The organism is Streptomyces sp. NPDC104831 (assembly GCF_055583025.1).
This window is the reverse complement of sequence record NZ_JBVJOT010000012.1, coordinates 56,022-156,117: the sequence shown is the minus strand read 5'-3', so window position 1 is coordinate 156,117 and position 100,096 is coordinate 56,022. Positions and strand designations below refer to the sequence as shown.

At 74.9% G+C, this 100,096-nt stretch carries 83 protein-coding genes, 1 pseudogene and 1 riboswitch (1 of these 85 running past the window's edge); of the genes and pseudogenes, 34 read left to right on the top strand and 50 right to left on the bottom strand.

The features are described 5' to 3' along the window. Nucleotides 1-188 precede the first annotated feature (188 nt). Nucleotides 189-563 carry a hypothetical protein gene (locus ACZ63H_RS11690; RefSeq protein ID WP_358690842.1) on the bottom strand — a complete coding sequence of 125 codons (375 nt, stop codon included), beginning with the start codon at nucleotides 561-563 and terminating at the stop codon, nucleotides 189-191. A 561-nt stretch (nucleotides 564-1,124) separates the two neighbouring features. Here ACZ63H_RS11690 and ACZ63H_RS11685 point away from each other — a divergent pair. Further along, complete coding sequence (locus tag ACZ63H_RS11685; RefSeq protein WP_469863840.1) at nucleotides 1,125-1,469, top strand: MerR family transcriptional regulator; 345 nt, start codon at nucleotides 1,125-1,127, stop codon at nucleotides 1,467-1,469. Between the two features lie 3 nt (nucleotides 1,470-1,472). Here ACZ63H_RS11685 and ACZ63H_RS11680 read toward each other — a convergent pair whose 3' ends face one another. From ACZ63H_RS11680 to ACZ63H_RS11660, 5 genes are all read right to left on the bottom strand, one after another. Continuing rightward, nucleotides 1,473-2,414 (bottom strand): carbohydrate kinase family protein, encoded by a 942-nt coding sequence (locus ACZ63H_RS11680; RefSeq protein ID WP_469863838.1) that lies wholly within the window; start codon nucleotides 2,412-2,414, stop codon nucleotides 1,473-1,475. A 212-nt stretch (nucleotides 2,415-2,626) separates the two neighbouring features. Further along, nucleotides 2,627-2,959, bottom strand: a complete 333-nt coding sequence (locus ACZ63H_RS11675) for a putative quinol monooxygenase (protein WP_469863836.1) — start codon at nucleotides 2,957-2,959, stop codon at nucleotides 2,627-2,629. A gap of 43 nt (nucleotides 2,960-3,002) precedes the next feature. Beyond that, nucleotides 3,003-4,205: a 3-deoxy-7-phosphoheptulonate synthase gene (locus ACZ63H_RS11670; protein WP_469863858.1), complete on the bottom strand. Its 1,203-nt coding sequence runs from the start codon at nucleotides 4,203-4,205 to the stop codon at nucleotides 3,003-3,005. Nucleotides 4,206-4,308: 103 nt separating this feature from the next. After that, nucleotides 4,309-5,001 (bottom strand): O-methyltransferase, encoded by a 693-nt coding sequence (locus ACZ63H_RS11665; protein WP_469863834.1) that lies wholly within the window; start codon nucleotides 4,999-5,001, stop codon nucleotides 4,309-4,311. Between the two features lie 85 nt (nucleotides 5,002-5,086). Beyond that, entirely contained in the window at nucleotides 5,087-5,896 is an 810-nt protein-coding gene (locus ACZ63H_RS11660; protein WP_469863832.1) for a hypothetical protein, read from the bottom strand. Between the two features lie 511 nt (nucleotides 5,897-6,407). Between ACZ63H_RS11660 and ACZ63H_RS11655 the strand changes: the two genes are divergently transcribed. Continuing rightward, nucleotides 6,408-8,108: a class I adenylate-forming enzyme family protein gene (locus ACZ63H_RS11655; RefSeq protein ID WP_469863830.1), complete on the top strand. Its 1,701-nt coding sequence runs from the start codon at nucleotides 6,408-6,410 to the stop codon at nucleotides 8,106-8,108. A 20-nt stretch (nucleotides 8,109-8,128) separates the two neighbouring features. Here ACZ63H_RS11655 and ACZ63H_RS11650 read toward each other — a convergent pair whose 3' ends face one another. Beyond that, on the bottom strand, nucleotides 8,129-9,004 hold the full coding sequence (locus tag ACZ63H_RS11650) for a LysR family transcriptional regulator (RefSeq protein WP_469863828.1): 876 nt from the start codon (nucleotides 9,002-9,004) through the stop codon (nucleotides 8,129-8,131). Between the two features lie 171 nt (nucleotides 9,005-9,175). Here ACZ63H_RS11650 and ACZ63H_RS11645 point away from each other — a divergent pair, with 171 nt between their 5' ends. Genes ACZ63H_RS11645 through ACZ63H_RS11630 form a run of 4 tightly spaced genes read left to right on the top strand, consistent with a single transcriptional unit; the run spans nucleotide 9,176 to nucleotide 12,733 of the window. Then, the gene (locus tag ACZ63H_RS11645; RefSeq protein ID WP_469863826.1) at nucleotides 9,176-10,585 is read left to right on the top strand and encodes an MFS transporter; all 1,410 of its coding nucleotides are present in this window, start codon (nucleotides 9,176-9,178) and stop codon (nucleotides 10,583-10,585) included. A gap of 50 nt (nucleotides 10,586-10,635) precedes the next feature. Then, nucleotides 10,636-11,244 carry a VOC family protein gene (locus tag ACZ63H_RS11640; RefSeq protein WP_469863824.1) on the top strand — a complete coding sequence of 203 codons (609 nt, stop codon included), beginning with the start codon at nucleotides 10,636-10,638 and terminating at the stop codon, nucleotides 11,242-11,244. After that, entirely contained in the window at nucleotides 11,241-11,495 is a 255-nt protein-coding gene (locus ACZ63H_RS11635) for a hypothetical protein (RefSeq protein ID WP_469863822.1), read from the top strand. The genes ACZ63H_RS11640 and ACZ63H_RS11635 overlap by 4 nt, the downstream gene beginning before the upstream one ends. Then, nucleotides 11,492-12,733 carry an FAD-dependent monooxygenase gene (locus ACZ63H_RS11630; protein WP_469863820.1) on the top strand — a complete coding sequence of 414 codons (1,242 nt, stop codon included), beginning with the start codon at nucleotides 11,492-11,494 and terminating at the stop codon, nucleotides 12,731-12,733. Before ACZ63H_RS11635 ends, ACZ63H_RS11630 begins: the two co-directional genes overlap by 4 nt. A 125-nt stretch (nucleotides 12,734-12,858) precedes the next feature. On the opposite strand, the gene ACZ63H_RS11625 is transcribed toward ACZ63H_RS11630, so the two are convergent. Continuing rightward, complete coding sequence (locus ACZ63H_RS11625; RefSeq protein ID WP_469863818.1) at nucleotides 12,859-13,725, bottom strand: LysR family transcriptional regulator; 867 nt, start codon at nucleotides 13,723-13,725, stop codon at nucleotides 12,859-12,861. Between the two features lie 386 nt (nucleotides 13,726-14,111). Between ACZ63H_RS11625 and ACZ63H_RS11620 the strand changes: the two genes are divergently transcribed. Next, complete coding sequence (locus ACZ63H_RS11620) at nucleotides 14,112-14,957, top strand: RNA polymerase sigma factor SigF (RefSeq protein ID WP_469863817.1); 846 nt, start codon at nucleotides 14,112-14,114, stop codon at nucleotides 14,955-14,957. Nucleotides 14,958-14,986: 29 nt separating this feature from the next. On the opposite strand, the gene ACZ63H_RS11615 is transcribed toward ACZ63H_RS11620, so the two are convergent. From ACZ63H_RS11615 to ACZ63H_RS11605, 3 genes are all read right to left on the bottom strand, one after another. Then, complete coding sequence (locus ACZ63H_RS11615; protein WP_469863815.1) at nucleotides 14,987-15,439, bottom strand: response regulator; 453 nt, start codon at nucleotides 15,437-15,439, stop codon at nucleotides 14,987-14,989. Continuing rightward, on the bottom strand, nucleotides 15,436-17,004 hold the full coding sequence (locus tag ACZ63H_RS11610) for a sensor histidine kinase (RefSeq protein WP_469863856.1): 1,569 nt from the start codon (nucleotides 17,002-17,004) through the stop codon (nucleotides 15,436-15,438). Before ACZ63H_RS11610 ends, ACZ63H_RS11615 begins: the two co-directional genes overlap by 4 nt. Before the next feature lie 100 nt (nucleotides 17,005-17,104). Then, nucleotides 17,105-18,349 (bottom strand): PP2C family protein-serine/threonine phosphatase, encoded by a 1,245-nt coding sequence (locus ACZ63H_RS11605; RefSeq protein WP_469863813.1) that lies wholly within the window; start codon nucleotides 18,347-18,349, stop codon nucleotides 17,105-17,107. Nucleotides 18,350-18,661: 312 nt separating this feature from the next. Here ACZ63H_RS11605 and ACZ63H_RS11600 point away from each other — a divergent pair, with 312 nt between their 5' ends. After that, nucleotides 18,662-19,165: a MarR family winged helix-turn-helix transcriptional regulator gene (locus ACZ63H_RS11600; RefSeq protein WP_469863811.1), complete on the top strand. Its 504-nt coding sequence runs from the start codon at nucleotides 18,662-18,664 to the stop codon at nucleotides 19,163-19,165. Between the two features lie 24 nt (nucleotides 19,166-19,189). Here the strand turns inward: ACZ63H_RS11600 and ACZ63H_RS11595 are convergent, their stop codons facing one another. The 4 genes from ACZ63H_RS11595 to ACZ63H_RS11580 form a co-directional block, all read right to left on the bottom strand. Further along, entirely contained in the window at nucleotides 19,190-20,926 is a 1,737-nt protein-coding gene (locus ACZ63H_RS11595; RefSeq protein ID WP_469863854.1) for a PP2C family protein-serine/threonine phosphatase, read from the bottom strand. 38 nt (nucleotides 20,927-20,964) lie between these two features. Next, complete coding sequence (locus ACZ63H_RS11590; RefSeq protein WP_469863809.1) at nucleotides 20,965-21,408, bottom strand: anti-sigma regulatory factor; 444 nt, start codon at nucleotides 21,406-21,408, stop codon at nucleotides 20,965-20,967. A 607-nt stretch (nucleotides 21,409-22,015) separates the two neighbouring features. Next, nucleotides 22,016-22,912, bottom strand: a complete 897-nt coding sequence (locus ACZ63H_RS11585; protein WP_469863852.1) for an STAS domain-containing protein — start codon at nucleotides 22,910-22,912, stop codon at nucleotides 22,016-22,018. Between the two features lie 129 nt (nucleotides 22,913-23,041). Next, nucleotides 23,042-24,214 carry a PP2C family protein-serine/threonine phosphatase gene (locus tag ACZ63H_RS11580; protein ID WP_469863808.1) on the bottom strand — a complete coding sequence of 391 codons (1,173 nt, stop codon included), beginning with the start codon at nucleotides 24,212-24,214 and terminating at the stop codon, nucleotides 23,042-23,044. A 201-nt stretch (nucleotides 24,215-24,415) separates the two neighbouring features. Here ACZ63H_RS11580 and ACZ63H_RS11575 point away from each other — a divergent pair, with 201 nt between their 5' ends. Next, nucleotides 24,416-24,850, top strand: coding sequence for a MarR family transcriptional regulator (locus tag ACZ63H_RS11575; RefSeq protein ID WP_469863806.1), 435 nt, complete (start codon nucleotides 24,416-24,418; stop codon nucleotides 24,848-24,850). A gap of 432 nt (nucleotides 24,851-25,282) precedes the next feature. Continuing rightward, complete coding sequence (locus ACZ63H_RS11570) at nucleotides 25,283-26,377, top strand: winged helix DNA-binding domain-containing protein (RefSeq protein WP_469863804.1); 1,095 nt, start codon at nucleotides 25,283-25,285, stop codon at nucleotides 26,375-26,377. Between the two features lie 27 nt (nucleotides 26,378-26,404). Here ACZ63H_RS11570 and ACZ63H_RS11565 read toward each other — a convergent pair whose 3' ends face one another. The 17 genes from ACZ63H_RS11565 to ACZ63H_RS11485 all read right to left on the bottom strand — a co-directional run bounded on the left by ACZ63H_RS11565 (nucleotide 26,405) and on the right by ACZ63H_RS11485 (nucleotide 48,015). Further along, entirely contained in the window at nucleotides 26,405-27,934 is a 1,530-nt protein-coding gene (locus ACZ63H_RS11565; protein WP_469863802.1) for an NADase-type glycan-binding domain-containing protein, read from the bottom strand. A 4-nt stretch (nucleotides 27,935-27,938) separates the two neighbouring features. Further along, complete coding sequence (locus ACZ63H_RS11560; RefSeq protein ID WP_469863800.1) at nucleotides 27,939-28,577, bottom strand: phage tail protein; 639 nt, start codon at nucleotides 28,575-28,577, stop codon at nucleotides 27,939-27,941. After that, nucleotides 28,574-30,535: a putative baseplate assembly protein gene (locus tag ACZ63H_RS11555; protein WP_469863798.1), complete on the bottom strand. Its 1,962-nt coding sequence runs from the start codon at nucleotides 30,533-30,535 to the stop codon at nucleotides 28,574-28,576. The genes ACZ63H_RS11560 and ACZ63H_RS11555 overlap by 4 nt, the downstream gene beginning before the upstream one ends. Continuing rightward, a complete protein-coding gene (locus ACZ63H_RS11550) occupies nucleotides 30,535-30,957 on the bottom strand; it encodes a GPW/gp25 family protein (protein ID WP_467935614.1) in 423 nt (140 codons plus the stop codon). Before ACZ63H_RS11550 ends, ACZ63H_RS11555 begins: the two co-directional genes overlap by 1 nt. After that, a complete protein-coding gene (locus ACZ63H_RS11545) occupies nucleotides 30,957-31,265 on the bottom strand; it encodes a PAAR domain-containing protein (protein ID WP_469863796.1) in 309 nt (102 codons plus the stop codon). The genes ACZ63H_RS11550 and ACZ63H_RS11545 overlap by 1 nt, the downstream gene beginning before the upstream one ends. Nucleotides 31,266-31,333: 68 nt before the next feature. Further along, nucleotides 31,334-33,160, bottom strand: coding sequence for a VgrG-related protein (locus ACZ63H_RS11540; protein ID WP_469863794.1), 1,827 nt, complete (start codon nucleotides 33,158-33,160; stop codon nucleotides 31,334-31,336). Then, nucleotides 33,157-33,879 carry a CIS tube protein gene (locus ACZ63H_RS11535; RefSeq protein WP_318202309.1) on the bottom strand — a complete coding sequence of 241 codons (723 nt, stop codon included), beginning with the start codon at nucleotides 33,877-33,879 and terminating at the stop codon, nucleotides 33,157-33,159. The genes ACZ63H_RS11540 and ACZ63H_RS11535 overlap by 4 nt, the downstream gene beginning before the upstream one ends. A gap of 59 nt (nucleotides 33,880-33,938) precedes the next feature. After that, the gene (locus ACZ63H_RS11530) at nucleotides 33,939-34,364 is read right to left on the bottom strand and encodes a phage tail protein (protein ID WP_469863792.1); all 426 of its coding nucleotides are present in this window, start codon (nucleotides 34,362-34,364) and stop codon (nucleotides 33,939-33,941) included. Nucleotides 34,365-34,445: 81 nt separating this feature from the next. Continuing rightward, nucleotides 34,446-37,799, bottom strand: coding sequence for a DNA polymerase III subunit gamma/tau domain-containing protein (locus ACZ63H_RS11525; RefSeq protein WP_469863790.1), 3,354 nt, complete (start codon nucleotides 37,797-37,799; stop codon nucleotides 34,446-34,448). Nucleotides 37,800-37,803: 4 nt separating this feature from the next. Then, the gene (locus ACZ63H_RS11520; RefSeq protein ID WP_318202312.1) at nucleotides 37,804-37,962 is read right to left on the bottom strand and encodes a DUF6760 family protein; all 159 of its coding nucleotides are present in this window, start codon (nucleotides 37,960-37,962) and stop codon (nucleotides 37,804-37,806) included. After that, nucleotides 37,959-38,465 (bottom strand): hypothetical protein, encoded by a 507-nt coding sequence (locus ACZ63H_RS11515; RefSeq protein WP_469863788.1) that lies wholly within the window; start codon nucleotides 38,463-38,465, stop codon nucleotides 37,959-37,961. The genes ACZ63H_RS11520 and ACZ63H_RS11515 overlap by 4 nt, the downstream gene beginning before the upstream one ends. Continuing rightward, nucleotides 38,462-38,902, bottom strand: a complete 441-nt coding sequence (locus ACZ63H_RS11510; protein ID WP_469863786.1) for a phage tail protein — start codon at nucleotides 38,900-38,902, stop codon at nucleotides 38,462-38,464. Before ACZ63H_RS11510 ends, ACZ63H_RS11515 begins: the two co-directional genes overlap by 4 nt. Nucleotides 38,903-38,955: 53 nt before the next feature. Next, complete coding sequence (locus ACZ63H_RS11505) at nucleotides 38,956-40,518, bottom strand: phage tail sheath family protein (RefSeq protein ID WP_469863785.1); 1,563 nt, start codon at nucleotides 40,516-40,518, stop codon at nucleotides 38,956-38,958. A gap of 378 nt (nucleotides 40,519-40,896) precedes the next feature. Then, nucleotides 40,897-43,119, bottom strand: a complete 2,223-nt coding sequence (locus ACZ63H_RS11500) for an AAA family ATPase (protein WP_469863783.1) — start codon at nucleotides 43,117-43,119, stop codon at nucleotides 40,897-40,899. Continuing rightward, nucleotides 43,116-43,823 carry a Pvc16 family protein gene (locus ACZ63H_RS11495; RefSeq protein WP_469863781.1) on the bottom strand — a complete coding sequence of 236 codons (708 nt, stop codon included), beginning with the start codon at nucleotides 43,821-43,823 and terminating at the stop codon, nucleotides 43,116-43,118. Before ACZ63H_RS11495 ends, ACZ63H_RS11500 begins: the two co-directional genes overlap by 4 nt. Next, nucleotides 43,820-47,101, bottom strand: a complete 3,282-nt coding sequence (locus tag ACZ63H_RS11490; RefSeq protein WP_469863779.1) for a hypothetical protein — start codon at nucleotides 47,099-47,101, stop codon at nucleotides 43,820-43,822. The genes ACZ63H_RS11495 and ACZ63H_RS11490 overlap by 4 nt, the downstream gene beginning before the upstream one ends. A 191-nt stretch (nucleotides 47,102-47,292) precedes the next feature. Next, the gene (locus ACZ63H_RS11485) at nucleotides 47,293-48,015 is read right to left on the bottom strand and encodes a helix-turn-helix transcriptional regulator (RefSeq protein ID WP_469863777.1); all 723 of its coding nucleotides are present in this window, start codon (nucleotides 48,013-48,015) and stop codon (nucleotides 47,293-47,295) included. A 203-nt stretch (nucleotides 48,016-48,218) separates the two neighbouring features. Here ACZ63H_RS11485 and ACZ63H_RS11480 point away from each other — a divergent pair, with 203 nt between their 5' ends. The 5 genes from ACZ63H_RS11480 (at nucleotide 48,219) to ACZ63H_RS11460 (ending at nucleotide 53,135) form a co-directional block, all read left to right on the top strand. Beyond that, on the top strand, nucleotides 48,219-49,595 hold the full coding sequence (locus ACZ63H_RS11480) for a COG1470 family protein (RefSeq protein WP_469863775.1): 1,377 nt from the start codon (nucleotides 48,219-48,221) through the stop codon (nucleotides 49,593-49,595). Nucleotides 49,596-50,290: 695 nt separating this feature from the next. Continuing rightward, a complete protein-coding gene (locus tag ACZ63H_RS11475) occupies nucleotides 50,291-50,494 on the top strand; it encodes a cold-shock protein (RefSeq protein WP_007383480.1) in 204 nt (67 codons plus the stop codon). Nucleotides 50,495-50,714: 220 nt separating this feature from the next. Then, complete coding sequence (locus ACZ63H_RS11470; protein WP_469863773.1) at nucleotides 50,715-52,217, top strand: DEAD/DEAH box helicase; 1,503 nt, start codon at nucleotides 50,715-50,717, stop codon at nucleotides 52,215-52,217. A gap of 82 nt (nucleotides 52,218-52,299) precedes the next feature. After that, nucleotides 52,300-52,599 carry an SCO5918 family protein gene (locus ACZ63H_RS11465; RefSeq protein ID WP_469863771.1) on the top strand — a complete coding sequence of 100 codons (300 nt, stop codon included), beginning with the start codon at nucleotides 52,300-52,302 and terminating at the stop codon, nucleotides 52,597-52,599. Between the two features lie 62 nt (nucleotides 52,600-52,661). Then, nucleotides 52,662-53,135: a DUF5994 family protein gene (locus ACZ63H_RS11460; RefSeq protein WP_469863769.1), complete on the top strand. Its 474-nt coding sequence runs from the start codon at nucleotides 52,662-52,664 to the stop codon at nucleotides 53,133-53,135. 137 nt (nucleotides 53,136-53,272) lie between these two features. Here ACZ63H_RS11460 and ACZ63H_RS11455 read toward each other — a convergent pair whose 3' ends face one another. Then, a complete protein-coding gene (locus tag ACZ63H_RS11455; protein WP_469863767.1) occupies nucleotides 53,273-54,715 on the bottom strand; it encodes an MFS transporter in 1,443 nt (480 codons plus the stop codon). Between the two features lie 148 nt (nucleotides 54,716-54,863). On the opposite strand from ACZ63H_RS11455, the gene ACZ63H_RS11450 reads away from it, so the two are divergent. The 3 genes from ACZ63H_RS11450 to ACZ63H_RS11440 all read left to right on the top strand — a co-directional run bounded on the left by ACZ63H_RS11450 (nucleotide 54,864) and on the right by ACZ63H_RS11440 (nucleotide 58,182). Continuing rightward, nucleotides 54,864-55,793 (top strand): LysR family transcriptional regulator, encoded by a 930-nt coding sequence (locus ACZ63H_RS11450; protein ID WP_469863765.1) that lies wholly within the window; start codon nucleotides 54,864-54,866, stop codon nucleotides 55,791-55,793. A gap of 320 nt (nucleotides 55,794-56,113) precedes the next feature. Further along, on the top strand, nucleotides 56,114-57,835 hold the full coding sequence (gene ctaD / locus ACZ63H_RS11445) for an aa3-type cytochrome oxidase subunit I (protein ID WP_469863763.1): 1,722 nt from the start codon (nucleotides 56,114-56,116) through the stop codon (nucleotides 57,833-57,835). Further along, on the top strand, nucleotides 57,832-58,182 hold the full coding sequence (locus ACZ63H_RS11440; RefSeq protein ID WP_469863761.1) for a cytochrome C oxidase subunit I: 351 nt from the start codon (nucleotides 57,832-57,834) through the stop codon (nucleotides 58,180-58,182). Before ctaD ends, ACZ63H_RS11440 begins: the two co-directional genes overlap by 4 nt. A gap of 4 nt (nucleotides 58,183-58,186) precedes the next feature. On the opposite strand, the gene ACZ63H_RS11435 is transcribed toward ACZ63H_RS11440, so the two are convergent. Beyond that, nucleotides 58,187-59,209 (bottom strand): L,D-transpeptidase, encoded by a 1,023-nt coding sequence (locus ACZ63H_RS11435; protein ID WP_469863759.1) that lies wholly within the window; start codon nucleotides 59,207-59,209, stop codon nucleotides 58,187-58,189. A gap of 141 nt (nucleotides 59,210-59,350) precedes the next feature. Between ACZ63H_RS11435 and ACZ63H_RS11430 the strand changes: the two genes are divergently transcribed. Further along, a complete protein-coding gene (locus tag ACZ63H_RS11430) occupies nucleotides 59,351-59,869 on the top strand; it encodes a SigE family RNA polymerase sigma factor (protein ID WP_469863757.1) in 519 nt (172 codons plus the stop codon). Beyond that, a complete protein-coding gene (locus tag ACZ63H_RS11425) occupies nucleotides 59,859-60,527 on the top strand; it encodes a L,D-transpeptidase (RefSeq protein WP_469863755.1) in 669 nt (222 codons plus the stop codon). The genes ACZ63H_RS11430 and ACZ63H_RS11425 overlap by 11 nt, the downstream gene beginning before the upstream one ends. Nucleotides 60,528-60,541: 14 nt before the next feature. Here the strand turns inward: ACZ63H_RS11425 and ACZ63H_RS11420 are convergent, their stop codons facing one another. From ACZ63H_RS11420 to ACZ63H_RS11405, 4 genes are all read right to left on the bottom strand, one after another. Beyond that, a complete protein-coding gene (locus ACZ63H_RS11420; protein ID WP_469863753.1) occupies nucleotides 60,542-61,198 on the bottom strand; it encodes a hypothetical protein in 657 nt (218 codons plus the stop codon). Beyond that, complete coding sequence (locus ACZ63H_RS11415; protein WP_469863751.1) at nucleotides 61,195-61,512, bottom strand: hypothetical protein; 318 nt, start codon at nucleotides 61,510-61,512, stop codon at nucleotides 61,195-61,197. The genes ACZ63H_RS11420 and ACZ63H_RS11415 overlap by 4 nt, the downstream gene beginning before the upstream one ends. A gap of 4 nt (nucleotides 61,513-61,516) precedes the next feature. Next, nucleotides 61,517-66,661, bottom strand: a complete 5,145-nt coding sequence (locus ACZ63H_RS11410) for a wHTH domain-containing protein (protein WP_469863749.1) — start codon at nucleotides 66,659-66,661, stop codon at nucleotides 61,517-61,519. 188 nt (nucleotides 66,662-66,849) lie between these two features. After that, complete coding sequence (locus ACZ63H_RS11405) at nucleotides 66,850-67,800, bottom strand: MIP/aquaporin family protein (protein ID WP_469863747.1); 951 nt, start codon at nucleotides 67,798-67,800, stop codon at nucleotides 66,850-66,852. A gap of 506 nt (nucleotides 67,801-68,306) precedes the next feature. Here ACZ63H_RS11405 and ACZ63H_RS11400 point away from each other — a divergent pair. Continuing rightward, on the top strand, nucleotides 68,307-69,650 hold the full coding sequence (locus ACZ63H_RS11400) for a helix-turn-helix domain-containing protein (RefSeq protein ID WP_469863745.1): 1,344 nt from the start codon (nucleotides 68,307-68,309) through the stop codon (nucleotides 69,648-69,650). Nucleotides 69,651-69,713: 63 nt separating this feature from the next. Here ACZ63H_RS11400 and ACZ63H_RS11395 read toward each other — a convergent pair whose 3' ends face one another. Both ACZ63H_RS11395 and ACZ63H_RS11390 read right to left on the bottom strand, forming a co-directional pair. Next, complete coding sequence (locus ACZ63H_RS11395; RefSeq protein ID WP_469863744.1) at nucleotides 69,714-70,514, bottom strand: hypothetical protein; 801 nt, start codon at nucleotides 70,512-70,514, stop codon at nucleotides 69,714-69,716. 424 nt (nucleotides 70,515-70,938) lie between these two features. Then, nucleotides 70,939-71,136 (bottom strand): hypothetical protein, encoded by a 198-nt coding sequence (locus tag ACZ63H_RS11390; protein WP_469863860.1) that lies wholly within the window; start codon nucleotides 71,134-71,136, stop codon nucleotides 70,939-70,941. Nucleotides 71,137-71,153: 17 nt separating this feature from the next. On the opposite strand from ACZ63H_RS11390, the gene ACZ63H_RS11385 reads away from it, so the two are divergent. Then, on the top strand, nucleotides 71,154-72,119 hold the full coding sequence (locus ACZ63H_RS11385; protein WP_469863742.1) for a nucleoside hydrolase: 966 nt from the start codon (nucleotides 71,154-71,156) through the stop codon (nucleotides 72,117-72,119). Between the two features lie 101 nt (nucleotides 72,120-72,220). Here the strand turns inward: ACZ63H_RS11385 and nicT are convergent, their stop codons facing one another. Then, nucleotides 72,221-73,303, bottom strand: coding sequence for a Nickel transporter NicT (nicT, locus tag ACZ63H_RS11380; RefSeq protein WP_469863850.1), 1,083 nt, complete (start codon nucleotides 73,301-73,303; stop codon nucleotides 72,221-72,223). A 29-nt stretch (nucleotides 73,304-73,332) separates the two neighbouring features. Beyond that, nucleotides 73,333-73,517: riboswitch (cobalamin riboswitch) on the bottom strand. Nucleotides 73,518-73,595: 78 nt separating this feature from the next. Between nicT and ACZ63H_RS11375 the strand changes: the two genes are divergently transcribed. Together ACZ63H_RS11375 and ACZ63H_RS11370 are read left to right on the top strand one after the other, a co-directional pair. Then, complete coding sequence (locus tag ACZ63H_RS11375; RefSeq protein WP_469863740.1) at nucleotides 73,596-73,946, top strand: ArsR/SmtB family transcription factor; 351 nt, start codon at nucleotides 73,596-73,598, stop codon at nucleotides 73,944-73,946. A gap of 79 nt (nucleotides 73,947-74,025) precedes the next feature. Beyond that, nucleotides 74,026-75,684, top strand: a complete 1,659-nt coding sequence (locus ACZ63H_RS11370) for a glycoside hydrolase family 13 protein (protein ID WP_469863738.1) — start codon at nucleotides 74,026-74,028, stop codon at nucleotides 75,682-75,684. Nucleotides 75,685-75,720: 36 nt separating this feature from the next. On the opposite strand, the gene ACZ63H_RS11365 is transcribed toward ACZ63H_RS11370, so the two are convergent. Beyond that, on the bottom strand, nucleotides 75,721-76,500 hold the full coding sequence (locus tag ACZ63H_RS11365; protein WP_469863736.1) for a DUF4142 domain-containing protein: 780 nt from the start codon (nucleotides 76,498-76,500) through the stop codon (nucleotides 75,721-75,723). A 327-nt stretch (nucleotides 76,501-76,827) separates the two neighbouring features. Here ACZ63H_RS11365 and ACZ63H_RS11360 point away from each other — a divergent pair, with 327 nt between their 5' ends. Next, nucleotides 76,828-78,801, top strand: coding sequence for an Ig-like domain repeat protein (locus tag ACZ63H_RS11360; protein WP_469863734.1), 1,974 nt, complete (start codon nucleotides 76,828-76,830; stop codon nucleotides 78,799-78,801). A gap of 9 nt (nucleotides 78,802-78,810) precedes the next feature. Here the strand turns inward: ACZ63H_RS11360 and ACZ63H_RS11355 are convergent, their stop codons facing one another. Both ACZ63H_RS11355 and ACZ63H_RS11350 read right to left on the bottom strand, forming a co-directional pair. Continuing rightward, entirely contained in the window at nucleotides 78,811-80,016 is a 1,206-nt protein-coding gene (locus ACZ63H_RS11355; protein WP_469863733.1) for a hypothetical protein, read from the bottom strand. 110 nt (nucleotides 80,017-80,126) lie between these two features. Further along, a complete protein-coding gene (locus ACZ63H_RS11350) occupies nucleotides 80,127-81,284 on the bottom strand; it encodes a PP2C family protein-serine/threonine phosphatase (RefSeq protein WP_469863848.1) in 1,158 nt (385 codons plus the stop codon). Nucleotides 81,285-81,445: 161 nt separating this feature from the next. On the opposite strand from ACZ63H_RS11350, the gene ACZ63H_RS11345 reads away from it, so the two are divergent. Both ACZ63H_RS11345 and ACZ63H_RS11340 read left to right on the top strand, forming a co-directional pair. Further along, the gene (locus ACZ63H_RS11345) at nucleotides 81,446-81,928 is read left to right on the top strand and encodes a hypothetical protein (RefSeq protein WP_469863731.1); all 483 of its coding nucleotides are present in this window, start codon (nucleotides 81,446-81,448) and stop codon (nucleotides 81,926-81,928) included. Nucleotides 81,929-82,153: 225 nt separating this feature from the next. Next, nucleotides 82,154-83,068: a hypothetical protein gene (locus tag ACZ63H_RS11340; RefSeq protein ID WP_469863729.1), complete on the top strand. Its 915-nt coding sequence runs from the start codon at nucleotides 82,154-82,156 to the stop codon at nucleotides 83,066-83,068. 233 nt (nucleotides 83,069-83,301) lie between these two features. Here the strand turns inward: ACZ63H_RS11340 and ACZ63H_RS11335 are convergent, their stop codons facing one another. Then, the gene (locus tag ACZ63H_RS11335; protein WP_469863727.1) at nucleotides 83,302-84,648 is read right to left on the bottom strand and encodes an aminotransferase-like domain-containing protein; all 1,347 of its coding nucleotides are present in this window, start codon (nucleotides 84,646-84,648) and stop codon (nucleotides 83,302-83,304) included. Nucleotides 84,649-84,736: 88 nt separating this feature from the next. Between ACZ63H_RS11335 and ACZ63H_RS11330 the strand changes: the two genes are divergently transcribed. From ACZ63H_RS11330 to metG, 4 genes are all read left to right on the top strand, one after another. Further along, the gene (locus ACZ63H_RS11330; RefSeq protein ID WP_469863726.1) at nucleotides 84,737-85,525 is read left to right on the top strand and encodes an alpha/beta fold hydrolase; all 789 of its coding nucleotides are present in this window, start codon (nucleotides 84,737-84,739) and stop codon (nucleotides 85,523-85,525) included. A gap of 72 nt (nucleotides 85,526-85,597) precedes the next feature. Continuing rightward, nucleotides 85,598-87,541, top strand: coding sequence for an FUSC family protein (locus ACZ63H_RS11325; protein ID WP_469863724.1), 1,944 nt, complete (start codon nucleotides 85,598-85,600; stop codon nucleotides 87,539-87,541). Between the two features lie 87 nt (nucleotides 87,542-87,628). Then, nucleotides 87,629-89,707, top strand: coding sequence for a VWA domain-containing protein (locus tag ACZ63H_RS11320; protein WP_469863722.1), 2,079 nt, complete (start codon nucleotides 87,629-87,631; stop codon nucleotides 89,705-89,707). A gap of 122 nt (nucleotides 89,708-89,829) precedes the next feature. Then, nucleotides 89,830-91,545 carry a methionine--tRNA ligase gene (metG, locus tag ACZ63H_RS11315; protein ID WP_469863720.1) on the top strand — a complete coding sequence of 572 codons (1,716 nt, stop codon included), beginning with the start codon at nucleotides 89,830-89,832 and terminating at the stop codon, nucleotides 91,543-91,545. A gap of 79 nt (nucleotides 91,546-91,624) precedes the next feature. On the opposite strand, the pseudogene ACZ63H_RS11310 reads toward metG, so the two are convergent. Then, nucleotides 91,625-91,864 (bottom strand): annotated as a pseudogene (locus ACZ63H_RS11310) (pectate lyase family protein); the annotation flags it as partial. Nucleotides 91,865-91,982: 118 nt separating this feature from the next. Between ACZ63H_RS11310 and ACZ63H_RS11305 the strand changes: the two are divergent. Continuing rightward, nucleotides 91,983-92,675 (top strand): nucleotidyl transferase AbiEii/AbiGii toxin family protein, encoded by a 693-nt coding sequence (locus ACZ63H_RS11305; RefSeq protein ID WP_469863718.1) that lies wholly within the window; start codon nucleotides 91,983-91,985, stop codon nucleotides 92,673-92,675. Between the two features lie 14 nt (nucleotides 92,676-92,689). On the opposite strand, the gene aspS is transcribed toward ACZ63H_RS11305, so the two are convergent. Beyond that, nucleotides 92,690-94,453, bottom strand: coding sequence for an aspartate--tRNA ligase (gene aspS / locus ACZ63H_RS11300; protein WP_469863717.1), 1,764 nt, complete (start codon nucleotides 94,451-94,453; stop codon nucleotides 92,690-92,692). 196 nt (nucleotides 94,454-94,649) lie between these two features. Between aspS and ACZ63H_RS11295 the strand changes: the two genes are divergently transcribed. Next, the gene (locus tag ACZ63H_RS11295; RefSeq protein ID WP_469863715.1) at nucleotides 94,650-96,821 is read left to right on the top strand and encodes a SpoIIE family protein phosphatase; all 2,172 of its coding nucleotides are present in this window, start codon (nucleotides 94,650-94,652) and stop codon (nucleotides 96,819-96,821) included. Between the two features lie 9 nt (nucleotides 96,822-96,830). Here ACZ63H_RS11295 and ACZ63H_RS11290 read toward each other — a convergent pair whose 3' ends face one another. From ACZ63H_RS11290 to ACZ63H_RS11280, 3 genes are all read right to left on the bottom strand, one after another. Beyond that, entirely contained in the window at nucleotides 96,831-97,886 is a 1,056-nt protein-coding gene (locus ACZ63H_RS11290) for an AI-2E family transporter (protein WP_469863714.1), read from the bottom strand. 86 nt (nucleotides 97,887-97,972) lie between these two features. Then, a complete protein-coding gene (locus tag ACZ63H_RS11285) occupies nucleotides 97,973-98,944 on the bottom strand; it encodes a pirin family protein (RefSeq protein ID WP_469863712.1) in 972 nt (323 codons plus the stop codon). Nucleotides 98,945-99,054: 110 nt separating this feature from the next. Beyond that, nucleotides 99,055-99,525 carry an SseB family protein gene (locus ACZ63H_RS11280; protein ID WP_467935675.1) on the bottom strand — a complete coding sequence of 157 codons (471 nt, stop codon included), beginning with the start codon at nucleotides 99,523-99,525 and terminating at the stop codon, nucleotides 99,055-99,057. A 264-nt stretch (nucleotides 99,526-99,789) separates the two neighbouring features. Here ACZ63H_RS11280 and ACZ63H_RS11275 point away from each other — a divergent pair, with 264 nt between their 5' ends. After that, nucleotides 99,790-100,096 carry the 5' end (the start) of an acyl-CoA dehydrogenase gene (locus ACZ63H_RS11275; RefSeq protein ID WP_469863846.1) on the top strand. The gene runs 1,520 nt beyond the window's last position, so 307 of the gene's 1,827 nt are visible here — the first part of the coding sequence; the start codon lies at nucleotides 99,790-99,792; its stop codon lies off the right edge, out of view.

Here is a 100,096-nt window from a genome sequence, read left to right as displayed (position 1 = left end):
ATCTTGAGGCCGAGTAGTATAGCCTCGCCGGGGGTGATGGGGACAACCCCCCACCCCCCCCCCCTCCCCCCCCCCCCCCCCCCCCCCCCCCCTCCCCCCCCCCCCCCCCGCTGTCATGCCGCCGTCCGCTCGGGAAGCACCGGCCGGGCGGCGGGCCCGGGCGGCGGATCAGGGGCGGAGCCGGCGGCTCACTGATCGGAGTAGCTGATGTCGCCGACGGTCCATGCGCTGACGTCCTTGATCGCGACTCGGTACATTCCTCCCGTCTCCGGGATGCCGAGGCTGCCTTGCAGGATGCGGGCGAGATGGAAGTGCAGATGCGTGGGGGCCTCGCCGCGATCGGCCCGGGGCCCGCGCGGGCCCCGGGTGAAGACGTTCGAGAACGGGCCCAGGCGGTCCGAGTCCTTCAGGACCTCCGCCACCCGCTCCCGCCACACCGCCTCGGGAGCCAGCCGGCCGGTGATGACGGCTCCGCCGACGACCACGGTCAGCGACATCTGATTGCTCCGCTCGGACTCCACCGCGGCGGAGATGGCGACGAGCAGCTCATCAGGGTTCGACATGACACCAGAGCTTATTCGGCCCGCCCGCCTCCACACCCCCCGCGGGGCCCGAAGTGACCGCGGGGCCGGCGGGACGCGGCTCCCGCACGCACCGGCAGGACAGGCCGGGCCACGCTTCCTCCTCCGCCGGAAGAGTGAAATCTCTTCTTGTCGCAGTAGATTTCTGTCGCCGGTGTGGGTACGCTTTTTCTCGTAGACGAGGTCGAGGAGACCCGCCAGACACGAACTGGCGGGTGGCGGCCGCGGCGTCCCCGGACGCGCGCGGAAGGGCCGCCGTCGGCAGTACCGGTTCATCCAGAGGTTGATCCAGAGAGGAATGGAGGAGCAGACGCCATCAGGATCGCCCGGCCCGAGAGGCACTCGGACCGGGTACCGCAAGACCCCGGAATGGATGGTGGTCCCCGGTCAAGCAGCTGCGATCCCCCGCTCCGCCCTGCCGGGCCGATAGCGGAAACAGAAGGTCGGCACAGCAGTAGGGCCGACAGATGGTGTTGAATTTCCTTCGGGGCCCTGGTGCCGTACGGCACCAGGGCCCCTCGACGCGTTGCACAGCGAGGTGACATGACATCGGACAACCCTCTGAATGATCGTCTGGACGACGACGACTACCCCGCGTACACCATGGGCAGGGCAGCCGAGATGCTCGGCACCACCCCGGCCTTCCTCCGGGCCATCGGTGAGGCCCGGCTGATCACTCCACTCCGCTCGGAGGGAGGACATCGCCGGTACTCCCGCTACCAACTGCGGATCGCCGCTCGCGCTCGCGAGCTCGTCGACAGAGGGACCCCGATCGAGGCCGCGTGCCGCATCGTCATCCTCGAGGACCAGCTGGAGGAGGCACAGCGCATCAACGCCGAGTACCGCCGCGCCGCCAGCGGATCGGCGGGTGGCCCCGGCTCCGGCTGACCGTCACCCGGGGGGAGAGCCGTACGCCGCCGCCAGCAGGGACGGCAGGGCGGCGGGATCGGGTTCGTAGGTCTGGGTGCCCACCGTCGCCAGGGCGAGGGACGCCAGGACCGAGCCCGTGCGGGCGGCATCGGGCGCGGACCGGCCGGCCGCCAGCGCGGCGAGGTAGCCCGCGCGGAACGCGTCGCCGACGCCCGTCGGATCGGCGACCTCGGTCGCCGGGGCGGCGGCCACCTCCACCGGGGGCTCCCCGGCGCGGTCGATGCGGCTGCCCCTCGCGCCGAGCGTGGTCACCCAGGTGCCGACCCGGTCCAGGACCTGATCCCTGGTCCAGCCGGTCTTCCGCAGCAGCAGCCCCTGCTCGTACTCGTTGGTGAACAGGTGGTCGGCGCCGTCCACGAGCGCGCGGACGGCGGGGCCGTCCAGCCGGGCCAGCTGCTGGGACGGGTCGGCCATGAAGCGGATCCCCAGCGCCCGGCAGGCGCGGGTGTGGCGCAGCATGGCCGCCGGGTCGTCCGCGCCGATCAGCACGAGGTCCGCGTCGGCGGCGACCCGGGTGAGGTCGATGCGCGCCGCCTCCGTCATCGCGCCCGGGTAGAAGGACGCGATCTGGTTGCCGTCCGGGTCCGTGGTGCACAGGAAGCGGGCCGTGTGACGGGTGGCGGAGACGAGGACGGCACCGGTGTCCACGCCCAGCGCCGACAGCCGGGCGCCGTACTCCGCGAAGTCGGCGCCGACCGCCCCCACCAGCAGCGGGCGGTACCCCAGCCGGGCCAGCCCGTACCCGACGTTGGCGGCGACCCCGCCCTGGCGGATCTCCAGGGTGTCCACCAGGAAGGACAGCGACACCCGGTCCAGGCGGTCGGCCAGCAGCTGGTCGGTGATGCGGGCCGGGAACGTCATCAGGTGGTCGGTGGCGATGGATCCGGTGACGGCGATGCGCATCTCACACCCCCGTCGCGGCGCGCGGGGCGTCGAGGACGGCGTCGCCGATCCGGCCGGCGCTCTCGTCGGGGCGGCCCTCGGTCACGGACTCCGAGGTGAACAGGCGACGGGACATGGTTCGGGCGTCTCCTTACCCGGGGAGGGGGGCGGGGCACCGGCCCCGCACCGCCGCGGGAGCGGGGCGGTGCGGAGCCGGGCGGGCGGTGCGGAGGTCAGCCCTCCGGGTGGTGGACGGCGAACACCGTGTACGCGTGCGGGTCGGGCTTGGCCAGCGCGGCGGCCCGGTCCCGGTACACCTGCACGTCCGGGTCGCCCATGGTGGCCTTGATGTCGGCCTTGCTGCGCCACTGGGCGTAGTAGACCAGGCGCTTGCCGTCGAGGCTGGTCAGGATGTTCACGGAGATGCAGCCGGGCCGGTGCCGGATGAACTTCTCGGCGCCCTCGCCGAGCACCTCGGCCAGCTCCCGCTGCTTCTCCGGTTCCACGTGGAAGACGTTGATCATGGCGTAGGTGCCGTCGTTCTCACGGATCACGGTCTCGGACACGACAGGGGTTCCTCTCATCGTCGGGATGGCGGTGGCACGGGGGTCAGGCGGGCGGGGCCGCCCAGGCGCGGGCCACCTCCAGCGCCTGCTCGGGATTGAGCCGGGGGTCGCACAGGGTGGCGGGCGCCGGCCCGGCCGGTGGGGCGCCGAGTTCGGCCGGATCTCTCCGGACGCACTCGGCGACGTCGTAGGGGGTGGTCTCCAGGTGCAGGCCCGCGGGCGTGCCGCCGGCCCCGGCGACCGCCTCCAGGAAGGCGCGGACCTCCTCCACCACCGTCCGCACCACCCGGACCTTCGCCCCGGACGGCGCCCTGACGGTGTTGCCGTGCATCGGGTCGCACAGCCACGCCACCCGGTGCCCGGCCTCGCGGACGGCGCCGACCAGCGGCGGCAGCGCGGTGCGCACCGCGGACGCGCCCATCCGGGAGATCAGGGTCAGCCGGCCCGGCTCGCGGTCCGGGTCCAGCCGGGCGCACAGGGCGAGCAGGTCCGCCGGGCGGGTCGCCGGGCCGACCTTGCAGGCGACCGGGTTGGTGACCTGCGCCAGCATCCGGGCGTGCGGGCCGTCCGGGTGGCGGGTGCGTTCGCCGATCCACGGCAGATGGGTGGAGGCCAGCAGGACGTGGCCGGCGGCGGTGCGCCGCAGCAGCGGCAGCTCGTAGTCGAGGACCAGCGACTCGTGGCTGGTCCACACCGGGGCGCCGGTGGGCAGCGCCCAGTCGCTGGTGCGCTGGCGCAGATACGTCACGGCGCGGTGGGCGGCGTAGTAGCAGTCCAGCATGCGGCGCGGGTCCGCGCGGCGGGCCGCCTCGGTCGGCTCCGGCGCGTTGACCAAGTGCCCGCGGTACACCGGTAGTTCGCGTCCGCCGACCCGTTCGGTGGGTGCGCTGCGCGGCTTGGCGAACTGCCCGGCGATCCGGCCGACGCGCACCACCGGCCGGCCGGTGCCCGCCAGCATCACCCCGGCCAGCGCGTCCAGCAGGCCCGCCTTGCGCAGGACCGCCGACGGGGTGCACTCGGCGGGGTCCTCCGCGCAGTCGCCGGCCTGGATCACCAGATAGTGGCCGGCCGCCGCCTCGGCCAGCAGGGTCCGCAGCAGGCGCACCTCCTCCCCGGTCACCAGGCCCGGCAGCTGGGCGAGTTCGGCGCGGGCCGCCGCGGCCTGGACGGGGTCGTGCCAGGCGGGCTGCTGCGGGGCCGCGCCGAGATCGCGGGGGAAGTCCTCGTCGAGGTCGTCCAGGGCCACCTCGACGGCGAGCGGGTGCAGCGGGTACCCGGGGCGCGTGAGCCCGGTCACGGTCGTCCTCCTGGGGTCGGCGCGATCGCGTACGGCGCGGTGGCGGGTGCCATCAGAACGGCGACCCGTCGGCGGGCAGCCGGCGCGCCAGCGTCAGCCCGTCGGCGACCGGCAGCAGGACCAGTTCGACGCGCTCGTCCTTGCGGGCGTGCTCGTTGAAGGCGTGGACGGCGGCGGCCTTGACCCCCGGGAACTCGTCGATCACCTGGCCGCTGAACAGGGTGTTGTCCACGAGGATCAGGCCGCCCGGCCGCATCCGGGGGACCAGCTCCTCCCAGTAGTCGATGTAGCCGGGCTTGTCGGCGTCGATGAAGGCGAGGTCCAGGTGCGGTTCGGCGGGCAGGGCGCGCAGGGTCGACACGGCCGGGCCGAGGCGCAGCTCGACCCGGTCGGCGACACCGGCCCGGGCCCAGAACTCGCGGGCCAGCGCGGTCCATTCGGCGGAGACGTCACACGTGATCAGGGAGCCGCCGGGGGCCAGCCCGCGGGCCAGGCACAGCGAGGACGAGCCGGTGAACGTGCCGACCTCCACGACGGTGCGGGCGCCGAGCAGCCGCACCAGGAAGGTCAGCAGGGCGGCCTCCTCGGGGGCGACCACCATGTGCGCCTGGTCCGGGACCGCCTCCCGGGTCCGCTGCGCCAGCTCCGCCAGCAGCGGGTCGGGGACCATCCTGCCCTGGGTGAGCAGGTAGTCGTGGAGTTCGGGCGTGAGCGCGATGTTCCTGAGCGTTTCGTTCCGCAGCACGGGTGCTCCCGGTGGTCTAGGGGATGGGTGCGCAGGGTGGGGCGACGGGGCGGGGCGCGCGGGGGCCGCGGCCCCCGGGTCCGGCTCAGGCCTCCGGGTGGTCCGGGGCGGCCGGCCACGCCTCGTACGCGCGGCGGACCTCCTCGGCCGGCCGGGGCAGGCCGGCGACGGCGGCGCGCAGGTCGCCGGCGCAGTGCAGTTCGAAGCGGCGCCGGCGGGCGGGACGCCGGTGGTCGCGCACGAAGTACGTCACGGTCGATCCCAGCGGGCCGCCCTCGTGCGGGTTGTGGCCGCCGCCCTCCCACAGCAGCCCCGCCTCGGTGTGCCAGGCGGTGACGAGCCGGCCCAGCAGGGGCGCGGAGGGGCGGTCCACGACGAACGCGGTGTGGTTCTCGAAGCCGTACGCGGACTCCGCCGCCGCGACCCGCTCGTCGAACGCCCCGCTGTCGCGCGGGAAGAGGAAGACCTCGACGGCGGGGTGCCGCCGCCCGTCCGGCAGCCGGAGCCGCAGGCGGGTGATGTGGACCTCGCAGCGCGCCGAATCCAGCCGGTGCCGGGCCGCGAGCCGGGCCCGCACCACGGTGCTGGGCACGGTGGGAAGGGGCGCCAGCCCCCGCTCCTCCAGGTGGCCGAGGCCCGCGTCGAGGGTGACGGGGAACAACAGGACGGCGCAGTGGTCGAACGTGCACTCCCGCTCGGTCAGCGCGGCAGCCGGGCCGTCCGGCCGCAGCGGGGCGAGGAGTTCGGACGCCGGTGCGGTACTGGCGTGCCGGGCGTCGCGGATCACCTCGTCCAGGCGGCGCAGGTCGGCCGCGCGGAACGCGCCGTCGGCGGCCGGACCGGCGGTCCGCCGCAAGGGCGGGTGGGTGGTGCCGGAGGATTGAACGAAGGCCATTGATACCTCCTGCCTCAGGGCCGCCGGAATTCTGTGCAGCTCTTCGGTTTCCGGGCAAGAGCGATCTGCCGGCGCGGAGTGAAAGGAAGGCGGAAAGCAGGGGTTACCGGTCCGTAGCACCGCCACGACCTGCGTAAACGCGATGATTCGGTCTTGCAGATGACCGGCATCGGGGGTGGCGATCGATCCGGGCGGAGCTTTTTCCGGCCCCCCGGGGAAGCGGAAGGACCGGATTCCTTATTGATGTTTCTTACCGTCGGGGAATGCGGGGTTCGTCGCTCCCGATGGAACTCATCGGAGGCACCGAACGACATCTCGGGGGGTGACGACGGAACACCCTGGGCAGCCGTCGATGACCGCACTCTTCATTGAGCTTTCTTATCGAGGCCGACCGCGCGGACGAGATGGGAATTCCTTATCGGGCGGTGCTGGACGAGGCGATCGGGTGCCCCGCAGAATCCCCTCTCGCAAGGCAGCGCCTGATTCGTTCTGCCGCGACGGAGGTTTCCCCGTGAACGCTCCACCCCCCGATCTCCCCGCCTCGCCCGGCACGTTCGCCGACGCCCTGGTCCGCGCGGCCGGCCGCCGCTCCGCCCCGGCCGTGTGGGACGGCGACCGCCGGTGGACCTGGCGGGACCTGCTGCACCGGGCCGAACGCACCGCGGCGGCCCTGCACCGGCACGGGCTCGCGGCCGGTGACGTGCTGGCGGCCCGGCTGCCCAACTCCTGGGAGCTGGTGGTGCTGCACGCGGCCACCGCCCGGCTCGGTGTCCTGCTGCTGCCCCTGCACGCCGCCTACGGCCCCCGCGAGACGCGCGCGCTGATCGAGCAGTCCGGCGCGGTGGCGCTGGTGGCCGCCGCCGGCCGGCGCGGACACGACCGCCTCGGCGAGATCCGCGCCCTGCGCGCGGACTGCCCCGGGCTGCGGCACGTCTGGGTGTCCACCACCACCGGGCCCGCGGGATCCGCCGGCACCGACCCCGCGGGCCCTGCCGCCACCGGTCCCGCCGCCGGCGGGCTGCCGGACCTCGCCGCTCTGTTCGACGCGGCACCGGACCCGGCCGCCGTCCGGCTGCCTCCCCCGCCCGCCGACCCGGCGGCCCCCCTGGTGCTGCTGGCGTCCTCCGGGACGACTTCCCAGCGGCCGAAGCTGTGCGTCCACAGCCACGCCGGGCTCCTCGGCAACGCCGCGGCCGTGGCGGCGGACGGCGGCTTCGACGACCGGGACACCGTCGTCTCCGCGAGCCCGCTCAGCCACGCCTTCGGCCTGCTCTCCGTGCACCTCGCCCTGGTCACCGGCGGGGCGGTGGGCCTGTTCGGCGCCTGGGAGCCCCGCGCCTTCGCCGCCGCCCTGCGGGGCTGCGGCGCCACCGCCGCCTTCGCCGTCCCGGCCCAGCTGCGCGACCTGCTCGCCCTGCCGGCGGACGGCTCGCCGGGCGCCCCGCCCACGCTGCGCGAGGTGCGCACGGGCGGCGCCCCCGTGCCCCGCGAACTGGCCGACGGCGTACGGCGCGCGCTGGGCGCCCGGCTCGTCGTGCAGTGGGGGATGACGGAGATCGGCGCCGGTACGTACACCCGCCCCGGCGACCCGCCCGAGGCGACCGGCACCATCGGCCGGCCCGCCCGCGGCGCGGCCGTGCGCGTCCGCCGCGACGGCCGTCCGGCCGCGCCCGGCGAGACCGGTGAACTGGAGTACCGCAGTCCCTGGATGTTCTCCGGCTACCACCGCGCCCCCGAGGCGACCCGGGCCGCGTTCACCCCGGACGGCTGGCTGCGCACCGGCGACCTGGCCGCGCTGCGGCCGGACGGCTCGGTCCTCTACCGGGGCCGCGCCGACGAGCTGATCAACCGGGGCGGGCTGAAGTTCAGCGCGCTGGAGGTGGAGGCCCTCCTCGACGACCTGCCGCAACTGGCCCAGCACGCCGTCGTCGCCCGCCCCGACCCGCGCCTCGGCCAGCGTTCCTGCCTGCTCGTGGCGCTGCGCGAGGGCACGCGCCTCACCCTGGAGGACGTCACCGGGCACCTGGCCGGCAAGGGCCTGGCCACCTACAAACTCCCCGAACAGCTCGTCGTCGTCGACCGGCTGCCCACCACGGTGACCGGCAAGATCGCCCGCGCCCGGCTGCGGACCATCGCACTGCCCCCGCTGCCCCGGCAACCGCCCCGGCGCACCCCGGTGGCGCCCGCCGGCCGGGCGGAGGCGGGAGCGTGAGCGGCGGCGCGCGGCCGGCGTCAGCCTGCCAGCTGCCCGCGCAGCACCGTCTGGAGTCCGACCAGGTTGGGGTTGGCCGAGTTGCGGTCCAGCCACGTCATCGTGACCGCCGTACGCAACCGGGCGTCCTCCACCTCGATCACCGCGACCTCGCGCCGGTCCGCCTGGGCCCGCACCGCGACGTGCGGCAGCAGCGCGCACCCCATCCCCGCGGCGACGCACGCGCCGAGGGTGCCGATGCTCGACACCTCCGCGACCGGTTCCCTGGCGGTCGCGCCGGAGAACGCGCCGTCGTACATCTCCCGGAAGCCGCAGCCGCGTTCGGTGGCGAGAAACGGTTCCTTGACAAGCTCGGCGAGCGGTGCCCGGCCGCGCTCGGCCAGCGGATGGTCCGGCGGGGCGATCACCACGAGCGGCTCCTCGGCCAGCGTCTCGGCCAGCAGCCCCGCGTCCGGCGGCGGAGCGCCGAAGGTCAGGCACACGTCCACGTCACCGCGGCGCACCGCGTTGTACAGCTCCCCCCGGTTGCCCTGCGTCACCCGGACCCGGGCCTCCGGATACAGCGCGCGGTACCGCGAGAGCACCCCCGGCAGCAGATGCAGGCCCACCGTCTCCAGCGCGCCCACCGCCACCTCCGTGCCGGGCCGGGCGACCGCCCAGCGCGCCTCCTCCAGCAGCTTCAGGATCCGCCCGGTGTACTCCGACAGCGTCACGCCCTGCGGGGTCAGCCGCACCCGCCGCTGGGAACGGTCGAGCAGGTCCACCCCCAGCTCGCGTTCCAGTGCCTGGATCTGATCACTGACGCTGGACTGCGCGTAATGCAGTTCTCTGGCCGCCTGGGTGACGCTGAGCGTCCGGGCGACCGTCTCGAACGTCCGAAGATGCCGTAGCTCCACGTCGTGGTTCCCCCTAGGTCGACCCATCGGCTCAGCCGATGTTACCCATAGGGCATTCCCGTCGTCACCAGCGGCAATTCGCCTTTCCGGTCCGCTTGAATGGTTTGTGCCGCCCCCCGCAACTTCCTCTTCCGTGGCGGTAATTCACGCAATCGAACGAAGGAGAATTACATGTCGACGCAGGCGGAACCGCAGCGGGCTTCCGTCGCACCGGCACGAACCGACAAGCCCTCGCGGACCCTGCTGGTCGGGCTCTCGCTCGGCTACTTCATGGTCCTGCTGGACATGACGATCGTCTCGGTGGCACTGCCCGCCATCTCCACCAGCCTCCACGTCGGGCTGAGCGGTCTGCAGTGGGTCACCAACGGCTACACCATCACTTTCGCCGCCCTGCTGCTGACGGCGGGCTGGCTGTCCGACCGCCTCGGCGGCCGGCGGGTGTTCCTCTGGGGGCTGGCCGCCTTCGGTGTCCTCTCCGGGGTGTCCGCCGCCGCGAACACCCTCGGCACGCTGGTCGCCCTGCGCCTCGCGCTCGGTGTGGCGGGGGCACTGCTGCTGCCCGCCTCCCTGGCGGTGATCACCAACTCCTACCGCGATCCCGCCGACCGCGCCCGTGCCGTCGGCAACTGGGCCGCCATCACGGGACTCGCCCTGGCCGCCGGCCCCCTGGTGGGCGGCGCGCTCACCGACACCGTCGGCTGGCGCGCGATCTTCCTCATCAACGTGCCGCTGGCGCTGGTCAGCTTCGTGATCACGCTGCGGCTGGCCCCGGAGACCGCCCTCAAGCAGCGCAGCGGCCTCGACGTCACCGGCCAGGCCGCCGCGGTCGTCGCCCTCGGCGCCCTGTCGTACGCCCTGATCGAGGGCCCGGCCAAGGGCTGGGGGGCCGGATGGGTCGTCGGCTCCCTGGTGCTGGCCGCCGCGGCCGCGGCGGTGTTCCTCGCCGCCGAGTCGCGGGCCGGGGACGCGGCGATGCTGCCGCTGCGCATGTTCCGCAGCCGTGGCTTCTCCGCCGCGCTCGCCTCCGGCCTGCTCGCCAACTTCGGCCTGTCCGGGCTGCTGTTCGTGCTGTCGCTGTTCTTCCAGGAGAGCCGCGGCTACTCCTCCTTCAGCGCCGGCCTGGCGTTCCTGCCGCTGACCCTGCCCACCGCCTTCAACCCGATCTACACCGGGCGCCTCGTCGGCCGCATCGGCCCGCGCCGCCCCGCCACCCTCGGGTTCGTCCTGATGGGCGTCGGCGCGCTGCTCCAGGCGCCGTTCACCGGGGACTCCGCCCCGGCGCTGGCCGCCACCGTGACCGGTCTGCTCGCCTTCGGCTTCGGTGTCTCCTTCGCCCTGCCCGCGCTGGTCGCCGGCATGGCGAGCTCCGTACCGCCCGAGCTGGCCGGCATCGGGGCCGGCGCGCTCAACTCCGCCCGCCAGGTCGGCGCCTCCCTCGGCGTCGCCGTCCTCGGCGTGGTGCTCAACCTGTCCTCGACCAACGCCGGCGGCACCAAGTGGGCGCTCGTCGTCGGCGGGCTGACCCTGCTGCTCGGGGCGGCCGTCACCGGCACGGGCCTGCGGGGGCGTCCCGCGAGCTGAACCGGCCCCGGCCCACGTGCAGCGCCCCTGCCCCAACCACTGGAGGAGCATTGGCAACCGCGTCACCGCCCGTCCGCCCCCCGGCCGGTCCGCCGGTCCTGCGCGTGGACGGGGTCGACCACCTCGCCTTCGTCACCTGGAAACCCCGCGCCACCGTCGAGTTCTACACCCAGGCCCTCGGCCTGCCGCTGGTGCACGCCATCACCGCCACCGGCTGGGTCACCGAGGACTACCCGGACTTCGTGCACTTCTTCTTCGACATGGGCGCGGGCAACCGCATCGCCTTCTTCTACTACTTCGGACTGCCCGAGGAGGACGCCCCGAGCGACCTGATGCACCGCTCGCGGCACCTGGCCTTCCACGTCGGCACCGAGGCGGAACTCCTCGCCTGGCGCGAGCGCCTGAAGGGCCACGGCGTCCGGGTCACCCGGCCGCTCGCCCACGAACTGATCGAGTCCGTCTACTTCGACGACCCCAACGGCATCCAGCTGGAGATCACCCGGCCGCTGCGGCCGATGACGGGGATCGACGCCCGGGACGCCGAGCTGACGGTCCGGGCGCTCGCCGACGTCGCCGAGTCCCCGCGGCCGTCGGTGGAGGCACTGTGGCGGCGCAAGGCGGAGCTGATCCGCAAGGAGACGGAAGGAGCCCGCCGGTGAGCCTCGCCCTGTACGTGCTCGACGTGCCCGAGTTCCGGCCCGTGGCACGCGCCGCCGAGGCCGCCGGGATGACCGCCCGGCGGACCGGCGACCACCTGGAACTGAGCACCGACGCCGACGAGGCCGTGCTGCGCCGCGACGAGTCCGCGATCCGCACCGCGGTGTGGCACGCGGCCCTGACCGGCGGCCTCGACGGCCGCATCGTCCGCTTCACCTCCACCATCCTCCACCTCGCCAAGGAGACGGCGTGAGCACGAGCACCGGCCCCACCCCCTGCCACCCGGTCCTCGTCGTGGGCGCCGGTCCGGCCGGCCTCGGCGCGGCCCTGGCCCTGCGCGCCGCCGGGCTGCCCGCGGTGGTCCTGGAGCGCCGTACGGAGAGCACCGTACGGCCCGGCAGCCGCGCCGCCTATCTGCACGGCGCCTCGCTGCGCGAACTGGAACGGCTGAGCCCCGGCCTCGGACACGAGATCGCGGGCCGCGGCGTGATGTGGGCGACGAAACGCTCGTTCTGGGCCGGCAAGGAGGTCTACACCCGCACCTACCCGCCGGGCACCCGCGAGGGTCTGCCGCACTTCACCAGCCTGCCGCAGGTGATCACCGAGGACCTGATGGCGGCGGCCTGCCGCAAGCGGGGCGTGGAGTTCCACTGGGGGGTGGAGATCGTCTCGGCGCTGAGCACCCCCGAGGGCGTCCTGCTCCGCGACTCCGCCGGCCGCGAGTGGCAGGCCGGCTACGTGGTCGCGGCCGACGGCTCCCGCTCCGCGCTGCGCTCGGCGATCGGCGCTCCCCTGGAGGGGCCGCGGTCCCGGAACACGTTCGTGGTCGTCGACCTCGACGACGACCCGGAGCACAACCCGCTGCCGATGGAGCGCGTCTTCCACTACCGCCATCCGGGCGTCGGCGGCCGCAACGTGCTGACCGTGCCGTTCGCCGGCGGCTGGCGGGTCGACCTCAACCTGCTGGTGGACGACGACCCGGAGCGGTTCGTCTCCCCCGAGGGCCTGCGCCGCTGGATCCCGCGGGTCCTTCCCGAGGCGTACGGCGACCGGGTCCGCTGGGTGTCGACGTACCGCTTCGCCCAGCAGGTCGCGGAGCGCCTCACGGACACCCACCGCCGGATCCTGCTGACCGGCGAGGCGGCCCATCTGTTCGCGCCGTTCGGCGCGCGGGGCATGAACTCCAGCATCCCGGACGCCGTCCGGGCGGTGGAGGCGATCGCCCGGGCCCTGGACGCCGACGGCGACCGGGCCGCCGCCGGCGCGGCGATCGCGCGGTTCGCCCAGGAACGCAAGGAGGCGGCCGCCTACAACCGCGCCTGCGCCGCCGCCGCGCTGGAACACATGCTGGCCCGGCGCCCCTCCCTCTGGCTGCGCCAGCGCGCCGCCGCCGCGGTGGCCGGGGCCGGCCGCAGGGCGGGCGAGTGGCTGGACTCCGCGCCGTACGGCCCGAAGCTGTCGGCGCGGGGAGCGGGCCGCGGCTCCTACTGAGCGGCCCCGGCACCCCGGCGGCGGCCCGTGCCCGGACGGCCCTTCCCCCGGGCCTTCGCGGCGCGGGCCGCCACCGGAGGCGCACGCCACCCCCGGCGCCGTCGGGGAGACGTCTTTGCACCCGGTCAGGGCGGCCCGACCGGCGTACCGGCCAGGATCATCCGGGCCACCGCCCGCACGGCGTCCACGACGGACTCGCGCACGGCGGGCGAGAAGGCCAGGTAGACGGGGAGGGGTGAGGGAGCGGGACCGAGGACACCGGGCGGCGTCGGACGGATCCCGGGGTGCTTGTGGTGGGAGTTCTCGCACAGCGCCGTGCAGGCGAGACCGGCCTGCACGGAGGCCCGTACGGTGTGCGGGTCGGCGCACCAGGGGACGGAGTACCAGGCGACGCCGTTGCGGTCGAGCGTCTCGGCGATGTGCAGGCTCAGCGCGGAGCTGCCGCCGAGCAGGGCGATGGGCACCCCGCGCCCGGCCGTGGGCGGCGGGCTGCCGAACCAGTCGAGCCGCACCCGCCCCAGCATCTCCGAGCGGGGCGTCCTGGTGCCGAGCAGCACGGCCGCGTCGATGTCGCCCTCGGCGACCCGGTCGGCGAGCGGGGCGCTGAGGTCGGTCACCATCGCGCACCGCAGGTGGGGCATCTCGGCGTCCAGCCGGGAGAACATCCGGCCCAGCCCGTCCGCGAAGTGGATCGAGCAGCCCATGCTCAGCGTCTCCTGGCTGCACAGGGCCGACACCCGGTCGAGCACGTCGCCGTTGAGCCTGATCACGTGCCGGGCGTGGTTCACCAGCTCGCGCCCGGCCGGTGTCAGCCGCAGCGGGCGCTTGGTGCGGTGGAACACCGCCGTCTGGACGATCGACTCGAGCCGCTGCACCTGCTGGCTGACGGTCGGCTGGGTGACGTGCAGCGACTGGGCGGCCCGGGCGAACCCGCCCTCCTCCACGACGGCCAGCAGGGTGCGCAGGAGCTTCACTTCTATGTCACGCTGCAAGGCTGGTCCACCCGTTCCGTTGAGAGGCGACCGTGGGGGCCGTCAGACCGACGGCCGAGGCCGGACGGGTGGGAGCACCGCCCCGGACACGCGTGGACGACGGACCACAGGACCCCCCGAACCCCCGTGCTCCCGGACCGGGACAGGGCTCATTGTCACCCCACTGGCCGGATCCATCCAATGAGGAGAAAAGGAAAGGAAAGTTAAACGAACAGGGGCAGGCTCCGTGAACGTGTCGTGGAGCCTGCGCGGCCGCCGTGTTCACCGCGGGCGCGCCGGGAAACGGGGCTACCAAAAAAAGAGTGCATGATGTGTGACCGCCCGGGTAGGCGCCGTCCGGAGAGCCCGCTCGTCGGAGTGGGCGTGAACGGCAGGGAGGGCCTGGGATGACGACGGGACTCGTCGGTATGACGACCGACGCCGGCACGGAGCTGCCGGAGATCGCGGATCCGCAGAAGATCGCGCCCCAGGACGCCCGGGAGCTGACCAAGACGTTCCTGGACCGGCTCGCCGTGCTGGAGGAAGGCACGCACGAGTACCAGTACGCGCGCAACACGCTCATCGAGATGAACATGTCCCTGGTGCGCTTCGCCGCGCGCCGGTTCCGCAACAGCGGTCAGGACATGGAGGACGTCGTCCAGGTCGGCACCATCGGTCTGATCAAGGCGATCGACCGGTTCGAGATCTCCCGTGACGTGCAGTTCACCAGCTTCGCGGTGCCGTACATCGTCGGCGAGATCAAGCGGTTCTTCCGCGACACCTCCTGGTCCGTGCACGTGCCGCGACGGCTCCAGGAGGCGCGGACCGAACTCGCCAAGGCGAGCGAGGAGCTGCGCAGCCGGCTGGGTCGCGCGCCCCGGGTCTCGGAGCTGGCCGCCCTGATGAACCTCACGGAGGAGCAGGTCGTCGAGGTCCAGATAGCGGCGAACGGCTACACCTCCGCCTCCCTCGACGCCGCGATCACCGGCGACGCCGAGGAGGGCGAGGCGGCCCTCTCCGAGTTCATCGGGGAGGAGGACAGCGCCCTGGAACTCGTGGAGGACTTCCACGCCCTCGCCCCGCTCGTCGCGTCCCTGGACGAGCGTGAGCGGCGGATCCTGCACCTGCGGTTCGTCGAGGAGCGGACCCAGGCGGAGATCGGCCAGGAGCTGGGCGTCTCGCAGATGCACGTCTCCCGGCTCATCTCCCGCATCGTGGCGCGACTGCGCGCGGGGATGCTCGCCACCGGCTGACCCGGTCCCGCCCCCGCGCCCTGCCCCGGCTACGACATGTTCGGCCGGGGCAGGCGCACGACCGTCACGAAGAACTCGTCGATCTGCCGGACCGCCGCGATGAACTGGTCGAGGTCGACGGGCTTGGTGACGTAGGCGTTGGCGTGCAGCTTGTAGCTGCGCAGGATGTCCTCCTCGGCGGAGGACGTCGTCAGGACCACGACGGGGATGTGGGCGAGGTCCGGGTCGGACTTGATGCGCTCGAGGACCTGCCGGCCGTCGTACTTGGGCAGGTTGAGGTCCAGCAGGATCAGGTCCGGGGTCGGCGCCCCGGCGTAGTCCCCGCGGCGGTAGAGGAAGTCGAGGGCCTCCTCGCCGTCGCGCACGACGTGCAGCGTGTTGCCGATCTTGTTGTCCTCGAACGCCTCCCGGGTCATCAGCTCGTCGCCGGGGTCGTCCTCGACGAGGAGCACCTCGATGGGTTCTGCGGGGGGCGTGGTCATGCGGGTTGTCCTTCCGGGGTGGTGCGGGCGGGCGCCGCGTCGGGTGACGCGGTGCGGCCGGCCGCGGTGGTGGGCAGCGTGAGGCTGAAGCGGGTGCCGCCGGTGTGGGCGGTGTCGATCCAGATCCGGCCGCCGTGGAACTCCACGATCTTCTTGCAGACGGCCAGGCCGATGCCCGTGCCGCTGTAGGCGTCCCGGCCGTGCAGGCGCTGGAAGATGACGAAGACCTTCTCGGCGAACTCCTCGGGGATGCCGATCCCGTTGTCCGTCACGCTCAGCCGCCAGGCCGCGCCGTCCTCACCGGCGTCGGGATCGGGCTCGCAGGTGACGACGACGCGGGGCGCGCGCTCGGGGTGGCGGAACTTGATGGCGTTGCCGAGCAGGTTCTGCCACAGCATGACCAGCAGCGTCGGGTCGCCCGTCACCTCGGGCAGTTCGTCCGGGCGCTCGATCACCGCGCCGGACTCCTCCGCCGCCGCCGCGAGGTTGGCCACCGCCTTGTCCAGGGTCTTGTCCAGGGCCACGGGGACGTGGGCGTCGTTGACCCGGCCGACCCGGGAGAACGTGAGCAGGTCGTTGATCAGGATCTGCATGCGCTTGGCACCGTCCACGGCGAACGCGATGTACTGCGTGCCGCGTTCGTCGAGCTTGTCGCCGTACCGCTTCTCCAGCAGCTGGCAGAAGGAGGCGACCTTGCGCAGCGGCTCCTGGAGGTCGTGGGAGGCGACGTAGGCGAACTGCTCCAGCTCGGCGTTGGACCGGCGCAGCTCCACCGCCTGGGCGTCCAGGTCGGCGGCCTGCCGGGTGAGGTGCTCCTGCTGGACGCGGGAGGCGTCCAGCTCCGCGACCAGGCGCCGGCGCATCGCCTCGACGTCGCCGGACACGGCCCGGATGTCGGCGGGCCCCTCGGGGACGATGCGGTGCTGGAAGTCGCCCCGGGCCACCCGGCGGGACGCGGTGCGCAGTCCGGCCAGGGGCCGGGCGACCAGGGTGTGCACCAGGACGGCCAGGACCACGGCGGTGATCAGGAAGGCGGCGACCATGCCGCCGAGCACCCAGTTCCGCACGGTGCGGATGCGGGACAGCTCGCTGCGGCTGTGCTCCCGGGCCTCGGTCAGGTGCCGGTTCTGCGTGCCGAACAGCGCGCGGATGTGGTCGAAGGCGGCCTTGCCGCCCTCGGTGGTGGCCTTGTCGGCGGGCCGGGGAGCGCCGGGGCTGACGCCCGCGATCAGGGAGTCGGCGTAGCGGCGGCGCCAGTCGGCCGCCGCGCGCTCGATGGTGTCCACGTCGTCGCGCAGGACCGGCCGGTCGCCGACGAGAGCGCGCAGCCGGGCCGCGGCGTCGCGTTCGGCCTGCCGTCCCTCGGTGTAGGGGACGAGGAACTGGCGGTCCGCCCCGAGTACGTAGCCGCGCACGCCGGTCTCCTGGTCCAGCACGGCGTTCTGCAGGCGGAGCGCCTCGGCGCGGGCCGGCTGGATGTTCTCGATCAGCCGGTCGGAGACGCGCGAGGTGCGGGCCAGCAGTTCCGTGCCGACCGCCGAGCCGGCCACCACCAGGGTGATCATCACGGCGAGGGCCAGGTGGAACCAGCCCTGCACGGTGAGCCGGCCGCGGTCGCGGGGGCCGGGGGGTACGGGGGGCGTTGTCACCGTCACTCTTCCTCGTTCATTCGGGCTGCCGGTGCCACCGCAGGTGCAGCACCGCCACGTCGTCGGCGAGACCGCCGTGGTCCTCGGCCAGTGCCTCGGCACGGCCGATCAGTTCGTCCACGAACGCCTCCGCGGGCAGGGTCGCGATCGAGCGGGCCAGGTCCAGCAGGCCCTGCTCGCCGAGGCGCTGGTGTCCGGGGCCGGTCCGTCCCTCGAACAGTCCGTCGGTGAAGAGGACGACTCCCGCGCCGGGCGGCAGGGCGAGTTCGGCGGCGGGCCAGCGGGCCAGGCCGCCCGGCAGCACCCCGAGCGCCGGTCCCCCGGGCACCTCGACCCAGTCCACGCGGTCGCCGCAGCGCAGCAGCATCCCGGGATGCCCGGCCCGCGTCACCCGCGCCGAGCGGCCGTCCGGCGGCAGCTCCAGGCTGGTCAGCGTGGCGAAGATGTGGTCACCGGTGCGCTCGGCGACGAGGATCTCCTCCAGCGTGCTCAGGCGCCCGGCGCCGCCGGCACCGCTGACCACGAGCGTGCGCCAGGCGATGCGCAGTCCCACGCCGAGCGCCGCCTCGTCGGGGCCGTGCCCCGAGACGTCGCCGACCAGGACGTGGACGCAGCCGTCGGGGGTCTGGACGACGTCGTAGAAGTCGCCGCCCAGCAGCGCCTGTTCGCGGCCCGGCAGATAGCGGGCGACGATGTCCAGGTCGGCCGCGTCGCGGAGCAGCGGGGTGGGCAGCAGCCCGCGTTCCAGCCGCCGGTTCTCCTCGGCCCGCAGCTGGCCCGCCTGGAGGGCCGCGGCCGCCTGCTCGGCCAGCTTGCGCTGGATGGCGTACCGGACCGCGCGGCCGAACAGTTCCGCGTCGACGCGCCCCTTGACCAGGTAGTCCTGCGCGCCCGCGGCGACCGCGGCCAGCCCGGTGCGTTCCTCGGCCAGGCCCGTGAGCACCACGACCGCCACGTCCGCGTACCGCCGCACCCGGGCCACGCCCTCCAGGCCGTGGGAGTCGGGCAGGTGCAGGTCCAGCAGGACGCAGTCCGGCGCCTCCGCCGCCAGCGCGGCGCGCGCCTCGGCCAGGGAGCGGACCCAGGTCAGCCGCATCCCCGGGGAACAGTCGGCGACCAGTTCCTCCACGAGGAGGGCGTCCGCCTCGTCGTCCTCGATCAGGAGCACCGACGGCTCGTGCCAGGCCCAGGCCGCGTCCGCGGCGGTGGCGGCGTCGCGGGGAACCGGTACGCCGGCGAGCCCATGCTGTGTTGGGAGCATCGGTTCCTGCTTCCCCTCCAACGCCTTGGCCGAGCCTCTCGGAGCTGCTTATTGCCATGCGGCAATGAATGAAGCGTACTTGCCTCGATCCGTTCAGTCCCAGGCGGATGTGATCAGACGGCAGGGGCGGGCCGATTTCGGCCATGCCGCGGAAATCCGGACACCCGCGCCGGCCGGGGCGGACGCTCCGGGGCGAGGGGGAAGTCCCTACGATGGCCCGGCCGGTGGTGGTTGTGCGGCGGCTCGTCGGGTACCGCGTTTCAATGAGGGTGGTATCGGTTTGGGCAGGCCATTACTGAAAGTGATGTATTCGTGACTCGTCTCAGCGGCTCGGGGGACGACCGGCCGAACGGACCGGGTGACGATCCCCCGTCCGTCGCGCGGGAGATCGCCGATGCCGTGGACGGTCTGGCGAATCTGTGGTCGGTGGCCGCCCAGGGCGCGAGTCTCAGGCTGTCGCCGCATCAGTTGCGCGCCCTGCGCATCCTGGAGGCCGAGCCGGGGCTCAATCTCACGGCGCTGGCGGAGGGGATGGAGATAGGCCCGCCGACCGCCAGCCGGCTGTGCGACCGGCTGGAGGCCGCGGGACTGCTGGAGCGGTTGCTGCACCCGCACAAGCGGCGCGAGGTGCAGCTGGTCCTGACCGGGCGCGGCCGGCAGGTGCTGGACGAGGTGGCCGAACTCAGGTCCCAGGCGCTCGCGGCGGTCCTGGCCGGCATGCGGCCCGCCGAGCGGGAGGCGCTGAGCCGGGGCATGCGGGCCTTCCTGTCGGCCCGGGACGGCACCGGCCGGCGGCCCGGCGCACCGCGCTCCTGACCGGGGCGGGCCCCTGCCGCACGCTCACGCCAGGGTGTGGCACAGCAGCAGGCAGACGTCGTCGTCGCGGGCGCAGTCGTGCAGGAGGGGTTTGAGGAGGGCGTCGGCGGCGGCTTCCGGGTCCTGCTCCAGCTCCGGGGCGCTCAGCGCGGCCAGGGCCCGGCCGAGGCGCTCGATGCCCGGATCGAGGCCCAGCGCCCGGCGTTCGACCAGGCCGTCGGTGTACAGCACCAGGGACGAGCCGGCCGGCAGGCCGGCCCGGTGGTCCGTGTGGACGTACGGCACCGGCATCCCCAGCATCACGCCCGGTCTGGCGTCCAGTACCCGTACGGCGCCGTCGGCCCCGCGGACGACGGCGGGCGGATGTCCGGCCGACGCCCAGACCACCTCCGGTTCGCCGGGGCGGAAGCGGGCGATCAACGCGGTGGCGTACAGCTCGGGTTGCAGGTGCCGGAGCATGCGGTGCAGGCGCGTGAGGATCTCCGCGGGGCTGTCGCTCTCGACGGCGTAGGCGCGCAGGGCGGTGCGCAGCCGGCCCATGACGACGGCGGCGTGCAGACCGTGCCCGGTGACGTCCCCTATGACGGCGAGCACGGCACCGTCGGGCTGGAGGAAGGCGTCGTACCAGTCGCCGCCGATGTTCAGTCCCCGGGCGGCGGGCAGGTACCGCGCGGCCAGCAGCAGTCCGGGCGGGGCGGGCAGCTCGGTCAGCTGGGCGCGTTGCAGGGTCTCGGCGGTGTCGCGGTGGCGTTCGTAGCGGCGGGCGTTGTCCAGGGCGATGGCGGCGCGGCGGGCCAGCTCGACCAGCATCACCGAGGTGTCCGGGTCGAAGCGGGGGCCCCGCGCGGTGAGCGTGAGGACGCCCAGCGGGCGGCGGGCCGTCAGCGGGACGGCCAGCAGCGGGCGGGGCGGGGGCGGGGCGGAGGGCGGCAGGTCGTCCACGCCGGGCAGCAGGCCGGGGTGCGCGGCGGCGTGCACGGGACGGCCGGTGCGGGCGGCGGCCACCGTGACGGCGGGGCGTTCCGGGACACCGCCGCGGTGCCCGTCGGCGCCGCCGGTGAACAGCGGGACCTCGTCCTCGTCGAAGAGCCAGACGTCCGAGTGCCCCGCGTACCGCGGCACCAGGAGCCCCGACAGGCGGCGCAGCACGGCCGACGGGCTGAGGGACGAGGTGACGGCGGCGCTGGCGTCACCGAGGAAGCACAGCAGGCTCCGGGCCCGTTCGGTCTCGGCGCGTGCGGCCCGCTCGGCGTCCAGCAGACCGCGCTGCGCGTGGGCCGCGGCCTCCAGTTCGGAGTGCAGGGCCAGCACACCCTGGTCGGTCCGGTGCAGTTCCTCCCGGTGCAGCCGGACGAGGCGCTCCTGCTCGTCGAGGCGGCGCAGCACGGCCGCGGTGTCCTCGTCGGCGCGCAGCAGGGCCTCGGCGAGGGGCGCTCCCGTCGACGGGCGCTCCCCGGCGGGCCCGTCGGGCAGGGGACAGCTGAGGTCGGGCTCGTCGCCCGGACCCGGCACGGACGAGCCCGCCGGCCGCAACGACACGTCGAGCCGGGCGCCGTGCCCGGCGGTGGCCCGCCGGACGCGGAGCAGCAGTTCCCCTCCGCCGCCCGCGCCGAGGCAGCGGCGCAGCCGTGCCGTCAGCGCGCAGAGGAAGCGGGCCCGTTCCAGCGCCGGCGCCGCCCTCACGGCACGCGCGGCGGCGGCCCGGGCCAGGGCCGCGTCGGTGACCGACGCGATGGTCCACGGGGCGGGGGGTCCCGGCATGGCCGCGTCCGGTGGGCCGGGGGCGTCCCGGGCCGCGCTCATGGCGTCCCCGTGCGGGGCGGGGGGAGGCCCAGGACCCAGTCGGTGATGGTGACGGTGGTGCCCCGGCCGGGGCTGCTGTCCAGGGCGAACTCCTGGACGAGCCGTCGGGCGCCGCCCAGGCCCAGCCCGGGGCCGTCGCCCGAGGTGTAGCCGTCGGTCATCGCCAGGCCGACGTCGCCGATGCCCGGGCCGGCGTCGACGAAGGACAGCCGCAGCCCGCGCCGGGTGCCCTCGCCGAGCCGGGTGATCTCCAGGTGCCCGCCGCCGCCGTGGACGAGGGTGTTGCGGGCCAGTTCGCTGACGGCGGTCACCAGCTTGGTCTGCTGCACCAGACGGAACCCGAGGTCGGTCGCGACCTGGCGCACGTGCCGGCGCACCTGGGCCAGGTCCGCGTCCGAGCCGATGGGCAGACAGGTGGTCGAGGCGGGTGGGGCCTGCATCACGCACCCTCTTCCGGGCGGGTGGACGGGGTCGCCGTGCGCCCGCGGCCCGGCAGGGCCCCCGCCCGCGCGGCGTCCGGAACGGCGCCCGGACCGGCGCCCGGACCGGCGCGGGCGAGCCCCGGACCGGGCGGGGCGGGAACGACGACGGGACGTAACCGGATCCTCCCGGCACGGGCGGCCGGCAACCACGCGTACGGGACGGCCCCGGCCGGCGAGCACGCACGCGCGGCGATCCCGGTGCGCAGGGCACGGCCGTTCGGCGGGCACCCGCCCCCGGCGGCCGTGGCCCGCACGGTGCGGACGCCCGGCGGACGCGCACCCGCGACGGTCCCGGCCCGGCCGGTACGGGCAGCCGGCGGGCGCGCGCACGCGAGGGCCCCGGCCGCGGCGCGGGGGAAGGAGCCGGCCGCCGCGCCGGGGGTGCCGGCCGGCTCGGGGGCGGGGGCGACGGGGCGGGCGGTGGGGGCGACGGGGCGGGCGGCCGGGTGCGGGAGCCGTCCGGCCGGCCCGCCGCACGGCGCGGCCCGCAGGGCGGTACCCGGCACCGGGAACCGCACCGGTGCCGGCGCCCGTGCCGGGCCCCGCGGGGCGGCGGAGCGGCCCGTCACCGCGGGCCCGCTCCCGCGGCCGGCCCCGGGGAGACAACGATGCCCTGGCGGCCGAGCGCGTACGCCAGCGCGTCGGCGAGGCCGGCCCGCGTGGTGATCGTGCCGAGGTCGATGCCCAGGTGGACGATGGTCTGCGCGATGGCGGGACGGATCCCGGAGACGACGCACTCCGCGCCCATCAGACGCGCGGCGGCGACCGTCCGCATCAGGTGCTGGGCCACCAGCGTGTCGACGGCCGGCACACCGGTGATGTCGAGGATGGCGAACCGGGCCCCCTCCGCCACGATCGCCTCCAGCAGACTCTCCGTCACGACCTGGCTGCGGGCGCTGTCCAGCGTGCCGATCAGCGGTACGCCGACGACGCCCTCCCACAGCTTGACGACCGGGGTGGCCACCTCCAGCAACTGCTGCCGCTGCCGGGCTATCAGTTCCTCACCGGCGCCGACGGTGGTCTCCATGACCACCAGCCGGAGCGTGCCCATCAGGACCGTCAGCGCGAGCACGCCCGCGTACGCCCGCTCGTCGGCGGGGTCCTCGAACTCGGCCCGCAGCAACGCGGCGACCGGCTCCCGCAGATCGGCGACCTCCCCCGCGACCTGGGACGGGCTGAAACCCGCCTGCGCGCGGGCGGCGGCCATGCGGCCGAGCTGCTTCCTGACGGCGCCGAAGCCCGGTGCGCCGGCCTCCTCCAGCCGTCCGGTGCGGGCCACCCCGGCCAGGGCACCGACCACGGCCTTGCACGCCTCGACCGCCTCGTCGCGGGATACGGTGAAGACCGTGCGGAACAGCGCGGAGTCCGCCCAGCGCTGCGCGATCTGCTCCCGGCGCCGCTCCATGAACGCGCCCAGCCACTCGGCCGCTTCGGGCGTCGAGTCGTGCTCCGGCACCTGCATCGTCTCCCTGCCGCGCGGTTCGGCCGACCTGATGGCGGCCCATAGGACAATCATTGCCAGATGACAAGCAACAACGCGAGGGCATGAGCCGGCCAACACGCGATCGTCACAATCGGGCGGTCCCGCCGCTCACCCGGCGGCGGGCCTCCCGCGCCAGTCCAGGCACAGGACCAGCGCGTCGTCGTCCGCCACCGTCTTTCCGCGGTGACCGGTCAGCTCCCGCAGGATCGCGCGCGGCACGTCGGCGGCGGGCAGCAGCCGGGTGGACTGGATCGCCCGGGCCAGGGCCGCGTCCCCGTACGTCTCGCCCTTCGGGGAGGCCACCGCGTGCACCCCGTCGCTGACGAAGACCAGGCGGTCGCCGGGCTCGACCCGGAACTCCTGGGCGACGTAGTCGGTCTCCTCGAACATGCCGAGCGGGAGCTGGGCCTCGAAGTTGACGTGCTCCACGCAGCCGTCCCGCAGCCGCAGCAGCCGGGGGGAGCCCGCGTCCACGACCGCGGCCCGGCCGGTGGCCAGGTCGAAGTCGAACATCAGGACCGACAGGTAGCAGCGGCCCCGGTAATGGGCGTAGACGGCCTGGTCCGCGAGGGCCGCCTGGTCGGCGATGGAGATGCCGGCGCGCCGGGCGTTGCGCAGCGCGTTGATGGCCAGGTTCGTCAGCAGCGACGCCTCTATGCCCTCGCCCATGCCGTTGGTGACGTAGAGCATGAGGTGGTCGGCGGTGGCGGACCAGTCGAAGTTGTCGCCGAAGATGGCGTACGCCGGCTCCAGCTGCGCCCCCAGCTCGTACTCCGGACGGGAGGAGGAGCGGCCGGGCAGCAACTGCCACTGCATCTCGGCGGCCAGGGTGAGCCGGTCCTTGCGGCGCGCCTGGAGGTACAGGTCGGTGTCGCGTTCGGCCACGAGCACCTCGTGCCCCAGCACGTCGGCGATCTCGGCGAGTTCGGGCTCCCAGCGGCGCACGGCGTCGCCGCCGGGCAGGGTCACGCTCAGCACGCCGAGCCGGTCGCCGCGCACACTGACCGGGAGATGCAGGCGGGCCCGTCCGTCGCGGCCGTCCTCGCAGTACGGCCGCTGCGAGCCGAAGGCGCGGCCGGCCGGGCTGTTGTGCACCGGGACGGGCTCCAGGGTGTGCGGCAGGACCGACACCGGTTGCAGGACGCTCAGGCCGTAGTCGGCCATGTACAGCTCGACGTCCTCCGCGCCGTACTGCTCCATCAGTACGGCACGGGTGGCGTCGAGCAACGCGTCGGGAGCCGCTGTGCGCAGCGCGCGTTCAGCGGCCACGAATCTGTTCATAAGGGAGTAATCACCTATCCTTTGCCGGACTACGTACATGCCTCGCCCACGAGGCCGGTCTGCCGGGCGAGCCCCGTCGGCCCTCTTGGGCCGCCTGAGGCCGGAGCGCGTGCCTAGTACGCTGACAGGCGCCCCAGTGCCTGCGAGAGTGTGACCGTGACTGCCTTCCGCCGCCGCCCAGAGCCCGACGAGGTCGCGCGTGTGACCACCACGGCCGTCGAGCTGCTGGAAGTCGTGTGGGGCCGCGCCTCGACGGCACCCACCTCCGCGTCCCAACTGCGCGTGCTGCACATCCTGGAGCACCACGACGGCATCAACCTGCGCACGCTCGCCGAGTCGCTGGCGTCCACCCCGCCGTCCACCAGCAGGCTGTGCGACCGGCTGCAGGCCGCCGGGTTCATCGAGCGGGTGGCGAGCCCGGAGGACCGGCGGGAGGTGCGGCTGCACCTCAGCGGCCGGGGCCGCGCCTTCCTCGCCGACCTGCGGGCGCGCCGGGAGCGGGAGTTGCGCAAGGTGCTGGCGGATATGCCGGCCGCCAAGCGGATCGCGCTGCTGGAGGGGCTGGAGGCGTTCTGCTCCACCGCGGCGACGCAGATACTCGACGACGCCTCGGACTCCGGCAGCCAGACCGCCTGAGCCACCGTTCGCGGCACCGGTGCCACCGTTGCCTCTCGGCGATGGTGGCCGGCACACGGAGCGACCTCCGTCCACCGGAGCATTCCAGGTCCTTCCCCGTGCACGTCCGACACGGTTACTTTGTTGCCTCGCGGCTATTGTTGTCAAACAGCAACAGTGCGTCCGACAGCCCTCGCTGGGACTCGGATACCCCGCGGCGGGCCGTTTCGCCGGAGGTTGTGCGCCATGTCTCCGAAGGAGGGGAATGACGCATGGCCCGGGGCCGATGCGGGAATCAGCGCGCCCGCGGGGACCCGGGCGCGGTGGGCGCGTCCGTCGGTTCCCGGGATCCGCCGGTCGGTACAGGACACGATCCGTCCTCTATCCCTGCGACGGTGACGGCGTCCTCCGCAGCGAGCCACGCCACGTACGGACCACCAGCCCGGGAGTGCCATGACCGTGCTCGACCACCGCGCCCTCAACCGTGCCACCCTCGCCCGGCAGCACCTGCTCGCGCGCGCCGACGCCTCCGTGCCCGAGGCGGTGGCCCACCTGTGCGGGCTCCAGGCGCAGGAGCCGCAGGAGCCGTTCACCGGGCTGTGGTCCCGGCTGGCCGGCTTCACGCCCGGGCTGCTGGACGAGGCGCTGACCGGCCGTGCCGTGGTGCGCACCCATCTGATGCGCCGCACCGTCCATCTCGTCACCGCCGACGACGCGCTCGCCTGGCGTGCCCGCCACGACGCGATGCTGCGGCAGCGCGCACTGGGCGCCTACCGCCGCGAGCTGGCCGGTGTCGACCTGGACGAACTGGCCGCCGCCGGCCGTGCGGTCATGGCCGACCAGCGGCCCCGCACCATGAGCGAGCTGGTGCGGGCCGTCGAGGACCGCTGGCCCGGGCCGCCGCGCCGGGCCCTCGGCGAGCTGCTCGTCGCCGCCCTCGTCCCGATGGTCCAGCTTCCGCCGCGCGGCCTGTGGCGGCGGTCCGCCGGCGTGCGCAACCTGCCGTTGGCCACCTGGCTGGGACGGGACGTCGACCCGCTGCCCGCCGGGGACGGCGATCCCGTCGGGCAGCGGCTGGTGCGCCGCTACCTCGCCGCGTACGGGCCCGCCGCGACGGCGGACCTGCGCGCCTGGTGCGGTCTCGCCGGCCTGCCCGCCGCGGTCCGGGCCGTCCGCGAGGAACTCGTCGTCTTCCGCGACGAACGCGGTCGCGAACTGCTCGACCTGCCCGACGCGCCGCGCCCCGACCCCGACACCCCGGCGCCGGTACGGTTCCTGCCGGCCTTCGACAACGCGATCCTCGGCTACCACGACCGCGGCCGCGTCATCGACGCCCCTCACCTCGGCCTGTCCGTCGCGGGCCACCGCGTGGTCCTCGTCGACGGACGCGTCACCGCCACCTGGACCGTGCGCGACCACCGCCTCCGTGTCAGCCCCCTGCGCCCCCTCACCGCCCCGGAGCGGGAGGCCGTCCACGCCGAGGCCGGGGAACTGGCCGCGTTCCTGGACGAGGGCATCGAGGGGGTCGACCTGGACACCGTGCGGTGACGCCGGCCGCCGCACGGCGCCGTCCGCTCAGCTCCGGGCGAAGAACTCCACCTCCGCCAGGGCCAGGTGGTGGCCCCCGGTCAGGCCCGTCGGGGAGTTCAGGGACAGGCGGACCGTGGTGACGTCGCTGAAGGCGGTGGGGATCGTCTGGGGGCCCGGCTTGTCGCCGAGGGCGAGTTCCTTGCGGTGCCGCTCGCCGTCCCGCGTCGTCACCTCCAGGTCGATCCGCAGCGCCCGGCCCTCCTTGGCGTAGTCCTCCGGGGCCGTGGACGCGCCGTTCGTGACGATCAGGTCCACCAGGCGGAACGGCTGCTGGAAGGTGTACGTCACCGACGCGCCCGCCGCGGGCGCGCCCCAGTAGTGGTTGCTCACCCCGTCCGTAGTGTTCTTCGCCGGGTGCCCGGGCACCTCCGCGCTCGCCTCGATGCTCACCGGGGTCACGGGCTTGGTCTTGCTCAGCTTGTCCCGGGTGTCCTCGAACAGGGCGCGTCCGGCCGGCAGCAGGAACAGGCCGGCCGCGCACAGCGCCACCAGCACCGCCAGGATCACCAGGAACCGCACGCCCCGGCCGGAACTCGCCCGCACCCGGCGGCGCAGCGGCCACACGGTCCGCCACCACGGCAGCGGGGCCGGCTTCGCCTCCGGTTTCAGCGCGGCCGCGCAGCGCCGGCAGAAGCGGCGGCCCGGCGGGTTGGGCGTGCCGCACGCCGGGCAGGGCGTCCCCGCCACCTCGTCCGGCGCCTCCACGGGCCGGACCACCGGACGCGGAGCCACCGGTTTGCCCGGGCGCACGGGCAGCACCGCCTCCGGCGCCGGTGTGTCCGGGGCGGAGGCGGCCGGGGGGCGGGGCCCCGGGGTGTCCCGGGGCGCCGGCACGCGGGGGGTGACGGGGGGCTGCGGTGCCGCCGGGGGCCGGGGCGGTGCCGGGGGCGCGGTGGGCGTCGTCCGTTCGGGGCGGCGGGGGTGCTCGGTGGACGCGGGCGCCGGGCGGCTGTCGGTGGCACGGCCTTCGGTGGGCGCGGGCGTCGCACGGCTCCCGGTCGTGCGGGCGCTCGCGGACGGGTCGGTGGACGCGGCCGCCGCACCGGGCGCGCTCGTCGGGCCCTCGGCGGGCGTGGGCGCCGGAGCGGGCGTGGCGGCCGGGGGCTTCGGGGCGGCCCCGGCCGGGGGTGTGCCCGCGCGCCCGGTCCGGGTGGGGGCGGCGGGGGGGTCGTCCGCCGCGCGGCTCCCGGCCGGCCCCGCCTGCTCCTCCCTCGTCTCGCCGCGGGTCCGGGGCGTCAGGCGGGAGCGCAGCGACGAGGCGCGGGGCGGCGGCGCGGCCCGCGTCGGCTCGTCCGCCGGGGCGGGGTCCGGTGCGGGGGCGGGCTCCGGCGAAGGGGCGGGCGTGGGGTCCGGTGCGGCCGGGGGTTCCGGGGTCGGAGCGGGGTCCGCGGGAGCGGGCTCCGCGGGCCGGCTCGCCGCCGGTCCCGAGTCCGACCAGCCCAGGTACGCGCCGCAGTTGCCGCAGAAGTCGTCCGTGGGGCCGTTGGACGCCCCGCACGAGGGACACGCGCGCATGGCGTCACCTCCCTTCGTCGGTGGGCGGGCCGGGCAGGATCTCCACCCGGCAGACGATGTGCACCGGGCACATGACCCGGACGATCTCGCGGACCCGCTCCGGATCCACCGGCGGCCGGTCCGGCCCGTCGGCGCCGGCCTCGTACGGATGCGACGCCGTCCCCCGCGCCCCGGAGGAGTCCGTCCGCCGGTCGCCGGCCGGCCACACCCGTACCAGCGGGCCCTCGGGGGACCGCGCGGGCAGGTCCGTGCCCGGGGTCGCCGACCAGGCCGCCGCGCCGGCCCCGGTGACCTCCGCGTCCACGCCCAGGGCGAGGCGCAGCGCCTCGGTCAGGCCCTTGGCCGTGCCGCGCCGGCGGTGCAGCTCCACGGCTCGGGTGACGGCCTCGCGGCGCCGGTCCACGGGCCACTCGGGGTCGTCGGTGGCGCCCACCCAGGACGCCAGCCAGGTGAGGAAGTCGGCGGGGGCCAGCCGGGGGTCGAGGTAGGCGGGGAGGGTGTCCAGGGTCAGGAACACCGGGGCGAGGACGGTGTCCAGGCCGGCGGTGAAGCGCTGGGCGAAGTCGTCGTCGGCGTACAGGGCCGGCAGCTGTTCGCCGATCGGGTGGCGGCTCGGCAGGCCGGGGACGGCGGCCCGGCTCATCGCCGTCCCTCCGGGTCCACGGCCGTGACGACCACCTGGTGCTGGTAGGAGAAGACCAGCGCGCCCTGGGCCAGGTCGATGCGGTCCGTCGGGGCGCCGCGACGGCCGGTGATCGGGTCGGCGGGGAAGAGCCGGATCTCCTCCACCAGCGCGTTGCCGGTGGCGCGTTGCAGCACGCCGAACAGCTCGCCGTACTGCACCGGCCGGCCGAACGGCCAGCCGGTGCCGTCGACTCCGCCGTGCAGCGGGTTGAGGTGCCGGTACAGCGCGGCGAGCGCCGCGTCGCGCACCCGGTCGGTGTCGCCCGGTGCCGCGGCGAGCCTGGCCACCACGGTGACGCCCTGGTAGACCGGCGGCTCCACCACCAGCCGGGTGCCGATCAGGCGCCGCTCGTCGAGGGCCGCGGTGATCGCCCGGAGCACCTGGTCGGAGGGGATGAGCTGCTCGAAGCGGAGCCGGTCGTCGCCCTCGTCGGCCACCGCGTCCGGCACCACCAGGACCCGTACCGCGCCCGCGTCCTCGGCGGCGGGCAGACAGCGCACCCGGCGCACCGAGGGCGCGGCCTGGCGGCTGATGATCTCGTAGTCCTCGGCGGTCACCGCGCGCTCCTGCATGCGCAGGGCCTGCGGGGCGCGCAGCTTGGCGTTCTCGACGGTCTCCCCGGCGACACCGCCGCGCGCCGCCTCCCGGTTGACGACCCGGGCGACGTACGGCACGGAGCTGCGCAGCACGGAGATCGCGCCCCGGGCGACGTTGCCGGCCGGGCCGCCGCCGGTGCGGTAGCGGGCCACCCGGATCCGGGCGCCCTTGGGCGGTACGGCGCCGCACTGCCGCAGCGTGCCGTCCGGTTCGCGCAGCGCCGGCGGGAAGGCGAACTCGCCGGTGGTGGCGTCGACGGTGACGTGCCGGCCGGCGGGGCCGGAGCGGCCGAAGTGCTCGACCAGGTCCCAGCGCTGCCAGCCCTCGGCCGTGGACACCTCCACCACCGGGGGCTCGCGGTCGAGGAGGACGGGCGGACGGCCGAGCCGGAACGTCTGCCCGGGCACCCCCTCCGAGGTGCCGAGCGGGACGTCGGTGACGGTCTCGGCGTGCTCGACGGTCATGGTGCCGCCCACGGTGAACACCGCGGCCTCGCGCACGGTCGGGGACTCCGAGTAGAACGGCTGGCCCGGCTCGGGCTCGGTGACCCGGCAGCGCAGCCAGCCGGCCCGGGTGCCGCCGATCACCGACGCCGTGTGCCCGGCCGGGACGTACACCGTGACCTCGCCGGGCCGGTTCAGCCCGCCGGTGGTGTCGGTGCCGGTCTCGCACACCCGCCAGCCGCCGCCGTCCCACGCCTCCCACACCAGCGGGGGCTGGCGCGGGTCGACGCCGACGCCCTCCACCCGGCTGTCCAGGCGTACGGCGACGATGCACCGCGGCACCGCCGTCGGCAGACCGAACAGCAGGGCGTCGCCCGGCTCGGGCGCGGCCTGGAAGCAGGGGATGTCCCGGCCCTCGGAGAGCGTCCCGGTCCGGTCGGTCTGCTCGCCGTTGCGGTGCGCGGTCACCAGGCGCGTCAGCTCGCTGGGCAGGATGTCCAGGTGGTCGGTGGTGGTGAACACCACGGCCTCGTCGCTCTCGCCCCGCGCGCTGGTCACCTCGGTGCCGGCGGGCAGCGCGACCGTGTCGGGCTGCGGCGCCGACAGCCAGAAGTCGACGTCGGCCACGGCCGCGGCCGGCGGGAACAGGCGGATGCCGAGCAGGTCGAGGAAGGCGGTGTAGTTCTTGTCCGGGACCCGGTTCAGCCGGTACAGCAGCTGGTCCACGAGGTAGGCGAACGTCTCGATCAGGGTGACGCCCGGGTCGGAGACGTTGTGGTCGGTCCACTCCGGGGCGCGCTGCTGCACGTACCGCTTCGCCTCGTCGACGAGTTGCTGGAACCGCCGGTCGTCCAGGTTCGGGGAGGGCAGTGCCATCAGTTCCCGCCCCCGTCCTCGGCCCCCTCCTCGGAGGGGATCGTGTAGAAGGGGAAGACCAGGTTGCGCCGGTCGTTGGTGGAGCGCACCGTGTAGTGCACGTCGATGTAGAGGGTGCCGTCCTCGACGGCGTCGAAGGCGACGACCACGTCCTCCACCGCGATGCGCGGCTCCCACCGTTCCAGGGCCTCGCGCACCTGCTGCGCGATGCGTCCGGCGGTGGCGCCGTCGCCGGGGGCGAAGACGTAGTCGTGGATGCCGCAGCCGAACTCGGGGCGCATGGGGCGCTCGCCGGGCGCGGTGCCGAGCACCAGGCGGATCGCCTCCTCGATCTCCCGCTCCCGTTCGACCAGGGCGATGCCGCCGGTGGGGCCGACCCGCAGCGGGAACGCCCAGCCGCGGCCGATGAACCGCTCGCTCATCACAGGCCCCCGATCAGGACGTTGGGGGCTCCGGTCACGACCATGGCGCCGCAGGCGGTCTTGTCGCGCGACCGTGCGGCCGGCAGCCCGCCGATGAGGACGGTGGCCGCGAGCGGGTTGGGCAGGATCACGTTGGCCGGGCCCATCAGCGCGTGCGGCGGCATCGGGCAGGTGTGCAGGCTGCCGACGACGGCGGCGGGCCGGCCGCCGATCAGCACACGGGCCACGGCCGCGGCGGCGCCGGGCGGCGGGGTGGCGATCACCCCGCCGTGACTGGTGGGGTCACCGGTACGGGCTGCGGCCGGCATCTGTCGCTCCTAGGGAACTCGGGGAACTCGGTACTCGGGGTACTCGGGGAAGTGGGGTCGGTCACGGGTCAGTTGATGCGGATGAGCTTGGCCTTCAGGACGCCGAGCAGGCCGCCGTCGACGGTGACGTCCGAGCTGCCGGTGACGCTCACCGACCGGCCGCCGACCTTCACCCCGACCCGGCCCTGGATGTCGACGTTGCGGCCCGACACGCTCACGTCGCCGCGCCCCGCGTCCAGGGTGATGCCCTTGCGGTCGAGCACCACGGAGGTGAGCGGCTGCCGGCTCCTGCCGGCGTACACCGTCAGCTCGATCCGGTCCCGCCGGTCGTCCAGGAAGACCTCCAGGCGCTCGTCGGCGGTCCTCAGCCGCACCCCGGAGGGTCCTGGGGCCCGGGCGTCCAGCAGCTCCACCCGGTGCCCGGAGCGGGAGACGACGGATCGGCGGTTGACCTTCCCGGTGGTGCCGTCGATCAGCGGGATGTCGTGCGGGGAGGGCTCGTCGACGCCGTTGTACAGCCCGCCGATGACGTACGGGCTGTCCAGCAGGCCCTGTTCGAAGCCGACCAGGACCTCGTCGTTGACCTCGGGGCTCACCACGCCTCCGCCGCCCTTGCCGCCCCACTGCACGGTGCGCACCCAGTCGGTGGTGTACGTGTCGTCCAGCCAGGGGAAGCGCAGTCTCACCGCGCCGCTCTCGGCGCCGCCCGGCTCGCGCACGTCCGTGACCACGCCGATCGCCAGCCCCGGCATGCGCGGACCGCGGCTCGGCGCGTTGGCACCGGTCACCAGGCCGGTCAGGGAGCGGTCCGCGCTGGCGCTCACCCACACCGTGGTCCGGTACCCGCCGTGCGGCTCCAGGACGTGCTGCACGGCCGTCGCCGTGTACTTGCCGGAGAACGCCGGGCCGACGTTGCCGAGCGCCACCGGCTTGCCCGCCCGCAGCCTCGGGTTGCCCTCGGCGACCGCCTCCAGCTCGCCGAAGCCCGCGCTCACGTCCGCGGCCACGGCGCCGGCGACCGCGGTCGTCTCGGCCTGGGTGCGGTACGGGGTGTCGGTCACGGTCAGCTTCGACGACGTGCCGAACCGGGCGGCGAACGCCGGGCTCAGTCCCGGCACCACCGTGTCGCTCTCCACCGACGGCTGCCGGGCCACCAGCGGGCGCTTCGTGGTGACGTCCCAGCCGCGCACCTCCACCTGCGAGGCGCCGTCCGCCGCGGACAGCGCGGCGCGCAGCGCCAGCAGGTTCCGCCCGTACTCCAGCACCATCGGGTTCCGGGTGGCCGGGGTCGACGGCGCGGGCGCCCCGGACGCCTTCTCCGGCTTGGTGAACTGCAGGAGGCCCTGGTCGTCCACGCGGACCTGGGCGCCGCTCTCGGCCGCCAGGTACTGCAGGAAGTCCCAGTCGGACACGTTCGCCTGCGACAGCTGCCGGTACGTGACCGGCGCGGCCTCCACCTCCCCGCAGGCCAGCCCGGCCCCGGCGGCCACCTTGCGGACGATCGCCGCCGCCGTCATGTTCCGGTACGCCACCACCTTGCGGCCGCGCTGGAGGCGGTGCGCCTTGGAGTAGGCACGCACCACCGTGAACGAGCCCGTGCGGTCCCGGTCCACCTCCAGGGCCGTGACCTCGCCGTTGAACAGCCGCTCGCGGGCCTGCCCGTTCACGGTCACCACCGACACCCTGAGCGGGGTGCCGATGGTGATGCCGGCCGCCCGCAGGAACTCGTGGTCGGGGTCGCGGAAGGTGAGCTGCGCCGCGTCCGGCAGGCCCACGTTCTCGTCCACCACGCAGCTGACCAGCTGGGCGGCCCAGACCGGCGGCAGCTCGCCGGGCGTCTCGATGACGGGGTCCGCCGCGAAGGACCGGCCGCCCCGCGCCTCCGGTGTGCTCACCGCTCCTCCTCACCGCCGGCGTCCCGCAGCCCCGGCACCACCAGTTCGGTGCCGGGCACGAGCGCCATCGGGTCGTCGATTCCGTTCGCCTCCGCGATGACCCGCCAGGCCGTCGCGTCGCCGTACTCCCGCCAGGCCAGCATCGCCAGGCTGTCGCCCGCCACCACGGTGTGCGTGCTGCGGGCGGTGCGCGCGCCGGACGTCGGGTTCTGGCCCGCCGGGTCGACGCTCGCCTCCTCGATGGACAGCGCGCAGGTGGCCCTGAGCGGCCTGCCGTCCACGTCGAAGAGGGTGTACGACACCGAGAGGCTGGAGAGCACCCCGTCGAACGAGGTGGTCCGCGCGGTGCCCCACTCGAACCGCACCCAGGGGCTCGCCGGCTTCTTCCGGCCGAGGCTGGCCGGGGTCGGCACGCACCCCTTCATCAACTTCTCCACCGCCTGCTCCACGGAGTTGTCGTGGGTGGCGGTGGCGTCCAGGAACACCTCCAGGCTCAGCTCGCGCGGCCCGCTGCCGACGAACTCGGGCAGCGCCGACTGGCCCGCCATCCGGGACGGGGTGCGCCGCCACTCGGTGGTCTTGCGCAGCTCCAGGGTGGAGGGGTTGAACTGGAGGTCGAGCCGCGCGATCGTGCCGCCGGGCTTCGCCCCGACCGAGGCGGGGGGCTCCATGAGGGTCAGCTGGGCCCTGGCCCGGCTGGAACGGAACGCTGGGGACATGCCGGGACTTCCTTTCTTACGGGCGCGGGCGGGTACGGCTCATGAGGCGGTCGGGCGGGTCAGGACGGGCGCAGGCCCTCGTGGGCGATCTCCAGGGACTCCACGGCCGCCTCGGAGCTGCCCGGGTCGAAGGACGGCCCCTGCCAGCGCACCGGGACGATCCCGAACACCTGCCAGCTGATGATCGGGGTCCGGTCCGGCCTCAGCGCCACGATCTCGCCGTCCTTGGGCTCCACCCGCTTCAGCGTCTCGTCCAGCCAGCGGCCGATCTTCGCCGTGTCGGCGGTGACCGGCCGGGTGAGCGTGATGTTGGACCAGGTCACGCGGCCGGGCAGCTGCCAGGTGAAGCCGTTGTTGCCGCCCTCGGCGTAGCTCTCGATCTCCACCTCGGCGCCCATCCCGGAGCAGGTGTGGAAGGCCCCGAGGTCGTTGCCGCCGATCGCGAGCCGGAAGAACACGCTCGTCGCGAAGATGCTGTCCGTCATTGGTCCGTCATCCGTTCCGTGGCCTCGTGCCTCATCCGTGGCGTGGCGTCGTTCATGGGTCGCCTCATCGGTTCCGTGGTCTCAGCGGCGTCCGTCGTGCGGACGGCCCGTGCGGTCCCGGCCGCGCCGCAGTTCGGCGCGCAGCAGCCGGGCCACCGGGTCGAGCAGGCGGCGCGCCAGGTCGTCCAGGTCGAGACCGGGGTCGTGGGGCGGGGCCTCGGGGGACCGGCGGGCCGCGTCCTTGCCGGCGGCGGACGACGAACCGGCCGGCGTACCGGACGGCGTACCGGGTACGGAGGCCGACCGGTGGTGACCGCGTTTCGGCGCGGCCGGGCCCGCGGTCTCGCCGGCGCGCTGCACCACGGGCGCCGGGCCCCCGGTGGTGGCGCCGGCCCGCGCGGGGTTCTTCCACCGCACCACGGGCACGGGCGCCGCCGGGGCCACCGCCGGCGTGCCCGCCGGGCGGTCCGCGAGCGGCGGCGCCTGCGGGGCGGTCACCGGGAGGGACCGCGCGGGAGCGGCGGGCGCGCCGGGCCCGGACGCCTGCGCGCGCGGCGGGGCGGGCCGGACGACGGGGACGCGCTGGACCGTGGGCGCGGACCCGTGCGCGGGCCGCGCGGGGGCGGGAGTGCGTCCGCCCGCCGGTCCGGGGGCGCCGCGCACCGGGCTCGCGGAGACGGAGGAAGGTGCGGCCGGGGTCTGCGGGCCGGGGTGGGCGGGCGCGGCCCGCGGGATCGGCGGGGTGCCGGGGGCGGTCGCGTCCGCGGCAGGGGCGGGGGCCGGGGTGCCCGGCCAGCGCGCGGGCACCACGGGACGCCCGGCGGGGCGGGGGGCGGCGGGTGCCGCCGCGCCCGCCGGGGGCCGGGTGTTCAGGGTGAGCGGGCGCGCGGCGAGCAGGGAGAGGGTACGGGGCGCCGCCGGGGCGGAACGGGCCGCGGTGAGCGGGGGCTGCCCGGCCGGTCCGGGGCGCCGGGCGCCCGGGGCACCGGGAGCACCGGGAGCACCGGGCGAGCCGTCGGCCACGGCCCGGGCGACGACGACCGGGGTTCCGGCGGGGCCGGACCGCCCGCGCCCGCCGGTGCCCGGCCGGGCACCGGGCGCCGTACCGGGGCGTCGCGTGTCGCCTGCCCGGCCGGCGGTCGCCGCCGGGGACGGTCCCCCCGCCGCCGTGGCCGCGGGCCCGCTCACGGCGGCGGCCCGGGACCCGGTGGCCTCGGCCCCGCCCGCGACGGCCGGGCTCTGGGAGGCGGTGGTCCGGGGCGCCGTCACCAGTGGCGTGGCAGGGCCGTTCCCGGGGTGCGACGAGGTGCCGCCGAGCCCCGGGGTGCCTCCGTCGGCCGGGTCCGCCGCCAGACCGCGCTGTACAGCGGCCTTCCCCAGCAGGGGCGCGTCCGGACCGCTGCCGGTAGCCGCCGAACGCCCGGACTCCGCGACGCCCGAGTCGCCCACCGCACTCCGCCGCACGCCGGGCTTCCCCACCACGGGCGCGTCCAGGCCGCTGCCGGAACCGGCCGAACGCCCGGACCCGGGAGCACCGTTGTCCGCCCCCGCACTGCGCCGCACAGCGGACTGCCCCGCCGGCGGCGCGTCCGGACCGCTGCCGGAACCCGACGAACGCCCGGACTCCGCGACGCCCGTGTCCCCCACCGCGCTCCGCCGCACGCCGGGCTTCCCCACCACGGGCGCGTCCAGGCCGCTCCCGGGGTGGGCACCGGTCTCCGGCGCGCCCGTGCCGTCCGCGTCCGCCGTCACGCTCCGCTGCACGGCACCCTTGCCCAGCAACGGCGCCGACGGGCCGCCTTCGGTCCGCGCGCCGGCCTGCGCCGAAGTGCCTCCGCTCCGCACCGCGTCCTCCCCCGGCGTCGGCGCGTGCGCACCGGCCCCGGAGCCGGTCCCGACGGCGGGGTCCGTCGCCGGGCGGCGCTGTACGGCTCCCGGGCCCGGCAGCGGCGCGCCCGCACCGGCGCCCGGGGCCGGGCGGGGCGTGGCCCTGGTGGGCGTACGTCCTTGCTCCGGCGTGGCTCCCGACGGCCGCTGCGGTCGTGCCTGGGCACGTCGGCCGGCCCGGGCGCCGGACCCGGAAGCCCCGGGGATGTCGGCGCTGGGCGGCAGTTCAGGCAGCGGCGCGCCCAGGCCGCCGCGTGCGCGTGCCCCGTCGCGCGCGGCGGGACGGCCCGGGGCGCCGGGTCCGTCCGGGGCGGGCCGGGCGGTCCCCCTCGCCCCGGTGTCGTGCGCCGGGGTGCCGGACGCGCCGTCGGTCTGCCGCTGCACGACGGGGAGCGCCGGTCCGGGCGCGGAGCCGGCACCGGACGTGGCGCGCTGGACCGGCCCGCCGTCCGTCAGCGGGCGGGCGGTGGACGGGAGTTCGCCGAGCGGGGCGCCGAGGGGCGCACGGCTCGCCGTGCCCCGCGCCGCATCGGCCGAGCGCGCCGTCGCCCCGGCCGGGGAGGCCGTGGCCGGGCCGGCGGGAGCCTCAGGGCCGCGGGCGGCGGCCGGGCGCACCGGTGCCTCGGGGGCCCGGTCCGGGGCCGGGGCCGGGGGTCGTAGCGCGGTGACGCGGCGCGCCGGGCCGGCCGGACGGCGGGCCACGGTCAGGGAGGGGCTCGCCGGGCGGGGCCGGACCACCGGACGGGGCGCGTCGGCCCCGGCGGTACGGGACGCCTGCGGCCCTCCGCCGCCCGCCGGGCCGGGCCGCGCCTCGCCGGTGACCGCGCCCGGGACCGGCGTCACCCGCCGCACCAGCGGGATCCGCGGTGCGCTGGGCCCGCGGCCGGCGTCGGCGGGGGTCACCACCGGGCCGGCGCCGGGCGCGACCGCCCGCTGGACGGCGGGGGAGGACGGGGACAGCACGGCGGGGGAATCCGTGGACGACGTGAGGGCACGCCCCGGCGAGGCCCCACCCGCACGCCCCGGCCGCGCGGAACCCTCACGAGGGACACCGGAGGCACGGGTGGCACCGGAAGGCCGTACGGCCGAAGAGGCCGGGCCGGGCGCGGCGGAACCGTCCGGCGCGCCCGCCGGCTCCTGGTCCCCCTCCCGCCGCAGCGCCCGCAGCAGCAGCGGGCCGCCCGCGGTGCGCTCGGGCCGGGGGGCGGCCGGGCGGCGGGTGACGCCGTGCACCAGGCCCGTGGGGGCCGTGGGCAGCAGCGCGTGGGCGAGCCCGGAGTCGAACGACGGGTTCTGCCAGGCCGCGAGGCCCGACCGGAAGGCCAGGCCGTCGCTGACGCCGAGCGGCGCGCGGGACACGGTCAATTCCTGCGGCGCGGTACGGCGCCAGCCGCCGTCCCAGTCGGCGGGCACGGCGCCGGCCGGGGCGTCCGGCGCGACGGGAACCGGGACCGCCGGCGCGGCGGCGGCCGGCACGCCGTCGTGTTCCCCGCGCCGCGGGCCCTCCGTTCCGGCGGACCGGCGGCGCAGCCTGTCCCGCCATGCCATGTGCTCAACCGCCTTCGTTCACGCGGGTGTTGATACGGGCGATCTCGGCCACCCACTGCCGTCGTTCGTCATGGGTCAGGTCGAGGATCTCCTCGCGCGCCCAGTGGAAGTGATAGGCGATGTACGCGATCTCCTCCCGGAGCCGGGGAAGGGCGTACGTCACGATTCCCCCAGGCGCCCACCCGAGAGGTCGACCTCGAAGCCGCCCTCGCAGTGCGGGCAGGTCACCGCCGCCCGGGTGTGGCCCTCGCTGTTGACGCGGCGGTAGAAGTCCTGGAGGAAGGCGACGTCGGTGGCGTACATCCGCTCGACGATCCCGGCGTGCACATCGGTGATGGAGCCGATCCGGGTGATCACCTGGCTCAGCAGCACCACGCTCAGGTACGCCGGGTTCTCCTTGACCCGCAGGTCGATCTGCGGCCGCAGCTCGTCCCGGGCCGTGGCCAGGCGCATGGAGCCCTCGCGGTGCACCGTGCCCGCCTCGTCGACGTAGCCGCGCGGCAGCACGAACTCGAACTCGGTGCGCAGCCCGTGCTGCTCCTCGCGGGGCGGCGGGGGGGCCGGGACGGCGGCTGGGGGCGCCGCCGCCTGCTCGGTCGCCGGGGCGGGCGCCGTCGCCTGGAGGATCTCCTCCAGGTTGCCCGCCGTCACGGTACGGCGCCTCATTCGACGATGATCTCCTCGAACACGATGGTGACGGACTCGGTGGCCGCGGCCGAATCGCCCGCCTTCAGGGACGGGCCCTCCCACTTGGAGGCCCAGCCCTGCATCAGCTGGATGCGGCGGACCGTGTTGCCCTCGGTGTCCTTGATCTCGATCGTGAGGTTCTGCCGGGCGGCGTTCACGGCGCCCTTGTTCAGCGTCTCCTTGATCCAGTTGGTGAACTCGCTGCTCTGGTCGAGTCCCCGGGTGATCGTGATCTCACCGGCCTGCCGGCCGCCCGGCTGCTTGCGGATTATCTGCTTGCCCTCCGCGGTGACCTGCTTGACCTCGACGACGTCCTCCTCGACGGTCAGGCCGCTGATCTCCTGGATGGACTCGACCAGGTAGCCGCCGAGCTGCACGCCGAAGACGTGGGTGGAAAGAGCATCGCCCGTTGCCATGACTGTCTGTCACCTTCCGTTGCCGACCCGCGGGTCGTTGTTCTGGCTCGATCTCACTCGTCGATGAGGCTGGTGCTGTCGGAGAACTGGGCCAGCCGGAACACCACGAACTCCGCGGGCTTGACCGGCGAGACGCCGATCTCGCAGACGACGCGGCCCTGGTCGATGGACTCCTGCGGGTTGTTGTCCCGGTCGCACTTGACGTAGAACGCCTCTTCGGCGGTGCGGCCGAACAGCGCGCCCCGGCGCCACTCCTCGGTGAGGAAGGCGGTGACGTTGCGCCGGATGCTCGACCAGAGCCGGTCGTCGTTCGGCTCGAAGACCACCCACTGGGTGCCCAGGAGGATCGACTCCTCCAGGTAGTTGAACAGCCGGCGCACGTTCAGGTAGCGCCAGGCCGGGTCGGAGGAGAGGGTGCGGGCGCCCCACACCCGGATGCCCCGGCCCGGGAAGGCGCGTACGCAGTTGACGCCGATCGGGTTGAGCAGGTCCTGCTCGCCCTTGCTGAGCCGCAGCTCCAGGTCGACCGCGCCGCGGATCACCTCGTTGGCGGGGGCCTTGTGCACGCCGCGCTCGTGGTCGCTGCGCGCCCACACACCGGCGATGTGCCCGCTCGGCGGGACGGTGGTGTTGCGTCCGGCGGCCGGGTCGAAGACGCGCACCCACGGGTAGTAGAGGGTGGCGTACCGGGAGTCGTAGCCCGCCTCGTCGTTGCGCCAGGTGCGCACCTGCTGGGCGTTGAGCCCGGGCGGGGTGTCCAGCACCGCGACCCGGTCGCCCATCTGCTCGCAGTGCGAGATGACGGCGAGCTGGACCGTGCGCACGCCCTCGGCGTCGATGTCGCCGCGCTGGTAGGCGCTCATCAGGTCCGGCACCGCGACCATGGTGATCTCGTCGATGGTCTCCAGGCCGCCGAAGCCGGTGCGGGCCGCCGGGTCGCCGACGTACTCCGCCGGGTCGAGGCGGGCCACCGCGCCGGAGCCCGACGGGGCGGGGGCGGCGGCCGGGGCCTCGGCGAGCGGCACGGTCTGGTTGGCGGGCCGGGTCTGGGCGGCGCCCTGCTGCTCGGTGACCTCGATCAGCCGGGAGCCGCGGGCCTGGGTGACCAGGTAGCCCTTGACGTTCTTCCGGGTGGAGGCCTCGTACGTCTCCGCCACCTGGTCGCCCTGGCGGACCAGCACCTTGAAGCGGTCCTCGGGCGGGTTCTCGCCGTCGGCGTCGGCGATCTCCACCGACACCCCGGAGGCGCCCGGCCGGGCCGCGACCAGGAAGCCGCCGAGCTCGACGGGCTGGGCCGCCCGGGTCTCGCGCCGGCCGCCGGTGCCGGCCGCCGGGGCGGAGGCGTCCTCGGCGGAGCCGCCGACGCGCACCACGTACGCGGCGCCGCCGCCGTTGGCGAAGTAGCCGTAGACCGAGTGGGGCAGGTAGGCGCCCTCGGTGAAGCCGCCGAACAGCTGGGTGTACTGGTCCCAGCTGGTGACCAGCGTCGGGGTGTGGAACGGGCCGGTCTCGGCGAACCCGACGAACGCGGCGACGGCGGTGCCGACCCCTTCGATCGGGCGGGCACCGGACTGCACCTCCTCCACGTACACGCCCGGGGTGAGGTACGTCGGCATGCTCGCTCCTTCGGGTCCTTGCGGGGTGGTTCACCTGTGTCCAGGCCGAGTCTGCGGGGCGGACGTGCCGTGGGCACAGGGACGTGCGGACCCGACCGGGGGCAGGAACACTGCCTCTCCCAGCCCGCCCCGAGGGCCCCGCCGCCACCCGGACGTGCCCCCGCGCTGCCCCTACGGCCCTGGACGCCCGCGCGGGCCCCGGGCGCCCGCGGGGGGAACGTCCGCGATCGGGCGGCGGAGGCGGACGCGGACCCCGCGCACGGCGACGCTTCCCGGATCCGCGCCGGCCCCACGCAGGTCACCTGCTTCCCCGTGACGCCGTCGGCAAGCACGGCGGCAGCGGGCACCCGCGGGGACCGGGCGGCCCCGCGCGGTCCCTCAGGCGCCCACGGCCGACGCCAGGTACGGACCGAACTCCGTCTCCAGGACCAGCCGGCCCAGCTTGCGGTACTCCTGGGCGATCGCCGTCACCACCTGGCCCATGGTGAGCGGCTCCCCGGACTCCGCCGCGAGGTAGGCGGCGGTCACCGCGCAGGCCCGGATCGAGCCGCCGGCCAGTTCGAAGCGGTCGGCGCAGAAGCCGAGGTCCAGGTCGCCGGCCCGGGGCAGCCGGTCGCCCAGGCAGCGCTCCCACAGGGCGAGGCGCTGGGTGGCGTCGGGCACCGGGAAGTCGGCGATCACGTCCAGCCGGCGGGTGAACGCCTCGTCCAGGTTGGCCCGCAGGTTGGTGGTCAGCACCGCGATCCCGTCGAAGGACTCCATGCGCTGGAGCAGGTACGCCGACTCGATGTTGGCGTGCCGGTCGTGCGCGTCCTTCACCTCCGAGCGCTTGCCGAAGATCGCGTCGGCCTCGTCGAAGAGCAGCACGGCGTTGACCGCCGACGCCTCGGTGAAGATCCGCTCCAGGTTCTTCTCGGTCTCGCCCACGTACTTGTCGACGACCGTGGACAGGTCCACCACGTACAGGTCCATGCCCAGGTCCGACGCGACGACCTCGGCGGACATGGTCTTGCCGGTGCCCGACTCGCCCGCGAACAGGGCGATCACCCCGCGCCCGCGCCCGCCGCCGGGCCGCATCCCCCACTGCCCGAGCACCTGTTCGCGGTGGCGGGCGCGCAGCGCGAGTTCGCGCAGCCGCCGGTGGGTGAGCGGCGGCAGCACCAGGTCGTCCCAGCCGACCGAGGGCTCCACCCGGCGGGCCAGCCGGTCCAGGCCCGCGCCGTTCTGGGCGCGTACGGCGGTGCGCAGGTCGTCGGGGCGGACCGGGCGGCCGGCCAGGGCGGCCGTGCGCACGGCCACGTCGGCGGCGCGGCGCACCTGCCCGGAGTCCAGGCGGTGCGCGGCCACCGCCCGGGCGAGCGCCTCGGTGTCGCCGGGCACCGAGCCGTCGCCGGCGGCCCGCTCCAGGGCGTGCCGCCAGCGCGCGGCCTGCCGCTCGGGCGAGGGCGCCGGCACGGTCAGGACGACGGGGGTGTCGGCGGCCCAGCCCGGGTCCCAGCCGACGGCGCCGTGCGTCAGCAGCGGGATGCCCCGCAGCGCCGTGCACAACGCCCGCAGCGCGCGGGCGCGTCCGGCGGGCTCGTCGGGCAGCGACTCCAGCGGGCCGAGGACGACCCCGGCGCCGGTCAGGCGGGCTTCGAGGGCGGCGACCCGGGCCAGCTCGGGGATGTCGCCGGGGCGCCGGGCGAGGGCCGCCGCGTCCAGGACGAGCGGGGGTGCCCCGGCCGCGCGCAGTGCCGCGACGGCCAGGCCCTCGGCGTCGCCGCCCCGGCCGCGCAGATGGACCAGGCCGGTGCCGGTCCGGGCCGCGGCCGCCGTGCGGCGCACCTCGGCGGGCTCGGCGGTCGGGTCCTCGCGGGCCTCGTCGAGCACACCGGCGAGCCGGGCGTCGGGCCGGGCGTTGCCGAGGAGGTGGGCGGTGACCCGGTCGGGGACCACGAGGACGCGGGACAGCGGCGGCCGGTCCGGTTCGGTGACCTCCACCAGACCGCCCGCGACCAGCGGGGCGCCGGGGGCGAGCCGGAACCGGCCGGGTGCCGCGCCGGCGAGCCCGCACAGCTCCAGGGCGAGGCCGACGGTGGGCCGGCGGCGGGTCAGGTCGTCGTTGAGGTAGCCGTAGAGCCGCTCGAACCGCGCGTCCAGGTCGGGCGCCACCGCGACCAGGAGCAGGTCCAGGTCCAGCGGCGTCAGCCCGAACCGCGCGGCGAGGGCGCCGGGCACGGAACCGGCCGGCGGCCGCCAGGGCCCGGGCTCGGGCACGCCGAGCCCGCCCGGCTCGTCCAGGATGCGCGCCGCCGCCTCGGGGGTCAGGTACTGCCCGCGGTACGGGTCGTCGGGATCGGGGTCCCCGGCCCGCCGCACGCCCACCGCCCACCGCACCCGCTCCTCGACGGCCTGAAGCCGGTCCCAGAGAGGGTCTGTCCCGTCCCCGGCGACGTCCTCGCCGCCCGGTCCCCCGGCGGGGACTGCGGCGCCCGGCGCGGTGCCGGAGGCGCTCGGCCCGGCCGTGGCGTCCGGGGCGGGGGCGGTCCCGTCGCCCGGGTCCCCGGGGGGCCCGGGGGTGGTGCGGTCGGTCGCGGGGGGTTCGGTCGTGCGGGTCACGGCTGGCGGTCTCCACGGTGGCGGCGGCGGGCGGGGGCCGGGCCCCGTTCGCGGGGGCCGGCGAAGCCCTGCCGGCCCGGGTCGGTGGTCTCCTTGTAGCGCAGCCGGCGCCCCGGATCGGCCTCCCCGTCCGCGCCCCGGGCGGCGGAGCGTACGACGAGCCCCTCGGTGACCGGCGGCGCGACCGCCGTGACCGCGCCGGCGAGCGGGGCCCGTACCCGCACCCCCAGCGACGCCTTCAGCTCCCCGCCGAGTGCCGACCACACATCGGCGGCGGCCGGCACGTCGGCGGCGGTCCCGGCGACGTCCAGGCCCACGGTCAGGCCGAGTTCGGCGAGCGTGCCGGTGAGCAGCCGCGCGGGCAGGGTGTCGGCGGAGACCAGGCAGGCGAGCACCTGCGACAGCAGCCGGTGCTCGTCCTGCGGGCGGCTCGCCCACGCCGTGACCAGGTACGTCAGGTCGAACCAGCGGGGCGGGGTGCGCCGCGCCACGAGCTGCCCGTCCGCGTCGTACACCTCGCCCGCGCCGCTGCCGCGCCGGGCGGCGTCCTCCCGGATGTCGTACAGGAAGACGCAGACCGTGGGCGCGCTGCGGCGCGCGGCCCAGTCCCGGGTGGGGGCGTCGAAGACGACCTCGACGCCCGACGCCTCCAGGCCGGACTCGCCGAGCAGCCGGCGCAGCCCCTCGTCGACCTCGTGGATCACCGGCGCGTCACCTCGTCGGGCGGCTGGATGCTGCCGCTGACCACCAGGAAGTCGGTCTTCACCGGGGAGAAGCCGGGACCCTTGGCGAAGATCTCGCGCGGCCCGGTCTGGTCCTTGGCGAGGATGAGCAGCTGGCCGATGAAGGTGCCGTCCGGCTTGGGCACGGTCGGCGCCGCCGCCGCGGTGATCCCCGGCTTCCAGGTGAACCGCACCGGCGCCCCGGGCGGGAAGTCCTTGCCGCGCACGGAGGTGACGAAGCCGGGCTTGCCGATGCCGGGCACGGCGACGATGCGCGGCTGGAGGATCCGCAGCCGCTGCCGCGTGGTGTTGTCACCGCGGTCCGCGTCCGTGCCGGTGGTGGTGAGCACGCCGGTGACCTGGCCGGTCATCGCCTTCTTGGGGCTGAGGACGACGCGTACCACGGTGCTCGCGCCCGGTCCCAGGTCCGGCAGCGCGCACACCCAGGAGGCGTCGCAGCCCGGCGGCGGTCCGCTGTCGGGGATGCCGGCGGGCAGCCCGATGCGCAGCCGCAGGCCGGTGGCCAGCGCGTCGCGGCCGTTGCGGACGGTGTACGTCACCACGACCCGTCCGCCGACGTAGCCGGGGTTCGGCTGGGCCGTGACGCGCACGCCGGGCCCGGCCTTCGGCGCCGGCGGCTCCGGCGGCACCGGCGGCACCGGCGGCACCGGCGGCACCGGCGGCACCGGCGGCACCGGCGGCACGGTGGGCGGCGGCGTCGGAACCGGGGGCGGAGTCGTGGGCGGGGTCGGGGTCGGGGTGGGTGTCGGGGTCGGCGTGGGGGTGGGTGTCGGGGTCGGCGGCGGGGCCGTGCGCACCGGCACCACGGTCCGGCCGGCGTTGTCGCCGGGCCGCGGGTCCAGGACCGTACCGGTGACCGACCAGCCGACCGGCGCGTCACCCGGGGTGAGCCCGGTGAGGGTGACGTCCACCGGGACCGTCGTACCGGGCGGCACCGCGCCCAGGTCGCACTGGAGGGTCGTGGCGTCGCAGGTGCCGCCGGGCCGGGTGACCTCGGTGACGACGACACCGGCCGGCGGCGCGATGGTCAGCCGGGTGCCGGGGGAGGCGGCGGGGCCGTTGTTCACGACGTCGACGCGGACCGTGGTGGAGTCGCCGACGGTCACCTGCGGGACGGTGCCGGGCGCCCGGACGGCGAGGTCGACGGACTGCTGGACGCTGGGCTCCTTGTGCCGGCCGGGCAGGTCGTTGGTGAGCTTGGTCAGCTCGCCCGTCACGACGTTCAGCACCTTGAGCTTCTCCGGGCTGTTGACCCGCCGGCCGGGACGGGAGCTGAGCACCAGGGACGTGCCGTCGGGCGTCCAGGCGGCGTCCCGGGGCTGGAACGGCCCGGGGTTGTCCGGCAGTTCGCGGTGGCAGGCGTCGGCCGCGTCACGGGCGGAGCCGGGCAGGAGCACCCGGCAGGCGTCGCCGGACACGGAGGTCACGATGATGCCGTTGTGCTCGTCGATCCGGGAGGCGTCGTTCTTGCGGTTGAAGGCGATGCTGCGCCCGTCGGGGGAGAACGCGGGGCTGTCGTCGATGACCGCGCAGCCGTCCGGGCAGATCCTGTCGCTCAGGTCGGTCTGCCGGTCCGGGCTCTGCACGGGCACGGTCCAGATGTGCTTGTTGCCGCCGGCGCCGTAGACCAGCTTGTTGCGGGTGAAGGCCAGCGTCGTGCCGTCGGGGGACCAGGTGGGCTGGGCGTCCTGGCCCTGGAGTTCCCCGGCGGGCGGGACGATCCGGCCGGTGATCGCGCCGGAGGCGACGTCGGCGATGAGCACCTGGCTGGTTCCCGCGGCCCCGTCGGCGCCCGGCGAGATCCGGGTGAAGGCGAGGGACTTGCCGTCCGGGGAGAACGCGGGGTCGGTGTCCCGGTCGCGCGGTCCGCGTCCGGCGAGCCGCAGTCGCTCCGGGTGCGTGCCGTCGGCGTCCGCCAGCCAGATCTCCTCGACACGGCTGCCGCGCTCGCCGAGGAAGCGGGTCACCACGATCCGGCGGCCGTCCGGCGTGTAGCTCTGCCGCTCGGTCCACGGGTCGTAGTCGGGCCGGGGCTGGAAGAGCGGGTCCTTCGCGGCGTCGGTGTTGGTGTCCGCCTCCGGGTCCTCGTTCAGGATCGTCAGGTTCAGGTCGCGGGGGTCGGCCCCGTCCGCCCGGATGTCCTGGAGCGTCACCGTGTGCGGGCCGTCGGCCGTGACGTGCTCCACCACCGCCCGGCCGCCGTCGAGCGGGCCGAGCCAGGTGGGCGAGCCGACCTCCCGGTCCTCGTCCAGCACCAGTCCCGGCGTTCCGGTGTCGTGCCGCTTGGCGCGGAACACGTGGTCGTAGTTGCCCTCGCACTGGCAGGTGATCTCGGGGCTGAGGAACAGCACCTCGTCGCCGCCCGGCATCCAGGCCGGCGCGTGCGCCCGCCACTGCTCCCGGTCGCCGCCGAGCAGCGGCTCGTCGGTCGTGCCGGTGCCGTTCGTCTCCCTCAGCCGGGACTGGCCGCCCTTGGTGGCGGTGTACGCGATGAGGCCGCCGTGGGTGTCGTCGTTCACCGGGTTCCACACCGGTTCGGTGGCCGTGCCGTTCACGGGATCGGTGACCCGGGTGGGGGTGTCCCCGGTGGGGACGCCCTTGACCAGGGGACGTACGTAGATCTGCGCGCCGGCCGCCGAGTCCTCGTCGCTGGAGTACGCGAGGCGCGTCCCGTCCGGGGAGACCGTCGGGTAGGTCTCGTCGGCGGAGGTCTTGGTGAGCTGGCTCGGCCCGGAGCCGTCGGTGCCCACCCGCCACAGATCGCGCTGGTCCCTGCCGTCCGGGCCGCCGGGCCCGGCCGCGTCGAAGACCACGGAGGCGCCGTCCGGCGTCAGCCGGGGGTGGGCCGCGTCCATGCCGAAGGTGAGACGGCGCACGGAACCGCCGGCGGTCCGCAGATAGATCTGCGGGTCCTTCTCGTCGCGGCGGCTGGCGAAGACCAGCTGGTCGCCCAGGGCGGACGGCTGGATGTCGTTGTGGACCGGGATGTCGTTGTAGACCGGGCCCTCGTCGAACAACGGGACGCTGGTCCTGTCGGAGGTGGGTACACCGAGACTGCGGTGCCGGGTGCCGGCGAACGCGATCCGGGTCTCCGGGGCGGTGGTGGCCACCCGCGGCGAGGCGTCGGCGGTGCCGTCCACACCGGAGGCCGCGGTCGCCCCGAGCAGCGGGACCAGCAGCAGTGCCGACGCGCCGAGCCGCCCCAGGCGGTACCGCCCGCCGGGGCCAGCGGTTCCCATCAAGGTCCCCCTCGCAGTCTGGTGCGGCAGTCCGGGTGTACCCCTGCGGCAGTCCGGGTGCGCCCCCGCCACCCTGTCCGGGCCGCGTCCGGCATGGGAGGGCGGCGGGGCCATACCCGGGGGAAACGCTCGGTGTGCTTTGGGGCAGCGCGCGTTCCCGGCCGGGCCGCGGCCGTGACCGGGACGGTCCGTCAGATCAGGCCGTTGCGCAGCGCGTAGCCCACGGCGTGGGCCCGGTTGCGCAGCTGGAGCCGGGTGATGACCTCGTGGAGGATGTTCTTGACGGTCCGTTCGGAGTACGAGGTCTTGCGCGCGATCTCCGCGGTGTCCAGCCCCTCCGACACCATCCGCAGCATGTCCGCCTCGCGGGTGGTCAGCGTGGACAGGGACAGCCCCCGCGGGTCGAGCGCCGAGCGCTGCAGGCCGCCGACGTGACTGAGGAGCTTGCCGAGCAGGTCGCCGGGCAGGACGCCCTCGCCGTTGGCTATCGCGAGGACGAGCCGCAGCAGCTGGTCCTGGTCGGCCTCGGCGCGCCGCAGCACCGCCGCCACCCCGCACTCGATGACGCGTTGCAGCGAGCCGGAGCCGAGGGTGGCGACCACCAGGCCGGTCCGGGTGGCGGTGTTGTGCCGCAGGCGGTGCAGCAGGGCGGTCACGTCGTCGTCGACGTGGTCCACCACCACCAGCGACACCTGGGCCCGCTCGGCGTCGGCTTCGGCGGACAGTTCGATCTCGGGGCGCTGCCGCAGCTGCTGCACGACGCCCAGGCGCAGCACGGGGTCGGCGGCGTAGACGGCGACGGTCACCCGGTCGGGCCGGTCGGTGCGGGGGGTCCGGTGCGTGGTCCAGGCGGGAGCCGACCCACCGGACGGGGTGGTGGGCATGGCCGGCCCGGCTGTCTCAGTGCTGGACATAGCGGTTTACCTGTCTCAAGAGTGCTGGTCGGGGTATGCGGGGACGGGGACGAGCGCCGTCGGACGGCGCACCCGGGGCGACGGCGGCCTCAACCGTTCGTCTCCCTCGGGGAGTTGGCGGGTGACCCGAGGGGCACCGAGACTGCCCGGGCATTGCCCTCGCGCTTCTCGCGGCGCTCCCGGGCGCGGTCTAGCGTGCTGGCGTGACGCCTTCTGCAGCCTCTTCCAGCCCCGGCGCTCCCGGCCTCGACATCCCGGAAGTGACCGTGGCGCCGGGGGACATCGCCACGACCACCGTGACCGTGCGCAACGACAGCGACATCGTCGAGGCGTACAGCCTGGAGATCGTGGGGGACTGCGCCGCCTGGACCACCGTGGAGCCCGCCCGGGTCTCCCTGTATCCGGGCACGTCCGAGACGGTGACGGTGCGGCTGGAGCCGCCGCGCTCCCCCGAGGTGCGGGCGGGCGAGGTGCCCCTCGGCGTGCGGGTGCTGCCGGCCGAGCACCCGGAGTCGGTGCGGGTCCTCGAGACCGTCGTGCACATCGGGGCGTTCCACGAGCTGCACAGCGAACTGGCCCCGCGCCGGCGGCGCGGCTGGCTGCGCGGACGCTACCGGCTGGCGGTGCGCAACCAGGGCAACACCCCGGTGCTGGTGGGCTTCACCGCCGGACAGGCGGGCGAGGAGCTGGCGTTCGCCTTCACCCCGGCGCAGCAGCCGCTGGAGCCCGGCGAGTCGGCGGAGATCGGCCTGCGGGTGCGCACGGGCAAGCCGGTGTGGTTCGGCGCCCCGGTGGTGTGGCCGTTCACCGTGGACGCCGCCGAGACCGGTGAACAGGACGAGCCCCGGCGGGACGAACCCGTCGTACGGGCGCCGCTGGACGCGGAGTTCGTCCAGATCCCGATCTTCCCGAAGTGGCTGCTCGCGCTGCTCGCGGCGCTGCTCGCGCTGCTGCTGGCCTGGTTCATGCTGGTCCGTCCGGCGGTGCGCAGCGCTGCCAAGGAAGCGGCCACCGAGGCGGTCCAGCCGCGGCCCACGCCCGCCGGGGAGGAGGACGCCGCCGGGCAGACCCCGGGCACCGGTCCCGGTACGGGTACGGGTACGGGCAAGAACACCGCGCCCGGTGGCGGGCGGTCGAGCGTTCCGGGCACGGGTGGCGACGGCACGTCCGGTGAGGACGGCACGTCGGGCGACGGCGGCAGCGGCACCGTGGTGGGCGGCGGCCGGCAGACCTCGCAGACCATCGACGTGCAGTCGGCCCGCGGGGAGACCAAGACCGGCGTCTACCAGGTGCCCAAGGACAGCGTCTTCGGGGTCACGGACATCGTCGTCGCCAACTTCCAGGGCGACGAGGGGCTGATGACGATCAGCTTCGGGGACCGCAAGATCACCACCATCGCGCTGGAGACCTTCCGCAACCAGGATTACCACTGGGTGACCCCCATCAAGATCCCCGAGAACGACACCGTGACCGTCGAAGTGACGTGTGAGAAGCCCGGTACACCGGCGTCCGGACGTCAGGCGCAGGGATGCCACGAGGTCCTGAACGTGAGTGGCGTGCTCAGTCGTACCAGCCAGTAACTTCAACCCCATATCCTGACACATTGTCAGTCGACATTGGGTGCATTTGCCAAGAGTTAGCGCTTTCTCCGTCCGGAAACAGCCATCACGTGGCTGAAAAATGCCACCCCTCCGGCGCCTCGTGTCTCCGGTGCGCCCTCCGCGCTCCGAGTGCGCCGCCGCGCCGGACGGACCGCCGCCCCGGGGAACGTGAGGCCCCTCACCCGGCCGCCCGGCACCCGGGGACCCGGGTGCCGCCGCACGACCGGGCCGCCGGCGGCAACCCTGTCGCGGCGGCACCACATAGGCGTGCGCGCCGACGTCCGGGTCGGGGACACCCGGACGTCGGGACACCGGGACACCGGGCACCACGCGGAGCCGCGTCCCCGGAACGAAGGCGCCACACCCTCCGGCCGCCCGCCCGCCGGCAACACCACGACGACCGCCGGGCCCGGACGGCGGCACCATATCTGTTCCCGCGACTGGAGAATTGCCCGCAGCACGCCGAAAGGTTTTGCGATGAGGGCGCTCCAGAATGTCGCCTCCGGCGACACCGGGTGAAAGAAAACCTGGGTGTGCCGGGGCGGTCCGTGTTACCGTGATAACAGTTGCAGTTTTGATTGCCGGATTTTTCCGGGACCCCTGAGGGGCGATCATCGCGGCGACTCGGGATCCGCACAGTGCGGATCACGGCACTGCCCCTAGGGAGAATCAATATGGCATCTGGCACCGTGAAGTGGTTCAACGCGGAAAAGGGCTTCGGCTTCATCGAGCAGGACGGCGGCGGCGCCGACGTGTTCGCGCACTACTCGAACATCGCCACCTCCGGCTTCCGCGAGCTTCAGGAAGGCCAGAAGGTTACCTTCGACGTCACGCAGGGCCAGAAGGGCCCGCAGGCCGAGAACATCGTTCCCGCCTGACGCTGACGCGTTCTACGAGGCCGGGGCCCGCGCTCATGGGGCGCGGGCCCCGGTCCGTTTGCCCTCTTCCGGGAAACCCCGGCCCCGTTTACCCGCCGTCCGGGCCCCCTGGCGCCTTTCGGCTCTCCCTTCGGCTCATTCTTGTGAATTCTGCCGCGGTTGCGCACCGCCGAAAGGAATTCCTCGACACGTGCCGCGCACCTCGAGGAGGTTCCTCATCATGAACCCCACCCGTCGTACCCGGGGCGCCGCAGGCACCGGTGGCACCGGCCGCCGCGGCGGCAACGACTCCGCCTCTTTCCGTTCGTCGCGGACCAACGCGCGCGGCAAGGGCCCGCAGGGCAAGAGCCCCGGCGCCCGGCGCGCGCCGCGCGGCGAGTTCGCCCTCCCGGTCACCCTCACCGAGGCGCTGCCGCCGGCCGAGACGTTCGCCGAACTGGACCTGCCCGAGGCGCTGCACACCGCGCTGCGCACCGAAGGCGTGACGGCGCCCTTCCCCATCCAGGCGGCGACGCTGCCGAACACGCTGGCCGGCCGGGACGTCCTCGGCCGCGGCCGCACCGGGTCGGGCAAGACGCTCGCCTTCGGCCTGCCCCTGCTGGCCCGGCTGGCCGGGCAGCGGGCCGAGCCCCGGCAGCCGCTGGCCCTGGTCCTCGTCCCCACCCGGGAGTTGGCCCAGCAGGTCACCGACGCCCTCACCCCTTACGCGCGGGCGCTGCGCCTGCGTCTGGTCACCGTCGTCGGCGGCATGTCCATCGGGCGCCAGACGTCCGCGCTGCGCGCCGGAGCCGAGGTCGTCGTCGCGACCCCGGGCCGGCTCAAGGACCTCATCGACCGCGGCGGCTGCCGGCTGGACCGGGTGGCCGTCACCGTCCTGGACGAGGCCGACCAGATGACCGACATGGGCTTCATGCCCCAGGTCACCGCCCTGCTCGACCAGGTCCGCCCGGACGGTCAGCGGATGCTGTTCTCGGCCACCCTGGACCGCAACATCGACCTCCTGGTGCGCCGCTACCTGCACGACCCGGTCGTGCACTCGGTCGACCCGTCGGCGGGCGCGGTCACCACGATGGAGCACCACCTGCTGCACGTCCACGACGACGACAAGCACACCACCGCGACCGAGATCGCCGCCCGCGACGGCCGCGTGATCATGTTCCTGGACACCAAGCACGCGGCGGAACGGCTGGCCAAGCACCTGCTGTCGGTCGGCGTGCGGGCCTCGGCGCTGCACGGCGGCAAGTCCCAGCCGCAGCGCACCCGCACCCTCGCCCGGTTCAAGGACGGCGAGGTCACGGTCCTGGTGGCCACCAACGTCGCCGCCCGCGGCCTGCACATCGACGACATCGACCTCGTGGTGAACGTCGATCCGCCCGCCGACCACAAGGACTACCTGCACCGGGGCGGCCGTACCGCCCGGGCCGGCAAGTCCGGCACCGTCGTCACCCTGGTGCTGCCGCACCAGCGGCGGGCGGTGGACCGTCTCATGAGCGCGGCCGACATCACCGCCCGCACCACCCGCGTCCGCCCGGGCGAGCCCGAGCTGACCCGGATCACCGGCGCCCGGACCCCCTCCGGCGTCCCCGTCACCCTCGCCGCACCGGCCGCCGAACGTCCCCAGTCCGCCGGCGCCCCCGGGCGCGGCCGGGGCGGACGGTCCCGGCGGCCCCGCGGTCCCCGGCGCGCCCCGTCCGGGCGTCCCGCTCCCGAGGGGAACCGGTGACCGCATCCGTCCCCCTGGCCGTCGAGCGGCCCCGCGCCCTCGGCGTCCTCATCCGCATCCCGACCGCTCAGCTGGAGGCACCATGCGCTGTGTCATCGCCCGTTTCCCCTTCGACCTGACCAAGTCCGAGGTCGAGCGGTCGATGGAGGGCGTCCCGCCGGAGCCCGCCGTCGGCGTCTGCGCGACCGTCGACGGCCGGGTCTACCCGGTCAAGCAGATCGGGCAGATCATCACCGGGCAGGACCGCCGCGACTTCACCGCGGCCGAGGTGAGCCGTGCGCTGACCCGGCTCGGCTTCACCTGCCACGAGGTGTCGGCCACGCCGCCGGCGGAGCACCGCGCGGCCTCCTCGCTCCCCTGGGCGGACAACCCGCTGGCCTAGAGCGGCACCGGCGCCACGACAGAAACGGGCGGCGGAAGTCCGTCCGGGACGGGATCGTACGCATGGACAGGAACGGAAGCCCCGCCGGGCACGTCTCTCCGGCCGGAGCGCACACCTACCGGATGCCCCTTCCCCGGCTCACCCTGACCCCGGACGGCGGCCACGGCCCGCTGGCCGGGGCGTGGTGGCCCCGCTGCGACGCGCTGGAACTGGAACTGCCGGCCCTGGTCGGCGCGCTGGCCGCCGGCCTCGGCGCGGTCACCCACGTCACCGTGGACACCGCGGCCTGGCCGGACGCCCCGCACCGGGTGCCGGCGCCCGGCCGGGTCATCCTGGTGTCCCTGTCGGCCGTCGACACCGAGGCCCACACCATCTGCCTGGGCTACGGCACCGGGGACCACCGGGAGCTGCTGGTCGTCCCGCCCGGCGAGGCGGCCGACGCGGCGCGCTGGCTGCTGACCACCGCCGCCGACCCGGAAAACGCCCTGAGCGCCCCGCACATGCTGGCGCTCGCCGGCGCCACCTGGGAGCGCTGAGGAGCACCGCCCCTCCCTGCCGTCCGCCCCGCCGCCAGTGCCGCCAGTACCGCCGGCGAGGCCCGGTCGAGTCCCACGAGCGACACGGACGTTCCGGGACCCGGTCCGCGCCCGGGCACCGGGGCGGGGCGCGCGCGTCACGCCCGGGACGGCTCCGGCCGCGCCGGCGGCTCCTCGGTGGTCGCGGGGGGCGCGGCCCGGCGGCGGGAGCGCCCGCCGAGGACGCTGACCGCGGCGGCGAGGAGGGCCGCCGCGAACGGCACCAGCAGGCCCGCACGGTAGCCGTCCAGCCGCCCGTCCGCGGCGTCGGCGTGGGTGGCGACCGCGGTGACGGCGGAGAGACCGAGCGCGGCGCCGAACTGGAAGGCGGTGTAGAGCAGGCCGCCCGCGAGGCCCTGCTCCCGCTCCGCGACGCCGTCCGTGGCCGTGATCGTCAGCGGCCCGTACGCCAGGGAGAAGGCCAGGCCGACGAGGAGCAGGCTGGGGAACATCGCCGCGTAGGTCCAGTCGGCCCGCACCGGCAGGAACAGCCCGTAGGCCAGGGCCGCGAGGAGCAGGCCGCCGGTGATCACCCGGGCGTTGCCGAAGCGGGCGGTCAGGCGCGGGGTGAGGGTCGGCGAGAGCACCGCGTCGATGCCGGCGACCAGCATCGCCAGGCTGGTCTGGAGCGTGGACCAGCCGCGCAGTTCCTGGAGGTAGAGCACGACGAGGAACTGGAAGCCGAAGAACCCGCCGGAGAACAGCAGCGCCGCGATGTTGGCCCGCACCAGCCTGCCGTCGCGCAGGATGCCCAGGCGGACGAGGGGTTCGGCGACCCGCCGTTCGATCAGGACGAAGGCCGCGAGGAACGCCAGCCCGGCCAGCAGCGTGCCCGCGGTGACGGCGGCCCCGGCCTGGGCGGCGCGCTCCACGCCCAGCACGATCAGCACCAGGGCGGCGGTCACGGTGAGCGCGCCGGCGAGGTCCACGCGCCGGCGGGACCCGCCGGGGCGCGCGTCCCGGGGCACGCAGACGACGGCCGCGGCCAGGATGAGGGCGGCGAGCAGGACGGGCGCGAAGAACACCCACCGCCAGTGGACGGCGGCCAGCAGCCCGCCGGCGACCAGCCCGACGGTGAAGCCGCCGGCGGCGGTGCCCGAGTAGACGAGCAGGGCCCGGTCGCGCTCGGGACCCTCGGGGAAGCCCGTCGTGATGACGGACAGCCCCGCCGGGGTCATGAAGGCGGCGGCGACGCCCGTGACGAACCGGGCGAGGACCAGCGTCCAGCCCTCCGTGGCCAGTCCGCCGAGCCCGGAGAACAGCAGGAACACGGCGAGCCACAGCACGAACATCCGCCGGCGCCCGAACAGGTCGGCCGCCCGGCCGCCGAGCAGCATGAAGCCGCCGTACCCGAGGACGTAGGCGCTCATGACCCACTGCAGCTCGCCCGTGGACATCCCGAGGTCGGAACGGATCGACGGCAGCGCCACGTTGAGCATGGCGACGTCGATGCCTTCGAGGAAGATCGCGCCGCACAGCACGAGCAGCACGCCCCAGCGGCGTGCGCCCGGTCCGGACGCGGCGGGCGGGGTGGTGACCACGATGAACTCCTCCCGGAGCAAAGGTGTTTGGGATGCGTCCAGCCTTCGCCCCGCGCCGTCCGGGAACAACGGCGAAGTGCGCGACGTTCGTTCAGCCAGGCTTACCGATCGATGCCCGGACCCCCGTCCGCGGCCCCCGGAGAGGTACGTGGACCACAACGAACTCGCCTGCTTCCTCGTCCTCGCCGAGGAGCTGCACTTCGGCCGCACCGCCGACCGGCTGCGGCTGTCCCGCGCCCGGGTGAGCCAGCTCGTCCAGCGGCTCGAACGCCGCGTCGGGGCGCCCCTGTTCACCCGCACGAGCCGGCGGGTGGCCCTGACCGACCTCGGCAGCGGACTGCGCGCGGAGCTGGAACCCCACTACCGCGGCATGCAGGACGCCCTGGCGCACGCCGTGGCCGCGGCCCGCGCGTCGGCCGGGGTCCTGCACGTCGGCTTCTCCACCCCGCTGGCCGGGGAGATCGCGCTGAAGACGGCCGAGCGGCTGCGCGCCGCCCGCCCCGGGGCCACCGTCGAGGTGTGCGAGGTGCCGTTCGGCGATCCCTACGGCATGCTGCGCCGGGGCGACTTCGACGTCCAGCTGACCGACTTCCCCGCGCGGGACGCCGATCTGCGCCACGGGCCCGCCCTGCTCGCCGAGGGCCGGGTGCTCGCCGTCGCGGCGGGGCATCCGCTGGCCGGGCGGGGCGCGGTGACACCGGAGGACCTGGCCGGGGTCGCCCTGCTGGCCATCGAGGGGGACGCCCCCGAGCACTGGCGCCGGCACCGGACGCCGGACCGCACGCCCGGTGGCCGGCCGATCGGGCGGGGGCCGTCCGTCGCCTCCTTCGCGGAGGCGCTGACCCTCGTGGCCGGCGGCCGGGGCGCCCTGCTCACGGCGGCCCACACCGCCCTCTACCACGGCCGGCCCGGCGTCTCGTACGTGCCGGTCGTCGGCGAGGAGCCGCTGCGCTACGGCGTGATGTGGCGGGCCGGCGACGCGAGCGGCACCGTGCGGCTCTTCGCGGCCCTCGCCCGCGAGGCCGCACGGGAGATTCCGCTGCCCTCGCCCCCCGCCCGCCGGGTCCGCGCGGCGTGAGCGCGGGGCGCGCGGACCCGGCGGGCCCCGTCGCCCGCCCCCGCCCGGCACGGCGCGGGCACACGGCGCGGCCCGCGCCACCGGGCCCCGGCCCGGCCACCGCGGCACCCGGCCCGAGCGCGCCCCGCGACCGGCACCGCCGGGGCCCCGTCCGGCCGCCGTGACACGCGGCCGGTTACTGCGTCCGGGTGCATCCCTCACCCGGACGGCCGTGTGGCGGCCTTGCCCGGGCCCCCCGGGGCGCACTCCGGCGGTGAGGATGGCCGGTGACACCGCCGTCGTGGCACGGGCGGACGCGAGCATCGGGAGTGGGACCACTTGTGAGCATCCTGAACGAACCCCAGGGCGGTGGCGCGGCAGCCGAGGACTCGTACGAGAACGAGCTGCCGGTCCGGCGCAAGCAGCCCGGCAACGTCGTGGTGAGGTGGCTGACCACCACCGACCACAAGACGATCGGCACGCTCTATCTGGCGACGTCGTTCGCGTTCTTCCTGTTCGGCGGCGTGATGGCGCTGCTCATGCGCGCCGAGCTGGCCCGCCCCGGCCTCCAGATCATCTCCAACGAGCAGTTCAACCAGATGTTCACGATGCACGGCACCGTGATGCTGCTGATGTTCGCCACCCCGCTGTTCGCCGGCTTCACCAACTGGATCATGCCGCTCCAGATCGGCGCGCCCGACGTGGCCTTCCCCCGGCTGAACATGTTCGCCTACTGGCTCTACCTGTTCGGCTCGCTCATCGCGGTCGGCGGCTTCCTCACCAACAACGGCGCGGCCGACTTCGGCTGGTTCGCCTACAGCCCGCTGTCGGACGCCACCCGCACCCCCGGGGTCGGCGGGAACCTGTGGATCCTCGGCCTGGCCTTCTCCGGTTTCGGCACGATCCTCGGCGCCGTCAACTTCATCACCACGATCGTCTGCATGCGCGCCCCGGGCATGACCATGTTCCGCATGCCGATCTTCACCTGGAACGTGCTGCTGACCGGTGTGCTGGTCCTGCTGGCCTTCCCGGTGCTGGCCGCCGCCCTGTTCGCGCTGGCCGCGGACCGCATCTACGGCGCCCACGTGTACGACCCGGCGAACGGCGGCCCCCTGCTCTGGCAGCACCTGTTCTGGTTCTTCGGGCATCCGGAGGTGTACATCATCGCCCTGCCGTTCTTCGGCATCGTCACCGAGATCATCCCGGTGTTCGCCCGCAAGCCGATCTTCGGATACATGGGCCTGGTGGCCGCGACCATCGCCATCGCCGGGCTGTCGGTCACGGTGTGGGCCCACCACATGTACGTCACCGGCGGTGTGCTGCTGCCCTTCTTCGCCTTCATGACGTTCCTGATCGCCGTGCCGACCGGGGTGAAGTTCTTCAACTGGATCGGCACGATGTGGAAGGGCTCGCTGTCCTTCGAGACACCGATGCTGTGGGCGGCCGGCTTCCTCGTGACGTTCCTCTTCGGCGGGCTGACCGGCGTCATCCTCGCCTCGCCGCCCATGGACTTCCACGTCTCCGACACGTACTTCGTGGTGGCCCACTTCCACTACGTGGTCTTCGGGACGGTCGTCTTCGCGATGTTCGCCGGGTTCCACTTCTGGTGGCCCAAGTTCACGGGGAAGATGCTCGACGAGCGCCTCGGCAAGATCACCTTCTGGACGCTGTTCGTCGGCTTCCACGGCACCTTCCTGGTCCAGCACTGGCTGGGCGCCGAGGGCATGCCCCGCCGCTACGCCGACTACCTGGCGTCCGACGGCTTCACCGCGCTGAACACGCTGTCCTCCATCAGCTCCTTCCTGCTCGGCCTGTCCATGCTGCCGTTCCTGTACAACGTCTGGAAGACCGCCAAGTTCGGCCGGCCGGTCGGCATCGACGACCCCTGGGGCTACGGCCGTTCGCTGGAGTGGGCGACCTCCTGCCCGCCGCCCCGGCACAACTTCGTCACCCTGCCCCGGATCCGCAGCGAGTCCCCGGCCTTCGACCTGCACCACCCGGACATCGCGGCGCGGGAGCAGGAGGGCTACGAGATCGCCACCAGCGACCGGCCCCGCGGATGAGCGGCCTGCGCAAGCGGGGGACCGGCACCGGCGGTGACCTCGGCAACGAGGTCGAGGGCTATCTGCTGTGGCAGGCCCGGATCGCCGAGGCCGAGCAGCGCGCCCGCGAGTTCACCGGCCCCCTGGAGTGGCTGACCACGGCCCAGCGCGAGGAGGTCGAGCGGCACTACACCGCCGACAGCCTGCGCCGGGCCCGGGCCGACCTGGAGCGCGTCGCGGCCCGGTGCGTGTCGCTGCGGGCCGAGTACGAGCACCGCTACCAGGAGCTGCGGCGGCGCTGTCTGGCCGTGGTGCTCGCGGTGTGCGCCGGCTGCACGGCACTGGCCGCGCTGCTGCTGTGCCTGTGAGACCTCACCGGTCCGCGCCGCCCGGCCGGGTCGCGCTGTGGGCCAGCCACTCGGACCAGGTGAGGTTCCAGTCGCCGTAGCCGTTGCCGGCCTCGACCGTGTCCTTGGAGCCGGTGACCCGGATGACGTCGCCGGGGACGACCCGCCGGTAGAAGCGTTCGGCGGTGCCGTCGGTGGCGAGGCCGACACAGCCGTGGGTGACGTTGGACCGGCCGGCGTGGGTGTCGGCGTTGGGGTTCTGGTGGACGTAGGTGCCGGACGCGGTGGTGTGCACGGCCCAGGCGTAGTAGCCGTGGTAGGCGTCGCCGAGACCGACGGTCCGCGAGTCCATGTAGACCTTGGGCTGCTTGTCCATCACCACCATCGTCCCGTTCCAGGTGTCCAGACCGGGCCGGCCCGCGGTGACCGGGATCCGGGTGGTGGGCCTGCCGTCCTCCGTGACGGTCATCGTGTGGGTGCGCACGTCGACGGTGGCGGTCAGGGAGCGGCCGATGGAGAAGTGCCGCACGGCGTGGCTGCCGACGCGGAGCGTGACCCGGGTGCCGGGCCTCCAGTACGCGGGCGGGCGGTAGTCGACGCGCTGCCCGTCGAGCAGGTTGCGGTCCTTCACCCAGCTCCAGGCACCCGTGACCGCGGGCCCGGTGGTGACGGCGAGCCAGTGCTCGACCGCCGCCCGCTCGGCCCGCGGCACCGGGCGCGGGAAGGTGACCGATATCGGCATGCCGACGCCCACGGTGGCCCCCTCGCCGACGTTGACCCGCGCGTCGGCGAGGGCGGCCGGCTCGGGGACGGCGGGCACGGTGGGGCGGGGCGCGGCGGACGTGGCGCGGGCCGGTCGGGCCGGCTTCGTCACGGCGCCGGAGGTGGTGGCCGCGCACCCGGTGGCGGCGAGCACCAGCGCGCAGGCCGCCGCGAGGGCACCGGCGACGGTCCCCGGGCGGCGGGCGGACGAAAGGCGCGCGGTGCGGGCGTCCCGCGCCGGGCGTGCGTGGTCGCGGATGCGTGATTCCTGCGCGTGCGTGAACACGGAAGTCCCCCCTGGGATGCGTACGGACATGGTCTGTACGCACCGCGCGGCGCCCCGGTTGCATCGGGCCGGGGGAGGAATCCCGGCCGCGCGACGCACCGTAGGATCGCCTCTTCGGGGACGGGCGATGCGGGGGCCGGGATGACGGAGGAGGAGTTCGACGCCTTCTACACGGCTGCCTTCCCCCGTCTCGTGGGGCAGCTCTACGCCTTCACCGGCGACCACGCCGAGGCCCAGGACGTCGTGCAGGAGGCGTTCGTACGGGCCTGGGACCGGCGTGCGTCGTTCGACGCGGCCGAGGCACCGGAGGCGTGGATCCGCACGGTGGCCACCCGGCTCGCGGTCAGCCGCTTCCGGCGGGCCCGGCGCTGGCTGGAACTCGTCCGCAAGGACACCCCGCGGGACCAGGTCCCGGGCCCCGGACCGGAGCACGTCGCCCTGGTCGCCGCACTGCGCGAACTGCCCCCGCCGCAGCGGCTCGCCGTGGTGCTGTACCACGTGTGCGACCTGAGCGTGGAGCAGATCGCCGCGGAGACCGGCGCGCCCGCCGGCACGGTCAAGGCACGGCTGGCCCGGGGCCGCGCCGCGCTCGCCCGCCGGCTGTCGCCCGAGGAGGCCGGAGTCATGACCGGGACGAAGGAGGCCACGCATGCGCCCTGACCCGTCGGAGCCGGCCGGGCCCGGGGAGCCCGCCGACCGGCTGACGCGCGCCCTGCGCGAGGTCGCCGGGCAGGGCCGGCGCCTCGCCCCCGGCCCGGGCGCCGCCGTGCGCCGCCGGGCCGAGCTGCGCCGCCGTACCCGCCGGGCCGGACTGGTGTCGGCGGGGCTCGTCGTCGCGGCCTCGGCCGTCCTCGCCGCCACGGCCCTGCTGGACGGCACCCACCGGCCCGCGCCACCGCCCGCCGCGACCGCCTCCACCACCGCCCCGGTACCGCCCCCCGACCGGGACACGGCCGTCGAGGACATCCGGATCGACCTGTCCGCCCTGGAACTGCGGGCCGGGGGACGGACGTTCGCCGTCTCGGCGCCCGGCATGAACCGGCCGTTCCAGGACGACGCGGTCGGCCGGGTCACCGAACGTCTGCGGCATGCCCGGTTCAGCGCCTCGCCGACGGGCGAGGTCGAGCGGCACGACTGGGTGCTGGCCTTCAGCGGCCCCGGACGGCAACCGCACTTCCTCTACGGCACCGACGCCGACGTCCCCGGCCGCCGCCCGTCCACCCTGGGCCTGATCGGCCTGCGGCCCGACGACGCCCGCTGGCTGTACGAACACACCGAGGTCGGCGCCCGGGTGGTGATCACGGGCAGCGGCACGTGACCGGCCGGGCCGGGTCAGCAGGCGGTGGCCGGGGCCACGCTCACCGCGTCGCGCTCCCAGGCGAGGTGGCGGATCGAGACGGCTCCCTTGCCGCCCTTGCCGTCCCCGCCGCCCTTCGGCTCGACCTTGATCGTGACACCGGAGCCGTCGACCGCCAGGAGTTCACCGCACAGGGACTGCCCGCGGGTGTGCACCCGGACCGTCGGCGCCGGGTCGTCCGGTCCCGGGGCCACCCAGGTGAGCAGGATCCCGGCGGCGGTGGCCAGCACGCCGAGCACCGCCGCCCAGCGCGCGGCGCCGATCCGCGCCTCGATCCGGTCCAGCTCCCGCTCCTCCCAGTCCAGGAGCCGCGCGGCATGGGCGTACCTCAGCACGTCGCCGGGCCGCCCGTGCGCGGCGGACACGGCGAGGAACGCGGCGCCGAGCAGCAGCACCAGTCCCGCCGCCACCAGCACGACTACCGCCGGCCGGTAGCCGCCGGGCAGTTCGGCGACGTTCTCCCGGCCCTTGAGGACCAGCACCGCGGCCAGCAGCCCGGTGGCGACGCCGAGGAAGTTCCGCCAGCCCTCCGCCTGCGCCCGCGCGATCTCCAGCTGGGCCTCGGCCATGGCGTCCAGCCGCCGCTGGGCCCGCTCCAGTTCCTCGGGCTCGTACCGGCGCGCCGCTGTCACGAGCCGGTGCCCGGCCGGCGGACCGCCACCCACTTGGCCCCGCAGCCGCCGGTCTCCTGCTGGTCCCCGGGGTGGGGCAGCCGGCACCGGCAGCGCATGTACACCTCGTCCGGCAGCTCGTCCCGCCCGGACCCGCCGCGGGGCAGCCCCTTGGCCACCGACCCGGGCCTGATGGCCGGCACCGGATGGCTCATCGCGCCGCGGCAGGCCGGGCAGGTGCCGGTGATGACGAGCCGTCCGCCGGAGGTCTCCCAGACGAATCCGCTCTGGTCCGGCAGGTGCCGGGACTGGAAGGGCTTGGGGTCGTGCGACACGCGGTCAGGTCCTCTCGTGCGGCGGCAGGCGGAAACCGAACAGGGGCGCGTAGTCGGCGAGGCGCGCGCGGACCTCGTCCACCGTCAGGCCCGTCTCCTCGGCCGCCAGGTCCAGGTGGTCCGCGCCGACCTCGTGGGACAGCACCGGTTCCCTGCCGGTGAGCCGGGCGGTGAGCAGGACGACGTCCCGCCAGTCGGGGACGCGGTCGCAGCCGGGTTCCGGGTACGGCAGCTCCAGTCCGACCCCGGTGAACGGCCCGAGCCGCCGGTACGTCTCCCGCAGCCCGGCCCCGAGCCGCCCGGCCGCGACGACCAGGCCGAGCGGGGGGAGGGTCCAGGAGTCCTCCAGGCAGGACTGGAGGAGGGCGTACTCGGCGGCGGTGTCGCGCTCCAGGGGCTTAGACGGCCGGACGGACCCGGGCCGTACGGGGACCGTGGGGGCCCCGAGGGGGGCGTAGGCGTTGAGTTCGGCGGCGGCGGTGGGGAGGTCGAGGCCGAGGTTGTCGGCGAGGACGGTGAGGTCGCTCAGCGAGACGGACGGCCGCCACCTCCCGCCGTCGCACAGGGCCTCGCGCACGGGGCCGTTCGGTTTCAGCCCGGCGACGTCCCCGGGCACCTCGGGCACCTCGAAGCCGTAGCCGGGTGCACCGCTCCGCAGCAGGTCCGCGATGGTGCCGACGCTCTCCTGGTAGGCGGCGGCCAGCCCCACGAGGGAGGCCGGGGAGAACCGGTCGTGCCGCCCGATGCTCCCCGCCAGGGTGGGGAGCCCCGACCGCCGGCGGAACCCGCTCGGCAGCGGCTGCCCCTGCCGGAGGAACGGCCGCGCGGAGCCCGTCCCGGCGTACCACGCGCGGACCGCGTCCACCGCCCGCCGCTCGACCAGTCCCGCGTCCGCCAGCGCCTCGACCGCGGCGAGGTCCCCCGGCGGTACGACGGCGTTCCCCACTCTCTCGAAGACCCACAGCAGCTCCCAGACCGTCATCACCGCGTCCCCGGCGCCGGCGCGCTGCGGCGGGAGGGGCCCGCACCAGGCGGGCGGCACGAACGAGGCGAGCGGTCCGGGGTCCGCCACCTCGACGCCCAGCGGCCCCGCCCACCCGGCCAGCCAGGACGCCGTGGCCCCGACCGCCTCCTCGCGCCGGGCGGCCAGCCGGACCAGGTGCCGCAGGCCGATCGGGTCGGGGGGCAGGAAGGGCGGCTGCGCGTCCACGTCCCGGCTGAGCGCGGCGAGCTGCGACTCGTCCAGGAGGTACGGCAGTTCCGGACCGGTGAGCCGGTAGCCGAGGGGGGCGAAGCGGCGTACGACCGCCTCGATCTCGGCCGGCGGGATCCCCGTGTGGTGCGCCCTCCAGGCGACGTCCACCGGCCGTACGAGCGCGGAGAACGGCGAGATCTCGAAGGGCACCTCGCCCGGCCGGTCCCCCAGCAGGACCCGTGCCTCCCGCGCGTCCACGCGGTGGGCCGCGAACTCGCCGGGGTCCGGTGGCGCCGGGAGCGAGGGGTCGAGCCACGACAGCCGGGCGCACAACGCGGCCAGGACTCCCAGGCTCACCTTCTCCCGGGCGGAGACCCGCACCAGCGCCTCCCGCACCGCGTGCTGCCCGTCCGGGTCCTTCTCCCCCGGCCCCGGTCCGGCCGCTTGCTCGAACTGTCCGTACAGCGTGGCCGTCAGGCGGCTCGGCACGAGGCCGTCCAGGGCGCGGATGTCCGCCGCTTCCGGGACGCGCACGCCCACGATGGCGTACCGGCGCAGGCGCCGCGTCGTCTCCCGCAGCGAACACCCGGTGTCCGCCGCGGCCCGCAGCGGCTGTCTGAAGGACCCGCCCGGCACGTGGCCGAACAGGGCCGCGTCGAGGGGCTCGGGCCGCGGCAGACCGGGCGGCGTGCGGAACGACCCCAGCTGCCGGTCGGCGCCGAGCGCACTGGAGCGCCAGGCCTCGAAGAAGTGCGAGTCGAGGCCGGTGACCTCGAACTCCTCCTCCAGGATGTCGGCGTCGGAGGGCAGGCAGCCGACATCGCGCAACGCGACGACCGACCGTCCCCCCGCCCCGTCGATGCGCCGTGGCGGCACCACCACGCTCACGTCCTTCGCCATCAGCCCGGCGAGGACGTCCTGGGCGAGCCGGGGCCAGGAGTTGGCGAGGTCCCACAGCCAGTCCAGCGGGAACGGCCGCCACGCCGAGCGGACCAGCGTGGGCACGGCCTCCTTCAGGTCCTCCTCCACGCGGCGCCTGTCGTACCCGAGGAAGCGGTTGCGGTCGACACTCAGCTCCGGCCGGTGCCTGGCGCGCAGGTTGACGACGTATCCCTCCGGGCGCTCGGTCCGGGAGACCAGCAGCCCGTCCGCCAGCAGCATGCCCCTGCCCCGCACCCACCAGACCCCCTCGGTGGCGGCGATGCGCGCCCCCGGCACCGAGGAGTCGCCGTACAGCTCCCCCGGACGCCACTCCGCCGGGTCGCCGCCGTACTCCGTGGCGGTCACCCGCACCGGGCTCACCCACAGGAACTCCCGCAGCGCCGCGATCAGGGACGGGCGCTCCTCGTCCGTCTCCTCGGGGGCGTCGTGCAGGTAGAGCCGGACCCGGGTGCCGCCGCCCAGCAGCGCGCCCTGCTCCCGGCTCAGGTGCATCAGGCCCGAACCGGCGGTGACGCTGGCCCGGTGGCCGTCGAGCGGGAGGCCGCCGGTCATGTCGACCGGCCGGGTGGTCACCTCGACCTCCTCGGCCAGCATGAAGTAACTGAAGACGCCGATGCCGAAGCGGCTGTTGAGTTCCGTGGTGATGCCCCGCCGGCGCCAGCGGCGTATCTCCCGCATCCGGGCGGCGGACTGCTCCGAGCGACGGCCGGCCTGGGCGAAGAGGTCCCGCAGCTCCTCGGCCGTCATGCCGACGCCGTTGTCCTCGCACTGGATGTAGGTGCGGCCGGTGTCCGGGTCGGTCCCCTGGGTGAAGGTGATCCGGCACCCGGCGAGCTGCTCGCGCTCCGGGCGGTCGCCGTCCCGCCGGCCGCCCTCGGTGTAGCGGCGGCGGGCCTGGCGCACCCGGCAGGCGTCGAGGGCGTTCTGGTACAGCTCGCGCACCGCCAGCATCCGGTCGCCGTAGAGCTGGGTGCCCATGATGAGGGGCTTGACCTCGTCCTCGGCGAGCCGGAACCGGGGCGGGGGCTTGTCGAAGCCGCGGTGACGCGGCAGCAGGCCCTCGGTCTTGACCAGCTGGGGCAGGCCGTGGAGGAGGTCGCCGTGGCGCAGCGTGCCCTGGGTGCGGCGGGTGGCGTCCGACACGGCGGCGATACGGGTGGCGAGCCGGTCCAGCGCCGTGTAGAGGGCCGCGCTGCCGCACTTGAACACCAGCCGCCAGACGGTGCCCGGGGCGGGCCCGGGCGTGCCGTTCCCCGGCGGCCAGGGACCGGAGGCGGGCCGGAAGCCGTCGTTCGCGGCGATCTCGGCCTTGACGCCCTCCGGCCGGACCTGGGTGGGCTCGCGCGGGCCGAGGTGGTCGACGAGGACGCCGTCGAGCCGGCGCGGGTCGATCGCGAGGAGTCCGGCGAGGGGCAGCAGGGTGGCCAGTTCGCGGGGGCGCCAGCTCCACCGGTCCGCCTCTCCGCACAGGTAGGCGCACAGGTCGGTGTCCCAGGGGGTGCCGTCGGGGGCGACGGCGTCGGCCGGGGCGCCGGTGCCGAGCTGGGAGACGACCTGGACGACGGCGCGCCGCAGCACCCCGCGCTCGTCGGCGCCCAGGGTGAGGCCGGCGGCGCTCTCCGCGGCCCGCACCAGCAGGTCGAGCGCGGCGCGCAGGCTGTCCAGCTCGGCGTCCTCGCGCTGTTCCCACAGCAGGTCCCAGTCGGCGAGGAAGCGGTGCCGCAGCCAGTACTCGGCGGCGCGGGCGTCGGCCTTGTGGCCGCGGCGCAGCAGGGTGCGGCGGGTGGCCTCGATCTGCCGGTGGGCGCGGCGTACGTCGCCCATGTCCCGGTCGAGGTGGGCGAGGAAGCCGTCCTCGGGCAGGTCGTGGGCGGGGGCGGGGTCCTCCGGGCCGTCGCCGTACAGGGTGCGCAGCGCGGCCAGGCCGCAGGAGAGCGCCGCCTCGCGCAGGAAGGGCGCGCCGAGCAGCACCACCGTCTCGACCAGGCCGAGCCGGGCGCCCGCCGCCTCGACGAGCTGGTCGAGCCGTTCGATCAGCCGCCGTGGGACGAGCGGGTCGTCCCAGGGGTCGGCCTCGGGTTCCCGCCGGGCGCGGATGGCGATGGTCTTCTGCACGACCTGTGCCAGGTGCTCCTTGGCCCGGCCGCGCTGGGCGGCCGTGGTGCCCTCGGTCCGCTCCCACAGGCCGGAGCTGAGGACGGCGTCCGTCCAGGGCCCGGCGGACTCGACGGCCTCGCACAGCGGTACGCCGGCGTGGGCGCCGCCCGTCCGGTCCCGGCCCAGCCACCGGGCGTCGACCGTGGGCGGCCTGCAGTGGGTGTAGTGGGCCGCGATCTCCTCCGCGCGCCGCTCCACCCGCGCGATCACCTGGCCGAAGGTGCGGGCGGGGGACTCCGGGGCCAGGGTCTCGCTCAGGGCGGTGGCCAGGAGGCTGCCGGTGTCGCCGTGGCCGAGCGCCTGCTCGCCGGGGGCGCAGGCGCTCAGCAGGGCGACGTTGTCCCAGTGCCGGCCGATCGTGATCTCGTCGAAGGCGGGCGGCGGGTCGTCCCCGCTGCTGCGGCAGGCGTCGAGGCAGACCAGCACCGTGGCGTTGGAGCGCAAAGGGGCCAGCAGGTCGTCGGGGGCCACCTCGATGAGGCCGTGCGGTCCGAGGGTGCGCTCCCCGGCGCGTCCCCAGCCCGCGCGGATGTCGCTGGGCACGAGGTAGTCGGTCTCGCCGAACCGGACGCCGTGGCCGGAGAAGTAGACGAGGCCGGTGTCGCCGTCCTCCAGGGAGTGCAGGAACCGGCCCAGCTCGTCGCGGATGCCGCCCTCGCCGGTCGTGTCCTCGTCGTCGAGCACGGTCACGTGCTCCGGCTGGTAGCCGCTGCGCAGCAGGGTGGCGCGCAGGGTCGCGACGTCCTGCGCGGTGAAGGGCAGGCCCGGGAAGTGGTCCTTCAGCTCCTCCACCCGCTCCAGCTGCGGATAGCCGGGCACCGCGATCAGCAGGGCCCGCCGTCGACCGGCGGTCATCGTGCCTACTCCCCCCGGCGCGCCGCGAGTTGACCCCTCGTCATGGATGGAGGGCGATTATCGCAGAAGTGCGCGCCGCCCCGGGAGGGCCGGACCGTGGCCCGCGGGCGGGATGCCGCGGTCGCCGTCTTCCCGAGGGGGAACGGCCGTCGCGCGTGCGGGAACGCCTTCGCGCTCCCGGCCGGATGTCACTCCGCTTCGTGGGTGGTCCGCGTCGGGGTGGAGCGGCCCGGCGGCGGCAGCTGGGCCAGGCGGCTGCGGGTGAGCAGGACGTCGCCGATGAAGAGGTCGTACACCAGGATGCCCAGCGCGCCGCCGATCAGCGGGCCGACGATCGGGATCCACCAGTAGCCGCTGAAGGCGCCGGACACGCTGCCCGGGAACGCCAGGCTGCCCCAGCCCGCCGCGTAGGTGAACAGGCGGGGGCCGAAGTCGCGGGCCGGGTTGATGGCGTAGCCCGCGTTGGCGCCGAACGACATGCCGATGGCGGCGACCACGAGGCCGACGATCAGGGGAGCGAGGTTGGCCTGCACGGCCTGGTTGCGCAGGTCGAGGACGGCGGCGATCAGCATCAGCAGGAAGGCCGTGCCGACGATCTGGTCGATCAGCGGGCCCCAGACGCCGCCATGGAAGTAGGGGGCCGGGAAGGTGGCGAAGATGGAGAACGTGGTGTTCGTGTGCCCGTTCACCTTCGGCCCGGTCACGGTGGCGTCGAAGGCGTCGATCGCGGCGTGGTAGACGAGGTAGACCAGCGCCGCGCCGGTGAGGGCGCCGACGACCTGGGCGATCCAGTACGGCAGCACCTTGGCCCAGGAGAAACCCCGGCGCAGGGCCATGGCCAGGGTGACCGCCGGGTTCAGGTGGGCGCCGCTGATCCCGCCGGCGACGTAGACGCCGAACATGACCGCGAAGGCCCAGCCCCAGGCGACGAGCAGCCAGTCGCCGGCCGCCAGGAAGATCGTGGTGGGCGTGGCGGCCCGGCCGGAACCCGGCAGTGCGGCGACCGCCATCGCGACCACGCCGCAGCCGAAGGAGATGAGGACGAAGGTCCCGAGGAACTCCGCCATGCATTCGCCCAGCAGACCGCCCCGGCTTCTGAGGCGGGACGGCTTGACGAGCGGAGGGATGTCCACAGCCATGGGGCCCCCTTTGACGAGAGCTATGCGGCCAATGTCACCATATTGGCGCACGACGTCACTCGCCGCAGGGCGAACGCCTCCCGGCCACCCGCAAGGGCGACCCGCGAGGCGACCCGCGGCGGCGGCCCCCGGGGGACGATCCGCGGGGGCGGCCCCCCGAGGACGGCCCGCGAAAGGCGGGGCCCGGGGTCTCAGCCGCCCGCGTGCTGGGCGGCCGACGCCGGTTCCGGTGGGGTGCCGGCGGCCCCGGCCGGGCCCGCGTTGGCCGCCAGGAGGAGGCCGGACGCGGCGATCACGGCCGCGGCGACGCCCCGGGCGGCTGAGGCCCGGCCGGCCGGCCGGACGGGGGTGCGGGCGTGGGGTGCGTAAGGTGCGGATGTACGTCCGGACACGGCGACCTCGCAACACGACAGCGGAGTGTCAAGCATGCTTAATCCGCCGTTTAACCTAGGTGCTGTCGCGGCCCAACGGCAAGGGCGGCCCGGGGAGTTGGGGGGCATGGAGGCATGCGGGAGCGGGACGATCCGGAGGTCGTCGGGCGGCGGGTGCAGCGGCTGCGCACCCAGCGGGGACTCACCCAGCGGCAGCTGGCGGAGCCCGCGTACACGCCCGCCTACATCTCCACCCTGGAGGCGGGCCGGGTCCGGGCCTCGGACGAGGCGCTCCGGCACATCGCGGACCGGCTCGGGGTCGGCTTCGAGGAGCTGACCGTCGGCCGCCCCGCCCACCTCGCCACCGGCCTGAGGCTGCGGCTCACCGAGGCCCAGCGGATCCTCGCCGACGGCCGGGCCGAGGAGGCCGCCGCCCAGTACGGCGTGGTGTGCGCCGAGGCCCGGGCCCACGGGCTCGACGGCGAACGGGCCGCCGCGCTGCTCGGACTCGGTGAGTGCGCCTTGGAGACCGGCGAGTTGAGCAGGGCCCGGGAGTACTTCGAGCGGGCCGAGGAGCAACTGGCCGACGAGGCCCTGCCGGTGCGGGTGCCCGCCGTGCGCGGCCGGGCCGTCGCCCACTACCTCGCCGGTGAACTCCGCTACGCCGTCTACCTCCTGGAGTCCACCCTCGACGAGCTGAACCGCGGCGGACTGCACGACCCCGACGCGCTGCTGCTGCTCTACGCCGGCGTCATCGGCCCGTACATGGACATGGGCGCCCACGCCCGGGCCGCCCAGGCCGCCGAGTTCGCCCTCGCGCTCGCCCCGCGGGCCGGCGACCCCGCGCTGATCGCCCGGATGCACCGCTCGGTCGCCCGCACCCTGCTCGCCGAGGGCCGGCTCGCCGAGGCCGACGCCTCCCTGGCCAAGGCCGCCGAGCTGTACCGCCAGCTGCGGCTGCGCACCGAGCTGGCCAACTGCCACTGGATGCGCGGCTACGTCCACGCGCAGAACGGCGAACTGGACCGGGCGGAGGAGGAGCTGCGCCGGGCGTACGGGATGCTCGCGCGGTCCCGGGCCGCCCTCTACCGCAGCCAGGCCGCCGTCGAACTCGCCGACGTGCTGCACCGCCGGGGCCGGTCCGAGGAGGCCGCCGAGCTGCTGGAGGACGTCCTCGGGGACCTCTCCTCCGAGCGCGGCGCCGTGCACGCCGCCGCCGCGCACCGCCTCCTCGGCATCATCGCCGAGGACGCCCGGGACACCGAGGCCGCCGAGGAGCACTACGTCCGCGCCCTCAGCCTGCTGGAACGCGCGGGCGCCGCCGGTGATCTCGCCGACCTGTGCCGGCTGCTGGGCGACCTGCTGCGCCGCACGGGCCGGACCGAGGCCGCCCTGGACGCCTACCGCACCGGCCTGGGCCACCGCACCGCCCCCGGCACCACCACCCTCGGCCCGGCCCCGGCCCAGCCCCCGCTGTGATCCCGCGCACCGAGCGCGCCGCGCCTGCCCGTCCGGCTCCCGGCGCGCCCGGCCCCGGGGGACTCACACCTGTGCACGGCCCTGCCTGCGGATGTCCGCCAGGCGCAGGGCGCCGATCTGGACGGCCGCCTGGGTCGCCTCGTTCGGCACGTCGCCGAGGCCGCCGTTGGTGAGCGCGAAGGCGTCCTCGCCGACCCGGACGGCGGCCACGTCCATCGTGAGCAGGTACCGCTGCCCGTCGGGCCCGGTCGCCGCGCAGGTGACGCGCAGCCCCTGGCGGGCGTCCCCGACCTCCGGCAGCGCGGCGGCCGTCACCCGCACGTCCTCCACCAGCCCCAGCTGGGTGGTGGCCGTGAACCGGGCGCAGCGCACCGGCATCTCCCCCAGCCACTCCAGCGCGGCGTCGACGTCCGCCGGGCGGCGGGCGCCGATCTGGAACCGCAGCTGCGCCTCCGTGTCGGCGTCGTCCAGGCCAACCGCAACCCGCGCCGGGGCGCCGAGGAGTTCGTCGCTGTAGAGGGCGTCCAGCAGCCGCTGGCACTCCCCGGCCGTGGTGCGGCTCTTCAGCAGCCCGTCCCGCCAGGTGGCCGCGCCGCGCGTCGCGGTCCAGGGGGCGCCGAGATCGGTCTGGTTGATCAGCGCGGCCTCGGCCTGCTCGTCGCCGAGCGTGGAGCCGTCGGCCCGCCGGGGCGCCTTGGACACCACCGCCTGCCGGTCCACCGTGGGCAGCGGGTGCGGCGCGCTCGCCGGGTGGTGCAGTGTGAGGGCCGCGCAGCCGCCGCCAAGCAGCAGACCGGCGGCGAGGAGGGGACGCAGGACGGCACGGGGGAGGCGGGGGACGCGCGGGGGTATCGCGGGGGACATCGGGGCCTCCTGTGCTGGTGCGGCGGTCCCGCGCCGCGTGCGGCCGGCGGGGTCCTGGTCCCACGGCACCACCGGGCCGGTCCGGGCACCAGCGCTCGGGACCGTACGGGTGAGGGGCGCCGTTCCGCGGGAGCGGGTGCCGGCGGGGCGTCCCGCCGGACGGGCCGTACGGCGCCGGCGGCGCTCCCCGCCGAGCCCCGCGGCGGCGCGTTCCCGTCCCGGCCGGCGTCCGTCCAGCCGGTCGTGCCGCCGGTGGCCGGGAGCGGCCAGGCGGGTGCGGAGGCGGTGGTGCGGCCGCCGGTCGCGCCCGGTGTGCGCGCCGAACCGGCCGGACCCGCGCCCCCGGGGCCCGGATCCGGGCCGCGCGGCTCGTGCCGTGCCAGGCGGTGAGCGGTGCCCGGGAGGCCGGCGCCGCTCCGGTGGCCTACGGCTGCGGGACCTCGGCGGCCGGGCGCGCCGCCGGTGCCGGAGCCGCCGCGCCGGACCGCCGCGCGGGCGGCGCCCCCTCCAGCGCCCTCCGGGACGAAAGGCGCTCGCGGATCTGCCGGTCGGTCGGCAGGAACTCCAGCGCCCGGTCCAGGTGGCCCCGGCCGGCTCCGCCGCCCTGTCCTAAGGTCGGCACGACGGAAGGAGTCCGCCGTGACCGGACAGCCCGTGCCCGTGATCATCGACTGCGACACCGGCGTCGACGACGCCCTGGCCCTGCTCTTCGCCGTCCGCCACCCGGGCCTCGACCTCAGGGCGGTGACCTGCGTGGCCGGGAACACCGACGTGGACGGGGTGGTCCGCAACACCCTGACCGTGCTGGACCGGGCGGGCGCCCCCGGCATCCCGGTGGCGCGGGGCGCCGAGCGCCCGCTGCTCGAACCGGCCCGCCCGGCGCCGGTGCACGGCGCCGACGGCATGGGCGACCTGGGCCTGCCGGCACCCGCCCGGGGCCCGGCGGACGTGGACGCGGTCACCCTGCTGCGCCGGGAGATCCTCGCCTCCCCGCGCCCCGTGACGCTGATCCCGACCGCCCCGCTCACCAACATCGCGCTGCTGCTGCGCACGCATCCGGAGGTCACCCGGAACATCGAGCGGATCGTGTTCATGGGCGGGGCGGTGACCACCGGGAACGCCACCCCGGTCGCCGAGTTCAACGTGTGGCACGACCCGGAGGCGGCGGCGGTGCTGCTCACCGCCGGGGTGCCGATCACCATGTACGGCCTGGACGTGTTCCGGCGGGTCGTCGTCCCCGCCCCCGAGGTGCGCCGGCTGCGGGCGAGCGACGAGCCCGGCACCCGGCTGGCCGGTGACCTCCTCGCCCACCGGCCGGCCCACCAGGGCGAGCCGCCCGAGGCCGAGGAGGCGGGCGGGCTCGGCGACGCGGGCGCGGTGTGCGCGGTCGCCGACCCGGCGGGCCTCACCACCCGGCTGCTGCCGGTCGAGGTCTCCCTGGCGCCCGGCCCGGCCCGCGGCCAGACCGTCGTGGACCTCCGGCCCCGCCCCGGCGAGTCCGAGATCCACGGCGACGGACGCGAACGGGCACTCGTGGACGTGGCGCTGGACGTGGACGTCGACCGGTACGTGCGGCTCTACCTGGAGACGGTGCAACGGCCCTGAGGCAGCGCCCCGTGCCGGGACCCGTCGTCGGTCGGGCCGTGGTGGCGGTCGCCGGCGGCGCCGTCCACATCGTCGTCGCCGCCCTCGTCGCGCCCGCCGCCTCAGTCGGACGGCGCCGCCCGCACCGCCCAGCGCTCCTCCACCCTCGCCAGCCGCCAGTACCCCAGCGCCGCCGCCCACACCGCCACGAACAGGCCGACGATGAGGTAGCCGACGTTGCCCAGGTCCAGGCCGGACACCCAGCCGGTGACCGGATCGCTGAGGTGGAACTTCTCGTGCAGGACGCCGACCAGTTCGATGGTGCCGATGAAGAAGGCGACGGCGATGGACAGTCCGGTGATGGCGAGGTTGTAGAACACCTTGCGGACGGGGTTGGCGAAGGCCCACTGGTAGGCGAAGTTCATGAACGTGCCGTCCAGGGTGTCGAACAGGCTCATCCCGGCGGCGAACAGCAGCGGCAGGCACAGGATGGCGTACCAGGGCAGGCCGGCCGCCGCGCCCGAGCCGGCCATCACCATCAGGGTGACCTCGGTGGCCGTGTCGAAGCCGAGGCCGAAGAGGAAGCCCAGCGGGTACATCTGCCCCGGCCGGGACACGGACCGGGTCAGCCGGCCCAGCAGCCGGTTCATGAACCCGCGCGAGTCCAGGTGCCGTTCCAGCTCCGTCTCGTCGTACGCGCCCGCGCGCATCGCCCGGAAGACCTTCAGGATGCCCGCGAGGGCCACCAGGTTCAGGGCGGCGATGAGATAGAGGAACGACCCGGAGATCGTCGTGCCGAGCACCCCGAGCACCTGGTGGGTGGCGGAGCCCTCGTTCATCACCTTCCCGGCCAGCGAGGTGCCGCCCGCGATCAGCAGGGCCAGCAGCACGACCACGCTGGAGTGCCCGAGCGCGAACCAGAACCCCACCGACACCGGCCGCTTGCCGTCGGCCATCAGCTTGCGGGTGGTGTTGTCGATCGCCGCGATGTGGTCGGCGTCGAAGGCGTGCCGCATCCCGAGGGTGTAGGCGGTGATCCCGAGCCCCACCCCGAACACCTCGGTCCCGACCTTGTAGTGCCGGGGCGCGACCAGCAGATAGAGGATCCCGAACGCGACGACGTGCAGGGCGAGGATCACCACCAGCAGCCCCGCCGTCTTCAGGGTGTCCTCGCGTCGCCAGCGGAAAGAAGCAGCATCGACCATCGGGTTCACGCTCCAGCACCTCGTGGATCACTTCGTGAGCTGCCGTGGCCGGTCTCCTGGCTTACGGGTCACACGTCCGCCGTCCCTGCCTTCCCGGTCGTACGACCAGTGGCCCGGCGGTGTGCCGGACGGAACGGGAACTCCCCGATCACAGTGGCGAGGGCCGCGTCGACCTTGCATCGACTTCCCGAGCACCACGGCCCGCCCACCGTAGAGGGGCGCGCGGTTTCCTGCATAGCTGCACAGCCGGGCAGGTATGCAAGATCACATCGGGGCCTGCCAGGATGGGGGCATGCATCTCGTGCCTGCCGACCGTGCCGAGCGCCGGACCATCGACGGTCACCGGGTGTGCGAGGCGATCGCCGCCATCGGCGACGCGGGGCAACTGCGCACCTGGGCCGACCGTTTCTCGCTGCTGGCCGACGCCAACCGGCTCGCCCTGCTGCTCGCGCTGCACCGGACGGGGCCGCTGGCCGTCTCCGACCTCGCGATCGCCACGGGCATGAACGACCCGGCCGTCTCCCAGGCCCTGCGGCTGCTGCGCGCGGCCGGGGTCGTCGCGGGGGAGAAAGAGGGGCGCGTGGTGCGCTATCGGGTGGTGGACGAGGACGTACGGGGCCTGTTGGAGCACTGCGGCGCCTGAGCGCCCCCGAAAAGGTTCCCTTTTGGGCAATGTGGACAGATAGAGATTCCCTACTGTCGTCCGTCCCTTGGGAGCCCGTATGGCAGACCGCCCACCGGACCTCTCGTCCAGGAACCCCGACTGGTGGCGCCAGGCCGTCATCTACCAGGTCTATCCGCGCAGTTTCGCCGACGCCGACGGTGACGGCCTCGGTGACCTCCGGGGCCTGACCGAGCGCCTGTCCCACCTCGCCACGCTCGGCGTCGACGCCCTGTGGCTGAGCCCCTTCTACCCCTCCGAACTCGCCGACGGCGGCTACGACGTCATCGACCCGCGCGGTGTCGACGAGCGCCTGGGCACCCTGGACGACTTCGACGCCCTGGTGACCGAGGCGCACCGGCTCGGTCTGAAGGTCGTCGTGGACCTCGTGCCCAACCACACCTCCCATCTGCACCCGTGGTTCCGGGAGGCGCTGCGGGCCGGGCCCGGCTCGGCCGCCCGCGAGCGGTACGTCTTCCGGCCGGGGCGCGGACCGCACGGCGAACTGCCCCCCACCGACTGGCAGTCGGTGTTCGGCGGCAGCGCCTGGCGGCGGGTGGCCGACGGCGAGTGGTACCTGCATCTGTTCGCCCCCGAGCAGCCCGACCTGAACTGGGACAACGAGGAGGTCCGCGCCGACTTCCGCACCACCTTGCGGTTCTGGTCCGACCGGGGCGTGGACGGCTTCCGCGTGGACGTCGCCCACGGCCTGGCCAAGGACCTCACCGAGCCGCTGCGGGACCTCGGCGCCCACAGCACGACCGGCGAGTCGGCCCTGCGGCACCTGCCGCCCGGCAGCCACCCGTACTGGGACCGGGACGAGGTGCACGAGATCTACCGGGACTGGCGCAAGATCTTCGACGCCTACCGCCCGCCGCGCATGGCCGTCGCCGAGGCCTGGGTGCCGGGCGAGCGACGGGCCCTGTACGCCCGGCCCGACGAACTCGGCCAGGCGTTCAACTTCGAGTACCTGGAGGCCGGCTGGGACGCGGAGGAACTGCGCGGGATCATCGCCGACGCGCTGGCCACGGCCCACGCCGCCGGGGCCTCCGCGACCTGGGTGCTGTCCAACCACGACGTCGTGCGGCACGCCTCCCGGCTCGTGCTGCCGCCCGGCACCGACCCGGACGCCTGGCTGCTCACCCAGGGCACGGCGCCCGCGCTCGATCCGGCGGCCGGGCTGCGCCGGGCCCGGGCGGCGACCCTGCTGATGCTGGCGCTGCCCGGCTCGGCGTACCTGTACCAGGGCGAGGAACTCGGCCTGCCCGAGGTCGCCGACCTGCCCACGGAGGTGCTCCAGGACCCGATCTGGGAGCAGACCGGTCACACCCGCAAGGGCCGCGACGGCTGCCGGGTGCCGCTGCCGTGGACGCCGACCGGACCGTCGTACGGCTTCGGGCCCGGCGCCGGCTGGCTGCCGCAGCCCCCGTCCTTCGCGGCGTACGCCGTGGAGGCGCAGGCCGGTACGGAGGGCTCCACGCTGGAGCTGTACCGCACGGCCCTGCGGCTGCGCCGCAAGCTGCTGGACGGCGAGACGCTGACCTGGACGCCCCACGCGCCCGCCGGGGTGCTGGACTTCACCCGCACCGGCGCCTGGCGCAGCGTCACCAACCTGGGCGCCGAGCCGGTGCCGCTGCCGCCCGGCGAGGTCCGTCTGAGCAGCATGCCGCTGCCGGGCGGCGGGGTGCTGCCGCCGGACACCACCGTGTGGCTGGCCTGACCGGGCGCGGACGCCGCGTGGCCGCCCCGTGGGCGGTCAGCCGGCCGGCGGGGCCGGGCTCGTCCCGGCCCCGGGGCCGGGCGTGGTGGCGCCCGCGATGCCGTCGATGTCCACCGGGGTGGAGGTGGCCGACGGCGGCGGGGTGAGGACCACCTCCGGCCGGCCGGCGGCCGGGGGCGGCGGGGTCAGGTCGGAGTCCGGCAGCCTGGGCGGGGTGGTCTGCCGGAACAGGGTCCGGTCGAAGTCGACCAGACCCGTCTTCTCCATCACGGAGATGTGGTCCAGCACGGTGTCGTTGGCCTGGTCGGCGAGGGCCCGGACCAGCGAGTTCTTCGTGGTGGAGCGGATCTTCGCCACCGTGTTGAAGATGGAGCCGTGGGTCATCCGCAGGATGTTGGCGAAGTCGGTGTCGAACCGCCTGCCGCTCTCCCCCTCCAGCTGCCGCACGAAGCCCCGCTGCTGGGGGCTCGCCTCGTCGGGCAGCGCGATGTCCAGCAGGGGGGCGATCTTCCGGCAGGTGGCGTCCAGCGCCGCGTGCCCGTCGACCAGGTGCCGGCTCGCCGTGACCACCGCCGGGGAGCCGCCCTTGCGCAGCCCGATCCGCCCGACCGGGTACTCCCACAGCCCGGCCGCCCGGACCTTCACCACGAAGTCCCGGTCCTGCTCGGTCAGCGGCCCCCACCGCGTGCCGGCGATGACCCGGTCCTGCGCGCCGGAGACCGTGCTCAGGCCGAGCATGCCCGGGTAGGCGAGCGCGGCGAGGGTCAGGGCCATCGCACCGCCCACGAACAGCGTTCCCGTCGTGTTCCGCGACATGCGCACCGTGCCTCCTGCCGGGGGTCTCCGCGTCCACGGCCGGACCCGCGGCGGTCCGCGCGTCCGGTACGCCCAGGCAGTACGGACGCGAGGCCCGTCGCTCTCAACGGCGGCGGGTAAAGATTCCGCGGGTCCGGACGACGGCGTCCCCCCGCACGTCCGAAAGCCGCTGCCGCCCCGGAACCCGGATGCCGGTTGTCAGTGACATGACCTACGCTTTGCACACTCGCCACGCGCGGCCCACGGCTCACGCACAGGGGGTCCACTGACAGTCGCATCCGCGCGGGCACCCATGTCTTTCATTCGTTCCGGGGGGTTCGAATCAGCGTGCGCAAGCGCTCACTCACGGCCGCCACCACCCTGGCGGTCCTGATCAGTTCGGCGGCCCTGGCCGCCACCCCGGCGTTCGCCGACTCCAGCGCCGTCCTGCCGGTGCGGCAGACCGGTGACATCGTCGTGGACGCCGTGCACCGGCAGGTCTTCGTCAGCGATCCGCTGAACGGCAAGATCGTCGTCACCGACTTCGCCGGCGAGGTCGTCAAGCAGCTCACCACCAACCTGTCCGGCGTGTACGGCCTGGAGCTGTCCGCCGATTCCGGCACGCTCTACGCGGCCGTGCAGGACCTCGACGCCATCGCGGTCTTCGACACCGCCACCGACACCGAGACCACGCGCTACGAGGTCGGCGACAAGCCGCTCAGCGTCGCCCTCGCGGGCGGCAGGCTGTGGTTCGGCTACGGCGGCGCCGCAGCGGGCGACCTCGGCTCCGTGGACCTGACCGCCGAGGACCACAAGGTCACCCTCGGCCAGGACGGCGACTGGTACGAGGCCCCGCTGCTGGACGCCGCGCCCGGCTCGGACACGCTCGTCGCGGGCGCGGTCGGGCAGAGCCCGGTCGAACTGGCCTCGTACGACGTCTCCTCGGGCACCGCCACCAAACTGGCGAGCACCCGCGAGGCGGGCAGCAACCTCGGCGACCTCCAGGTCACCCCCGACGGCAAGGACGTCGTGGTGGCCAGCGGCGCCCCGTACTACCAGCAGGTGTTCCGCACCGCCGACCTGAACGAGGACGGCAAGTACGTCACGGACGCGTACCCGAACTCGGTCGCCATCGCGCCCGACGGCACGGTCGCGGCCGGCATCGACGGCACGTACGACCCGGACGTGTACATCTTCCGGCCGGGCAGCAGCGAGGCGGTGCGCACCTACGACTTCCCGAACACGGGCACCGGTTCCGGCTCCGACCTGCTGGTCCGCGCCGGTCTGGCCTGGGCCCCGGACGGCTCCCGGCTGTTCGCGGTGACCCGCAACAGCCGGGGCGTGGTCTCCCTGCGCGTGCTCACCGCGCCCGCCAAGGCGGCCACCACCGTCACCGTGGACGCGCCGGCCACCGCGGCCCGCGCCAAGCAGCTCACCGTCAAGGGCAAGGCCACCGCCGGGACCGCCCTGCCCGCCGGGACGAAGCTGACCGTGACCCGCACCGACCTGGAGTCCCCGAAGGGCAAGGCACTGCCCGCGGCGGTCACCAAGGCCGACGGCACGTTCTCGTTCACCGACACCCCGCCGGCCGGCGGCAAGGTGACGTACACGGTGGCCTACGCGGGGGACGCCGGGCACACGGCGGGCTCGGGTTCGGACGCCGTGGACGTCTCCCGCGCCAAGCCGGCGCTGACCGTCGACAACAACGGCAAGGTGTACGCGTACGGCAAGGACGTCAAGTTCACCGCGCACCTCGGCAAGACGTACAAGAACCGCACGGTGGAGATCTGGGCCGACCCCTTCGGCTCCGACAAGCCGAACAAGCTGGTGAAGTCCGGCAAGGTCGACGCCGACGGCAACCTGTCGGCCACCCTCGACCTGAAGCGGGACACCAAGGTCACCGCCAAGTTCTCGGGCGACTCCCGGTACACGTCGGCCGCCGCGTCCAGCACGGTCGGCGCCAAGGTCGCCGTGTCCGCCTCGCTCTCCGGTCACTACAAGAAGAAGTCGACGTGGGGCCACACGTACCACTTCTTCCACAAGAACAAGAACCCGCTGGTCACGACCAAGATGTCGTACTACCGGGGGCGGGCGCAGAAGTTCGAGTTCGAGGTGTACTACCAGGGCCGCTGGTACCCGAGCGAGCCGGCGTACTTCAAGCTCGGCTCCGACGGCGTGTCCAAGGTCAGCATCACCGGCGACCACGGCGAGGACGTCGGCTGGCGCTTCCGGGTTCGCTCGTCGTACGTCAACGGCTCGTCCGGCGACACGGTGAACTCCACGACGCACGGCGCCTGGCAGTACTTCACCTTCACCAAGTGACGACGGGGCCTAGGGGGCGGCCTGGAGGCGGCCCAGCTGGCGCCGGATGTCCTCCAGGGCCCCGCTGCGGCGTCCGGGCACCCTGAGGCGCAGTTCCGCGAGCGCGGGTCCGATCTCCCGGGCCCGCGCCGTGTCCTCGATGCGGCCCCACTGGTGGTGGGCGCGGTCCACGGCCGCCTCCACGGCGGGCGCGTCCGCCGCCTGGCCGGCGGCGAGGCGGGCCTCGGCCACCGCCAGCCAGGCCCGGCAGCTGCGCGCCGGGTCCCCGGCGAACATCGCCAGGTCGGCCCGGACCTCCCGCCAGTGCAACGCCTGCTCGGACCCGTCGCCGTACGCCCGCACGGCGTCCTCCTCGAACCGCGCGGCCAGCCCGTCCGCCTCCCCGTGCCGCCCGTCCCGCACGGCCGCGCTGATGGCGGCGTGCGGGTCGGCGGGGACCGCCCGCGGCGGGCCGCCGGCGGGCACGGACGGCTCCGCCCCGCGGCCCGGTACGCCACCGGCCACCGCGCCGGGCGGTTCCCCGGCGGGCCCCCACGGCGCCGGGACCGCCGGCACCCGGGCCGGTGGAACGAGGGGGCCCGCCGCGTGACCGCCCGGGTGCGCCAGCAGCAGGTTGCCCCTGGTCTCCTCGGGCACACGGCTCAGGACCTGTTCGTGGAGGGTGCCCAGCGGGGGGCGGTGGCCGCTGCGCAGGAGGGTGGCGACCGTCTTCATGTACGCCGGTTCGGCCAGGCGCCGGCCGGCCGGCGGGGCGAGGCGGCCGTACACGGCGGTGTGGGGGCCGCAGTCGAGGCCGCGCTCGGTGATGTGCCGCCAGGCCTCCGCGTCCGCGTGCAGGTCGACGATCAGCGCGGTGTCCGCGGCCGAGCGCAGGCGCAGTTCCTCGCGGATCCAGTGCCAGGGCAGCGCGGTGTAGCGGACGGTGGCCGCGGTCGTGCGGGCCAGGGCCAGATGGGGCCGGTGCTGGCGCCGGTCCAGGTGCAGTTGCCCGGTGAGGTACACGGTGAGCGGCCCGGGCGCCGCTGCGGCGGCCCGCAGCCGGGTGAGGACGGCCTGCGGTTCCAGCGGGTCGGCGAGTTCGACGACGTTCGCGGTGTCGGTGCCGGACAGCACGGCGGGGGCGACGGCCGCCAGCACCGGCAGGACACCGGCCGCGTCCACCAGGCGCCCCCGGCCCACCGGCGAGGCCGCGAGCAGCAGCACGGTTCCGGGCATCGTGCCTCCCCCTGTCACCCTGCGGAGCCCGTGGGGTCCTCCGGTCCCGAGGCCCTCGTAGATCCGCTCTCCAGCCAGCACCGTAACCGCTGGCGCAGCGCATCGGGGCCTCAGTACCGCAAACGTCCCTGTTCGAGGTCTTCGCCCGGCGGGCCGCCGCCCGCCAGCCGCCGCACCGCGAAGATCGTGGTGTCGTCCGCCAGCCGGCCCCCGCCGTGCCGCAGCACGCCGTCGCGGACCCGGCGGACCAGCCGGTGCGGGGCGGCCCGGCGCGGGTCGGCGCGGACCGCGCGGTCGACCTCGCCGGTCAGGTCGTAGAAGTCGCCGGACCGGTCGCGGGCCTCGGTCACCCCGTCGGTGACCAGCAGCAGTGTCTCCTCCGGGCCGAGCGGCACCCGCCGCACGGGCGGCAGGCCGCCCGCGAGGTCGGCGCAGCCGAGCGGCATCCCGTCGCCGCTGGGCAGCTCGCGCACCCCGTGCGGGCCGACGGCGAGCGGCGGTTCGTGGCCGAAGTTGACCATCTCGACGGTCCCGGGCGTGTCCGCGGGGAACGCGATCAGCGCGGCCGTGGCGAACCGGTCGCCGTCGGCCCCGCCGAGCGCGACGGTGTGGAAGCGGTGGCGCAGCATCCGGATCTCCAGCCGCTCGGCGACGGTCGCGAGCTCCTTCTCGTGGTAGCCGGCCTCGCGGAAGGTGCCGAGCAGCGCGGCGGCGGCCTCCACCGCGCCGAGGCCCTTTCCCTGGACGTCGCCGACCAGGACGCGGGTGCCGTGCGGGCTGGGCTGGATGTCGTAGAAGTCGCCGCCGACCCGGGCCTCGACGTCGGCCGCCAGGTACACCCCGGCATGCTCCAGCCCGGCCCAGCCGGGCGGCAGCGGGCGCAGCACGGTGCGCCGGGTGGTGTCCGCGATGCCCCGGATGCGCACGACCTGCCGTTCCCGGCGCACGCGCGCGGCGGCGGCGAGGGTGGCCAGCCCGCCGCCGACGGCGACCAGGATGAAGTCGCCGAGCCCGGCCTGGTACTGCTCGGGCCAGGCGCTGTCCACGACGACGTAGACCGCGACGGCCAGCAGCCCGTACCCGGCCGTCGTCCAGACCCCGCAGATCGCCGAGGAGATGCCCGGGACCAGGACGATCCAGGAGATCATCCGCAGTCTCTCCCCGGTGGCGAAGTCCAGCAGGACGACGCCGGTCAGGAGCAGCAGCGGGAGCAGCCAGGCGACGCTCCGTCCGCGCACCCGCAGCAGTGGTCGCCGCCCGTACTCCATCCACGTCACGGCCGGCAGCCCTCCATGTCCTCAGCGAAGCACGGGGGAGATCGGCACGCATCCGGGCACCGCCCGCCCTCCCGGCCGAGTTGCCGGGCCCTGTCCGCCGGTGTGCCCTGGTAGCGGGGGCGGTTAGGGGGCGAGCAGGAAGGAGTGCCCTCATGGCTCAAGCGGCACCCGCGCCCGGCGGCATGTCCCGGCCCGGCCGCACGCCCGAGGTGGAGGGCCGGGCGGCCGATGTCCGCGCCCGCCCGCCCGACGTCTTCGACGCCCGCGCCCACCGGCTGGCCCGGATCGCCGTGCCGGTCGTGCTGGGCCTCGTCTACGGCTACTGGGTGGCGGCCAACAACCGCTCCGGCGGCCCGATCACCGGCTGGAACCTGCTGCTCGGCTTCGTCAGCGCGCTGGTGTTCGCGGTGCTGTGCGCGGCGCTGCTGGCGCTGGCGTCCCGGGTGCCGCGGGAGGTGCACGCGCTGCTGTGGACGGCGTTCGTCGGCTGCGCGTTCGGTTTCCTGTACGCCCAGACCGGCAAGCCGGTGCTGCGTTCCCTGGTGATGTCGCTGCTGGTCGCGGCGGGCACCTTCATGGCGTTCTTCTACCGCTACTACACGCGGGAGGACGCCTTCGGGCGCCGGGTCCGCTGAGCGGCGGCGCCCGGGCCCGCGCCGGCGTGCGCGCGGCGTACGTCGGCGTACCCGCGGGCCGGTTCACGTCGGCCTACCCGCAGGCCGGTGCACGTCGGCGTACGCCCGGGCGCGGAACGCTCCCTCGCGCCGGGCGGGGTCCCCTTTCCGCCAAGCGGGTCCTCCCGCCGCCCGAACGCAGTGCTCCCGCTCGCGCGCGGGCCCCGGGGGCCCTTGCCTGGACCTGTGCCCCCACGACGCCTCAGGAGTGCCCTGTCGGCCGTACTGATCACCCTGTCCTGCCTCCTCGTCCCGTTCGGCGCGCTGGCGGCCTGGGCGGCGTACGGGCTGGCCGACACGGACCGGTACGTCACCGCCATGGCGCCGCTCGCCGCCGACCCGGCCGTGCGGGAGGCCGTCGCGGACACCGTCGGCGACGGCCTCCTGCGCGCCGTCGACCAGCACCTGGACGTCCGCCCGGCGCCCGGCCCGGTGCGCCCGTTCGTGCGCGACGCGGTGCGCTCCTTCACCCACACCCGGACCTTCCGGCTGGCCTGGGACACCGGCAACCAGGTCACCCACGACGCCGTGCTGCGCGCCCTGCGCGGGCGGGACGAACGCGCCGTCACCGTCGACCTGGCCCCCGTCACCGCGCAGGTCAAACGCCAGCTCACGCACGACCACGTGCCGCTCGCCGCGCGCATCCCGGTGGAGCACACCGTGGTCGCCGTGCTCCCGGCGGGCCGGCTGAGCGCCCTCCGGAAGGGGTACCACGTGCTGGAGGTCGCCGGTTCCTGGCTGCCGGCCGCGTCCGTGGCGTTCGCCGTCGGCGGGATCGCGCTCGCCGTCCGCCGGCGCCGGGCCGTGGCCGCCACCGCCCTGGGCACGGCCCTGGGCGGCGCGCTGCTGGTCCTCGCGCTCCGCGTCGGCCGTGCGCTGACCCTGGCCGACCTGCCCGCCGGGATGTCGCACGGCGCCGCGGGCGCGGTCTACGACGCCCTGACCGCTTCGCTGCGCGACGCCGCCTGGCTGCTGCTCGGCCTCGGCCTCGCCGTCGCCCTCACCGCCTGGCTCACCCGCCGGCTGCGCCTGCCCCGCCCCGCACGGGACCGGCGGGCGTCACCGTCCCCCGCCCCGGCCCCGACCCGGGCCCGGGCCTGACCCGCCCGCCCCCGGCGAAGCCCGCCCGGGCGTTGGTGAGGCATGCCGGTCCGGCGGGCGGTGCGTGAGTCGGGGGGTGGCTGCGGGGTCGGCGGGGGCGTGGTGTCGAGGACCCCCGCCAACGCCCGGCGTCCGACGGCCCCCGCGCCGAAGCCCGCGCCCGGAGTGACAGCGCTCCCCGGCCCGCACGGCGGCCACGACCACACCCGCCGCCCGGCCTCACCACCCCCGGCTCACCCGCCGGCCGCGTCCGCCCCCTCCCGCGCGAGACCGGCGAGCGCCGAGAGGGCCCGTGCCAGTTCGCGCTCCGGTGCCGAGCCGAGGCCGAGCCTGACCGCGTCCGGGGCCCGGCCGGCGCCGACGGCGAAGGCAGTGCCCGGGGTGACGGCGATCCCGCGGTCCAGCGCGGCGGCCGTGAAGGTGTCCGCCCGCCACGGCGCCGGCAGCTCCCACCAGGCGAAGTAGGCGGCCGGGTCGGAGCGTACGGCGAACCCGGCCAGCCGCTCGGCGAGCAGCCGCTGCCGCCGCCGCGCGTCCTGCCGCTTCGCGGCCACCAGCCGGTCCACGGTGCCGTCGCCGAGCCAGCGCACCACCGCCTCCAGCGCGAAGCCGCCCGCGCTCCACCCGCCGGAGCGCACGGCCCGCGCCACCGCCTCGACGCGGCCCGGGGGCGCGACGACGAAACCGGCGGTGAGCCCGGGCGCGACCCGCTTGGACAGGCTGTCGACGAGGTGCACCAGGCCCGGCGCGAGCGTGGCGAGCGCGGGCGTGCCGCCCGGCTGGAGGAAGGCCCAGATGCGGTCCTCGACCACCGGTATCCCCAGCCTGTGGACACAGTCGGCGAGCTGCCGCAGCCGCCCGGCGCCCGTGGTCAGCGAGGTCGGGTTGTGCAGGGCGGGCTGGAGGTAGAGGGCGGACAGCGGCGCGGCGCGGTGGGCGTCGGCCACCGACTCGGGCACGGGCCCCTCGGCGTCCGTGGCGAGCGGCACGAGGAGCACGCCGAGACGCGCCGCGATCTCCTTGACCAGCGGATACGTCAGCGGTTCCACCCCGACCCGGCCGCCGGGCCGCACCAGCGAGGCGAGCGCGGCGGCGATCGCCTGGCGGGCGTTGCCGGTGAACACGATCCGCTCCGGCCCGCACCGCGCCCCGCCCCGGGCCAGCAGCGCGGCGACCGCCTCCCGGGCCACCGGGGTGCCCGTGGCGGCGGCCGGCCGCAGCGCCTGGCCGAGCGCGTCCGGCCGCAGCAGGGCGGCGAGGGCGGGGGCCAGCAGCTCGGCCTGGCCGGGCGCGGACGGGTAGTTCAGCTCCAGGTTCACCAGCGGGGCGCCGGCCGCCTCGGTCAGGGCGAGTCCCGGCTGCCCGTCCGGCGCGGTGGCCCGGACGAAGGTGCCGCGCCCGACCTCGCCCACCACCAGCCCCCGGCGCACGAGTTCGGCGTAGACCCGGCCGGCCGTGGACGGCGCGATGCCGTGCCGCCGGGCGAACGCCCGCTGCGGGGGCAGCCGTTCACCGGGGCGGAGCCGCCCGCCGGTGATGTCGGCCGCGATCCGGTCCGCGATGCGCCGGTAGTCGTCCACAAGTCCCCCTGTTCTCCGCTGCGTTGGATTGCACCGAGGGCAAAGATCTTATTGCGCCGAGCAAGCGGCCGCGCCTAGGGTCGTGGCCATGCCCCCCTTCCTCGCATTCGAGGACAAAGGCCCCGAGAACTCTTCCCGGCCTCCCCTCGTCCTCGTCCACGGCCACCCCTTCGACCGCACGATGTGGCACCCGCAACTGGCGGAGTTCTCCGCCGGCCGCCGGGTGATCGCCCCCGATCTGCGCGGCTACGGCGCCTCCCCCGTGTCCCCGGGCACGGTCCCGCTCTCCCGCCACGCCGAGGACATCGCCGGCCTCCTGGACCACCTGTCCGTGGACTCCTTCGTCCTGGCCGGCCTGTCCATGGGCGGCCAGATCGTCATGGAGTGCCTCGACCGCTTCGGCGACCGGATCCGCGGCCTGGTCCTCGCCGACACCTTCCCCGCCGCCGAGACTCCGGAGGGCAGGCGGGGCCGCAACGCCATGGCCGACCGGCTCCTGGCCGAGGGCATGCGGGGCTACGCCGACGAGGTGCTGGAGAAGATGGTCGCCCCCTACGCCGACCCCGCGGTCAAGGCGCACGTGCACCGCATGATGACGGCCACCCCGCCCGAGGGCGCCGCGGCGTCCCTGCGCGGCCGGGCCGAACGCCCCGACTACCGGGCGCTGTTGACGAAGGTCGCCGTGCCCGCCCTGGTGCTGGTCGGCGCCGACGACACCTACACCCCCGTCACCGACGCCGAGGAGATGCACGCGGCCCTGCCCGACTCCGTCCTGCACGTCGTCGAGGGCGCCGCCCACCTGCCCAACCTGGAGCGCCCCGAAAAGTTCAACCGGCACCTCGCGGCGTTCCTGGCCCGGCTGGACGAGGACGCGTAGGCCCCGGCCGGGCCCGCCCTCACCCGGCGCCGGAAAACTCCCCGGAATCCACCACTGACCCATAATGGGCGCATGCCCCGAGAGTTCCCCATCGGCCTGACCCCTCCCGACTGGCTGGTGGCGAACCTCAGACCCCAGCGGGCACCGGTGAACCGGTCCGCCGTGATCCGCGCCGCCGTCGCCATGGCCCTCCCGCTGGCGGCCGGCCTCGCCGCGGGCCGCCCGGCCTACGGCGCCCTCGCCTCCATGGGCGCCCTGTCCGGGGTCATCGGCGACACCGCCGACGCCTACCGGATGCGCATCCTCAACATCGCCGTCCCCCAGCTCTTCGGCGCCGTCGGGGTGACCCTGGGCACCCTGGCGTACGGCCACGGCTGGTACGCGGTGGCCGCGGTCACCGGCGTCGCGCTGGTCTCCGGGATGATCTCCACGATCGGCGCGGTGGCCTCGGTGTCGGGCCTGCTGCTGCTCCTGAACTGCGTGGTCGGCGCGGGCCTGCCGATGCCGTCCCCCTGGTGGCTGGCCCCGGCCCTGATGACCGGCGGCGGGCTGCTGGTGCTGCTCCTCGCCCTGCTGGCCTGGCCGCTGCGCGCGGGGGTCCCCGAGCGGACCGCGGTCGCCGCCACCTACCGCGCGGTCGCCGACCTGCTCGCCACCGCCGGCACGGACCGCGCCGAGGCGTACGAGGAGGCCCGCCGCGCCGTCACCCGCTCGCTGAACGATTCCTACGACCTGATCCTGGCCCGGCGCGCCCGCCACCACGGCCGCAGCCCGGACCTCACCCGCCTGCTGGCCCGGCTGAACGCGATCACCCCGGTGATCGAGGCGGCCCCCGCCGCCCATCTGGCGGGCCGCCCGCTGCCCCCGCCGATCCCCGAAGCGGTCCGCGCCCTGGCCCGCCGGGTGGCGACGGACACGGCCCCCCTGCCCGCCTTGGACCTCCCCGTGCCCACCACGGAGACGGCCCGGGCGGTGGACCACGCCCTGCGCCACACCGCCGAGGTCGTCGCCGCGCCCGACGTGGACCCCCGGGGCATCGACGACCGCCTGGGCCGGCCGGCCACGCTCGGCATCCGCACGGCCCGCGCCGCGCGCAACGTCATGCTGTCCGCCAACTCCTGGCGCTACGGCGTCCGGCTGGCGGTCTGCATCGGCCTCGCCCAGGCGCTGGTGTCGCTGGTCCCCGTCCCGCGCTCCTACTGGGTCGCGCTGACCGTCACCTTCGTCCTCAAGCCGGACTTCGGCTCGGTGTTCTCCCGCGCCCTGCTGCGCGCCCTCGGCACGGTGGCCGGACTGGTGGTGGCGGCGGTGGTCCTCGCCGAGGTGCCCCTGGGCTGGTGGGACGTCCCGGTCCTGTTCCTCCTCGCGCCGCTGATCCCCGCACTGACCCCGCGGGGCTACGGCTACCAGACCGCGGCCATCACCCCGGTGATCCTCCTGCTGTCCGACGTGCTCAACCGCCAGGGCACGGGCCTGCTGCTGCCCCGGCTGAACGACTCGCTGCTGGGCTGCGCGATCGCCCTGACGGCCGGTTACCTGTGCTGGCCGGAGAGCTGGCACACCCGGGTGGGCGACCGGCTGGCCGACGCGGTGGCCGACACTGCGGTCTACGTCGAGGAGGCGTTCGGCCCCGGCACCGACCCGGCCGCGCGGGCCCGGATGCGCCGCCGGCTCTACCGCGACCTGTCCGTCGTCCGCACGGAGTTCCAGCGGGCCCTGACCGAACCGCCGCCGACCGGGCGGCGGGCCGCCGCGTGGTGGCCGCTGGTGGTGGCGGTGGAGCGCATCGTCGACGCCACGACGGCGGCCCGGGTCCGCGTCAAGCACGGCGCGGCGCCCCCGTCACCGGCGGAGATCACGCAGGTGACCCTGCAACTGCGGGAGCTGGCCGAGGGGGTGCGGCGGGACCGGGCCCCGACCGCCGTCCGCACCGATCTCACCGGGCCCGCGGACAGTGTGCTGGAGCCGCTGCGCCAGGAGGTGGCGGCGGCCCGCTCGATCACGTCCCCGCGCTGACCGGTCCCGCGCCATCGGGCCGCTAACCTTACGTGTCCGTCCTGGCCAGCGATCGACGGGCTACAACTCATGCGAAGGGTTGCGCACATGGGCATTCTCACTCTCCTGCGGAACGCGTTCGGCCGCTCACGCAAGCCACGAGCCACCGAGCCGGAGGGTGCCCCCGAGACCCCCGAGCAGCCGTCCGCCCCGGAGCCCCGCCAGTCCCCCGCCGAGGAACACGACCTGGTGGCAGCCGCCTTCGATCACGTCAAGGTCCCCCACCAGACCCCTCCGGAACCGACGGACCCCCCTTCACCGGAGCCGGTGACGGCAGAGCTGAAGCTGGCAGCGCCGAAGCCGGCAGAGCCGGTGACGGCGGAGCCGAAGGCAGTAACCGAGCCCGCCCCGGAGCCGAAGGCAGCACCGGAGTCGGCGCCCGAGAGCGCTGCGGAGCCGGAAACGGCACCGGGCACGCCGGCCCCCGCCCATCCGGACCCGCAAGCGGCAACGGAGACCGCCCCGGAACCGGAGGCGACCCCGGAGACCGCACCCGAGTCCGACCCGGAACCCGAGCAGGCAGCCGCGACCGCCCCGGAGCCCGAGCCGGCAGCCGCGACCGACCCGGAGCACAAGCCGGCAGCAGAGGCCGGACCGGAGCACAAGCCGGAGGCAGCAGCCAGGCCTGAGCCGCAGGCGGACGCGGCAGCCGGGTCCGAACCGAAGGCGAACGCGGAGCCCACGGCGGAACCGGGGCCCACGGCGAAGCCGGAGGCGGACGCCGAGCCCGCCGCGAAGCCGAAGGCGGACGCGGAACCCACCGCGAAGCAGGAGGCGGACGCGGAACCCGCCGCGGAACCGAAGCCCACGGCGAAGCCGGAGGCGGACGCGGAGCCCGCCGCGAAGCCGGAGGCGGAACCGGAGCCCACCGCGGAGCCGAAGCCCACGGCGGAGCCGAAGGCGGACGCCGAGCCCACGGCGAAGCCGAAGGCGGACGCGGAACCCACGGCGGAGCCGAAGGCGGACGCGGAACCCACGGCGGAGCCGAAGGCGGACGCGGAACCCGCCGCGGAACCGAAGCCCACGGCGAAGCCGAAGGCGGAACCGGAGCCCACGGCGAAGCCGGAGGCGGAACCGGAGCCCACGGCGAAGCCGGAGGCGGAACCGGAGCCCACCGCGAAGCCGGAGGCGGAACCGAAGCCCACGGCGGAGCCGAAGGCGGACGCCGAGCCCACCGCGAAGCAGGAGGCGGAACCGCGGGCGGAGACGGACCCGCGGGCCGCCGACGGCGAGGACGCCCCACAGGGGCCACCCGCACCCGACGGCGAAAGCCGCACGGGTGGTGCGGGTGGGAACACGGACGCCGAAGGCGAAGCCGAGGCGTCGGCCGACAACGACCCGCACGCCGCCGACGACGAGACCCGCACGGGTGGTGCGGGCGGGAACGACACGGACGCCGAAGGCGGGGCGACCGCGCCCAGGCCCAAACCCGCCACCCCCCTCACCAGGGTCAAGTCCCGCACCCCCGCCCTGACCGCCGCCTACAAGGCCGCCACGGCCACCCTGCGGAAGAAGAACCTCACCGGCACCCGAGCGAAGCTCTACCTCGTGCTGGACCGCTCCGCGAGCATGCGCCCGTACTACAAGGACGGCTCCGCCCAGGCCCTCGCCGACCAGGCCCTCGCCCTCGCCGCCCACCTCGACCCCGACCCCACGGTCCACGTCGTCTTCTTCTCGACGGAGGTCGACGGCACCACCGACCTCACCCTCGCCCCCGGCCACGACACGAGGATCGACGACGTGCACGCCGGCCTCGGCCGCATGGGCCGCACCAGCTACCACGCCGCCGTAGCCGCCGTACTCGACCACCACGACAACCACCACGACAACCACCACGACGGCCATCCCGGCGGCGACGACGCCCGCACCCCCGCCCTCGTCCTCTTCCAGACCGACGGCGCCCCCGACGCCAAGACGCCCGCCACCCAGGCCCTCACCGAGGCCGCGGAGACCCACCCCGGCGTCTTCTTCTCCTTCGTCGCCTTCGGTGACCACGACAACAAGGCGTTCGACTACCTCCGCAAACTGAAGACCCCCAACGCGTCGTTCTTCCACGCCGGCCCCGCCCCCCGCGAGCTGACCGACGCCGAGCTGTACGAGGGCGTCCTCGCCCACTGGCGCCCGTAACGGAACGTAGTCACCGGCCGCCCCTTCCCACCCCGCGAAACGGGAAGCGGGCGGCCCACCCGTGTCGGCTACGATTTGAAGGTTCGAAACCGCAGAAAAGCAGCGACCTGGGAGCAGCCACGATGGCTCGACACCTCATCACCAGCGCCCTTCCGTACATCAACGGGATCAAGCACCTGGGCAACATGGTGGGGTCCATGCTCCCGGCGGACGTCTACTCCCGCTATCTGCGCCAGCGGGGCCACGACGTGCTCTACATCTGCGCGACGGACGAGCACGGCACCCCCGCCGAGCTGGCCGCCAAGGAGCAGGGCCTGCCGGTGGCGGAGTTCTGCGCCCGGGCGCACGACGCGCAGAAGGCGGTCTACGACGGCTTCGCGCTCGCCTTCGACTACTTCGGCCGCAGCTCCAGCCAGGAGAACGTCGAGATCACCCAGCACTTCGCCCGCAAGCTGAACGAGAACGGCTTCATCGAGGAGCGGGCGATCCGCCAGGTCTACAGCCCGGCCGACGGCCGCTTCCTGCCGGACCGCTACGTCGAGGGCACCTGCCCGCACTGCGGCTACGACAAGGCCCGCGGCGACCAGTGCGAGAACTGCACCCGTGTGCTGGACCCGACCGACCTGATCAACCCGCGCTCGGCGATCTCCGGCTCCACCGAGCTGGAGGTCCGCGAGACCAAGCACCTCTTCCTGCTCCAGTCCAAGCTCCAGCACGAGGTCGAGGCGTGGGTCGCCCGGCACGAGGACGACTGGCCGCAGCTCGCCTCCTCCATCGCCCGCAAGTGGCTGACCGAGGGCCTGCACGACCGCGCGATCACCCGTGACCTGGACTGGGGCGTCCCGGTCCCGGCGGACACCTGGCCGGAGCTGGCCGCCGAGGGCAAGGTCTTCTACGTCTGGTTCGACGCCCCGATCGAGTACATCGGCGCCACGAAGGAGTGGGCCGGCCAGGACCCGGAGAACCGGGACTGGAAGGCGTGGTGGTACGACGCCGACGACGCCGTCCGCTACACCGAGTTCATGGCCAAGGACAACGTCCCCTTCCACACGGTGATGTTCCCGGCCACCGAGCTGGGCGTGCGCGAGCCGTGGAAGAAGGTCGACTACGTCAAGGCGTTCAACTGGCTGACGTACTACGGCGGCAAGTTCTCCACCTCGCAGAAGCGGGGCGTCTTCACCGACCAGGCGCTGGACATCCTGCCCGCCGACTACTGGCGCTACTTCCTGATCGCCAACGCCCCGGAGTCGGACGACTCGTCCTTCACCTGGGAGCACTTCACGGCCACGGTGAACAAGGACCTCGCCGACACCCTCGGCAACTTCGTCAACCGCGTGCTGTCCTTCAGCAAGAAGCGGTTCGGCGAGGAGGTCCCGGCCGGCGGCGGGCCCGGCGAGGCGGAGGCGCGGCTCGGCGAGGAGATCGCCCGCCTGCTCGCCGAGTACGAGGAGCAGATGGAGGCCCTCCAGTTCCGCAAGGCCGCCGCCGCGCTGCGCGCCCTGTGGTCGGCCGGCAACTCCTACCTGGAGGAGAAGGCCCCCTGGCTGGAGATCAAGACGGACAAGGAGGGCGCGGCCCTCACCCTGCGTACGGCGATGAACCTGATCCACCTGTACGCGGTGGTCTCCGAGCCGCTGATCCCCGCCACCTCGGCGGCGATGCGCGCTGCCTTCGCCCTGCCGGACGACACCGCCCCCTGGGTCACCGCCGAGGAGGCCAGGGCCCTGACCGCCGTCCCGGCCGGCACCCCGTTCACGGTGCCGCCGGTCCTGTTCGCCAAGCTGACGGACGAGGACCTGCAGGCGTACAAGGAGCGCTTCGGCGGCGAGGAGGGCTGACCCCGCCGCTTCCCGTCCGCGTGAGGAGGGTGCCGGGCCGTTCGGGCCCGGCACCCTTTCGTGTGAAACGGGATTGCCTCAGGACGCCCGCGCCGGTCGTGTCCTCCAGCTGTGCCGGCAGGTTCTTCGCCGAGGACTCCAGGCCCGCGGTGAACGCCGGGGTCCAGTCCACGGTCGTCCTGATCTTCTTCGAGCCGGCGGCGTGGTACGCGGCGACCAGGTCGGTGGCCGTGCCGTTGACCAGATTGCCGCTACCCGCGACCGAGCCGGTGCCGTCGCCGCCGAGCGGCTTGGCGACCTCGCCGCCGGACGGCGTACGTGTCTGACGACTCCTCAGTGGCCGCCGGGGACCGGGAGGTTGCCGTCGCCGCGGGAATTCTCCGCGCCCCCCGGCCGGGCGTCGCCCGCCGGGGGCGGAAGGCCGCAGAATCGTCCGCGTGGACATCCCCGAACCCCATCGCCGGCTCCTCGCGGACGCCGCCCGGGCGGGCGGCCCGTACGGTCTGGTGCTGGCCGGCGGCTACGCCCTCCAGGCGCACGGACTGCTCGGCCGGCCGCACTCCGACGTGGACCTGGCCACCGAGAGCCCCGAGGCCATGGAGCGGCTCGCCGCCGCCGTCGGCGCGGCCCTGGAGGAACGGGGGCGGCGGGTGGACACCGGCGCGGTCACCGCGCTGACCGCGCGCCTGACGGTCACCGACCCGCCCACCGGCGAGCGGTGCGCGCTCGCGCTGCACAAGGAGACGTTCTGGCAGCCGCCGGAGCAGACCGGGTACGGTCCGGCGCTCGGCCTCGCGGACGCCGTGGGAACGAAGATCCGGGCGCTGTACGACCGGGGCGCGGCCGTCGACCTCGTCGACGCCCGCGCCTGCGCGGCCCGGTTCTCGCTGCCGGACCTGGAGGAGCTGGGCCGTCGGCACGCCCACGACCCGTTCGACCTGCCCACCCTCCAGTCGCGGCTGACGGGCACGGACTTCTACGCCGACCGGGACTTCCTCCGCTACGGCCTGTCCGGGGACGACATCGCCGCCCTACGCGTCTGGGCCCAGCAGTGGTCCGACGACATCGCGGAACGGCTGCTGGAGGACGGCGCGTCCCCGGACGCGCCGTCCGACGAGCAGGGCGGCTGAGCCCCGCGGTCTTGTTACTTCGGCTGCGGCTTGCGGATGTCCAGGTGCAGCTCGCGCAGGCGGGACTCCTCCAGCTCGGTCGGGGCGCCCATCATCAGGTCCTGGGCGTTGCCGTTGAGCGGGAAGGCGATCGTCTCGCGGATGTTGGGCTCGTCCGCGAGGAGCATGACGATGCGGTCCACGCCGGGGGCGATGCCGCCGTGCGGCGGGGCGCCGAAACGGAACGCGCGGAGCATGCCCGCGAACTCGCGCTCGGTGGTCTCGCGGTCGTAGCCCGCGATCTCGAACGCCTTCAGCATGATGTCCGGCTCGTGGTTGCGGATCGCGCCGGAGGACAGCTCCACGCCGTTGCAGACGATGTCGTACTGCCAGGCCAGGACGTCCAGCGGGTCCTGGGACTCCAGTGCCTCCATGCCGCCCTGCGGCATCGAGAACGGGTTGTGCGAGAAGTCGATCCTGCCGGTCTCCTCGTCCTTCTCGAACATCGGGAAGTCGACGATCCAGCAGAACCGGAAGACGTTCTCCTCGAAGTGGCCGGCGCGCTTGGCGGCCTCGACGCGGACCGCGCCCATGATCTTGGAGACCTCGTCGAACTCGCCCGCGCCGAAGAAGACCGCGTGGCCGGGGGCCAGCGACAGGCGCTTGGTCAGCTCGGCGACGTTCTCCTCGGTGAGGAACTTCGCGATCGGGCCGGACAGCGTGCCGTCCTCGCCGACGCGGACCCAGGCCAGGCCCTTGGCGCCCAGCGACACGGCGAAGTCGCCGAGCTGGTCGAAGAACTTGCGCGGCTGGTCCTGGACGGCCGGCACGGGCAGGGCGCGCACGTGCTTGCCGGCGAACGCCTTGAACTCCGAGCCCTCGAAGACGTCGGTGATGTCCACCAGCTCCAGCTTGGCGCGCAGGTCCGGCTTGTCGGAGCCGTACTTGAGCATCGCCTCGCGGAACGGGATGCGCGGGAAGGGGGAGGTGACGTGACGGCCGCCGCCGAACTCCTCGAACAGCTCGGTCATGAGCTGCTCGATGGGCCGGAAGACGTCCTCCTGCTCGACGAAGCTCATCTCGACGTCGAGCTGGTAGAACTCGCCCGGCGAGCGGTCGGCGCGGGCGTCCTCGTCGCGGAAGCAGGGCGCGATCTGGAAGTAGCGGTCGAAGCCGGAGATCATCAGCAGCTGCTTGAACTGCTGCGGGGCCTGCGGCAGGGCGTAGAACCGGCCCGGGTGCAGCCGGGAGGGGACCACGAAGTCACGGGCGCCCTCGGGGGAGGTCGCCGTCAGGATCGGGGTGGCCATCTCGTTGAAGCCGAGCGCGGTCATCTTCTGGCGGATGGCGCCGATGACCGCCGTGCGCAGCATGATGTTGCGGTGCATGCGCTCGCGGCGCAGGTCCAGGAAGCGGTACTCCAGGCGCCGCTCCTCGTTGACCCCGTCCTCGGTGTTGATCGTGAAGGGCAGCGGCTGGGCCGCGCCGAGCAGCTCGACCTCGGCGACCTCGACCTCGATCTCGCCGGTGGGCAGGTCGGGGTTCACGTTCTCGGTGCCACGGGAGACGACGCGGCCGTCGACGCGGACCGTGGACTCCTTGGAGATCGTGTCGAGGGCCTCGTAGGCCGGGGTGCCGGGGCGGGCGACCAGCTGCGTGATGCCGTAGTGGTCGCGCAGATCGATGAAGAGGATGCCGCCCAGGTCGCGCCGATTGTGCAGCCAGCCACTCAGCCGGACGTCGGTGCCGACGTCAGAGGCGCGGAGCTGGCCGCAGGTGTGGGACCTGTACCGATGCATCGTCGTTCATCCAGTCTGTGCGGATCGGGTGTCGCCAGGCGGGTACGGCCTAGGCCATCCCAAGGGTACCGGGCACCCCAAGAACGGCTCCCCACCGTTCCCGCCCGCCCACCGGGCGGCAGCCGTCCCCGCACCGGGCGCCGGCCGTCGTCCCATCAGGTGGCACCCACCGCTCACCTCTCCATAAAGTGGGGCAATGCGTACAGGCGAGCCCCTGCCGTCCGTCGGGGAGGTCCTCGCCGCCCTCGCGACCGGGCTGTGGCACTGGGACACGGCCGCGGGACTGGTCGCCCTGGACGCGGAGGCGGCGCGGCTGCTCGGGCTGCCCGCCGAGCGGGTCACCCTCACCGAGGCCCGGGTCCGTGCCCGGCTGCACCCCGTCGACTGGAACGAGATCACCGGGGTCGTGCGGCTCGCCGTCGCCGAGGGCACCCTCGCCGAGGTCCGGATCCGGGTCATGGACGCCGACGGCCGCATCCTGCGGGTCGTGCGCAGCCGGTCCAAGCCCTCCTTCGACCCCGAGCGGCGCACCTACGAGCTGATCGGCACCCTCCAGGAGGTGACCGAGCCCGCCCCGGGCACGGCGGCGGCCCGCAGCGCGGTGACCGGCGACTGGCGGCGCTCCCGGGAGGCGTTCCTGCTGGACGCGGGCCGGGCGCTGGCGGAGGCCCGGTCCACGGCCGAGGTGCTGCGGGTGGCGGGGGGCCTGTCGATGCCGGGCTTCTCCCCGGACGGGCTCGTGGTCTACGGCGTGGAGGGCGACCGGCTGACGATCACCGGCCAGCACGGACACCAGCCCGGCGACATGGGCCCCTTCTCCCACATGCCGCTGGACACCGACTACCCGGCCGCCGAGGTGGTCCGCACCGGACGGGCCGTCTACCTCTCCTCCCCGGAGGAGTACCGGGACCGCTACCCGGCCACCTGGCCGCTGGCCCGCCGCTTCGGCCGCCGCTCCTGGGCGTTTTTGCCGCTGACGGCCGCCGGGCGCACGAGGGGCGCCTGGATGGCCGCGTTCACCTACCCGGTGGCGTTCACCCCCGACGAGCGCGCGGTCCTCACCACGGTCGCCCGGATGCTCGCCCAGGCGCTGTCGCGGGCCGGCGCCGCCGAGTCCGAGCGGGAGCTGGCGCAGGGCCTGCAGCGCTCCATGCTGCCGTCGCTGGGCCCGGAGATCCCGGGGATGCGGATCGCCGCCCGGTACATCCCGACCGGCGGCGGACTCCAGGTCGGCGGCGACTGGTACGACATGATCCCGCTGCCCTCCGGCCGCTTCGCGCTGGTCATCGGGGACGTCCAGGGGCACGACGTGCGCGCGGCCGGGATCATGGGCCAGCTGCGGATCGCGCTGCGCGCCTACGCCGCCGAGGGACACCGCCCGGACGCCGTCCTCTCCCGCGCGGCCCGCTTCCTGCACGGGGTCACGGACGGCAGCGGGCCCGACGGCCTGGCCGACCCGCGGTTCGCGACCTGCCTGTACGTGGAGGCCGACCCGGTGACCGGCATGCTGGAGATCGCCCGCGCCGGGCACCCGGACCCGGTGATCCGGATGGCGGACGGCACGGTGATGATGCGGCCGACGGCGGGCGGGCTGCCGCTGGGCGTCGACCCGGACGCCGACTACCCGACGACCCGGTTCACGCTCGAACCCGACGAGACGCTGATGCTGTGCACCGACGGGTTGATCGAGACCGGCGGGCACGACCTGGAGAGCGGCTGGCGCAGGCTGCGCGAGCCGCTGGAGGACCACCGGGCCGGCGAGTACCGCCAGGAGGACCTGGAGGCGCTGGCCGACGCCCTGGTGCAGGCGGTGCACGGGCCGTCCTCGCACCACACCCCCGGCCCGCTGGCCGACCGGCGCGAGGACGACATCGCGCTCCTGCTGCTGTGCCGGCCGGCGGCCGCCCGCGGGCGCGGCGGCACCGTCCCGGCGGGGCCGCCGGTGCGGCGCACCCTGCTGTCGGTGGCCCAGGACGAGCCGGACCGGATCGCCGAGGCCCGCCAGCACCTGCGCGAACTGCTGCACGACTGGGCCTCGGCGGAGCAGGTGGACTCGGCGGTGCTGCTGGTCTCCGAGATGATCACCAACGTGCTGGTGCACACCGACGCCGACGCGCTGCTGCTCGCCGAGGTGCTCCGCGGCACGGACGGGCGGCGGCTGCGGGTGGAGGTCTTCGACACCGGCGACGACCTCCCGCACAAGCGCCGCCCCGGCGAACTGGCCTCCTCCGGCCGCGGCCTGATGCTGGTCGAACTCCTCGCGGACGCGTGGGGGGTGGCCCCCAGGGGCGAGGGCAAGAGCATCTGGTTCGAACTCCGGGAGGGCGCGGGGGCACCCGGCAGGCCGCCGGGGTCGTGCGTCCGCTAGGGCCTGTCCTCACGCGGCGCCCGGGCCGTCGGCCGGCCCTTCGCCGCGGCGGTCCCGGAGTTCGGCCCAGACCCCGAAGACCGCCGCGGTCACCGGTACCGCGAGGAGCATGCCGAGGATGCCCGCGACGGAGGCGCCCGCGGTGATCGCCACCAGCACCAGGGCCGGGTGCATCTGCACGGTCCGGCTCTGGATCACCGGTTGCAGCACGTGCCCCTCCAGCACCTGCACCGCGAGCACCACCCCGAACGCCCACAGCGCGATCACGAGGCCCCGGTCGGCGAGGGCGACCAGCACGGCCACCGCGCCGGAGATGAAGGCGCCGAGGTAGGGGATGTAGGCGCCGACGAAGACGAGCGCGCCGAGCCCGATCGCGCCGGGCACCCTGAGCACCAGCAGGCCGACGGTGATGCACACGGCGTCGATGAGCGCGATGAGGGTCGTCCCGCGCATGAACCCCTCCACCGCGGCGAAGGCCCGCCGGGCGACGGCCTCCGCGGTGTCGGCGCGGTCGCCGGGCGCCAGGGCGCGCAGGCCGGCCAGGGCCCGGTGGGAGTCGCGCAGGAAGAAGAAGACGAGCAGCAGCGCGAGCACGGCCATGGCGATGCTCTCGGCGACCAGGCTCACCCCGCTGATCACGTTGGACGCGGCCGTCCCGCCGAACCTGCGCAGCAGTTCGCGCGCGTGGGGGGCGAGGTCGTCCAGCCCGGTGCCGGCGGCCCCGAAGTGCCGGGCGACGGCCTGGGCGGCACTGCGCAGCGAGGCGAGGATCTGCGCGCCGGTGTCGACGAGGGCGGCGACGACGATGTAGACGGCGCCGCCGACGACCGCCACCACGGCGACGCAGGTGAGCCCGGCCGCCACCGAGGGCTGCACCCGGGCCCGCACCAGCCACCGGTACAGCGGCCCGAGCAGCGCGGTGCCGAGCAGGGCGAGCAGCACCGGCGTGACGGCGGTGCGCAGCTCACCGCAGAGCTGGACGCCGACCCAGCCCACCGCGGCGACGAGCAGCAGGACGACGCACCAGGCGGCGAGCCGGCGCACGGGTTCGGGCAGCAGGAGCACGGTCCCAGCCGATCACGCCGCCCGCCGGCTGTCCCGCCGCACGGGTCCGGACGGGCGACATCGGCCCGTCCGGACGCCGGGAGGGATCAGATGCCGTCCTCGGTCATGCCGTGCACCGCCGGGATCTGCCCGAAGCGGCCCTTCTTGAAGTCCTCGAAGGCCTGCACCAGTTCGTCCCTGGTGTTCATGACGAACGGGCCGTAGTGGGCCATCGGCTCCCGGATGGGCCGGCCGCCGAGGAGGACGACCTCCAGGTCGGGGGTGTGCGCGTCCTGCTTCTCGTCCGCGCGGACGGTCAGCGCGGAGCCGGCGCCGAAGACGGCCGTCTGGCCGAGGCGGACCGGACGGCGTTCCGTGCCGACGCTGCCGCGGCCCGCGAGGACGTACGCCAGGCCGTTGAAGTCCTCCCGCCACGGCAGGGTGAGTTCCGCGCCGGGGGCGAGGGTCGCGTGGATCATCGTGATGGGCGTGTGGGTGGCGCCGGGGCCCTGGTGGCCGTCCAGCTCGCCGGCGATGACCCGCAGCAGCGCGCCGCCGTCGGGGGAGGCGAGCAGCTGGACCGTGCCGCCGCGGATGTCCTGGTAGCGCGGGGCCATCATCTTGTCCTTGGCGGGGAGGTTCACCCACAGCTGGAGGCCGTGGAAGAGACCGCCGGACACGACCAGGGACTCCGGCGGCGCCTCGATGTGCAGCAGGCCGGAGCCGGCCGTCATCCACTGGGTGTCGCCGTTGGTGATGGTGCCGCCACCGCCGTGCGAGTCCTGGTGGTCGAAGACGCCGTCGATGATGTAGGTGACGGTCTCGAAGCCGCGGTGCGGGTGCCAGGGGGTGCCCTTGGGCTCGCCCGGCGCGTACTCCACCTCCCCCATCTGGTCCATCATGATGAACGGGTCGAGGTGGCGGTAGTTGATCCCCGCGAACGCCCGGCGCACCGGGAATCCCTCCCCCTCGAAACCGCTCGGGGCGGTCGTGACGGTCAGCACGGGACGTGCCACGGCGTCGGCGGGAGCGGTCACTCGGGGCAGCGTCAACGGGTTCTCGACGGTCACTGCGGGCATGGCGGGTACCTCCTTGGTACGCCCACTTTAGTTGAGCGTTGAACTTTCTGCCACCCACAACGGTACGGGCCCGGAGGGAATTCCCTCCGGGCCCGCGTCCGGGTGGCGGCTCAGCCGCCGCCGTACATGCGGCGCATCGCGAAGTCGACCATCTGCTCGACCGCCTTGGCGTCGAAGACGATCCGGTGCTCGCCCTCCATGTCCAGGACGAAGCCGTAGCCGGTCGGCAGCAGGTCGATCACCTCCGCGCCGGTGATCACGAAGTACTTGGACTCCTTGCCCGCGTACCGGCGCAGCTCCTTCAGCGAGGTGAACATCGGGATCACCGGCTGCTGGGTGTTGTGCAGGGCGAGGAAGCCCGGGGTGTCGCCGCGCGGGCAGTACACCTTGGAGGTGGCGAAGATCTGCTGGAAGTCCTCGGCGGCCATCTGCCCGGTGGTGAACGCGCGCACCGCGTCCGCGAGCGAGGGCGGGGACGGCTCCGGATAGAGCGGCGGCTGCTGGCCGTACCCGCCCGGCATCTGCGCTTGCGGCGGGGCGTACTGCTGCTGGGCGCCCACGTTCTGGTCGTAGCCGTACATGGGCAGAAGCGTACCGAGCCGCCCCGCCCCCCGGGTGGGCCACGGCGCCGAAACCCCGGCCCCGAAGGCGTTCACGGCGCGCCCCGGAGGGGCATGCACCTGGCATGTACAAGGCACCCGCGGCGGTACTTGAGACGCGTCACAGATGACCGGATCGGGGTTGCGTCTTATTACCGGCGGGTAGCATCATCGTAGCTACTTGTTGGTACGTGAACTAGGTGCGAGGAGTCAGTGCCTCGCCGATCCCTCTACGGAGCCGTCGCCATGGGGCACTACAAGTCGAATCTCCGCGACATCGAGTTCAACCTCTTCGAAGTACTCGGGCGCGACAAGGTGTACGGCACCGGCCCGTTCGAGGAGATGGACGTCGAGACCGCCAAGAGCATCCTGGAGGAGATGACCCGCCTCTCGGAGAACGAGCTGGCCGAGTCCTTCGCCGACGCCGACCGCAACCCGCCGGTCTTCGACCCGGAGACCAACACCGCGCCGGTCCCGGAGTCGTTCAGGAAGAGCTACCAGGCCTACATGGACTCCGAGTACTGGCGGCTCGGCCTGCCCGAGGAGATCGGCG

Coding starts and splice junctions, on each gene's coding strand:
- ACZ63H_RS11690 (WP_358690842.1), bottom strand. CDS start 563: ATGTCGAACCCTGATGAGCTGCTCGTCGCCATCTCCGCCGCGGTGGAG.
- ACZ63H_RS11685 (WP_469863840.1), top strand. CDS start 1,125: ATGACATCGGACAACCCTCTGAATGATCGTCTGGACGACGACGACTAC.
- ACZ63H_RS11680 (WP_469863838.1), bottom strand. CDS start 2,414: ATGCGCATCGCCGTCACCGGATCCATCGCCACCGACCACCTGATGACG.
- ACZ63H_RS11660 (WP_469863832.1), bottom strand. CDS start 5,896: ATGGCCTTCGTTCAATCCTCCGGCACCACCCACCCGCCCTTGCGGCGG.
- ACZ63H_RS11645 (WP_469863826.1), top strand. CDS start 9,176: ATGTCGACGCAGGCGGAACCGCAGCGGGCTTCCGTCGCACCGGCACGA.
- ACZ63H_RS11620 (WP_469863817.1), top strand. CDS start 14,112: ATGACGACGGGACTCGTCGGTATGACGACCGACGCCGGCACGGAGCTG.
- ACZ63H_RS11615 (WP_469863815.1), bottom strand. CDS start 15,439: ATGACCACGCCCCCCGCAGAACCCATCGAGGTGCTCCTCGTCGAGGAC.
- ACZ63H_RS11610 (WP_469863856.1), bottom strand. CDS start 17,004: ATGATCACCCTGGTGGTGGCCGGCTCGGCGGTCGGCACGGAACTGCTG.
- ACZ63H_RS11605 (WP_469863813.1), bottom strand. CDS start 18,349: ATGCTCCCAACACAGCATGGGCTCGCCGGCGTACCGGTTCCCCGCGAC.
- ACZ63H_RS11595 (WP_469863854.1), bottom strand. CDS start 20,926: ATGCCGGGACCCCCCGCCCCGTGGACCATCGCGTCGGTCACCGACGCG.
- ACZ63H_RS11590 (WP_469863809.1), bottom strand. CDS start 21,408: ATGCAGGCCCCACCCGCCTCGACCACCTGTCTGCCCATCGGCTCGGAC.
- ACZ63H_RS11585 (WP_469863852.1), bottom strand. CDS start 22,912: ATGCAGGTGCCGGAGCACGACTCGACGCCCGAAGCGGCCGAGTGGCTG.
- ACZ63H_RS11580 (WP_469863808.1), bottom strand. CDS start 24,214: ATGAACAGATTCGTGGCCGCTGAACGCGCGCTGCGCACAGCGGCTCCC.
- ACZ63H_RS11570 (WP_469863804.1), top strand. CDS start 25,283: ATGACCGTGCTCGACCACCGCGCCCTCAACCGTGCCACCCTCGCCCGG.
- ACZ63H_RS11565 (WP_469863802.1), bottom strand. CDS start 27,934: ATGCGCGCGTGTCCCTCGTGCGGGGCGTCCAACGGCCCCACGGACGAC.
- ACZ63H_RS11560 (WP_469863800.1), bottom strand. CDS start 28,577: ATGAGCCGGGCCGCCGTCCCCGGCCTGCCGAGCCGCCACCCGATCGGC.
- ACZ63H_RS11555 (WP_469863798.1), bottom strand. CDS start 30,535: ATGGCACTGCCCTCCCCGAACCTGGACGACCGGCGGTTCCAGCAACTC.
- ACZ63H_RS11550 (WP_467935614.1), bottom strand. CDS start 30,957: ATGAGCGAGCGGTTCATCGGCCGCGGCTGGGCGTTCCCGCTGCGGGTC.
- ACZ63H_RS11545 (WP_469863796.1), bottom strand. CDS start 31,265: ATGCCGGCCGCAGCCCGTACCGGTGACCCCACCAGTCACGGCGGGGTG.
- ACZ63H_RS11535 (WP_318202309.1), bottom strand. CDS start 33,879: ATGTCCCCAGCGTTCCGTTCCAGCCGGGCCAGGGCCCAGCTGACCCTC.
- ACZ63H_RS11530 (WP_469863792.1), bottom strand. CDS start 34,364: ATGACGGACAGCATCTTCGCGACGAGCGTGTTCTTCCGGCTCGCGATC.
- ACZ63H_RS11525 (WP_469863790.1), bottom strand. CDS start 37,799: ATGGCATGGCGGGACAGGCTGCGCCGCCGGTCCGCCGGAACGGAGGGC.
- ACZ63H_RS11515 (WP_469863788.1), bottom strand. CDS start 38,465: ATGAGGCGCCGTACCGTGACGGCGGGCAACCTGGAGGAGATCCTCCAG.
- ACZ63H_RS11510 (WP_469863786.1), bottom strand. CDS start 38,902: ATGGCAACGGGCGATGCTCTTTCCACCCACGTCTTCGGCGTGCAGCTC.
- ACZ63H_RS11505 (WP_469863785.1), bottom strand. CDS start 40,518: ATGCCGACGTACCTCACCCCGGGCGTGTACGTGGAGGAGGTGCAGTCC.
- ACZ63H_RS11490 (WP_469863779.1), bottom strand. CDS start 47,101: ATGGGAACCGCTGGCCCCGGCGGGCGGTACCGCCTGGGGCGGCTCGGC.
- ACZ63H_RS11485 (WP_469863777.1), bottom strand. CDS start 48,015: ATGTCCAGCACTGAGACAGCCGGGCCGGCCATGCCCACCACCCCGTCC.
- ACZ63H_RS11475 (WP_007383480.1), top strand. CDS start 50,291: ATGGCATCTGGCACCGTGAAGTGGTTCAACGCGGAAAAGGGCTTCGGC.
- ACZ63H_RS11470 (WP_469863773.1), top strand. CDS start 50,715: ATGAACCCCACCCGTCGTACCCGGGGCGCCGCAGGCACCGGTGGCACC.
- ACZ63H_RS11465 (WP_469863771.1), top strand. CDS start 52,300: ATGCGCTGTGTCATCGCCCGTTTCCCCTTCGACCTGACCAAGTCCGAG.
- ACZ63H_RS11460 (WP_469863769.1), top strand. CDS start 52,662: ATGGACAGGAACGGAAGCCCCGCCGGGCACGTCTCTCCGGCCGGAGCG.
- ACZ63H_RS11440 (WP_469863761.1), top strand. CDS start 57,832: ATGAGCGGCCTGCGCAAGCGGGGGACCGGCACCGGCGGTGACCTCGGC.
- ACZ63H_RS11430 (WP_469863757.1), top strand. CDS start 59,351: ATGACGGAGGAGGAGTTCGACGCCTTCTACACGGCTGCCTTCCCCCGT.
- ACZ63H_RS11425 (WP_469863755.1), top strand. CDS start 59,859: ATGCGCCCTGACCCGTCGGAGCCGGCCGGGCCCGGGGAGCCCGCCGAC.
- ACZ63H_RS11410 (WP_469863749.1), bottom strand. CDS start 66,661: ATGACCGCCGGTCGACGGCGGGCCCTGCTGATCGCGGTGCCCGGCTAT.
- ACZ63H_RS11405 (WP_469863747.1), bottom strand. CDS start 67,800: ATGGCTGTGGACATCCCTCCGCTCGTCAAGCCGTCCCGCCTCAGAAGC.
- ACZ63H_RS11400 (WP_469863745.1), top strand. CDS start 68,307: ATGCGGGAGCGGGACGATCCGGAGGTCGTCGGGCGGCGGGTGCAGCGG.
- ACZ63H_RS11395 (WP_469863744.1), bottom strand. CDS start 70,514: ATGTCCCCCGCGATACCCCCGCGCGTCCCCCGCCTCCCCCGTGCCGTC.
- nicT (WP_469863850.1), bottom strand. CDS start 73,303: ATGGTCGATGCTGCTTCTTTCCGCTGGCGACGCGAGGACACCCTGAAG.
- ACZ63H_RS11375 (WP_469863740.1), top strand. CDS start 73,596: ATGCATCTCGTGCCTGCCGACCGTGCCGAGCGCCGGACCATCGACGGT.
- ACZ63H_RS11370 (WP_469863738.1), top strand. CDS start 74,026: ATGGCAGACCGCCCACCGGACCTCTCGTCCAGGAACCCCGACTGGTGG.
- ACZ63H_RS11365 (WP_469863736.1), bottom strand. CDS start 76,500: ATGTCGCGGAACACGACGGGAACGCTGTTCGTGGGCGGTGCGATGGCC.
- ACZ63H_RS11355 (WP_469863733.1), bottom strand. CDS start 80,016: ATGCCCGGAACCGTGCTGCTGCTCGCGGCCTCGCCGGTGGGCCGGGGG.
- ACZ63H_RS11350 (WP_469863848.1), bottom strand. CDS start 81,284: ATGGAGTACGGGCGGCGACCACTGCTGCGGGTGCGCGGACGGAGCGTC.
- ACZ63H_RS11345 (WP_469863731.1), top strand. CDS start 81,446: ATGGCTCAAGCGGCACCCGCGCCCGGCGGCATGTCCCGGCCCGGCCGC.
- ACZ63H_RS11330 (WP_469863726.1), top strand. CDS start 84,737: ATGCCCCCCTTCCTCGCATTCGAGGACAAAGGCCCCGAGAACTCTTCC.
- ACZ63H_RS11325 (WP_469863724.1), top strand. CDS start 85,598: ATGCCCCGAGAGTTCCCCATCGGCCTGACCCCTCCCGACTGGCTGGTG.
- ACZ63H_RS11320 (WP_469863722.1), top strand. CDS start 87,629: ATGGGCATTCTCACTCTCCTGCGGAACGCGTTCGGCCGCTCACGCAAG.
- metG (WP_469863720.1), top strand. CDS start 89,830: ATGGCTCGACACCTCATCACCAGCGCCCTTCCGTACATCAACGGGATC.
- aspS (WP_469863717.1), bottom strand. CDS start 94,453: ATGCATCGGTACAGGTCCCACACCTGCGGCCAGCTCCGCGCCTCTGAC.
- ACZ63H_RS11295 (WP_469863715.1), top strand. CDS start 94,650: ATGCGTACAGGCGAGCCCCTGCCGTCCGTCGGGGAGGTCCTCGCCGCC.
- ACZ63H_RS11285 (WP_469863712.1), bottom strand. CDS start 98,944: ATGCCCGCAGTGACCGTCGAGAACCCGTTGACGCTGCCCCGAGTGACC.
- ACZ63H_RS11280 (WP_467935675.1), bottom strand. CDS start 99,525: ATGTACGGCTACGACCAGAACGTGGGCGCCCAGCAGCAGTACGCCCCG.